The 112,024-nt window shown below is 72.0% G+C and carries 107 protein-coding genes, 2 tRNA genes and 1 riboswitch (1 of these 110 running past the window's edge); of the genes, 46 read left to right on the top strand and 63 right to left on the bottom strand.

Going from position 1 to position 112,024, the window contains the following annotated elements; genetic code table 11:
• Positions 1-29: 29 nt before the first annotated feature.
• The 3 genes from MTF65_RS12145 (at position 30) to MTF65_RS12135 (ending at position 1,918) form a co-directional block, all read left to right on the top strand.
• The gene (locus MTF65_RS12145) at positions 30-290 is read left to right on the top strand and encodes a UBP-type zinc finger domain-containing protein (RefSeq protein ID WP_243628558.1); all 261 of its coding nucleotides are present in this window, start codon (positions 30-32) and stop codon (positions 288-290) included.
• Between the two features lie 213 nt (positions 291-503).
• The gene (locus MTF65_RS12140) at positions 504-917 is read left to right on the top strand and encodes an anti-sigma regulatory factor (RefSeq protein ID WP_008741530.1); all 414 of its coding nucleotides are present in this window, start codon (positions 504-506) and stop codon (positions 915-917) included.
• 17 nt (positions 918-934) lie between these two features.
• The gene (locus MTF65_RS12135) at positions 935-1,918 is read left to right on the top strand and encodes an RNA polymerase sigma factor SigF (RefSeq protein ID WP_243628692.1); all 984 of its coding nucleotides are present in this window, start codon (positions 935-937) and stop codon (positions 1,916-1,918) included.
• Positions 1,919-1,981: 63 nt separating this feature from the next.
• Here MTF65_RS12135 and MTF65_RS12130 read toward each other — a convergent pair whose 3' ends face one another.
• Positions 1,982-2,497 carry a hypothetical protein gene (locus MTF65_RS12130; protein WP_374207211.1) on the bottom strand — a complete coding sequence of 172 codons (516 nt, stop codon included), beginning with the start codon at positions 2,495-2,497 and terminating at the stop codon, positions 1,982-1,984.
• An 85-nt stretch (positions 2,498-2,582) separates the two neighbouring features.
• Here MTF65_RS12130 and MTF65_RS12125 point away from each other — a divergent pair, with 85 nt between their 5' ends.
• Complete coding sequence (locus MTF65_RS12125) at positions 2,583-3,548, top strand: diacylglycerol kinase family protein (RefSeq protein WP_243628557.1); 966 nt, start codon at positions 2,583-2,585, stop codon at positions 3,546-3,548.
• A gap of 319 nt (positions 3,549-3,867) precedes the next feature.
• Positions 3,868-4,125: a WhiB family transcriptional regulator gene (locus MTF65_RS12120; protein WP_004937597.1), complete on the top strand. Its 258-nt coding sequence runs from the start codon at positions 3,868-3,870 to the stop codon at positions 4,123-4,125.
• A gap of 159 nt (positions 4,126-4,284) precedes the next feature.
• Here the strand turns inward: MTF65_RS12120 and MTF65_RS12115 are convergent, their stop codons facing one another.
• Together MTF65_RS12115 and MTF65_RS12110 are read right to left on the bottom strand one after the other, a co-directional pair.
• Positions 4,285-5,754 carry a sensor histidine kinase gene (locus MTF65_RS12115; protein ID WP_243628690.1) on the bottom strand — a complete coding sequence of 490 codons (1,470 nt, stop codon included), beginning with the start codon at positions 5,752-5,754 and terminating at the stop codon, positions 4,285-4,287.
• 406 nt (positions 5,755-6,160) lie between these two features.
• A complete protein-coding gene (locus tag MTF65_RS12110) occupies positions 6,161-6,754 on the bottom strand; it encodes a TetR/AcrR family transcriptional regulator (protein ID WP_243628556.1) in 594 nt (197 codons plus the stop codon).
• A gap of 88 nt (positions 6,755-6,842) precedes the next feature.
• On the opposite strand from MTF65_RS12110, the gene MTF65_RS12105 reads away from it, so the two are divergent.
• Positions 6,843-7,604 (top strand): SDR family oxidoreductase, encoded by a 762-nt coding sequence (locus MTF65_RS12105; protein ID WP_243628555.1) that lies wholly within the window; start codon positions 6,843-6,845, stop codon positions 7,602-7,604.
• Positions 7,605-7,854: 250 nt separating this feature from the next.
• Complete coding sequence (nagB, locus tag MTF65_RS12100) at positions 7,855-8,640, top strand: glucosamine-6-phosphate deaminase (RefSeq protein WP_243628554.1); 786 nt, start codon at positions 7,855-7,857, stop codon at positions 8,638-8,640.
• A 409-nt stretch (positions 8,641-9,049) separates the two neighbouring features.
• On the opposite strand, the gene MTF65_RS12095 is transcribed toward nagB, so the two are convergent.
• The 4 genes from MTF65_RS12095 to MTF65_RS12080 all read right to left on the bottom strand — a co-directional run bounded on the left by MTF65_RS12095 (position 9,050) and on the right by MTF65_RS12080 (position 13,802).
• Positions 9,050-10,543 (bottom strand): glycoside hydrolase family 3 protein, encoded by a 1,494-nt coding sequence (locus MTF65_RS12095; RefSeq protein ID WP_243628553.1) that lies wholly within the window; start codon positions 10,541-10,543, stop codon positions 9,050-9,052.
• 7 nt (positions 10,544-10,550) lie between these two features.
• Positions 10,551-11,438 (bottom strand): carbohydrate ABC transporter permease, encoded by an 888-nt coding sequence (locus MTF65_RS12090; protein WP_243628552.1) that lies wholly within the window; start codon positions 11,436-11,438, stop codon positions 10,551-10,553.
• Positions 11,435-12,442 carry a carbohydrate ABC transporter permease gene (locus MTF65_RS12085; RefSeq protein ID WP_243628551.1) on the bottom strand — a complete coding sequence of 336 codons (1,008 nt, stop codon included), beginning with the start codon at positions 12,440-12,442 and terminating at the stop codon, positions 11,435-11,437. The genes MTF65_RS12090 and MTF65_RS12085 overlap by 4 nt, the downstream gene beginning before the upstream one ends.
• A gap of 76 nt (positions 12,443-12,518) precedes the next feature.
• Entirely contained in the window at positions 12,519-13,802 is a 1,284-nt protein-coding gene (locus MTF65_RS12080) for an extracellular solute-binding protein (RefSeq protein WP_243628550.1), read from the bottom strand.
• A 291-nt stretch (positions 13,803-14,093) separates the two neighbouring features.
• Here MTF65_RS12080 and MTF65_RS12075 point away from each other — a divergent pair, with 291 nt between their 5' ends.
• From MTF65_RS12075 to MTF65_RS12065, 3 genes are all read left to right on the top strand, one after another.
• Positions 14,094-14,858, top strand: coding sequence for a GntR family transcriptional regulator (locus MTF65_RS12075; RefSeq protein WP_243628549.1), 765 nt, complete (start codon positions 14,094-14,096; stop codon positions 14,856-14,858).
• Positions 14,859-14,967: 109 nt separating this feature from the next.
• A complete protein-coding gene (locus MTF65_RS12070; protein ID WP_243628548.1) occupies positions 14,968-17,226 on the top strand; it encodes a carbon starvation CstA family protein in 2,259 nt (752 codons plus the stop codon).
• Positions 17,223-17,420 carry a YbdD/YjiX family protein gene (locus MTF65_RS12065; protein ID WP_243628547.1) on the top strand — a complete coding sequence of 66 codons (198 nt, stop codon included), beginning with the start codon at positions 17,223-17,225 and terminating at the stop codon, positions 17,418-17,420. Before MTF65_RS12070 ends, MTF65_RS12065 begins: the two co-directional genes overlap by 4 nt.
• A gap of 51 nt (positions 17,421-17,471) precedes the next feature.
• Here the strand turns inward: MTF65_RS12065 and MTF65_RS12060 are convergent, their stop codons facing one another.
• Entirely contained in the window at positions 17,472-18,056 is a 585-nt protein-coding gene (locus MTF65_RS12060) for a Uma2 family endonuclease (RefSeq protein ID WP_243628546.1), read from the bottom strand.
• A gap of 77 nt (positions 18,057-18,133) precedes the next feature.
• Here MTF65_RS12060 and MTF65_RS12055 point away from each other — a divergent pair, with 77 nt between their 5' ends.
• From MTF65_RS12055 to MTF65_RS12045, 3 genes are all read left to right on the top strand, one after another.
• Positions 18,134-18,634 (top strand): GNAT family N-acetyltransferase, encoded by a 501-nt coding sequence (locus MTF65_RS12055; protein WP_243628545.1) that lies wholly within the window; start codon positions 18,134-18,136, stop codon positions 18,632-18,634.
• Between the two features lie 86 nt (positions 18,635-18,720).
• Positions 18,721-18,799, top strand: a riboswitch (cobalamin riboswitch).
• Between the two features lie 164 nt (positions 18,800-18,963).
• Positions 18,964-21,342 (top strand): ribonucleoside-diphosphate reductase subunit alpha, encoded by a 2,379-nt coding sequence (locus MTF65_RS12050; protein ID WP_243628544.1) that lies wholly within the window; start codon positions 18,964-18,966, stop codon positions 21,340-21,342.
• Positions 21,342-22,367, top strand: coding sequence for a ribonucleotide-diphosphate reductase subunit beta (locus tag MTF65_RS12045; protein WP_243628543.1), 1,026 nt, complete (start codon positions 21,342-21,344; stop codon positions 22,365-22,367). Before MTF65_RS12050 ends, MTF65_RS12045 begins: the two co-directional genes overlap by 1 nt.
• A gap of 110 nt (positions 22,368-22,477) precedes the next feature.
• Here MTF65_RS12045 and MTF65_RS12040 read toward each other — a convergent pair whose 3' ends face one another.
• Positions 22,478-22,705, bottom strand: a complete 228-nt coding sequence (locus MTF65_RS12040; RefSeq protein WP_243628542.1) for a hypothetical protein — start codon at positions 22,703-22,705, stop codon at positions 22,478-22,480.
• A gap of 82 nt (positions 22,706-22,787) precedes the next feature.
• Between MTF65_RS12040 and MTF65_RS12035 the strand changes: the two genes are divergently transcribed.
• Entirely contained in the window at positions 22,788-23,753 is a 966-nt protein-coding gene (locus MTF65_RS12035; protein ID WP_243628541.1) for a helix-turn-helix domain-containing protein, read from the top strand.
• Between the two features lie 39 nt (positions 23,754-23,792).
• Here the strand turns inward: MTF65_RS12035 and def are convergent, their stop codons facing one another.
• The 6 genes from def to MTF65_RS12005 form a co-directional block, all read right to left on the bottom strand.
• A complete protein-coding gene (def, locus tag MTF65_RS12030) occupies positions 23,793-24,428 on the bottom strand; it encodes a peptide deformylase (protein WP_243628540.1) in 636 nt (211 codons plus the stop codon).
• An 82-nt stretch (positions 24,429-24,510) separates the two neighbouring features.
• Entirely contained in the window at positions 24,511-25,497 is a 987-nt protein-coding gene (locus MTF65_RS12025) for a hypothetical protein (RefSeq protein ID WP_243628539.1), read from the bottom strand.
• 465 nt (positions 25,498-25,962) lie between these two features.
• Positions 25,963-26,283, bottom strand: coding sequence for a mycothiol system anti-sigma-R factor (gene rsrA, locus MTF65_RS12020; RefSeq protein WP_243628538.1), 321 nt, complete (start codon positions 26,281-26,283; stop codon positions 25,963-25,965).
• Positions 26,280-26,924, bottom strand: a complete 645-nt coding sequence (locus tag MTF65_RS12015) for a sigma-70 family RNA polymerase sigma factor (protein ID WP_243628689.1) — start codon at positions 26,922-26,924, stop codon at positions 26,280-26,282. The genes rsrA and MTF65_RS12015 overlap by 4 nt, the downstream gene beginning before the upstream one ends.
• Positions 26,925-27,248: 324 nt before the next feature.
• Positions 27,249-27,914 (bottom strand): alpha/beta family hydrolase, encoded by a 666-nt coding sequence (locus MTF65_RS12010; RefSeq protein WP_243628537.1) that lies wholly within the window; start codon positions 27,912-27,914, stop codon positions 27,249-27,251.
• A gap of 50 nt (positions 27,915-27,964) precedes the next feature.
• A complete protein-coding gene (locus MTF65_RS12005; protein WP_243628536.1) occupies positions 27,965-28,780 on the bottom strand; it encodes an SOS response-associated peptidase in 816 nt (271 codons plus the stop codon).
• Positions 28,781-28,833: 53 nt separating this feature from the next.
• Here MTF65_RS12005 and MTF65_RS12000 point away from each other — a divergent pair, with 53 nt between their 5' ends.
• From MTF65_RS12000 to MTF65_RS11985, 4 genes are all read left to right on the top strand, one after another.
• Positions 28,834-29,547 (top strand): M50 family metallopeptidase, encoded by a 714-nt coding sequence (locus tag MTF65_RS12000; RefSeq protein ID WP_243628535.1) that lies wholly within the window; start codon positions 28,834-28,836, stop codon positions 29,545-29,547.
• A gap of 53 nt (positions 29,548-29,600) precedes the next feature.
• Complete coding sequence (gene aroA / locus MTF65_RS11995) at positions 29,601-30,947, top strand: 3-phosphoshikimate 1-carboxyvinyltransferase (RefSeq protein ID WP_243628534.1); 1,347 nt, start codon at positions 29,601-29,603, stop codon at positions 30,945-30,947.
• Positions 30,948-30,955: 8 nt separating this feature from the next.
• Positions 30,956-31,966, top strand: coding sequence for a ribosome small subunit-dependent GTPase A (gene rsgA / locus MTF65_RS11990; RefSeq protein WP_243628533.1), 1,011 nt, complete (start codon positions 30,956-30,958; stop codon positions 31,964-31,966).
• A gap of 137 nt (positions 31,967-32,103) precedes the next feature.
• Positions 32,104-32,427, top strand: coding sequence for a multidrug efflux SMR transporter (locus tag MTF65_RS11985; RefSeq protein ID WP_243628532.1), 324 nt, complete (start codon positions 32,104-32,106; stop codon positions 32,425-32,427).
• On the opposite strand, the gene MTF65_RS11980 is transcribed toward MTF65_RS11985, so the two are convergent.
• Complete coding sequence (locus MTF65_RS11980; RefSeq protein WP_243628531.1) at positions 32,393-32,956, bottom strand: TetR/AcrR family transcriptional regulator; 564 nt, start codon at positions 32,954-32,956, stop codon at positions 32,393-32,395. The genes MTF65_RS11985 and MTF65_RS11980 overlap by 35 nt on opposite strands.
• 194 nt (positions 32,957-33,150) lie before the next feature.
• Between MTF65_RS11980 and hisN the strand changes: the two genes are divergently transcribed.
• Both hisN and MTF65_RS11970 read left to right on the top strand, forming a co-directional pair.
• A complete protein-coding gene (hisN, locus tag MTF65_RS11975; protein WP_243628530.1) occupies positions 33,151-33,966 on the top strand; it encodes a histidinol-phosphatase in 816 nt (271 codons plus the stop codon).
• A gap of 188 nt (positions 33,967-34,154) precedes the next feature.
• On the top strand, positions 34,155-34,550 hold the full coding sequence (locus tag MTF65_RS11970; RefSeq protein ID WP_243628529.1) for a cyclic nucleotide-binding/CBS domain-containing protein: 396 nt from the start codon (positions 34,155-34,157) through the stop codon (positions 34,548-34,550).
• A 125-nt stretch (positions 34,551-34,675) separates the two neighbouring features.
• On the opposite strand, the gene MTF65_RS11965 is transcribed toward MTF65_RS11970, so the two are convergent.
• Positions 34,676-36,145, bottom strand: coding sequence for a catalase (locus MTF65_RS11965; RefSeq protein WP_279398812.1), 1,470 nt, complete (start codon positions 36,143-36,145; stop codon positions 34,676-34,678).
• A 126-nt stretch (positions 36,146-36,271) separates the two neighbouring features.
• Here MTF65_RS11965 and MTF65_RS11960 point away from each other — a divergent pair, with 126 nt between their 5' ends.
• Complete coding sequence (locus tag MTF65_RS11960; protein ID WP_243628527.1) at positions 36,272-36,691, top strand: Fur family transcriptional regulator; 420 nt, start codon at positions 36,272-36,274, stop codon at positions 36,689-36,691.
• A 121-nt stretch (positions 36,692-36,812) separates the two neighbouring features.
• On the opposite strand, the gene MTF65_RS11955 is transcribed toward MTF65_RS11960, so the two are convergent.
• The 4 genes from MTF65_RS11955 to MTF65_RS11940 all read right to left on the bottom strand — a co-directional run bounded on the left by MTF65_RS11955 (position 36,813) and on the right by MTF65_RS11940 (position 42,009).
• Positions 36,813-36,886, bottom strand: a tRNA-Met gene (locus MTF65_RS11955).
• A 58-nt stretch (positions 36,887-36,944) separates the two neighbouring features.
• Positions 36,945-38,792 carry a tetratricopeptide repeat protein gene (locus MTF65_RS11950; RefSeq protein ID WP_374207210.1) on the bottom strand — a complete coding sequence of 616 codons (1,848 nt, stop codon included), beginning with the start codon at positions 38,790-38,792 and terminating at the stop codon, positions 36,945-36,947.
• 201 nt (positions 38,793-38,993) lie between these two features.
• Positions 38,994-39,067 (bottom strand) — tRNA-Met (locus tag MTF65_RS11945).
• Positions 39,068-39,129: 62 nt separating this feature from the next.
• Positions 39,130-42,009 (bottom strand): UPF0182 family protein, encoded by a 2,880-nt coding sequence (locus MTF65_RS11940; RefSeq protein WP_243628688.1) that lies wholly within the window; start codon positions 42,007-42,009, stop codon positions 39,130-39,132.
• 131 nt (positions 42,010-42,140) lie between these two features.
• On the opposite strand from MTF65_RS11940, the gene MTF65_RS11935 reads away from it, so the two are divergent.
• Positions 42,141-42,713, top strand: coding sequence for a PPA1309 family protein (locus MTF65_RS11935; RefSeq protein WP_243628525.1), 573 nt, complete (start codon positions 42,141-42,143; stop codon positions 42,711-42,713).
• Between the two features lie 29 nt (positions 42,714-42,742).
• Here the strand turns inward: MTF65_RS11935 and MTF65_RS11930 are convergent, their stop codons facing one another.
• From MTF65_RS11930 to MTF65_RS11915, 4 genes are all read right to left on the bottom strand, one after another.
• Positions 42,743-43,831 carry a PDZ domain-containing protein gene (locus MTF65_RS11930; RefSeq protein ID WP_243628524.1) on the bottom strand — a complete coding sequence of 363 codons (1,089 nt, stop codon included), beginning with the start codon at positions 43,829-43,831 and terminating at the stop codon, positions 42,743-42,745.
• 107 nt (positions 43,832-43,938) lie between these two features.
• Complete coding sequence (locus MTF65_RS11925; RefSeq protein ID WP_243628523.1) at positions 43,939-44,136, bottom strand: hypothetical protein; 198 nt, start codon at positions 44,134-44,136, stop codon at positions 43,939-43,941.
• 179 nt (positions 44,137-44,315) lie between these two features.
• The gene (locus MTF65_RS11920) at positions 44,316-44,777 is read right to left on the bottom strand and encodes a molybdenum cofactor biosynthesis protein MoaE (protein ID WP_243628522.1); all 462 of its coding nucleotides are present in this window, start codon (positions 44,775-44,777) and stop codon (positions 44,316-44,318) included.
• A 203-nt stretch (positions 44,778-44,980) separates the two neighbouring features.
• On the bottom strand, positions 44,981-46,159 hold the full coding sequence (locus tag MTF65_RS11915) for an SDR family oxidoreductase (RefSeq protein WP_243628521.1): 1,179 nt from the start codon (positions 46,157-46,159) through the stop codon (positions 44,981-44,983).
• A gap of 192 nt (positions 46,160-46,351) precedes the next feature.
• On the opposite strand from MTF65_RS11915, the gene MTF65_RS11910 reads away from it, so the two are divergent.
• Both MTF65_RS11910 and MTF65_RS11905 read left to right on the top strand, forming a co-directional pair.
• Positions 46,352-47,776, top strand: a complete 1,425-nt coding sequence (locus tag MTF65_RS11910; RefSeq protein WP_243628520.1) for a zinc-dependent metalloprotease — start codon at positions 46,352-46,354, stop codon at positions 47,774-47,776.
• Positions 47,773-48,297: an NUDIX hydrolase gene (locus tag MTF65_RS11905; protein ID WP_243628519.1), complete on the top strand. Its 525-nt coding sequence runs from the start codon at positions 47,773-47,775 to the stop codon at positions 48,295-48,297. Before MTF65_RS11910 ends, MTF65_RS11905 begins: the two co-directional genes overlap by 4 nt.
• A gap of 60 nt (positions 48,298-48,357) precedes the next feature.
• On the opposite strand, the gene MTF65_RS11900 is transcribed toward MTF65_RS11905, so the two are convergent.
• The 4 genes from MTF65_RS11900 to MTF65_RS11885 all read right to left on the bottom strand — a co-directional run bounded on the left by MTF65_RS11900 (position 48,358) and on the right by MTF65_RS11885 (position 52,215).
• Positions 48,358-49,113: an AIM24 family protein gene (locus tag MTF65_RS11900; protein ID WP_243628518.1), complete on the bottom strand. Its 756-nt coding sequence runs from the start codon at positions 49,111-49,113 to the stop codon at positions 48,358-48,360.
• Positions 49,114-49,130: 17 nt separating this feature from the next.
• A complete protein-coding gene (locus MTF65_RS11895; protein WP_243628687.1) occupies positions 49,131-49,811 on the bottom strand; it encodes an AIM24 family protein in 681 nt (226 codons plus the stop codon).
• Positions 49,812-49,831: 20 nt separating this feature from the next.
• Positions 49,832-51,502, bottom strand: coding sequence for a TerD family protein (locus MTF65_RS11890; RefSeq protein WP_243628517.1), 1,671 nt, complete (start codon positions 51,500-51,502; stop codon positions 49,832-49,834).
• Positions 51,503-51,618: 116 nt separating this feature from the next.
• Positions 51,619-52,215 (bottom strand): M48 family metallopeptidase, encoded by a 597-nt coding sequence (locus tag MTF65_RS11885; protein WP_243628516.1) that lies wholly within the window; start codon positions 52,213-52,215, stop codon positions 51,619-51,621.
• Between the two features lie 215 nt (positions 52,216-52,430).
• Here MTF65_RS11885 and MTF65_RS11880 point away from each other — a divergent pair, with 215 nt between their 5' ends.
• Together MTF65_RS11880 and MTF65_RS11875 are read left to right on the top strand one after the other, a co-directional pair.
• Entirely contained in the window at positions 52,431-53,663 is a 1,233-nt protein-coding gene (locus MTF65_RS11880) for a ThiF family adenylyltransferase (protein ID WP_243628515.1), read from the top strand.
• An 82-nt stretch (positions 53,664-53,745) separates the two neighbouring features.
• Positions 53,746-55,074, top strand: a complete 1,329-nt coding sequence (locus tag MTF65_RS11875; RefSeq protein WP_243628514.1) for an AarF/ABC1/UbiB kinase family protein — start codon at positions 53,746-53,748, stop codon at positions 55,072-55,074.
• A gap of 16 nt (positions 55,075-55,090) precedes the next feature.
• Here MTF65_RS11875 and MTF65_RS11870 read toward each other — a convergent pair whose 3' ends face one another.
• The 5 genes from MTF65_RS11870 to MTF65_RS11850 form a co-directional block, all read right to left on the bottom strand.
• On the bottom strand, positions 55,091-55,297 hold the full coding sequence (locus MTF65_RS11870) for a hypothetical protein (protein WP_243628513.1): 207 nt from the start codon (positions 55,295-55,297) through the stop codon (positions 55,091-55,093).
• A gap of 100 nt (positions 55,298-55,397) precedes the next feature.
• Positions 55,398-55,730, bottom strand: a complete 333-nt coding sequence (locus MTF65_RS11865; RefSeq protein ID WP_243628512.1) for a hypothetical protein — start codon at positions 55,728-55,730, stop codon at positions 55,398-55,400.
• Positions 55,727-56,095, bottom strand: a complete 369-nt coding sequence (locus tag MTF65_RS11860) for a WhiB family transcriptional regulator (RefSeq protein ID WP_073773160.1) — start codon at positions 56,093-56,095, stop codon at positions 55,727-55,729. The genes MTF65_RS11865 and MTF65_RS11860 overlap by 4 nt, the downstream gene beginning before the upstream one ends.
• A 167-nt stretch (positions 56,096-56,262) precedes the next feature.
• On the bottom strand, positions 56,263-56,616 hold the full coding sequence (locus tag MTF65_RS11855; protein ID WP_374207209.1) for a hypothetical protein: 354 nt from the start codon (positions 56,614-56,616) through the stop codon (positions 56,263-56,265).
• A gap of 171 nt (positions 56,617-56,787) precedes the next feature.
• Positions 56,788-58,953 carry an ATP-dependent DNA helicase UvrD2 gene (locus MTF65_RS11850; RefSeq protein WP_243628511.1) on the bottom strand — a complete coding sequence of 722 codons (2,166 nt, stop codon included), beginning with the start codon at positions 58,951-58,953 and terminating at the stop codon, positions 56,788-56,790.
• Between the two features lie 160 nt (positions 58,954-59,113).
• Here MTF65_RS11850 and MTF65_RS11845 point away from each other — a divergent pair, with 160 nt between their 5' ends.
• A complete protein-coding gene (locus tag MTF65_RS11845; RefSeq protein ID WP_243628510.1) occupies positions 59,114-59,374 on the top strand; it encodes a mycoredoxin in 261 nt (86 codons plus the stop codon).
• 94 nt (positions 59,375-59,468) lie between these two features.
• On the opposite strand, the gene nudC is transcribed toward MTF65_RS11845, so the two are convergent.
• The 5 genes from nudC to MTF65_RS11820 form a co-directional block, all read right to left on the bottom strand.
• The gene (gene nudC, locus MTF65_RS11840) at positions 59,469-60,413 is read right to left on the bottom strand and encodes an NAD(+) diphosphatase (RefSeq protein ID WP_243628509.1); all 945 of its coding nucleotides are present in this window, start codon (positions 60,411-60,413) and stop codon (positions 59,469-59,471) included.
• An 85-nt stretch (positions 60,414-60,498) separates the two neighbouring features.
• Positions 60,499-61,902, bottom strand: coding sequence for a dipeptidase (locus tag MTF65_RS11835; protein ID WP_243628508.1), 1,404 nt, complete (start codon positions 61,900-61,902; stop codon positions 60,499-60,501).
• Positions 61,903-61,912: 10 nt separating this feature from the next.
• A complete protein-coding gene (locus MTF65_RS11830) occupies positions 61,913-65,695 on the bottom strand; it encodes an ATP-dependent DNA helicase (protein ID WP_243628507.1) in 3,783 nt (1,260 codons plus the stop codon).
• Positions 65,696-65,738: 43 nt separating this feature from the next.
• Positions 65,739-69,200 carry an ATP-dependent DNA helicase gene (locus tag MTF65_RS11825; protein WP_243628506.1) on the bottom strand — a complete coding sequence of 1,154 codons (3,462 nt, stop codon included), beginning with the start codon at positions 69,198-69,200 and terminating at the stop codon, positions 65,739-65,741.
• 243 nt (positions 69,201-69,443) lie between these two features.
• Entirely contained in the window at positions 69,444-69,800 is a 357-nt protein-coding gene (locus MTF65_RS11820) for an MGMT family protein (RefSeq protein WP_279398810.1), read from the bottom strand.
• A gap of 149 nt (positions 69,801-69,949) precedes the next feature.
• On the opposite strand from MTF65_RS11820, the gene MTF65_RS11815 reads away from it, so the two are divergent.
• A complete protein-coding gene (locus MTF65_RS11815; protein WP_243628504.1) occupies positions 69,950-72,802 on the top strand; it encodes a lysylphosphatidylglycerol synthase transmembrane domain-containing protein in 2,853 nt (950 codons plus the stop codon).
• Between the two features lie 67 nt (positions 72,803-72,869).
• On the top strand, positions 72,870-74,474 hold the full coding sequence (locus tag MTF65_RS11810) for an alpha/beta hydrolase (protein WP_243628503.1): 1,605 nt from the start codon (positions 72,870-72,872) through the stop codon (positions 74,472-74,474).
• A 127-nt stretch (positions 74,475-74,601) separates the two neighbouring features.
• Here MTF65_RS11810 and moeZ read toward each other — a convergent pair whose 3' ends face one another.
• From moeZ to MTF65_RS11775, 7 genes are all read right to left on the bottom strand, one after another.
• The gene (gene moeZ, locus MTF65_RS11805; RefSeq protein ID WP_243628502.1) at positions 74,602-75,780 is read right to left on the bottom strand and encodes an adenylyltransferase/sulfurtransferase MoeZ; all 1,179 of its coding nucleotides are present in this window, start codon (positions 75,778-75,780) and stop codon (positions 74,602-74,604) included.
• Between the two features lie 78 nt (positions 75,781-75,858).
• Positions 75,859-76,611: a spherulation-specific family 4 protein gene (locus MTF65_RS11800; RefSeq protein WP_243628501.1), complete on the bottom strand. Its 753-nt coding sequence runs from the start codon at positions 76,609-76,611 to the stop codon at positions 75,859-75,861.
• Positions 76,599-77,606: an NAD-dependent epimerase/dehydratase gene (locus MTF65_RS11795; RefSeq protein ID WP_243628500.1), complete on the bottom strand. Its 1,008-nt coding sequence runs from the start codon at positions 77,604-77,606 to the stop codon at positions 76,599-76,601. Before MTF65_RS11795 ends, MTF65_RS11800 begins: the two co-directional genes overlap by 13 nt.
• Before the next feature lie 166 nt (positions 77,607-77,772).
• Positions 77,773-78,684, bottom strand: coding sequence for a hypothetical protein (locus tag MTF65_RS11790; RefSeq protein ID WP_243628499.1), 912 nt, complete (start codon positions 78,682-78,684; stop codon positions 77,773-77,775).
• Positions 78,681-80,468: a GT4 family glycosyltransferase PelF gene (gene pelF / locus MTF65_RS11785; RefSeq protein ID WP_243628498.1), complete on the bottom strand. Its 1,788-nt coding sequence runs from the start codon at positions 80,466-80,468 to the stop codon at positions 78,681-78,683. Before pelF ends, MTF65_RS11790 begins: the two co-directional genes overlap by 4 nt.
• Positions 80,469-80,716: 248 nt before the next feature.
• Positions 80,717-82,204 carry a DUF3152 domain-containing protein gene (locus MTF65_RS11780; RefSeq protein ID WP_243628497.1) on the bottom strand — a complete coding sequence of 496 codons (1,488 nt, stop codon included), beginning with the start codon at positions 82,202-82,204 and terminating at the stop codon, positions 80,717-80,719.
• Between the two features lie 5 nt (positions 82,205-82,209).
• Positions 82,210-83,211, bottom strand: coding sequence for an alpha/beta fold hydrolase (locus MTF65_RS11775; RefSeq protein ID WP_243628496.1), 1,002 nt, complete (start codon positions 83,209-83,211; stop codon positions 82,210-82,212).
• 142 nt (positions 83,212-83,353) lie between these two features.
• Here MTF65_RS11775 and MTF65_RS11770 point away from each other — a divergent pair, with 142 nt between their 5' ends.
• The 4 genes from MTF65_RS11770 (at position 83,354) to MTF65_RS11755 (ending at position 85,124) form a co-directional block, all read left to right on the top strand.
• Positions 83,354-83,569 (top strand): hypothetical protein, encoded by a 216-nt coding sequence (locus MTF65_RS11770; RefSeq protein ID WP_243628495.1) that lies wholly within the window; start codon positions 83,354-83,356, stop codon positions 83,567-83,569.
• 126 nt (positions 83,570-83,695) lie between these two features.
• The gene (locus tag MTF65_RS11765; RefSeq protein WP_243628494.1) at positions 83,696-84,343 is read left to right on the top strand and encodes a TetR/AcrR family transcriptional regulator; all 648 of its coding nucleotides are present in this window, start codon (positions 83,696-83,698) and stop codon (positions 84,341-84,343) included.
• 137 nt (positions 84,344-84,480) lie between these two features.
• The gene (locus tag MTF65_RS11760; RefSeq protein WP_243628493.1) at positions 84,481-84,708 is read left to right on the top strand and encodes a DUF3107 domain-containing protein; all 228 of its coding nucleotides are present in this window, start codon (positions 84,481-84,483) and stop codon (positions 84,706-84,708) included.
• A gap of 122 nt (positions 84,709-84,830) precedes the next feature.
• Positions 84,831-85,124 (top strand): hypothetical protein, encoded by a 294-nt coding sequence (locus tag MTF65_RS11755; protein WP_243628492.1) that lies wholly within the window; start codon positions 84,831-84,833, stop codon positions 85,122-85,124.
• Positions 85,125-85,190: 66 nt separating this feature from the next.
• On the opposite strand, the gene MTF65_RS11750 is transcribed toward MTF65_RS11755, so the two are convergent.
• Positions 85,191-85,949: a ferritin-like fold-containing protein gene (locus MTF65_RS11750; RefSeq protein ID WP_243628491.1), complete on the bottom strand. Its 759-nt coding sequence runs from the start codon at positions 85,947-85,949 to the stop codon at positions 85,191-85,193.
• Between the two features lie 451 nt (positions 85,950-86,400).
• Between MTF65_RS11750 and MTF65_RS11745 the strand changes: the two genes are divergently transcribed.
• The 3 genes from MTF65_RS11745 (at position 86,401) to MTF65_RS11735 (ending at position 89,603) form a co-directional block, all read left to right on the top strand.
• Positions 86,401-88,389 (top strand): DEAD/DEAH box helicase, encoded by a 1,989-nt coding sequence (locus tag MTF65_RS11745; protein ID WP_243628490.1) that lies wholly within the window; start codon positions 86,401-86,403, stop codon positions 88,387-88,389.
• Between the two features lie 96 nt (positions 88,390-88,485).
• A complete protein-coding gene (locus MTF65_RS11740) occupies positions 88,486-89,358 on the top strand; it encodes an alpha/beta hydrolase (RefSeq protein WP_243628489.1) in 873 nt (290 codons plus the stop codon).
• Between the two features lie 92 nt (positions 89,359-89,450).
• Complete coding sequence (locus MTF65_RS11735) at positions 89,451-89,603, top strand: hypothetical protein (protein ID WP_174250346.1); 153 nt, start codon at positions 89,451-89,453, stop codon at positions 89,601-89,603.
• A 96-nt stretch (positions 89,604-89,699) separates the two neighbouring features.
• Here the strand turns inward: MTF65_RS11735 and MTF65_RS11730 are convergent, their stop codons facing one another.
• From MTF65_RS11730 to MTF65_RS11715, 4 genes are all read right to left on the bottom strand, one after another.
• Positions 89,700-90,305 (bottom strand): MarC family protein, encoded by a 606-nt coding sequence (locus tag MTF65_RS11730; RefSeq protein ID WP_243628488.1) that lies wholly within the window; start codon positions 90,303-90,305, stop codon positions 89,700-89,702.
• A 63-nt stretch (positions 90,306-90,368) separates the two neighbouring features.
• On the bottom strand, positions 90,369-91,235 hold the full coding sequence (locus MTF65_RS11725) for a PHP domain-containing protein (RefSeq protein WP_243628487.1): 867 nt from the start codon (positions 91,233-91,235) through the stop codon (positions 90,369-90,371).
• A gap of 365 nt (positions 91,236-91,600) precedes the next feature.
• A complete protein-coding gene (locus MTF65_RS11720; protein WP_243628486.1) occupies positions 91,601-92,239 on the bottom strand; it encodes a DUF6758 family protein in 639 nt (212 codons plus the stop codon).
• Positions 92,240-92,299: 60 nt separating this feature from the next.
• Entirely contained in the window at positions 92,300-92,884 is a 585-nt protein-coding gene (locus MTF65_RS11715) for a suppressor of fused domain protein (protein ID WP_243628485.1), read from the bottom strand.
• A gap of 376 nt (positions 92,885-93,260) precedes the next feature.
• On the opposite strand from MTF65_RS11715, the gene MTF65_RS11710 reads away from it, so the two are divergent.
• On the top strand, positions 93,261-94,376 hold the full coding sequence (locus tag MTF65_RS11710) for a magnesium and cobalt transport protein CorA (protein WP_243628484.1): 1,116 nt from the start codon (positions 93,261-93,263) through the stop codon (positions 94,374-94,376).
• A gap of 29 nt (positions 94,377-94,405) precedes the next feature.
• The gene (locus MTF65_RS11705) at positions 94,406-94,927 is read left to right on the top strand and encodes a hypothetical protein (RefSeq protein ID WP_243628483.1); all 522 of its coding nucleotides are present in this window, start codon (positions 94,406-94,408) and stop codon (positions 94,925-94,927) included.
• Positions 94,928-94,948: 21 nt separating this feature from the next.
• On the opposite strand, the gene MTF65_RS11700 is transcribed toward MTF65_RS11705, so the two are convergent.
• A complete protein-coding gene (locus MTF65_RS11700; protein WP_243628482.1) occupies positions 94,949-95,779 on the bottom strand; it encodes a hypothetical protein in 831 nt (276 codons plus the stop codon).
• Between the two features lie 289 nt (positions 95,780-96,068).
• Between MTF65_RS11700 and MTF65_RS11695 the strand changes: the two genes are divergently transcribed.
• The 3 genes from MTF65_RS11695 to MTF65_RS11685 all read left to right on the top strand — a co-directional run bounded on the left by MTF65_RS11695 (position 96,069) and on the right by MTF65_RS11685 (position 99,207).
• The gene (locus MTF65_RS11695; RefSeq protein ID WP_243628481.1) at positions 96,069-97,340 is read left to right on the top strand and encodes a magnesium transporter MgtE N-terminal domain-containing protein; all 1,272 of its coding nucleotides are present in this window, start codon (positions 96,069-96,071) and stop codon (positions 97,338-97,340) included.
• 91 nt (positions 97,341-97,431) lie between these two features.
• Positions 97,432-98,004, top strand: a complete 573-nt coding sequence (locus MTF65_RS11690; protein ID WP_374207216.1) for a DUF1003 domain-containing protein — start codon at positions 97,432-97,434, stop codon at positions 98,002-98,004.
• A gap of 42 nt (positions 98,005-98,046) precedes the next feature.
• On the top strand, positions 98,047-99,207 hold the full coding sequence (locus MTF65_RS11685; RefSeq protein ID WP_279398809.1) for an Mrp/NBP35 family ATP-binding protein: 1,161 nt from the start codon (positions 98,047-98,049) through the stop codon (positions 99,205-99,207).
• Positions 99,208-99,336: 129 nt separating this feature from the next.
• Here the strand turns inward: MTF65_RS11685 and MTF65_RS11680 are convergent, their stop codons facing one another.
• The 5 genes from MTF65_RS11680 to sigE form a co-directional block, all read right to left on the bottom strand.
• Positions 99,337-100,053: a hypothetical protein gene (locus tag MTF65_RS11680; RefSeq protein ID WP_243628480.1), complete on the bottom strand. Its 717-nt coding sequence runs from the start codon at positions 100,051-100,053 to the stop codon at positions 99,337-99,339.
• A gap of 149 nt (positions 100,054-100,202) precedes the next feature.
• Entirely contained in the window at positions 100,203-100,673 is a 471-nt protein-coding gene (locus MTF65_RS11675) for a sec-independent translocase (protein WP_243628479.1), read from the bottom strand.
• A gap of 134 nt (positions 100,674-100,807) precedes the next feature.
• Entirely contained in the window at positions 100,808-102,130 is a 1,323-nt protein-coding gene (locus MTF65_RS11670; protein ID WP_374207208.1) for a S1C family serine protease, read from the bottom strand.
• An 88-nt stretch (positions 102,131-102,218) separates the two neighbouring features.
• Positions 102,219-102,914 (bottom strand): anti-sigma factor, encoded by a 696-nt coding sequence (locus MTF65_RS11665; RefSeq protein ID WP_374207207.1) that lies wholly within the window; start codon positions 102,912-102,914, stop codon positions 102,219-102,221.
• A complete protein-coding gene (sigE, locus tag MTF65_RS11660) occupies positions 102,911-103,687 on the bottom strand; it encodes an RNA polymerase sigma factor SigE (protein ID WP_243628478.1) in 777 nt (258 codons plus the stop codon). Before sigE ends, MTF65_RS11665 begins: the two co-directional genes overlap by 4 nt.
• A gap of 190 nt (positions 103,688-103,877) precedes the next feature.
• Between sigE and MTF65_RS11655 the strand changes: the two genes are divergently transcribed.
• The gene (locus tag MTF65_RS11655; protein WP_243628477.1) at positions 103,878-104,540 is read left to right on the top strand and encodes an O-methyltransferase; all 663 of its coding nucleotides are present in this window, start codon (positions 103,878-103,880) and stop codon (positions 104,538-104,540) included.
• Between the two features lie 158 nt (positions 104,541-104,698).
• On the opposite strand, the gene MTF65_RS11650 is transcribed toward MTF65_RS11655, so the two are convergent.
• Complete coding sequence (locus MTF65_RS11650; RefSeq protein WP_003966491.1) at positions 104,699-104,866, bottom strand: DUF3117 domain-containing protein; 168 nt, start codon at positions 104,864-104,866, stop codon at positions 104,699-104,701.
• Positions 104,867-105,199: 333 nt separating this feature from the next.
• Between MTF65_RS11650 and MTF65_RS11645 the strand changes: the two genes are divergently transcribed.
• Positions 105,200-106,003: an enoyl-CoA hydratase/isomerase family protein gene (locus MTF65_RS11645; RefSeq protein ID WP_243628476.1), complete on the top strand. Its 804-nt coding sequence runs from the start codon at positions 105,200-105,202 to the stop codon at positions 106,001-106,003.
• A 6-nt stretch (positions 106,004-106,009) separates the two neighbouring features.
• Here the strand turns inward: MTF65_RS11645 and MTF65_RS11640 are convergent, their stop codons facing one another.
• Together MTF65_RS11640 and MTF65_RS11635 are read right to left on the bottom strand one after the other, a co-directional pair.
• On the bottom strand, positions 106,010-106,597 hold the full coding sequence (locus MTF65_RS11640; RefSeq protein WP_308407149.1) for a DNA-3-methyladenine glycosylase I: 588 nt from the start codon (positions 106,595-106,597) through the stop codon (positions 106,010-106,012).
• The gene (locus tag MTF65_RS11635; RefSeq protein ID WP_243628475.1) at positions 106,594-106,941 is read right to left on the bottom strand and encodes a DivIVA domain-containing protein; all 348 of its coding nucleotides are present in this window, start codon (positions 106,939-106,941) and stop codon (positions 106,594-106,596) included. Before MTF65_RS11635 ends, MTF65_RS11640 begins: the two co-directional genes overlap by 4 nt.
• Positions 106,942-107,026: 85 nt before the next feature.
• Between MTF65_RS11635 and folP the strand changes: the two genes are divergently transcribed.
• Entirely contained in the window at positions 107,027-107,887 is an 861-nt protein-coding gene (folP, locus tag MTF65_RS11630; RefSeq protein WP_243628474.1) for a dihydropteroate synthase, read from the top strand.
• Positions 107,888-108,031: 144 nt separating this feature from the next.
• On the opposite strand, the gene MTF65_RS11625 is transcribed toward folP, so the two are convergent.
• Together MTF65_RS11625 and dapE are read right to left on the bottom strand one after the other, a co-directional pair.
• Positions 108,032-108,790: a TIGR00730 family Rossman fold protein gene (locus MTF65_RS11625; RefSeq protein ID WP_243628473.1), complete on the bottom strand. Its 759-nt coding sequence runs from the start codon at positions 108,788-108,790 to the stop codon at positions 108,032-108,034.
• Between the two features lie 64 nt (positions 108,791-108,854).
• The gene (gene dapE, locus MTF65_RS11620) at positions 108,855-109,934 is read right to left on the bottom strand and encodes a succinyl-diaminopimelate desuccinylase (RefSeq protein WP_243628472.1); all 1,080 of its coding nucleotides are present in this window, start codon (positions 109,932-109,934) and stop codon (positions 108,855-108,857) included.
• Positions 109,935-110,021: 87 nt separating this feature from the next.
• Between dapE and MTF65_RS11615 the strand changes: the two genes are divergently transcribed.
• The gene (locus MTF65_RS11615; RefSeq protein WP_243628471.1) at positions 110,022-110,999 is read left to right on the top strand and encodes a hypothetical protein; all 978 of its coding nucleotides are present in this window, start codon (positions 110,022-110,024) and stop codon (positions 110,997-110,999) included.
• 263 nt (positions 111,000-111,262) lie between these two features.
• Positions 111,263-111,628 carry an ATP-binding protein gene (locus MTF65_RS30700; protein WP_243628470.1) on the top strand — a complete coding sequence of 122 codons (366 nt, stop codon included), beginning with the start codon at positions 111,263-111,265 and terminating at the stop codon, positions 111,626-111,628.
• A 118-nt stretch (positions 111,629-111,746) separates the two neighbouring features.
• On the opposite strand, the gene dapC is transcribed toward MTF65_RS30700, so the two are convergent.
• Positions 111,747-112,024 carry the 3' portion of a succinyldiaminopimelate transaminase gene (gene dapC, locus MTF65_RS11605; RefSeq protein ID WP_243628469.1) on the bottom strand. It continues 817 nt past the right edge of the window, so the window shows 278 of its 1,095 coding nt (coding positions 818-1,095); its start codon lies beyond the right edge, outside the window — the gene reads right to left on this strand; the stop codon is at positions 111,747-111,749.

The raw sequence follows: 112,024 nt of genomic DNA, 5'->3' as shown, positions 1-112,024 counted from the left end.
CGCGCCCGCGTCTCAGTACGCTGGCCACTATGAGCGAGTGCACCCATGTTCCCGAACTGCCGCGCCCCGAGCCCGTCCCCCTTGCACCGACCTGTCCCGAATGTCTGGTGCTCGGAAGCCATCCGGTACAGCTGCGGCTCTGCCTGTGGTGCGGGTACGTGGCATGCTGCGATTCGTCGCCCCATCGGCACGCCACGGCGCACTATCAGAAGACGGGCCATCCGGTGATGCGGAGCTTCGAACCGGGCGAGACGTGGCGATGGTGTTTTGTCGACGGTTCGATCGTCTGAGCCGGGGTAGGTCAACCCTCCGCCGGTTCCCCTGATTTGGGCCCCGCAGACCCCTAGCCACTGTGCGTGCCCGTGGGCTTACCATCAGTCACGCACAGAGGCATGGCCGGGCTGTGCGCCCTTTGCGGGTGCCATGAGGGGTGCCGCGACACGATCGACCGGATCGCGATAGCGTCACCGGCGAACAGAGCTCGTACCACCTTGGAGGTGAGGGTGTCCCAGATCGCAGGCGAGCCCGGGACCCAGGACTTCGTGGAAGTCCGGCTGCCGGCTGCGGGTGCCTACCTGTCGGTGCTGCGAACGGCCACGGCCGGCCTCGCGGCACGTTTGGACTTCACTCTCGACGAGATCGAGGACCTCCGCATCGCGGTGGACGAAGCCTGCGCGATCCTGCTTCAGCAGGCCGTGCCCGGCTCCGTCCTCAGCTGCGTCTTCCGGCTGGTGGACGATTCGCTGGAGGTGACCGTCTCCGCGCCGACCACCGACGGCCGCGCGCCGGAGCGGGACACGTTCGCGTGGACGGTCCTCTCGGCACTGGCCGGGAAGGTCGAGGCCACCGTCGAGGAGAACCGGACAGTGAGCATCAGCCTCTACAAACAGCGCGGCGCGGGACCAGGCCCGGCGTGAGCGGCGGGGAGGTCCCGGTGCGGGGCGGGGATCGGCCCCGGGTGCGGCACGAGGTCGACGGCGGCATCCCGGAGCAGCAACAGGCCCGGCCGCACCCGGCTGACGCGGATGCGGAAGACGGCTTTTTGGACTCGGCGGAGCGACGGGCGGGCCCTATGAGCGAGAACCAGCACGACCAGCCACAGTCACCGGACGCCGCTGCCACGGCCCCGATGACACCGGTTCCGGCGGTGGCGCTGCCGGATCCGCGCGACCGCAGTGGCGCGCGGGCCCTCTTCTTCGAGCTGCGGGAACTGCCCGAGGGCTCGCCGGAGCGGGCGGAGCTGCGCAATAGGCTCGTCCGGATGCACCTGCCGCTGGTCGAGCACCTGGCGCGGCGCTTCCGCAACCGCGGGGAGCCACTGGACGATCTGACGCAGGTCGCGACGATCGGCCTGATCAAGTCGGTGGACCGGTTCGACCCGGACCGCGGCGTCGAGTTCTCGACGTACGCCACCCCCACGGTGGTCGGCGAGATCAAGCGGCACTTCCGCGACAAGGGCTGGGCGGTACGCGTGCCCCGGCGGCTGCAGGAGCTGCGGCTCTCGCTGACGACGGCCACGGCGGAACTGTCCCAGCAGCACGGCCGCTCCCCCACGGTGCACGAGCTGGCCGAGCGGCTGGGGATCTCCGAGGAGGAGGTGCTGGAGGGGCTGGAATCGGCCAATGCCTACAGCACGCTGTCCCTGGACGTCCCGGACACGGACGACGAGTCGCCGGCGGTCGCGGACACCCTGGGCTCGGAGGACGAGGCGCTGGAGGGCGTCGAGTACCGCGAGTCGCTCAAGCCGCTGCTGGAGGGGTTGCCGCCCCGGGAGAAGCGGATCCTGCTGCTCCGGTTCTTCGGCAACATGACCCAGTCACAGATCGCGCAAGAGGTCGGCATCTCCCAGATGCACGTCTCCCGCCTGCTGGCCCGCACCCTGGCCCAGCTCCGGGAGAAGCTCCTCGTCGAGGAGTGAGAGGAAACCCAGAGGAACCGAGAGGAACCCGAGAGGAAGCCGAGAGGAAAGAGCCGTACGGGACTATCGGGTCTGATCCCCAGGCCCGATTCCCAGCGCCTCGGTCGCCGTCGGGTTCACCAGCAGGGCCACGACCGCCACGGCGGCCAGCGCCAGCGCCACGGCGGCGACGGTCATCGCCCCGCCCGTGGTCCACAGGGTCCACGCCACCGGCAGCGCCATCAGCTGGGTGATCAGCGCCGGGCCGCGGCTCCAGCGGCGGCCCAGGCGCAGCCCGCGGGCCGCGATCAGCGGCAGCGCGGCGAGCGCGAGCAGCGTCACGCCCCCGGTCTCGGCCTGCTGCGGCGAGTCGGGGTCGCCGGCGATGCCCACGAACAGCATGTAGACGCCGAGGCCGGCCAGCGCCAGGCCCTCCAGCGCGGTGAGCGCGGCGGCGCCGGTCAGCCGTCCGGGCAGTGCCGCGGGCACGGCGCCGTCAGCGGTCGGCCGGGCGGTGGCGCCGACTGTTCCGACTGATTCGACAGCGGGTTCGGCGGCGCTGGCCGTCGCGGGGACTTTCGAGGCAGGCTTCTTACTCACCCCAGCAGGGTAGCCGCGCCCCCCTCGGCCCCGGAGGGGACGGGCAGTATGGGTCGCCTCTGGAGGGATGGGTAGGCTGGCGCTCATGCGCGCACTCCTCGTGGCCAACCCAGCAGCGACGACCACCAGCGCGCGCACGCGCGATGTGCTCACCCACGCCCTGGCCAGCGAGATGAAGCTGGAAGCGATCACCACCGAGTACCGCGGACACGCCCGGGACCTGGGGCGCAAGGCGGCCGCGGAGGGCATCGACCTCGTGGTGGCGCTCGGCGGCGACGGCACGGTCAACGAGGTGGTCAACGGGCTCCTGCACGACGGGCCCGACCCGGAGCGGCTGCCGCGGCTGGCCGTGGTCCCCGGCGGCTCCACCAATGTGTTCGCCCGGGCGCTCGGGCTGCCGAACGACGCGGTCGAGGCGACCGGCGCCCTGCTGGACGCCCTGCGGGAGCGGCGCGAGCGGACCGTCGGCCTCGGCCTGGCGGCCGGCACCCCGGGCACGGAGGACGAGTCGGTTCCGGCGCGCTGGTTCACCTTCTGCGCGGGCTTCGGTTTCGACGCGGGTGTGGTGGGCCGGGTCGAGCAGCAGCGGGAACGCGGCAAGCGTTCGACGCACGCCCTGTACGTACGACAGCTGGTGCGCCAGTTCCTGGAGGAGCAGAACCGGCGGCACGGCACGGTCACCCTGGAGCGGCCGGGCGCGGATCCGGTACCGGATCTGGTGCTGTCGATAGTCTGCAACACCTCCCCCTGGACGTATCTGGGGAATCGTCCGCTTTACGCCTCCCCGGAGGCGTCGTTCGATACCGCACTTGACGTATTGGCGCTCACCCGTTTGTCAACTCCGGCGGTCGCTCGCTACGCCACACAGCTCCTGACCTCGACTCCTGAGCGCGGCCCGCACGGCAAGCACGCGGTGTCTCTGCACGATCTGACCGACTTCACCTTGCATTCGAAGGTTCCCCTTCCGTTCCAGATGGACGGAGACCACCTCGGCCTGCGCACCAGCGTTCGGTTCACAGGCGTTCGCCGTGCACTGCGTGTGATTGTGTGAGTGGAAGGGTCCAAAGGCCTTTCACTCGAACGTTTACACGCTGGTCCACCCCTAGGAAGTAGGGCTGTGACCTACTAGACACCGACGAATCAAAAAAAACTTTCCGGAAGGGGTTGTATCCCCGTCCGAGGTTTGCGAATCTCTACATGGCGATCGGGACAGCCCGCAGAACCGGCACCCACCAAGACCGCCAGAACCCCACCACGAATCACGGACCGCACCAGCGAACCTGGGCGTCGGCCCTTCCCTCACGGGGGGATTCGTGAAAGCGTTCACATTCACAAGCAACTTGCCCGCAATACAAGGAGATGGAGCAGCCATGGACTGGCGTCACAACGCCGTTTGTCGTGAGGAAGACCCGGAACTCTTCTTCCCCATCGGCAACACCGGTCCTGCGCTGCTGCAGATCGAGGAAGCCAAGGCCGTCTGCCGCCGTTGCCCCGTCATGGAGCAGTGCCTGCAGTGGGCGCTCGAGTCCGGCCAGGATTCCGGCGTCTGGGGCGGCCTCAGCGAGGACGAGCGCCGCGCCATGAAGCGCCGCGCCGCTCGCAATCGGGCGCGTAACGCCACCGCCTGACATCGACTTTCGAGCCTCGAGCCGCAGCGCGTAGTACCCATATAAGCGCTCAGCAACGTGCTCTTGAGCCCCGGACCGGAAACTTCGGTCCGGGGCTCAGTGCTGTCCGGGCCGCCGCCCTGTGGACCCCCCGATCACCCTGGGTGATCGGCGCGCCGGCTACTTCTGCGGGCTGGCCGGGATGTCGAGGACGACCTTGGTGCCGCGCGGCTCCATCCGGACCATGTCGAACGTTCCGCCGAGCTCTCCCTCGACGAGGGTCCGTACGATCTGCAACCCGAGGTTGCCGGCCCGCTGCGGGTCGAATCCCTCGGGCAGACCCGAGCCGTCGTCGAGGATCGTGATCAGCAGCCGCGCGTCCGCGCGACCGGCGCCGGAGCGGCTCGCGGAGACCTGCACGGTGCCGCCCTCGCCCTGGGTGAAGGCGTGTTCCAGCGCGTTCTGCAGGATCTCGGTCAGCACCATCGACAGCGGAGTGGCGACCTCCGCGTCCAGGATCCCGAAGCGGCCGAGGCGCCGGCAGTCCACCTTGCCCGGCGAGATCTCCGCGACCATCGCGATCACGCGGTCGGCGATCTCGTCGAACTCGACCCGCTCGTCCAGGTTCTGAGAGAGCGTCTCATGCACGATCGCGATCGAACCGACGCGGCGCACCGCCTCGTTGAGCGCCTCGCGGCCCTGAGGAGAATCCATTCGCCGGGCCTGTAGGCGCAACAGCGCCGCCACGGTCTGGAGGTTGTTCTTCACCCGGTGGTGGATCTCCCGGATGGTCGCGTCCTTCGTGATCAATTCACGTTCGCGACGCCGCAGTTCCGTGACGTCGCGGCAGAGTACGAGGGAGCCGATCCGGGTGCCCTTGGGCTTGAGGGGGATGGCGCGCAGCTGGATGACCCCGCCGTTGCCCTCGACCTCGGTCTCCCGGGGAGCCCAGCCGCTGGCGAGCTTGACGAGCGCCTCGTCGACGGGGCCCCGGGAGGGGGCGAGTTCGGCGGTGGTGGTGCCCAGGTGCTGGCCGACCAGGTCGGCGGCGAGGCCGAGGCGGTGGTAGGCCGAGAGCGCGTTCGGGGACGCGTACGTCACCACGCCGTCGGCGTCGAGGCGGATGAGGCCGTCGCCGACGCGCGGGGAGGCGTCCATGTCCACCTGCTGGCCGGGGTAGGGGAACGATCCCGCGGCGATCATCTGGGCCAGGTCGGAGGCGGACTGGAGGTAGGTCAGCTCCAGTCGGCTCGGTGTACGCACAGTGAGCAGGTTGGTGTTGCGCGCGATCACGCCGAGGACCCGCCCCTCGCGGCGGACGGGGATCGACTCGACGCGGACCGGCACCTCCTCGCGCCACTCCGGGTCTCCCTCGCGCACGATCCGGCCCTCGTCTAGGGCGGCGTCGAGCAGCGGACGGCGGCCGCGCGGGACCAGGTGGCCGACCATGTCGTCCTGGTACGAGGTCGGACCGGTGTTCGGGCGCATCTGCGCGACCGAGACGTACCGGGTGCCGTCGAGGGTGGGCACCCACAGCACGAGGTCGGCGAAGGAGAGGTCGGAGAGCAGCTGCCACTCCGAGACCAGCAGGTGGAGCCACTCCAGGTCGGTTTCACTGAGAGCGGTGTGCTGGCGTACGAGGTCGTTCATGGAGGGCACGTGGCGAGCGTACCCCGGGTACGGGCCATGACTTTCCCCACGGCGACTACTCAGGAGTATCCAGGATGACCGGATCCCGCGTACTGTTGGAGGAAGTGACGGCAACGAAGGCCTTGTCATTGGATGGACAGAACAGATTGGTCTAGTCCAGAATCGCTTATGCTTCCGCCCTCCCCGCACAGGAGGACGGATCGAGGTAAGCCTCGCGCTCTGCCCTGACCGCGCAGGCACACCTCCCAACCGGCCGCCGGGAACCGCACACCCGCCGGCCGTAAGTACTCCGGGCTACGGTGCCGGACGGGCTGAGGGTCCCGTCCTGGCACCGTGGCCCAGAGGAATTTCTGGGGCGGAATTTTCGGGGCGGAATTTTCGGGGCGGAACCAGCTCACTAGTGCACTCACGCGGGCCAGGAGAGCAGGGCCAGCTCCGCGACGGCTTCCAGCTCCTCCCGTGTCGCGCCGTCGCGCGACTGCTGGGACATCCCCTGAAGCACGGCCCCCGCGTAGCGGGCCAGGGCGCGCGCGTCGGTGTCGGCGGGCAGCACGCCGGCCGCGATGTCGGCCCGGATACGGCTCTCGAACATGGCGAGGTTGGCGTTGCGCCGCTCGCGCAGGGCCTCCGCCACCTCCTCCGACGTGGTGTTGATGCCCGCGCTGATCACGAGGCAGCCCGGCGGGTGGGCCGGGTCGGTGTAGACCTCGGCGGCCTCGCGCAGGATGCGCTCCACGGCGGCGCGGGCGGTGGGCTCCTCCGCGAGCGCGAGGGCCGCGAAGTCCCCGTACCGGCTGCCGTACACCACCACGACCTCGTCGAAGAGCTTCCGCTTGTCCCCGAACGCCGCGTAGAGGCTGGGTGCGCCGATCCCGAGCTCCCTGGTGAGGTCGGAGATCGAGGTCGCTTCGTAGCCGCGCTCCCAGAAGGCGCGCATGGCCTTGTCGAGGGCGGCGTCGCGGTCGAAGGAGCGGGGCCTGCCGCGCTGTCCGGTCACCATGCGCTCATTCTATAGCGGACGCTATGGAATCTGATACGGTCCTTTCTGTAGCGACCACTAGCGATTAATTACTGAAGGGGGGCGCGTCATGGGCGTGCTCAAGGGGAAGACGGCGCTGGTCACGGGCGGCAGCCGGGGTATCGGGCGGGCGGTCGCGCAGCGGCTGGCGCGGGACGGGGCGCTGGTGGCCGTGCACTACGGGCGGAACGAGGCGGCGGCGAAGGAGACCGTGGCGGGGATCGAGGCGGCCGGGGGCCGGGCGTTCGCGGTCGGGGCGGAGCTGGGGGTTCCGGGGGACGCGGAGGCGCTGTGGGCGGCGTACGAGGCCGCGCCGCTCGCCACGGAGGGGGTGGACATCCTGGTGAACAACGCGGGCGCGGCGGCGTTCGCGGGCATCGCGGAGACGGACGAGGAGACGTACGACCGGGTCCACGCGCTGAACGCCAAGGCCCCGTTCTTCGTGATCAAGCACGGGCTGGCGCGGCTGCGGGACGGGGGCCGGATCGTGAACGTCACCGGTACCCCGGACATCGCGCTGCCGGCGATCCTCGCCACGATCACGGCGAAGGGCGCGGTGAACGCGCTGACGGTGTCACTGGCCGCCGAGCTCGCGCCGCGGGGGATCACGGTGAACTCGGTGGGCCCCGGCATCACGGAGACCGACCTGAACGCGGCCTGGCTGGCCGATCCCGGGGCCCGGGCGCACGCGTCGTCCCGCTCGGTCTTCGGCCGGGTCGGCGCGGTGGAGGAGGTCGCGGACGTGGTGGCCTTCCTGGCCTCACCGGACTCCCGCTGGGTGACGGGCCAACACCTCTCCGCCACGGGCGGCCTCCAACTGGCACTCCTCTAGCCCCCGGCCCAGCCGCCCCGACCCTGCCCGGCCGGGGCCGGAGGCCGGGGGCCGGACCCGGGACGGGGGCTCGGGCCCGCAGGCTGGGGGGCTACCGCCGGGGCGGAGGCGCGGGCGCGGGGCTTCGTCGGGAGGTCCGGGGGGAGGGTCGCGGGGTCACCATGGAGAGGGGCGGAGTTCGGCCGGAGGCGGGTCGGCTCTGCTAGATTGGTCTATACCATACGCCACTCTCCAGATCGGCAGGCCCCGCGTGGAAGTTGTCATCGTCCCGGACGCCAAGGCAGGCGGCGAGCTCATCGCGGAGGCCATGGCCGCCCTGGTCCGCCGCAAGCCCGACGCCCTGCTCGGCGTGGCGACCGGCTCTACCCCGCTGCCCGTCTACGAGGCGCTCGCCGCCAAGGTCCAGGCCGGCGAGGTCGACGCCTCCCGGGCCCGCGTCTGCCAGCTCGACGAGTACGTCGGCCTGCCGCCCGGGCATCCCGAGTCCTACCGCTCCGTCGTCCTGCGCGAGGTCGTCGAGCCGCTCGGGCTGCCCGAGGCCTCCTTCATGGGGCCCGACGGCTCCGCCGAGGACGTCCAGGCGGCCTGCGAGGCGTACGACCGGGCTCTCGCCGCCGCCGGCGGCGTGGACCTCCAGCTCCTCGGCATCGGCACCGACGGCCACATCGGCTTCAACGAGCCCTGTTCCTCCCTCGCCTCCCGCACCCGCATCAAGACGCTGACGCGGCAGACCCGCGTCGACAACGCCCGTTTCTTCGACGACGACATCGACCAGGTCCCGCACCACGTCATCACCCAGGGCATCGGCACCATCCTCGACGCCCGCCACCTGGTCCTCCTCGCCACCGGCGAGGGCAAGGCCGAGGCCGTCGCGCAGACAGTCGAGGGCCCGTTGTCCGCGCTGGTCCCGGCCTCCGCGCTCCAGCTCCACCGCCACGCCACCGTCCTCGTGGACGAGGCCGCCGCCTCGAAGCTGAAGCTCGCGGACTACTTCCGCGACACCTACGCCAACAAGCCCTCCTGGCAGGGCCTGTAGCCGTACCCGTACGACCGCGAAGGGCCGGGCTCCTGTCGGGGCCCGGCCCTTCGCGGTGCGGGCACGGGTGCCGCTGCGCGTGGCTTCCCGGGCGCTGCCCGGACCCGCGCCTCAATCGCCGGCGGGGCTTGATTCGGCTGACGCCGTCCGCCCGGCGCGGCTGGACTGCCGCAGGGCAATTTCAGCCTCGCCGGCGAACGGCGGGGCCGGATTCGGCTGATGCCGTCCGCCAAGTGCGGCTGGACTGCCCGCAGGGCAATTCCGGCCTCGCCGGCGAACGGCGGGGCTTGATTCGGCTGATGCCGTACGCCTGGCGCGGCTGGATTGCCCGGGGGGCAATTTCAGCCTCGCCGGCGTTTGAGGCGCGGGGTCTGGGGCGGAGCCCCAGTGGCCGGGCCGCGGGGGCCCGCTACGCCCCCGCGATGACCTCAGCGGCAGCGAGCCCGCACACGCGCGCCGCACCGTGCGTCGCGATGTGCAGCGCCCCCCGCGGCTCGGCCCGCGGCAGGCCCATCTCGACCACGACCGTGTCGGGCCGCGCGGCGACCAGCGCGTCCAGGGCCTCGGTCATCCACGGGTGCCGGTGCGCGTCCCGGACCACCGCGACGACGGTACGACCGCCCGCCGCCGCGAGGATGTCCCCGGCCGAAGTGCCCTCCGGGTACACCCCTGCCCCGGTCCCCGGTACCAGCGCGGCGAGCGCCCCGGCGACACCCCACGGGGTCTCGTCGCCCACCGCGATGTTCGCGACGGGCGCGAGGGTGGCGACGTAGGGGGCGGAGATCCGGTTCGCCCGCCCGGTGATGACCAGGGCCCGGCGGGCCGCCGTCAGGCCGATGCCGGGCCCGCTCCCCTCCGGTGCGGCGCCCGGCGCGGCGACGGCCGCCCGGGACCGCCGGGTCCATTCGGCCAGGGCGCGTACCCGCGCGGCGGCGTCGGCGAGCCGCTCCTGCGGGAGCGTGCCCTCACGTACGGCCGCGACCAGGGCGTCCCGCAGCCGGAGCACGGTGTCCTCGTCGGCGAGCCCGCCGCCGACGCAGATGGCGTCGGCGCCGGCCGCCAGGGCCAGTACCGAGCCGCGCTCGATGCCGTACGTCCCGGCGATGGCGTTCATCTCCATGCCGTCGGTGACGATCAGGCCCTCGTAGCCGAGCTCCTTGCGCAGCAGTCCGGTCAGGATCTGCGGGCTGAGCGTGGCCGGCCGGGTCGGGTCGAGGGAGGGCACCAGGATGTGCGCGCTCATGACGGCCTTCGTACCGGCCTCGATCGCGGCCCTGAACGGTACGAGTTCACGCGCCACCAGCGTGTCCAGGTCCACGTCGATGCGCGGCAGCGCGTGGTGCGAGTCGACGTTGGTGTCGCCGTGGCCCGGGAAGTGCTTGGTGCAGGCGGCGACGCCGGCGGCCTGGAGGCCCTCGACGTACGCGGCGGTGTGCCGGGCGGCGAGGTGGGTGTCGGCGCCGAAGGACCGCACGCCGATGACCGGGTTGTCGGGGTTGGAGTTGACGTCGGCGGACGGGGCCCAGTTGAAGTTGACCCCGCACGCGGCGAGGCGCCGGCCCAGCTCGTGGGCGACGTCCCGCGTCAGGCCGGTGTCGTCGACGGCGCCGAGGGCCAGGTTTCCGGGAAAGGACGAGCCGTCCCGCACCTCCAGGCGCGTGACGTCGCCGCCCTCCTCGTCGATGGCCACGAGGACGTCGTCCCGCTCGGCGCGCAGCCGCGCGGTGAGCGCGGCGAGCTGCCCGGGCGAGGTGATGTTCCGGCCGAACAGGCCGACGGAGGTGAGGCCCTCGCCGATCAGGCGGAGCAGCCAGGCCGGGGCGGTGGTGCCCTCGAAGCCGGGCTGGAGGACCGCGAGGGCGTCGCGGGTGACGGTGTCGGTGCGGTGCGCGAGGACGGTCATGGCGGCGTCATCCCTTCACGGCGCCGGCGGTGAGGCCCGCGGCCATCTTGCGCTGGACGATGAGGAAGAGGATGACGATCGGGATCGCCATCATCGTGGAGCCGGCCATCATCGGCGCGAACTCGGTGCCGTTCTTGGTGGTGAAGTTGCCGAGCCAGACGGTGGCCGTCTGGTTCTGCTGGCTCATCAGCATCAGGGCGTAGAGGTACTCGTTCCACGCCTGGATGAAGCCGTAGACGGAGGTGGCGACCATGCCGGGGGCGAGCAGCGGGAAGACCACGCGCAGGAAGGCGCCGGTCGGGGTGCAGCCGTCGACCTGGGCGGCCTCCTCCAGCTCCTTCGGGATGTTGACGATGAAGCCGCGCAGCGTCCACACCGTGAAGGGGAGGATGAAGGTCAGGTACGTGATGATCAGGCCGGTGAGCTTGTCGTACTGGCCGAGGTCGTTGAGCAGCAGGAAGACCGGGATGATCATCGCGACGAGCGGGACCATCTGGACGGCCAGGATGCCGACGATCACGATCTTGCGGCCGCGGAAGGCGAAGCGGGAGATGGCCAGGGCGGCCAGCATGCCGACGGCGATGCCGATGGTGACCACGACGAGCGAGACGATCATGCTTCGCCCGACCGGGCCCCAGAAGTCGGAGATCTCCAGCGCGCGGCGGAAATTGTCCAGCGTGAAGGTGCGCGGGAAGAACTGCGGGTTCGGGTCGATCGCGTCCTTGGCCGGCTTGAACGCCGTGTTGAGCATCCAGTAGACCGGGAAGCCCACGGTGGCGAAGACCAGCAGACCGAGGAGGTTCCAGCCGAGCTTGGACTTGGACTTCTGCTTCCGCCCGTTGCGCCGCTTCGCGGTGGACGTAGTGGATGTGGTGGACGTGGTGGTGACGGTCATTCCACCTCTCCGATCTTGAGCATCTGGCGCATGTAGACGGCGACCACTCCGAGCAGCAGCAGGACGGTCACGAGGGCGATCGCGGAGCCGCCCGAGTAGTCGTTGACCACGAAGGCCTGCTGGTACGAGTAGGTGGTCAGCAGCTCGAACTCGGCCTCGGGGTTGCCGTTGCGCATGACGAACACCTGCGGGAAGACACCCATGTCCCAGATGACCGAGAGGGTCGTCAGCATGACGATGATCGGCTTCAGGATGGGGAGGGTGACGTGCCGGAACACGCCGAGGGCGCCGGCTCCGTCGAGGCGCGCGGCCTCCTCCAGTTCCTTGGGCACCTGGGTGAGGCCCGCGCTGAGGGTGATGACGACGAAGGGGACCGCGCCCCAAACCACCAGCAGCATGATCACCACGAGGCCCTGGGGGCCGCTGGCGAACCAGTTGTGGCCGACCATGTCCACGCCCGGGAGCTTGCTCATCAGGTAGTTCAGCACGCCGTAGTCGGCGTCGAAGAGCCACTTGAAGACGGCGGTCGCGACGATGATCGGCATGCCCCAGCTGGCCACGAGGGCGATGCTGATGAGCGCCTTGACCAGGCCCGAGACCTTCTGCAGCAGCAGCGCGACGAGCATGCCGATGACCATGGTCAGGATGACCGCGCCGGCCGTGAAGACGACCGTGCGCAGGACGACGGACCAGAACACGCCGTCGCCGAGGATCTTGGCGAAGTTGTCGAAGCCGACGAACTCCGCGTCCTTGAAGCCCCAGAGCTCGGACTTGCCGAAGCTCTGGAAGGAGAGGGAGACCAGTCTGAAGAGCGGGTACCCCATGACGAGGACGATGACCAGCAGGCACGGGGCGAGCAGCAGCCAGGGGGTGGCGCCGGACCCGTTGCGGGCCCGCTTCCCCGGGGTGCCCGTGCTCCCCGTCCCGGCTCCGGTCCCGGTCCCGGTGGACGTCTGCTGCTTCGCCGGCGGCAGGTCGGCGGTGGTTGTCTGTGCGGCACTCATCGCGCGCTCCTCGGGGGTCCCTCTCTTGACGGGCAGCAGGGCCCCGCCGGTTCGGCGGGGCCCTGCTGACTACAGGTCACTTGGTGTTGATGACCTTGTCGATCTCGGCGTCGGCGGCCTTGGCCGCTTCCTCGACGGACTTCTTGCCGGTGCCGATCTCCTGGAGCATGGTCTGGAGGACCTTGCCCTTCTCGATCTGGCCCCAGCCCGGGGCGGTCGGGACGAACCAGGAGGACTCGGCCGCGGTGGCGCCGACCTGGGTCTTCGGGTCGGACTTCAGCGGGCCGAGGTCCGTCTTGTTGTTGGGCAGGTTGCCCTTGGCGATGAGGCCCTTCTGGCCCTGGGCGCCGGTGAAGGCGTTGATCCACTCGGCCGCGACGTCCTTGGCCTTGGACTTGGACGGGACCGCGAGGTCCGAACCGCCGAGGAAGACCGGCAGGTTCTTGCCGTTCGGGCCGGGCTGGACGAAGTTCTCCAGCTTGTCCTTCAGCCCGCCGACCTTGTCGTTCTTCGGGTCGGCGGCGGTGGCGCCCTCCCACGCGGCGGCGAAGATGGCGGCCGAGTTGCCCTGGCCGAAGACGACCGGACGGTCGGACTCGTCCTTCGTCTTGTCCGCGTGCATGTACTTGTCGATGAGCTCCTTGTACTGCGCCAGGCCCTTGAGCGACTCGGCGGAGGACAGGCTGCCCTTCCACTTGTCGCCGTCCTTCTTGGCGATGGCGCCGCCGGCGTCGTAGACGTAGGACATCGCGGCGTACCAGTCCGGGGAGGGCTGGTAGAGGGCGCTGAACTTGTCGCCCTTCGCGGCCTGGATCTTGTCGAGGGCGGCGGTGTACTCGGCCCACGTCTTCGGGGCGGCGGTGATGCCGGCCTCGGTGGCGATGTCCTTGCGCCAGGTGCCCACGCGGCCACCGGCGTAGTAGGGGACGCCGTAGGTCTTGCCGTCGTAGGTGACGGACTCCTTGAGGGCGTCCAGCCACGCGGCCGAGTTCTCGAACTTCGCGGGATCGACCTCGGCGAAGGCGCCGGTCGACATGTAGCCGATCATCTCGGAGTTGCCCATCTCGACAACGTCCGGGGCCTTGTCGGTGGCGAGGACGGCGTCGAGCTTGGCGTTCTTGTCCGGCCAGCCGTAGTACTCGTGCTTGATCGTGAGACCCGGGTGCTTCGCGACAATCGCGTCGTCGGCCGCCTTCACCAGCTCCGGCCAGTTGTTCTGGGCGTCGACCGTCAGCCAGACGGTCAGTTCCTTGGCACCGGAGGCCTTGCCGTCGCCCCCCTTGCTGTCGGAATCACCGCATGCCGCGAGGCCGATAACCATGCCCGCGACTCCAACCGCCGCGATGAGCTTGCGCTTCACGCCACCCTCCTCAGGGATGCCTGCCTGCACTTCCCTTGCCCGCCGCGGCGACATACGCGAAGTACTGCACGTGGGGCCGGGATCTGATCCATATTGGTTTAGACCAGTAACCGGAGCTTGGCCTAGACCTTTAGGGGTGTCAAGGGTCTAATGAGCGGGTGATCGGTCCGTTATCGGACCGACACCTGGGGGAGGGAGGAGGCCTGCCCTCCCACCCGTGTCACGATGTGACCGCACATATCGGAGGAGCCGGTGACGGCAGCGAAACTGGAGTCGGGAAGGCGGGCGGCGATGGCCACCGAAGGGGCGACCACGGAGCCGGAAGGCGGGGCGGCCACTCGCACGGCGCGGGTTCCCAAGTACTACCGACTCAAGCGGCACTTGCTCGACATGACCGACACACTGCCCCCCGGCACGCCGGTGCCCCCCGAGCGTACGCTCGCCGCCGAGTTCGACACCTCCCGGACCACCGTCCGGCAGGCACTGCAAGAGCTCGTGGTCGAGGGCCGCCTGGAGCGCATTCAGGGCAAAGGCACCTTCGTCGCCAAACCCAAGGTCTCGCAGCCGCTCCAACTCTCCTCCTATACCGAGGACATGCGGGCCCAGGGGCTGGAACCGACTTCCCAGCTCCTGGACATCGGCTACGTCACGGCCGACGACACCCTCGCCGGGCTGCTGAAGATCGCCACCGGCGGGCGGGTCCTGCGCATCGAGCGGCTGCGCCTGGCCAGCGGTGAGCCGATGGCCATCGAGACCACCCACCTCTCGGCCAAGCGCTTCCCCGCGCTGCGCCGGTCGCTGGCCAAGTACACCTCTCTCTACACGGCCCTGGCCGAGGTGTACGACGTGCGCCTCGCCGAGGCCGAGGAGACGATCGAGACCTCCCTGGCGACCCCGCGCGAGGCCGGCCTGCTCGGGACCGACGTCGGACTGCCGATGCTGATGCTCTCCCGGCACTCGCTGGACGCCGACGGCGAGCCCGTCGAATGGGTGCGTTCGGTGTACCGGGGAGATCGTTACAAGTTCGTGGCTCGCCTTCAGCGTCCCGCCGTCTGATACGTAGTTGACACTCGTACCGCTATACGGACGGGGACTTACGTTCAGCGGGCGGGTCCCCGTAGATTCCCTGCGCTTACGCAGATGATCAACGAGGGGACGAGGGATCATGCCGGAACCGGAAGCAACAGGCACAGAACGGAACGCGGCGAGTCCGGGCACCACACCGGGCTCGCCTTCCTCCACTTCCTCCACGGGCGGCCTCTCGGGCGGCCTCTCGCCGAAGTCGGCCGCCGTCTGGTTGCTGGTGGCCCTCATCGGGGCCATCGGCTGGGCGGTGTTGGCCCTCTCCCGGGGCGAGGAGATCTCGGCCGCCTGGCTGCTCGCCGCCGCCCTGGGCTCGTACGCCATCGGATACCGCTTCTACGCGCGGTTCATCGCGCACCGCGTGCTGAAGGTGGACAAGACCCGCGCCACCCCCGCCGAACGCCTTGACAACGGTGTCGACTTCCACCCGACCGACCGCCGGGTGCTCTTCGGCCACCACTTCGCGGCCGTCGCCGGCGCCGGCCCGCTCGTCGGCCCCGTGCTCGCCGCGCAGATGGGCTACCTGCCGGGCACCATCTGGATCGTCGCGGGCGTCATCTTCGCCGGCGCCGTCCAGGACATGGTCACCCTCTTCTTCTCCACCCGGCGCGACGGCCGTTCGCTCGGGCAGATGGCCCGCGACGAGATCGGCCCCGTCGGCGGAGCCGCCGCCCTGGTCGCCGTGTTCGCCATCATGATCATCCTGCTGGCGGTGCTGGCGCTGGTCATCGTCAACGCGCTGGCGCACTCCCCCTGGGGCGTCTTCTCCATCGGAATGACCATCCCGATCGCCCTCTTCATGGGCGTCTACCTGCGCGTGCTGCGGCCGGGCCGGGTCACCGAGGTCTCGGTCATCGGCGTCGCGCTGCTGCTGCTCGCCATCGTCGCGGGCGGCTGGGTCGCGGAGTCCTCACTGGCGCAGACCTTCACGCTGGAGAAGGAGACGCTGATCATCTGGATGGTCGCGTACGGCTTCATCGCGTCGGTGCTGCCGGTGTGGCTGCTGCTCGCGCCGCGCGACTACCTCTCCACCTTCATGAAGGTCGGCACCATCGCGCTGATGGCGGTGGGCGTGGTGATAGCGATGCCGACGCTGAAGATGCCCGCGGTCACCGACTTCGCGACGCGCGGCGACGGCCCGGTCTTCGCCGGCTCGATGTTCCCGTTCGTGTTCATCACCATCGCGTGCGGCGCGCTGTCCGGCTTCCACTCCCTGGTCGCCTCGGGTACCACCCCGAAGATGATCCAGAAGGAGACCCAGGTACGGGTCATCGGCTACGGCGCGATGCTGACCGAGTCCTTCGTCGCCGTCATGGCGATCATCGCCGCCTGCATCATCGAGCCCGGCCTGTTCTTCGCGGTCAACTCCCCCGCCGGGGTCGTCGGCGCCACCGTGGAGACCGCCTCGCAGGCGGTGACCAACTTCGGCTTCGCCATCACCCCCGACGCCCTCGCCCAGGCGGCCAAGGACGTGGAGGAGGCCAGCCTGCTGTCCCGTACGGGTGGCGCGCCGACCTTCGCACTCGGAATGTCGGAGATCTTCTCGTCCGTCGTCGGCGGCGCCGGGATGAAGGCCTTCTGGTACCACTTCGCCATCATGTTCGAGGCCCTGTTCATCCTGACGACGCTGGACGCGGGTACCCGCGTGGGCCGGTTCATGCTCCAGGACACCCTCGGCAACGTGCACAAGTCCTTCAAGGACGTCAGCTGGAAGCCGGGCGTGTGGCTGGCGAGCGCCCTCGTCGTCGGCGGCTGGGGCTACTTCCTGTGGGTCGGCGTCAAGGACCCGCTGGGCGGCATCAACCAGCTCTTCCCGCTGTTCGGCATCGCGAACCAGCTGCTCGCGGCGGTGGCCCTGGCCGTGTGCACCACGCTGCTCGTCAAGTCCGGGCGGCTCAAGTGGGCCTGGGTAACGGGTGTTCCGCTGGCGTGGGACGTGGCGGTCACGCTCACCGCGAGCTACCAGAAGATCTTCTCGGACGATGTGAAGGTCGGCTTCTTCGCGCAGCGCGACAAGTACCAGACCGGCATCGACGCCGGGAAGGTGCTGCCGCCGGCGAAGAACATGGACGAGATGCACACCGTGGTCACCAACGCCACGGTGGACGGCGCGCTGTCGGCGCTGTTCGCGATCCTGATCATCATCGTGCTCCTGGACGCGGCCCGGACCTGCTTCAAGGCCATCAGCAGCCCGGAGGCCGTGAAGCTGTCCGAGGTCCCCTGGACCGAGTCGAGGATCGTCGCCCCGGCCGGACTGATCGCGACGCCCGAGGAGCGGGCGGAGCTCGCGGCGGCGGGCCTGGACTCCGGCGGCGGCCGGGTGAAGGAGCCGGTCGCGTGACCGGCGTGCGCGCGGCCCTGGCGAAGGCGCGGTTCTACGTACGGGAGTTCTCGGGCGAGGCGGCGTACGACCGCTACGTGGCCCACGCCCGCGCGCACGACCCCGCGGCCGAGGTCCTGACCCGGCGCGCCTTCGAACGCGCCCGCACGGACGCCCGCGAGGCGGACCCCCGCGAGGGCTTCCGCTGCTGCTGACCCCGTACGCCGAAGGGCCCCGCCGGATCCGGCGGGGCCCTTCGGCGTCCCTCAGCGCACCCAGTCCTTGAGGGGCTCGGTGTGGAGGGTGATTCCGACGGGGTCGGGGAGGTGGATGTCCTTGCCGTACGGCACGGTGCGGACGGTCTCGTACCGCTGGCCGTCGGGGTCGCTGTAGACCAAGACCTCGCACGTGTGCCGGTCGATGAGCAGATAGACCGGAATACCGGTCTCCGCGTACACGCGCGGCGACTCCCGCCGGTTCCGGTGGTCAGTGTCCGAGTCCCACGATGCCACCTCGACAACCATCAGCACCGGTTCCGGTTCGGACCATTCGCCCTCTCCGGCGAACGCCTCCGAGGGCGCCAGCGAGGCATCCGGAATGGCCCTGCCCGCCCGGTGCTCCTGGACCTTGATTCCCCGGCCCGGATACGACCACAGTTCAGGCCTGTACCGCATACAGATCCGGGTGAGCCACTCAATGATCGTCCCGTGATCGCCGTCTTGCGGGGCCTTGCTCCTCAGCCTCCCGTCGATGAACTCCAGCCGCACTCCCTCCAGCTGGTTGCGAGCCATCAGGGCCAATTCCTCGAACTCCTCGGTCAGCAGGTGCGGCCGGCCGGTCCTCGCGGTCATGCTCGCTCGCCTTCCTCGACGGTGCTGGTACCGACGATAGCGCCGACCACCGACACCCGTCCTGCACACTCGACCGCATGGATATCAAGATCAGGGCGGCCGTACCCGCCGAGTACGAAGAGTTGGGTGAGATCACCGCGCGGGTGTATCTCGGGGACGGGCTGCTCGCCTACGGCGAGGACGACCCCTACCTCTCGCGGCTGCGGGACGTGGCCGGGCGGGCCGCCGTCTGCGAGATCCTCGTCGCCGTCGCGCACGACGGCCGCCTGATCGGGGGTGTGGCCTTCGCCCCGCCCGGGAGTGCCTTCTGTGACATCGCGCGGGCCGACGAGGCCGAGTTCCGGATGCTGGCCGTCGCCCGGGAGGGCCGCGGGCAGGGCGCCGGGGAGGCGCTCGTACGGGCGTGCGTCGAGCGCGCCCGGGCCATCGAGGGGGTGCGGCGCCTCGTCCTGTCCACGTCGGACGACATGGCCGGCGCCCACCGGATCTACGACCGCCTCGGCTTCGAACGGACCCCCGCGCGGGACTGGCAGCCGTTCCCCGGCCTCACTCTGCTCACGTACGGTCTCGAACTGTAGCTCCACGCAGCCACGCAGACACAACATCTAGGGGGTCGCACACGGGGCGGCCCCCACATGTATGCTCATCCTCGCTGTCAACGCAGGGGAATCCGGTGTGAATCCGGAACTGTCCCGCAACGGTGTGAAGTGCACCCATTGGTGCACCCCGCAAGTCCGAGGACCTGCCGACAGCACGCCCGGGTCGACCGAACCGGGTGGAGACACGTCCGGGCCTCGCGGTTGGGCCGGTGGACGCCATGCGGCACGTCGCGTTCCCGCGCGCCCGCATGCGCCCGCTCGCGCCCCGCTCCGCCGATGACCGGGCCGAGCGAGGGAGAGCTCCCGCCGTGACCATCGCGCCTTCCGCACCGCGCGCCGAGTCCACTTCTGGCGACACCACCGAAGGCCCGGGGGCCGCGCTGCTGCGTACTCTCACCGAGCTGACCGCCGACCTCCCCGACACCGACCCCGGCCGGGTCGCCGCCGCCGCCCTGCGCGGCCGCAGCGCCGTCGCAGACGAGGCCGAGCTGCGCGGGCTGGCCACCGAGGCCGCCGCCGGTCTGATCTCCGAGGACCCGGCGTACTCCCGGCTCGCCGCCCGCCTGCTGACGCTGGCCGTCGCGGACGAGGCCGTCGGCCAGGGGGCCACCTCCTTCGCCGCCTCCGTCGAGGTCGGCCACCGCGAGGGCCTGATCGCCGACCGCACGGCCGAGTTCGTCCGCGCCCACGCCGCCCGCCTCGACGCGCTGGTCGAGCACGCGCTCGCCGAGGGCGCCGACGACCGCTTCGGCTTCTTCGGCCTGCGCACCCTGCACAGCCGCTACCTGCTGCGCCACCCGATCACCCGCCAGGTCATCGAGACCCCGCAGTACTTCATGCTGCGCGTGGCCTGCGGCCTCGCCGCCGACGACACCCTCCCGGCCGTCGAGGAAGTGGCCTCGCTCTACCGGCTGATGAGCCGCCTCGACTACCTGCCGTCCTCCCCCACGCTCTTCAACTCCGGCACCCGGCACCCGCAGATGTCCTCCTGCTACCTGCTGGACTCCCCGCTGGACGAGCTCGACTCGATCTACGACCGCTACCACCAGGTCGCCCGCCTCTCCAAGCACGCCGGCGGCATCGGCCTCTCGTACTCCCGCATCCGCGCCCGCGGTTCGCTGATCCGCGGTACGAACGGCCACTCCAACGGCATCGTCCCGTTCCTGAAGACTCTCGACGCCTCCGTCGCCGCCGTGAACCAGGGCGGCCGCCGCAAGGGCGCCGCCGCCGTCTACCTGGAGACCTGGCACGCGGACATCGAGGAGTTCCTGGAGCTCCGCGACAACACCGGTGAGGACCAGCGCCGTACGCACAACCTGAACCTCGCCCACTGGGTGCCGGACGAGTTCATGCGCCGCGTGAACGCCGACGCCGAGTGGTCGCTGTTCTCCCCGGCCGACGTCCCCGAACTGGTGGACCTGTGGGGCGACGACTTCGACGCCGCCTACCGCAAGGCCGAGGCGGACGGCCTGGCCCGCAAGACCATGCCCGCCCGCGACCTGTACGGCCGGATGATGCGCACCCTCGCGCAGACCGGCCAGGGCTGGATGACCTTCAAGGACGCCTCCAACCGCACGGCGAACCAGACCGCCGAACCGGGCACGGTCGTGCACTCCTCGAACCTGTGCACCGAGATCATCGAGGTCACCAACGACGGCGAGACGGCCGTCTGCAACCTCGGCTCGGTCAACCTGGGCGCGTTCGTGATCGACGGCGAGATCGACTGGGAGCGGATCGACGAGACCGTCCGCACCGCCGTCACCTTCCTCGACCGCGTGGTGGACATCAACTTCTACCCGACCGAGCAGGCGGGTCGCTCCAACGCCCGCTGGCGCCCGGTCGGCCTGGGCGCCATGGGCCTCCAGGACGTCTTCTTCAAACTGCGGATGCCCTTCGACTCCCCCGAGGCGAAGGCCCTGTCCACCAAGCTCTCCGAGCGCATCATGCTGGCCGCGTACGAGGCCTCGTGCGACCTCGCCGAGCGCAGCGGCCCGCTGCCGGCCTGGGAGCAGACCCGCACCGCGCGCGGCGTCCTGCACCCGGACCACTACGACGTGGAGCTGAACTGGCCGGAGCGCTGGGACGCGCTGCGCGCCCGGGTCGCCAAGAGCGGCATGCGCAACTCCCTGCTCCTCGCCATCGCCCCGACGGCCACGATCGCCTCGATCGCCGGCGTGTACGAGTGCATCGAGCCGCAGGTCTCCAACCTCTTCAAGCGCGAGACGCTGAGCGGGGAGTTCCTCCAGGTCAACGGCTACCTGGTGGAGGAGCTGAAGCAGCTCGGCGTGTGGGACGCGCAGACCCGCGAGGCGCTGCGCGAGTCCAGCGGCTCGGTCCAGGGCTTCGGCTGGATCCCGGCCGAGGTGCGCGAGCTGTACCGCACGGCGTGGGAGATCCCGCAGCGCGGCCTGATCGACATGGCGGCGGCCCGTACGCCGTTCCTCGACCAGTCGCAGTCGCTGAACCTGTTCCTGGAGACGCCGACCATCGGGAAGCTCTCCTCGATGTACGCGTACGCCTGGAAGCAGGGCCTGAAGACCACGTACTACCTGCGCTCGCGCCCGGCGACGAAGATCGCCCGCGCCGCCCAGGCGGCCGCCCCCGTCGCGCTGCCCCAGGCCATCGCCGACGCCGAGGCGCTCGCCTGCTCCCTTGAGAACCCCGAGTCCTGCGAGGCCTGCCAGTAATGAGCACCACCCCGTCCGACAAGACCAAGAACCTCCTGGACCCGGGCTTCGAGCTGACCCTCCGCCCCATGCGCTACCCGGACTTCTACGAGCGCTACCGGGACGCGATCAAGAACACCTGGACGGTGGAGGAGGTCGATCTCCACTCGGACGTCGCCGACCTCGCCAAACTGACGCCCGCCGAGCAGCACATGATCGGCCGTCTGGTCGCGTTCTTCGCGACGGGCGACTCGATCGTCTCGAACAACCTGGTGCTGACGCTCTACAAGCACATCAACTCCCCGGAGGCGCGGCTCTACCTCTCGCGCCAGCTGTTCGAGGAGGCCGTGCACGTCCAGTTCTACTTGACGCTCCTGGACACCTACCTGCCCGACCCGGACGACCGCGCGGCCGCCTTCGACGCCGTCGAGGAGATCCCGTCGATCCGCGAGAAGGCGCAGTTCTGCTTCAAGTGGATCAACGAGGTCGAGAAGCTGGACCGCCTGGAGACGCAGGCCGACCGCCGTCGCTTCCTGCTGAACCTGATCTGCTTCGCGGCGTGCATCGAGGGCCTGTTCTTCTACGGCGCCTTCGCGTACGTGTACTGGTTCCGCTCGCGCGGTCTGCTGCACGGCCTGGCGACGGGCACCAACTGGGTGTTCCGCGACGAGACCATGCACATGAACTTCGCCTTCGAGGTCGTGGACACCGTCCGCAAGGAGGAGCCGGAGCTCTTCGACGACGCCCTCCAGCAGCAGGTCACCGACATGCTGAAGGAGGCCGTCGAGGCGGAGCTGCAGTTCGGCCGCGACCTGTGCGGTGAGGGCCTGCCGGGCATGAACACCGAGTCGATGCGCGAGTACCTGGAGTGCGTCGCGGACCAGCGCCTGGTCCGCCTCGGCTTCCCGCCGGTGTACGGCTCGCAGAACCCGTTCTCGTTCATGGAGCTCCAGGGCGTCCAGGAGCTGACGAACTTCTTCGAGCGGCGCCCGTCGGCCTACCAGGTCGCGGTCGAGGGCACGGTCGACCTGGACGAGGACTTCTAAGTCCCGCGCCGCTAAGTCCCGCTCCACGCAAGGGAGCCGGGAGCCGGAACGCGAGGAGCCGGGACGCGAGGATCGCCGCGTCCCGGCTCCTCGCGTTCCGGGGGCGGGGCTCAGAGCGCCATGCGTCCCCGGCGCCAGGTGCCGAACCGGATGCCGCGGCGCCGCCGCCGGGTGGGCGCGAGACCCCCCGCCCGCTGGCGCGGCAGCCACACCCGCCGGGTCGCGGCGGCCCGCAGCTGCCGGTCGATCCGTCGGTCGCGCAGGGCCCCGTACAGGCTGGGCCCGATCAGGACGGCGGTGAGGGCGAGGACGGCGAGGTAGTTCACGAAGGTGCTCATACCTCCACTGTCCGCCTGATCGGCCATGATCGAACAGTGGCAGGACTGTCATCGAAGACCGAATTACTGCCACACTGGGGTCATGCTGAACAACGTGGCAGTGGCCCTCGTCAATGGCGTCGCCCCCTTCGAGCTGGGGATCTTCTGCGAGGTCTTCGGAATCGACCGCAGCGAGATGGGCGTCCCGGTGTGCGACTTCGCCGTGTGCGCGGCGGAGGAGGGGCCGCTGGCCGCCGGTGGCGGCGCCTTCGGGATCACCCCCGCGTACGGGCTGGATCGGCTGGAGGAGGCCGACCTGATCTGTCTGCCCGCCGACCGGGAGGCTCCCGTACGCACCTACCCCGAGCCCCTCCTCGCGGCCCTGCGCCGGGCCGTGGACCGGGGCGCTCGGGTGCTGAGCGTGTGCAGCGGGGCCTTCGTCCTCGGCGAGGCCGGGCTGCTGGACGGCCGCCGCTGCACCACCCACTGGCTGCACGCCCCGGCCCTCACGCGCCGCTATCCGAAGGCGCTGGTCGATCCCGACGTGCTGTACGTGGACGAGGGCCCCGTGATCACCGCCGCCGGGACCGCCTCGGGCATCGACGCGTGCCTGCACCTCGTCCGCCAGGCACACGGGGCCGAGGTGGCCAACACCATCGCCCGGCGGATGGTCGTACCGCCCCACCGGGACGGCGGGCAGGCCCAGTACATCCGGCGGCCGCTGCCGCGCACCGCCTGCGACACGGTCGGCGAGGTGATCGGCTGGATGGCCCGCCACCTGGAGGACGAGATCACCGTCGAGCAGCTCGCGGAGCGCGCGCACATGTCCCCGCGCACCTTCGCCCGCCGCTTCCTCCAGGAGACCGGGACCACCCCGTACCAGTGGGTGCTGCGCCAGCGGGTGCTGCTGGCGCAAGAACTCCTCGAAGCCACCGACGACACGGTGGACGCGATCGCGGGCCGCAGCGGCTTCGGGAACGCGGCCGCCCTGCGCCACCACTTCCTGCGGACCCTGGGCACCACGCCGAACGCGTTCCGGCGTGCCTTCCGGGGCCCGCAGGCCGCCTAGGAACTCCGTCGGGACCTAGCGTCCCAGTTGTGTCGGGACCTAGTTGTTGGGGACCGTCTCGTAGCGCGGGGTGCCCTCTTCCATCTGGCGCAGGGCGTCCTTGCGGTCGCGCTTCGAGAGGCGGTCGATGTACAGGTACCCGTACAGGTGGTCCGTCTCGTGCTGGAGGCAGCGCGCGAAGAAGCCCGTACCGCGCACCTTGATCGGGTTGCCTTGCGCGTCCTGGCCCTCCACCTCGGCGTAGTCGGGGCGCGCCAGCTCGGCGTACGCGGTCGGGACCGACAGGCAGCCCTCGTTGGAGTCGTCCAGCACCCGCGCGCCGGCCGGCAGCTCCACGAGCTTCGGGTTGATCACGACGCCGGTGTGCCGCACGCCGTCGTCGTCCGGGCAGTCGTAGACGAAGACCTTGGCGTCCACGCCGATCTGGTTCGCGGCCAGGCCCACGCCCTCGGCGGCCTTCTGGCTGGCGAACATGTCGTCGATGAGCCGCGCCAGCTCGTCGCCGAACTCGGTGACGTCCTTGCACTCCCGGTGCAGGACCGGGTTGCCGACGACGGTGATGGGGCGGGCGGTGCCGCGCTCGCGGTGGGCGAGCTCGCGCTCCGCACAGTCCTCGGTGTCCACGACGTACCCGTCGTTCACGATCTCGACAACCTCGTTCTCCTGCTGCGCCATGTCCGCCGTACGCCTTCCGTAAGTCCGTTCACCGATGGTCACCAATGGCCACCGATGTGCCCGTACAGCCTACGGCCCCGGCTCAGCAGACTTCCTCGAGATCCCGCCACTCCCGGCTGTCCGGGCTGTCCGCGACCCAGCCGTCGAGCAGCCCTCGCACCAGCCCGGCCGGCGCCGCGATCCCGCACTCCCGCTCGGGCATCCACAGCGACCCCGACCCCGCCGTACGGTGGCCCAGCGGCCCGGGATGGCCCGGTTCGCTGTGGTCGTGCGGGTCCAGGTGCTCCCCGTCGCCCTCACCGCTCGGCATCGCGCTCTCCGAGCAGGTCCGGCACAGCAGCCGCACCGACGAGGACCAGTCCTCGGCGGCGAACCCGGCGTCCGAGGCCAGCTGCTCCAGGGCGTCGCGGTCCGCCTCGGTGGCCGCCTCCAGCAGCACCACCCAGGTCGGCACGGGCGAGGGCGCCCACAGCTCGATCTCGTCGAAGACGGGGTACGAGGGCCCGGCCGCGGTGACCCGCTCGCCGTGCGGAACCCCGTCGTGCAGGACGACCTCGCCCCAGCGCCGCCCGGACGAGGGCAGCGGGATCGACAGGACTTCCATCCGGGCCGGGTCCAGCCTGCGGCCCCACACCACCTCGGCCTCGCCCTCGGGCGACAGCCGTACGGCGGCGCTGCCCAGCTCCATGCCGACCGGCTCACCGTTCCCGGCGGCCTCCCCGGGCACCTTCAGCCCGTACGCCTGCCAGGCGCGCCGGGCCAGTGGCCAGTCCTGGAGCGCGGTCGCGGCGATCCCCACGTTCCACCAGTCCGGGGCGCCGGCCTCGCGGTCCAGCAGGGCCACGGCGCGCAGCCCGGCGGCCCGCGCCTGTTCCCAGTCGTGCCGGAACTTGTGCAGCAGGGCCAGGTTGAACCAGGACTCCGACAGCCAGGGCTCCAGGTCCGCCGCCCTGGTCAGGAGCGCACCCGCGTCCTCGTACCGACCGTCGCCGATCAGCGTGAACGCGCGGTCGGTGGCCTGCCGCCACGAGGCGGAGGGCCGATGCCGTACCTTCCCGAAGATCCTCACGATTCCCGCCTGCCGGTCCAACGGTGCAGCAGCCTTGCGGACGCTCTCACGGACACACTGACTCTCTCAATGGCATCCAACCATGCCCGCTCGGACGGCCGCTCATTACCCATGGGTTACCCCGGTGGGACGGGAACAACTCTGGCACGTCCGCCCCTGGCCAGAACCCTCGCCAACGACTCCACGACCTCGGGGCGGTAGTCCCGCCCGGTACCCAGCCTGAGCTGTTCCCAGGGCCGCCAGTGAGCCGATCGGGTGGTCCGTAGGGCCGGCCGGTCCGGCCCCCGGCGAGGACGGCCGCGACGACGACGGCCACGATCTGGAGCACCCCGTGATGACTGGCCTGCCCGGCGCTCTGCCCGAGCGCGGCGGGCCACATTTTCATATTGGGCCATGCGGACGCCCCCGGATTAGCACCTTCGGGTGAAGGAAGTGCCCTTCCGGGGGCGGTCGTTCAGCAGACGATCAGCCGGCCGCGGGACTGGCCGGTCCCGCCGTCACATCGGTGATGTCGTGATCGGGCACGGCCTGTCCCGACCGGATCAGCTCGATCCGGCCCATCACCTTGGACCGCAGGTCGGTCGGCACGTCGTCCGATCCGCAGCAGCGTTTCACCAGCTTCTTCACGGCCTGTTCGAGGCCGTACTTCTCAAGACAGGGATTGCACTCCCCGAAGTGCGTCTCGAACTTCGTACAGTCACTGTCCGGCATCTCGTGGTCAAGGAACTCGTAAAGGTGGTCCAGGACCTCAGAGCAGTCCGTCTCGTGCGGCTCTCCGCAGCTCATGAGCCCGAGCCTTTCAGGTCGTTCGACTCTCCCGCGCCCGCCGGGACCAGCCCGCGCTCGCGGGCGTAGTCCTCCAGCATTCCGCGGAGTTGACGGCGGCCACGGTGCAGTCGCGACATGACTGTCCCGATGGGTGTACCCATGATGTCCGCGATCTCCTTGTACGCAAAGCCCTCTACGTCGGCAAGGTAGACCGCGATGCGGAACTCCTCCGGAATGGCTTGGAGCGCTTCCTTCACATCCGAATCGGGCAGGTGGTCCAGCGCCTGCGATTCGGCGGAACGCAAACCGGTCGACATGTGCGACTCGGCGCGTGCCAGCTGCCAGTCCTCGATCTCCTCCGCGGCGCTGCGCTGCGGCTCGCGCTGCTTCTTGCGGTAGGAGTTGATGAAGGTGTTGGTCAGAATGCGGTACAGCCACGCCTTCAGATTCGTGCCTTCGCGGAACTGGTGGAAGGACGCGTATGCCTTCGCATACGTCTCCTGGACCAGGTCCTCGGCGTCGGCCGGATTGCGCGTCATGCGCAGCGCGGCCGAGTACATCTGGTCGAGGTAGCCGAGGGCGTCCCGCTCGAAGCGCGCGTTCCGCTCCAGGGTCGTCTCCTCCGCGTGGCCTTCGTCGGTCCCAGCGACAGGACCCACCTCCTCCGACTGCGTGGCGGCTCCGAAAGCGGACCCGCTCGAATCGGAGAATAGTCGACCATCCCGGGCCTCCGCCGCCCGAGGCCGACCGCGCTTGGGCGCAGGAAGCACCGTCCAGTCCAGGTCAGCGGCCTGCGGACGGTTCTGGCTGATGACCTGGGCCATGCGCTTCCTCTCCTCCGACGAATTTCCCGTGTGTACCGACGTTGGAGTCAACAGACGGGTCCGGCGGCGCATTCCCGGGCGCGGCAAGGGTTTCAGGCCCCCTGCCCGGCCTTTCGGCGGGTCCGTCGGCCAAGGTGAGGCGGATCACTCCGGAATATGTCAGGTCGCGCTCAGAACGTCGGAGAGTTCCTCCAGCCATCCGCCGACCGCTTCGGTGATCACCGCGAGGGCCTCCTCCTGCGTCAGCTCCGCCTTCTTCGGCACCGCGAAGCCGTGGTCGCCGTACGGGACCTCCACGAGCCGGTACGGGTCCCCGGCGCCCGGCGGCGGGAACTCCTCGGGGCGGCCGAACGGGTCGCGGCCGCCCTGCACCACCAGCGCGGGCCGCCCGGCGCCCAGCAGCTCCTGCGCCCGGGACTTCTCGGGCCGGCCCGGCGGGTGCAGCGGGAAGGCCAGCGCCAGTACCCCGGCCGCGTCCAGCTCGGCGGCGGTCCGGCAGGCCACCCGGGCCCCGGCGCTGCGCCCGCCGGCCACCACCGGCAGCCCGGCCCCGGCCAGCGCGGGCCACAGCGCGCGCCAGCCCTCGTCCAGCACCTTGGGCGCGGCGGCGACCTTCTTGCCGGCCACCCGCCAGGGCTGCTCGACCAGCGCCACGGTGATGCCGCGGGCGGGCAGCGCCGCGGCCAGTGCCTGGAGGTCCCGGGCCTCGATGCCGCCGCCGGCCCCGTGGCTGACGGCGAGCACGAGCCGGGCCTCGCGGGCGGTGTGCCAGGTGACGCGGGCCTCGCCCGCCGGGGTGTCGACGCTCTGCGTGCGGGTGCTCATGCCTTCCATCCTGCCCGGGTCAGAAGATGCCCGGTCAGAAGATGCCCGGGTCAGAAGAGCGTGCCCTCCTCCGGCGCGGCCAGCTCCTCCAGCAGCTCGGGCCCGTTGTTGCGTACGTTGCTCACGGCGGTGGACACCGGGTAGGCGCGCATCAGCCCGCCCGGCGGCGGTGCCAGCAGGTCCTGGAGCTCCTCGACGTCGGTCCGGGCCGGGTCGAGCCAGGGGTCCCACTTGTCGGGGGTCAGCATCAGCGGCATCCGGGGGTGGATGTCGGAGAGGGAGCGCGGCCCTTCGGCGGGGGCCACGCCCAGCGGCCCGGTCTCGGCCTCGGTGGTGATCACCGAGCAGGTCACCCACCAGGCGAGCGGGTGCTCGTCGGGCAGGGTCCGGTCGCGCCAGAACTCGTAGATCCCGGCCATGGCGAAGACGGAGCCGTCGGCGGGGAGCACGAAGTAGGGCTGCTTGCGGGCCCGCTTCTTCTTGCCCTCGACCTCCAGCTCCCGCTCGTCGTGGGCGGTGACCCACTCGTAGTAGCCGTCGGCGGGGATGATGCAGCGGCGCTGCGCGAAGGGGCGGCGGAAGGACGGCTTCTCGGCGAGGGTCTCGGCCCGGGCGTTGATCATCCGCGCGGCGCCCTCGGGGTTCTTCGCCCAGGAGGGGACGAGCCCCCACTTCAGCACGCGCAGCTGCCGAACCGGACGGGGGTCCGGAGCGTCTTTCACAGGACGGTCGAGGACGACGTGGACCTCTTTCGTCGGGGCCACGTTCCAGTCGGGGGCCAGCGCCTCCTCGGGCTCCCACTTCTCGACACCGAAGAGTCCCACCAGGTCCTCGGGCCTACGACTCGCCGCATAACGTCCGCACATGGCTGCCACACTGCCACGACACCTCACCACCACCGCAAGGAGTCCGCCACTCTATGGACAGCACCACGACAGCCGGTCTGTGGGACCGGCTCACGGGCATACAGACCCCGCCCGAGCTGTGGCTGGTGATCGTGACGGGCGTGGTCGCGCTGGCCACCGTGGGACCGCGCCCGCTGTGGCGGCTGTCCCGCAACGCGATCACCATCGCCCACGAGGGCGGGCACGGGCTGCTCGCGCTGCTGACCGGGCGGAGCCTCGACGGGATACGGCTGCACTCCGACACCAGCGGCGTCACCGTCAGCCGCGGCAAGCCGACGGGCCTCGGCATGGTCCTGACCGCCGCCGCCGGGTACACGGCGCCCTCGCTGCTCGGGCTCGGCGGGGCCGCGCTGCTGTCGGCGCACCGGATCACGCTGCTGCTGTGGGCGGCGACCGCGCTGCTGGTGGCGATGCTGGTGATGATCCGCAACGCGTACGGGGCGCTGACGGTACTGCTCACCGGCGGAACGTTCGTCCTGGTGTCCTGGCTGACCGCGGCCGAGGTGCAGGCGGTGTTCGCCTACGTGGTGGTGTGGTTCCTGCTGCTGGGCGGCGTCCGGCCGGTCTTCGAACTCCAGGCCAAACGGCGGCACGGTGGAGCGCCGGATTCCGACGCGGACCAGCTGGGCCGCCTCACCCATGTGCACCCGCTGGTCTGGCTGTTCCTCTTCCACTCCGTCGCGCTGTGCTCCCTGATCGGCGGCGGGCGCTGGCTTCTCGGGCTCTGAGACGGGCTCATGATCAAGATCCGGGGCCACGCGGAGCCACTAAAGTGGGGGCCATGACCGCATCCCCCGCGCTCCACGCCCTCTGGCCCGCCCCGCTCGCGGACGGGGCCGTACACGCCACCGTCACCGTGCCGGGGTCCAAATCGGTCACCAACCGCGCGCTGGTGCTGGCCGCCCTGGCCGCCGAGCCGGGCTGGGTGCGCCGTCCGCTGCGCTCCCGCGACTCCCAGCTGATGTCGGACGCGCTGCGCGCGATGGGCGTGGGCATCGAGGAGACCGTCTCCTCCAGTTCGGCGGCCGACGGGACCGGCGGCGAGGCCTGGCGGATCATCCCGGCCGCCCTGCACGGCCCGGCCACCATCGACGTCGGCAACGCGGGCACCGTCATGCGCTTCCTGCCGCCCGTCGCCACCCTCGCCTCCGGCGACATCCGCTTCGACGGCGACCCGCGCTCCTACGAGCGCCCCCTCGGCCAGGTCATCAGCGCCCTGCGCGCCCTCGGTGCCCGGATCGACGACGACGGCCGGGGCGCCCTGCCCCTGACCGTCCAGGGCGGCGGAGCCCTGGAGGGCGGCACGGTCGAGATCGACGCCACCAACTCCTCGCAGTTCGTCTCCGCGCTGCTGCTCTCCGCCCCGCGCTTCAACCAGGGCATCGAGGTCCGGCACGTGGGCACGACCCTGCCCTCGATGCCGCACATCCGGATGACCGTGGAGATGCTGCGCGCGGCCGGCGCCCAGGTGGACACCCCGGAGGCCGGCGGCGAGAAGAACGTCTGGCGGGTCGCGCCCGGCGCGCTGCTGGGCCGCGACATGGTCGTCGAGCCGGACCTCTCCAACGCCCAGCCCTTCCTGGCCGCGGCCCTGATCACCGGCGGCACGGTCACCGTCCCGGACTGGCCGCGCCGCACCACGCAGCCCGGTGACGCGCTGCGCCGGATCTTCACGGAGATGGGCGGCTCCTGCGAGCTGACCGACGCGGGCCTGGTCTTCACCGGCACCGGCACGGTCCACGGCATCGACGTGGACCTGGGCGAGGTCGGCGAGCTGACCCCCGGTATCGCGGCCGTGGCGGCCCTGGCCGACTCCCCGTCCACCCTGCGCGGGGTGGCCCACCTGCGGCTGCACGAGACGGACCGGCTGGCGGCGCTCACCAAGGAGATCAACGGGCTCGGCGGCGATGTCACCGAGACCGCCGACGGCCTGCACATCCGCCCGCGCCCGCTGCGCGGCGGGGTGTTCCACACGTACGACGACCACCGGATGGCCACGGCCGGCGCGGTGATCGGCCTGGCGGTGAAGGGCGTGGAGATCGAGAACGTGGCCACGACCGCGAAGACCCTGCCGGACTTCCCGAAGATGTGGACAGACATGCTCGCTGGACCGGGAGCGGGAGCGTAGGGCTCGTCATGCGCAGGTACGGCAAGCACACCGACGAGGACGACATCCGCCAGCGCCCCAACCCCAAGGGCAACCGGCCCCGGACCAGCATCCGGCCCAAGCACGAGGACGCGGCCGAGGGCTTCGTCCTGACCGTCGACCGCGGCCGGCTGACCTGCCTGGTCGAGGGCCGCCCCGTGCACGCGATGAAGGCCCGCGAGCTGGGCCGCAAGGCGGCGGTGGTCGGCGACCGGGTCTGGATCGTCGGTGACCTGTCCGGCAAGAAGGACACCCTCGCCCGGATCGTGCGGATCGAGGAGCGCAAGTCCGTCCTGCGGCGCACCGCGGACGACGACGACCCGTACGAGCGGGTGGTCGTCGCCAATGCCGACCAGCTGGCCATCGTCACGGCCCTGGCCGACCCGGAGCCCCGGCCCCGGATGATCGACCGCTGTCTGGTGGCCGCGTACGACGCCGGACTGGAGCCGCTGCTGGTGCTCACCAAGTCCGACCTGACCTCGGCGGACAAGATCCTGGAGATCTACTCCACGCTCGGCGTGAACTACGTCGTGACCAACCGCGAGGAACTGGCGACGGGCGACGCGGCCGCCAAGGTGCGCGAGCGGCTGGAGGGCCGGATCACCGCGTTCGTGGGGCACTCGGGCGTCGGCAAGACCACCCTCGTCAACTCCCTGGTGGCACCGGACCGCAAGCGGGCGACCGGGGTGGTCAACGCGGTCACCGGGCGCGGCCGGCACACCACCACCTCGGCGCTGGCGCTGCCGCTGCCCGGGATGGAGGGCTGGGTCATCGACACCCCGGGCGTGCGCTCCTTCGGCCTGCACCACGTGGACCCGTCCCGGGTGATCCTGGCCTTCCCCGACCTCGTGCCGGGTACGGAGGACTGCCCGCGCGCGTGCAGCCACGACGAGCCGGACTGCGCGCTCGACAAGTGGGTGGAGGACGGCCACGCGGACCCGGCGCGGCTGTATTCGCTGCGGCGGCTGCTGGAGACGCGGGAGCGCCGCGAAGGCGACTGATCGCCGATCGCCGTACGGGCGGTTCACCAGGTTCACCAGGTTTGCCGGGTTTGCTGGGTTTGCTGGGGGATCGCGTCTGGTAAGTGCATAATCGCATCAAGTGACGCGTGGTCACGTGACGCGGGGAGGCATTCGCCATGGCGTGGCTGCTGGTCGTTGTCGCCGGAATCCTGGAGACGGGCTTCGCGGTCTGCCTCAAGCTGTCCCACGGTTTCACCCGGCTGTGGCCGACCGTGGCCTTCGCGTGCTTCGCGATCGGCAGTTTCGGTCTGCTGACACTCGCGCTCAAGAAGCTGGACGTCGGTCCCGCGTACGCGGTGTGGACGGGCATCGGGGCGGCCGGGACCGCCGTCTACGGGATGGTCTTCCTCGGCGATCTGGTGTCCACCCTCAAACTCGTCTCGATCTCGCTGGTGATCGTGGGCGTCATCGGCCTTCAGCTGTCCGGTTCGGCGCACTGAGCAGCCGGACCAGCTCGCCGAGCCCGGGCTCCTCCCCCGGGACGATCACGTAGGAGAGCGCGAGGCGCAGCGCGAGCTCCCCCTGCCGCGCGCCGTCCCCCGGGGCGAGCGCGACCGCCACGCGTTCGCGGACCGCTCGCGTGAGGTCCCCGGGCCCCAGCGCGGGGAGCCCGGGGTGATACGGCTCCCCCGGCGGCACGGGCAGGTTCCCGTCCCAGAACCCGGTCAGCAGGGCCCGTACGAGGGGATGCGCGCGGGCCGCCTGTACGGTCCACTCCGCTACGGCGGCGAGGCGCTCGCCCCGCTCCGCCGGGGAGCCGAGGGCGCGGTCCACCCCGGACAGGTACCGGTCGGCCGCCCGCCGGACCAGGGCGCGGCCCAGGCCCGCCTTGCCGCCGAACTCGTTGTAGAGGGTCTGCCGGGACACCCCGGCGGCCGCCGCGACGTCGACCATCCGCACGGCCGGCCAGGGGCGCGCCGAGAGCGCCGCTCCCGCCGCCTCCAGCAAGGACTCCCGGGCTGCCGGCATCCGCGCCTCCCCTTCGCGTCCCCTTCGCGCCGCCCCGTTCGGCCAATCGACCTCCGCGGGGTTCCGCTTGGCTTCCCCGCCAGAGTTGACGGGCCGCCAGATCCTGTCAAGGGCGCGTCTTCTGTCCACGGGCACGTCCGGCCGCACCGTGGACCTCGTTCGCCGGGGTACTGGAGTCCCGATACTGTTCGGCCATGCCCGAGTATGACGATGATCTGCGCCTTGCCCTTGAGCTCGCCGACGCGGCGGACAGCGCCACGATGCAGCGGTTCCGAGCCCTCGACCTGAAGGTCGAGACCAAGCCGGACATGACACCGGTGAGCGAGGCCGACCAGGCCGCCGAGGAGATCATCCGGGCCGGGATCCTGGCCGCGCGCCCCGACGACGCGATCCTCGGCGAGGAGTACGGCCTCAAGGGCACCGGCCCGCGCCGCTGGGTGGTGGACCCGATCGACGGTACGAAGAACTACGTGCGGGGGGTGCCCGTCTGGGCGACCCTGATCTCCCTGATGGCGCAGGGCGCGGACGGCGTCTTCCACCCGGTGGTCGGCGTGGTCTCCGCGCCGGCGCTGGGCCGCCGCTGGTGGGCGGCGCAGGGTGGCGGCGCGTACGCGGGCGGCGCGCTGGGCGAGACGGCGGGCGAGCCCACCGCGCTCGGCGTGTCGAAGGTCGCGACCCTGGGCGACGCGTCCTTCTCCTACTCCTCGCTGAGCGGCTGGGAGGAGCAGGGCCGGCTTCCCGGGTTCCTGAACCTGACCCGCGCCTGCTGGCGTACGCGGGCGTACGGCGACTTCTGGCCGTACATGATGGTCGCGGAGGGCTCGCTGGACCTGTGCGCCGAACCGGAGCTGAACCTCTGGGACATGGCGGCCATCGCGGTCGTGGTCCAGGAGGCGGGCGGCCGTTTCACCAGCCTGGACGGGGCGGAAGGCGTGCACGGCGGGAACGCGGCGGCCTCGAACGGGCTGCTGCACGAGGAGATGCTCGGATACCTGCGTCCGCGCGCCTGACGCGTGCCCGCCGGGCAATCCCTCCCGTACGCCTCCTTGCTGACCCTCCGTGTCCGTGGGAATCTGAGAGTCCCCCCGCTTGTGCGCTTGTGCATCCCTTCTCTAAGTCCGGCCTTCTCTCAGTCCGGGACTTCGTCTGTCGGCGCACCCACCCAAGCGGGGGACTCACCCAGGAGGTGGCTCTCTTCATGCTCGTCCGCGACGCCATGAGCACCGTGATCCTCACCCTCGGACCCGCGCACACCCTCCGTCAGGCGGCCTGCCTGATGTCCGGCCGGCGCGTCGGCGCGGCCGTCGTCCTCGACCCCGAACACAGCGGCATCGGAATCCTGACCGAGCGCGACATCCTCAACTCGATCGGCGCGGGCCACGATCCCGACCGGGAGGCCGTGGGCGCGCACACCACCAACAACGTGGTGTTCTGCACCCCGGACGCCACCCTCCAGGAAGCTGCCGAGGCCATGGCTCACGGCGGCTTCCGGCACCTGATCGTGCTGGAGGGCGGCGGACCGGTGGGCATCGTGTCCGTACGCGACATCATCCGCTGCTGGGTGCCGGCCCGGCGCAGCACGGTAGCGGCGTAGCACGTAGCGGCGCAGCACCGGAGCGGCGCAGCACCGGAGCAGGCGGCTTCGCCACGGCAGCACAACGCCGGGCCGGCTCCCCCAGGGGGTGCCGGCCCGGCGTCTTACCGCGGCAAGCGGTCCGCTCAGCCGCGGAGGGCCTGGACCGCGGCTTCCAGACGCTTGCCGAAGTCACCGTCGGCCTGACGGAAGTTGTTGATCGCGCGCTCGGCGAGGTCGTCACGGGAGACCTTGGCGATGAAGCCGGACAAGTTCTCGATCAGACGGGACTTCTCGTCCTCCGACATCAGGCGGTAGAGATGGCCCGCCTGGACGAAGTCGTCGTCCTCGCGGTGGATCGGCGCGGCATGGTTGCCCGTGCCGCCGGTCACCGCGGTGGACTGCCACAGCGGGCGGTCCGTCTGGAACGGACCGCCGAAGCTGTTCGGCTCGTAGTTCTTCGCGCCCTTGTGGCGGCCGTCGTAGAGGGAGCCGTCGCGGGAGTTGGTGCGCGCCTCGGTGGCGTGCGGACGGTTCACCGGGAGGTGGTCGGCGTTGATGCCGACGCGGTAGCGGTGGGCGTCGCCGTACGCGAAGAGACGGCCCTGGAGCATCTTGTCCGGGGACGGACCGATGCCGGGGACGAAGTGGGCGGGGCTGAAGATGCTCTGCTCGACCTCGGCGAAGACGTTCTCCGGGTTGCGGTTGAGCTCCAGCTTGCCGATCTCGATCGGCGGGTAGTCCTCGTGCGGCCACACCTTGGTGAGGTCGAACGGGTTGAAGCGGTACTCGGCCGCCTCGGCCGCCGGCATGATCTGGACCTGCACGGTCCAGGTCGGGAACTCGCCGCGCTCGATGGCCTCGCGCAGGTCGCGCTGGTGCGAGTCCGGGTCCTCACCGGCGAGCTTGTTGGCCTCGGCCTGGGTGAGGTTCTTGATGCCCTGGTCGGTCTTGAAGTGGTACTTGACCCAGAAGACCTCGCCGGCCTCGTTGTTCCACTGGAACGTGTGCGAGCCGTAGCCGTTCATGTGGCGGTACGACGCCGGGATGCCCCGGTCGCCGAACAGCCAGGTCACCTGGTGGGTGGACTCGGGGCTCAGACCCCAGAAGTCCCACACGTTGTCGGCTTCCTGCGAGCCCGTGTACGGGTCGCGCTTCTGCGTGTGGATGAAGTCCGGGAACTTGATGGCGTCCTTGATGAAGAACACCGGGGTGTTGTTGCCGACGAGGTCGTAGTTACCCTCTTCGGTGTAGAACTTCAGCGCCCAGCCGCGGGGGTCGCGCACGGCGTCGGCCGCACCGAGGTTGCCGGCGACGGTGGAGAAGCGCAGGAACGTTTCGGTCTGCTTGCCGACCTCGGAGAGGAACTTGGCGCGGGTCCACCGAGAGACGTCGCGCGTCAGCGTGAAGGTGCCGTACGCACCGGCGCCACGGGCGTGCACCACGCGCTCCGGGATGCGCTCGCGGTTGAAGTGGGCGAGCTTCTCAAGGAGGAGCTGGTCCTGGAGGAGAACGGGCCCGCCGACGCCGGCGGTCTCGCTGTTCTGGTTGTCGGCGACCGGAGCCCCGGCCTCCGTGGTGAGCGGTCCCTGCGTCACGTGCGCCTCCTGCGTCATTCCAGCACCTGTCCTCGGCGTTTGCCGTAACGGATCCTACAATGGACTTTGTCTAAGTCAAGCAAGCATCCAATTCGACAACGGTTCGGGACCTGCACCGGGTCGCCTCGCTGTTAGGCTGGCGGCATGAGTGACCTGCTGGAACGACTTCGCGGACGCGGATGGCGCATGACCGCACAACGGCGCGTCGTGGCCGAGGTGCTCGACGACGGTGACCACGTCCACCTGACGGCCGACGAGGTGCACGCGCGCGCCGTGGCCAAACTGCCGGAGATCTCGCGCGCGACGGTCTACAACACGCTGGGCGAGCTCGTGACGCTCGGCGAGGTCCTGGAGGTCTCCACGGACCGCAGGGCCAAGCGGTACGACCCGAACGCCCACCACCCGCACCAGCACCTGGTGTGTGCCCAGTGCGGCGCGATCCGCGACGTCCACCCGGCGGGCAACCCGCTGGCCGACCTCCCCGACTCCGAGCGCTTCGGCTTCACGGTCTCGGGCGTCGAGGTGACGTACCGCGGGCTCTGCCCGAACTGCGCCGGCGCCTAGACAGCCCGCCTAGACAGGAGAGGGGCCCCGGAGCAGACGCTCCGGGGCCCCTTCGCCTCTTCGATCGCACCCGGAAACGACTGAGGCCCGGATCCATGGGATCCGGGCCTCAGTCATTCAGTAGCGGGGACAGGATTTGAACCTGCGACCTCTGGGTTATGAGCCCAGCGAGCTACCGAGCTGCTCCACCCCGCGTCGGTAAACACGACTTTACGTGAGGCCCCCCATCAGAAGCAAATCGCTGGTGCCGGGGTCAGGCGGAGAGCTCCTCGGCCAGGGCGTCGCGCAACCGCGCCGCCCGCTCCGAGACCTCCGCCGGGCCCAGCTCCATGGCCCGTACGCACCACTTCTGCCCCTCCGCGAGGTCCCCGTGCCGCGCGGCCAGCAAGCCCAGCCGCAGCGCCGCACGGCCATGGCCGGCCACCGCCGCCCGGGTCCACCACAGCGCCGCCTCCGGTTCGTTCCCCTCGCGGGCCAGCAGCAGCCCCAGGTTGAACGCCCCGTTCCGGGAGCCGGCCTCGGCCGCCTCCCGGTACCAGCGCGCGGCGACCCCCAGGTCACCCCGCGCGGCGGCCAGCATGCCGACCCGCACCTGCGCGCGCCGGTGCCCCTGCTCGGCGGCCCGCTCGTACCACTCCTCGCTCTCGGTCCTCGCGACACCGCCCACCGGCTCGCCCAGCGCCACCGGCTCCGGCGGCGGGGCCAGCGACTCCAGCAGCGAGGCGAGGCGGAACGCCGCCTCCGCGCTGCCGCCGCCCGCCGCGCACCGCAGGTGCCGTTCCGCGGCCCGCTCCTCGCCGTCGCGGACCAGGGCGATGCCGACCTGGAGCGCCGCGTCGGTGTGCCCCGCCGACGCGGCCCGCTCGTACCACTTCAGCGCCGTCCGGTCCTCGTCGCGGCTGGCGAAGAGGATCCCGAGGTTGAACGCGGCGTCCACGCTGCCGGCCTCCGCCGCCTTCGAGAACCAGGGCTCGGCTCCCGCCGCGTCCCCGACCTGGAGCAGCATGATGGCCAGCGCGTTGGCGGCCTCGCGGTGCCCCGCGTACGCCGCCCGCCGGTACCACTGCTCGGCCTGCGCGGTCCGCTCCTGGGCGGCGCAGAGCAGGGCGAGGTTGTACGCCCCGTTCTGGTCGCCCGCGTCCATGGCGGCCCGGTACCAGCGCTCCGCGGTCTGGGTCTCCCCGCGCGCCGCGTGCAGCGCGCCCAGGGCGTTCGCCGCGTTGCCGTCGCCGTCCTGCGCCGCCCGGTGCCACCACGCGGCCGCGCTGTCCTCGTCCCCGGCGTCGCGCAGCAGGAAGCCGAGCGCGCACGCCGCACGCGCCTCCCCCTGCTTCGCCGAGGTCAGGTACCAGCGCCCGGCCTCCTTGAGCTCGCCGCGCGCCTCCAGCAGCGCGCCCAGGTGCAGCGCGGCCCGCCGGTGTCCGCGCGCGGCGGCCTGCCGGTACCACTGCTCGGCCTCGGCCGGGTCGCCCTTGCGCAGGTGCCGCGCCAGCCGGTACGCCGCCTCGCGGTGCCCCTGTTCGGCGGCGGCCCGGAACCAGCGCTCCACGCCCTTGTCGCCGCGGTGCTCCAGCAGGTCGGCCAGCCCGTACGCGCCCAGCGCGTGGCCGGATTCCGCCGCCTGGCGCATCCAGTACTCGGCCGCCGGCTCGTCTCCCCGCTCGCGGTAGTGGCGGCCCAGGGCGTGCGCGGCCGGGGCCGAACCGGCCACGGCGGCGACCCGCCACCAGCCGGCCGCCTCCTCGGGGTAGCCGCGCTGGTGCAGCAGTACGCCCAGATTGTTCGCGGCGGCCCGGTCTCCTTCCGCGGTGGCGCCGCGCAGGTAGGGCTCCGCCCCGGCGAGATCGCCGCGGCGCAGCAGCAGCGCCCCGAGCACGCTCATGGCGCCCGGGTCGCCCTTGTCGGCGGCCACCCGGTGCCGGGCTTCGAGCTCGGCGACACTCGCCACGTCCGCCTCGACGAACGCTTCGTCCGCGAAATCCGCATCGGTCAATGCGGTCTGCGCGTTAACGGTCCGAGCCACCTCTACGGCTCCCGTGCCCGGCTCGGCCTCCGCCCTCACAAACCGCCCTGTCTCCAGCAGAGTTGACCTGTCCCCCATAAATCCCATCGTCGCATCACCTGCTACCCGCGTACACCTGGTATGTCGCAGTCAGTGAGGTCACTACAGCGTTTTGTCGACATGCCCACAGGGAGACAAGTCAAACACGCTCCCGCCTCAACTCACCCGTTCCAGCTACCCCGAGCCCTCCCCGGACATGACGAAGGCCCGGATCCCATGGATCCGGGCCTTCATCTTCAGTAGCGGGGACAGGATTTGAACCTGCGACCTCTGGGTTATGAGCCCAGCGAGCTACCGAGCTGCTCCACCCCGCGTCGGTGAAACCACAGTATCACGACGCGGGACAGAGCCATTACCCAACGGGCCGGCCGCCCGTCTAGCCTCCCGGCTTGGGAGTCGTCAGCTTCGCCTCCGCGTCGATCGCCCGCTGCAGCGCCGCCTTGATCTCGTCCTGGGCCTTGCCGAAGGCCGCCCAGTCGCCGGCCTGGCGGGCCTTCTCGGCCGCCTCGATCGCCTTCGCCGCATCGTCCAGGGCGGCCTTGACCGTCGGGTTCTGGGCGGTCGGCGGGGTGACGGTGCCCTCGCCCGGCGGCTGTTCCGGCGGCACCGGCGTGGTCGGCGCCTCGGCCCCGAAGACCACGTTCAACGCCTTCTCCAGCGTGTCCTCGAAGGCCGTCTGGCCGCCGTAGGTGACCAGCACCTTGCGCAGCAGCGGGTACTTCAGCCCGGAACTGCGTACGTACACCGGCTCCACGTAGAGCATCCCGCCCTCGAGCGGCACCGCGAGCAGGTTTCCGTACTCGACCTCGGAGTCGCCACCGCGCAGCAGGCGGATCGACTCGGCGATCTTCGGTTCGGACTGGAACTTGCTCTGTACCTGCTTGGGGCCGTCGACGGGCTTGCTCGTCGGCAGCTTCAGGATTCTGATCTTCCCGTAGTCCTGCGTGCCCGGATCCGCGTTGACCGCCATGTAGGCGCTCAGGTTGGGCCGCTCGTTCGGCGTGAAGGTCGTCGTGAGCGAGAAGACCTGGTCCTTCTCCTTCTGGCCCGGCATCTTCATCGACAGGTAGTACGGCGGGAGCGCCGTACCGGCCTTGGCCGTCGGGTCGTCCGGGACGGCCCAGGCCTCGCTGCCGCTGAGGAAGGTCTGCGGGTTCGTGACGTGGTACCGGGTCAGCAGCTCGCGCTGGACCTTGAAGAGGTCCTGCGGGTAGCGCAGGTGGTCCATGAGCGGCTTGGCGATCTCGCTCTTGGGCTTCACCGTGCCCGGGAACGCCTTCATCCAGGTCTTCAGGACCGGGTCCTTGGTGTCCCACTGGTACAGGTTGACCGTGCCGTCGTACGCGTCGACGGTGGCCTTCACCGAGTTCCGGATGTAGTTGACCTGGTTCTCCTGCGCCACCACCGCGCGCTGGCTGTTGGTCAGCGAGTCCGCGGTCGTGACGCCCAGCGTGGTGCGCGAGGCGTACGGGTAGCCGTTGGTGGTCGTGTACGCGTCGACGATCCAGACGACCTTCTTGTCGATCACGGCCGGGTACGGCGCGCCGTCGATGGTCAGCCACGGCGCGACGGCCTCGACGCGCTCCTTGGGCGTGCGGTTGTACAGGATCCGCGAACCCTCGCCGATGGCGCCCGAGTACAGGATCTGCGGCTCGCTGAAGGCGAGCGCGTACGCGGCCCGGTTGACCGGGTTGTCCAGGTTGACGCCGGAGTTGCCCTGGTAGCTCGTCTCCTTCTCGCCGTTGTCGTCGGAGTAGTCGAGCTCCTTCTGCGGACCGCCGACGATCGAGTACTGCTTCGTCTGCTCGCCGTAGTAGATGCGCTGCTGGAAGTCCGTGCTGAACATGCCCTTGGACGGCAGGTCGGACTGGGTGAAGTCCGGGGCGCCCTGGTCACCGACCGTGGTGCCCTTGGCCGCGACCACGCCGTAGCCGTGGGTGTACTTGAAGTGGTCGTTGATCCAGTTGTTCTTCGGGATGCCGCCGATGTTCAGCTCGCGCAGCCCGATGACCGTGTCCTGGCCGGTGTAGCGGTCCACGGCGAGCGTGGACGGGAACCCGTAGTAGCCCTTGACCTGCTGGAGCTGCTGGAAGGCCGGGGAGACGATGTTCGGGTCGAGGAGCCGGACGCTGGCCGTGGTGTCGGCCGCCCGCCGCAGCTTGGCCTTGTCGTCCGTCTGCGGAACGCCCTCGTAGTCCGTGACCTCGGTCCCGGCGATCCCGTACGCGTCGCGCGTCGCCTTGATGTTCTTCTCGACGTACGGCGATTCCTTGGCCTGCTCATTGGGCTGGACCTGGAACTTCTGGACGATCGCCGGGTACAGACCGCCGATCAGGATCGCCGAGAGCACCATCAGGCCGAAGCCGATGACGGGCAGCTGCCAGGTGCGGCGCCACAGCGTCGCGAAGAACAGCACGGCGCAGATCGCGGCGATCGCCACGAGGATCGTCTTGGCCGGCAGGTAGGCGTTGGCATCCACGTACCGCAGGCCGGTCCAGTTGTCGGCGGCCTTGAAGTCGCTGGACTTCACCGCGAGGCCGTACCGGTCGAGCCAGTACGCGATGGCCTTGAAGGTGACGAAGAGGCCGAGCAGCACCGACAGGTGCCCGGTGGCCGCGGCCGTGGCCCGGGCGCCCGGGCTCGTCACGCGCAGTCCCCCGTACAGGTAGTGCACGACGGCGGCGGCGATCACGGACAGGACGACCGCGGCGAAGCCGAAGCCGAGCAGGAAGCGGTACCAGGGCAGGTCGAACGTGTAGAACGACACGTCCATGTGGAACTGGGGGTCCTTCGTGCCGAAGGGCACCCCGTTCACATACATGAGCCAGGTCTTCCACTGGCCCGCCGCCGAGGCTCCGGCGATCATGCCGACGAGCGCGGCGATGCCCAGGAGCAGCCACTTCTTGTACGGCGCGATGCTCATCCGGTAGCGGTCGAGGCTCTGCTGCTCCATCGACATCGCGCTGAGCGGCGGCCGCAGCCGGTACGCCAGCCAGATGTTGAACCCCACGGCACCCGCCATCAGCAGGCCGAAGACGGCGAAGAGGCCGATCTTGGTCCACAGGGTGGTGGTGAAGACGCCGGAGTACTTGACGGAGCGGAACCAGAGCCAGTCCGTCCAGAAACCCGCGAACATGATGAACGCCATGGCCAGGACGGCCAGGACGCCCAAGGTCATCAGAAGAGTGCGGGCACGCCGGGACGGGCGGCCGACTCTCATCCGTGGCCCCGAAGGGCCTCCGCCGCGGTCCGGCATCTGGAAAGCCAAGGTGCGCACCTCTGAAAGTCGCTGGGTCTGGTATTCAACGGGCCCCCGATCGTAGACCCCACTGATGCAACTTACGGAGCCCCTGGTCAGTTCCCGCAATCCGGCGGAAAGGAGGCAGGATGTTGTCCATGTCCAACGTTCCCCCCTCCTCCCCCGGCACTCCGATGGCGGCCAGCCCGCTGACCCGAGCCTGCCTCGAGATCGACGAGTACGCGGCCGGCCTCGGCTGGGACCAGCCCGCCCGGCTGTTCGCCCTCGTCGACACCGCGAAGCTCCGCAAGCAGGAGCCGCGCCTCGCCGGCCAGCTCGGCCTCGACCAGGACGACGCCGGCAAGGCCTCCCTCACCCCGATCGAGCAGGACGAGCTGCCCGCCGGCACCGCCCTCGACAAGTTCCTGGGCACCGTCGCCTGGCCCGACGCCGTCGTCGGCTGCGCGCTGACGGTGGAGCGGCTGATGCTGCCGCCGTCGGCGGAGGCCTCCGTACCGGAGGGGCTCAGCGACAAGCAGCTCGCGAAGTGGGTCGCCGGGCACCCGGAGCGGCAGGAGGTACGGCTGACCGTGGCCGTCCTGCGCGACGGGTCGCGCGAGTCGGCCGTCCGGCTGCGCGAGAAGGACTCCTCGACCGAGGTCCTCACCGGCGGCGGCCTGGTGCCCGGGCTGGCGGAGGCGCTGGCCGCGACCTTCTCTTAGCGCTTGCTGGGGGACCCTCGGGGGGCCGGTCAGGACGTGCCGCAGCGCGGCAGCCCGGCCGTGTCCCCCTTGCCGATCTTCTCCAGCGCCTTGGTGGCGTCGTCGATGGTGGAGACCTTCACCAGGGTGAGGCCGTCCGGCACGTGCGAGGCGGCGGAGGCGCAGTTGTCGGCCGGGGTCAGGAAGTACTCGGCTCCGGCCTGGCGGGCGCCAATGGTCTTCATCTGGATGCCGCCGATGGGGCCGACCTTGCCCGAGTCGTCGATGGTGCCGGTGCCCGCGATGAACTTCCCGCCGGTCAGGTCCTCCGGGGTGAGCTTGTCGACGATGCCGAGGGCGAACATCAGGCCGGCGCTGGGGCCGCCGACGTCCGCGAGCTTGATGTCGATCGTGAACGGGAAGGTGTGGTCGGTGCCGGCCCGGATGCCGACGATGGCGTGACCGTCGCCCTCCGCCTTGCCCGCGTTGATCGTGACCTTGGACGTCTCGGTCGGCTCGACGCCCGTCTTCTCGGCCGCGGCCGCCGCGGGCTCGGGCACGATCGTGAACTCGACCGGCTCGCCCGGCTTGTGCCGGGTGACCAGCTTGGCGACGTCGCCGGGCTCCTTCACCGGGGTGCCGTCCACGGCGCGGATCAGGTCACCGGCGTGCAGCCGCCCCTCGGCGGGGCTGGCCTTGACGACGGAGGAGACGACGACGCGGGCGGTGACCGGGATGCCGAGCTGCTTGAGGGCCGCCACCTTGGCGCTCTCCTGCGACTGGCTGAACTCCTCGGCGTTCTCCTGCGTGGATTCCTTCTCGGTCTTGCCGTTCGGGTACAGGTTCTCGTGCGGCACGACGATGTTGTCGTCGGCCAGCCAGCCGTACACCGCTTCCACCAGGTTCATGGGGTAGTCCGCGCCCGTGACGCGGACCGTCGTCATGTTGAGGTGCCCGCTGGTGGGGTAGGACTTGCGCCCCGAGATGCTGAGGACGGGCTCGCCGCGCGAGTCCCCGAGTGTGTTCACGGTCGGACCCGGGCTCATCTCGGAGTACGGGACCTTGATGAATACCCCTGCGCAGAGCAGCGCGAACAGCATGAGGGTGGAAGCGAGCATCGTCGCAGTGCGGCGTGGCATGGATCGACAGTACGGGACTGCCCTGACGGGCGGCCCCCGGGGCCGGTCCGTACGGGCGCCGCCGCCCGGACTCTCAGAGGATTCTCACCGGCGTGCTCCCGGGACGCTCAGACGGCGTCAGAACCGGAGTGCGCCTTGGCCCTCGCCTCGGACCGATCTGCCTTGTCCATGACCTCACGGAATCGTGCGTAACCCGCGAGTTCGGATATGTCACCTTGTGTGCGGTCGCGTGCCGCCCAGCTGCCCCATATCGCCGCTCCTATCGCCGCGACGAGCGGAATCAGCAACCACGCCAGAGACGCCATCGGCGTGCCTCCCTACCCCGAAAAGTACGTGTCGTTGGTGGCTTCAACGCTCATGCCCGGAGGGGGGTTACGCAAATCGGGGGCGTGTTGCGCGGCCGGACGGGTGCGACGGTACCCCCATTGCGGGGGCAACGGCGCACGCGGGGGTTCGCGGGGCCAGGCCCTGTCCTGGCCGCGGCTCAGCAGGCCCCGACCCACTCCTCGGTGCCGTCGGAGAACATCTGGTGCTTCCAGATCGGCACCTCGTGCTTGAGGTCGTCGATCAGCATCCGGCAGGCCTCGAAGGCCTCGCCGCGGTGCGGGCAGGAGACCGCGACGACGACGGCCAGATCACCGACGGCCAGATCACCGACGCGGTGCACGGCGGCCAGGGCGCGGACCGGGTACTTCGCCACGACGCGCTCGGCGACGCGGCGCATCTCCGCCTCGGCGCTGGGGTGGCAGGAGTAGCCGAGCGAATCGACGTCCGCCCCGCTGTCGTGGTTGCGCACCGTGCCGACGAAGAGCGTCGTACCGCCCGTCGCGTCGTCGCCGACGGCCTGGAAGACCTCGTCGAGCGAGAGCGGTGTCTCACGGATGTCGAGCAGCCGGATGGGGTCCTGAGCGGCCTGCTCGCCGGGGTGGTCGAAGTGCGGTGCCATACGGTCCATCGTGCCCTAGCCGCAGACCCGGCGGAATAGCAGTTTCGCCCGTGCCGCGCCTGCCTGCTTGGGAGCCTCCTACAGTCGGCCAGATCCAGCCCCGCCGGCGATTGAGGCGCGGGGGCCCGGGGGCAGCGCCCCCGGCGACGGCGCCGCATGGGGGCGGCGGGCCGACCCCGCCGGGGTCAGATCCCCCGGCTGGCTCAGATCCCCCGGCGCCTGCGGGCCGCCCGGACCACCGCGGCGGCGCCCAGCAGCGCGACCGTCGCGCCCGCCGCGCCCGCGGCGGTGGCGTCCTTGCGGCCCAGGCGGCGGCCGGCGACCGTGTGGCGGCCCGCGACCTCCCGGAGGAGTTCCGCCAGGACCTCCTCGTTCGTCCAGCGGGGCCGCCAGCCGGCCGCGTGCAGCCCGCTCACGCTGACCACCCACGGGTGCATCGTGTACGCGAGGTCCCCGGCCGGGGACGGGGTCAGGCCGATCCGGTGCAGCCGGGCCGCGGCGCCCAGGGCGACCGCCGACGGGAGCTCCATGCGGCGGATGCCGCTCAGCTCCTCGACCTCCTCCTGCTCCAGCCAGCCCTCGCAGCCCACCGCCAGCTCGCCCTCGACCTTCTCCAGGGCCGCGTACTCCAGCGCGCTGACCAGGTCCTCCACGTGGCAGAACTGCCAGGTGGGCCGGGACCCGGCCACCACGAGCAGGCGCGGGGACTCGAAGTACCGGGTCAGCGCCGTGTCCGTACCGCCGACCAGGACCGCCGGGCGGATCACCGTGACGTTCAGGCCCGGGTGCGCCCGCGGCGCCCGGCGCCCCAGCCGCTCGATCTCCAGGAGGTCGGCCAGCCCGGTCGCCTCGGCGGTCGCGCGGAGCTCGGAGTCCTCCGACAGCGGGATGTCGTTGTCCGGCAGCGCCCCGTAGACCATCGCCGAGGTGCACAGCACGACCCGGTGCACCCCCGCCGCCGCGGCGGCGGTCAGCACCGTCTGGGTCCCGCGCACGTTGTACGCCGTACGGGCCGCCGGGTCCGTCTCCAGGTCGAGGTCCAGCGCGAGGTGCACCACCACGTCCGCGCCGCGCAGCTTCTCGGCGATCGCGGGGTCCCGTACGTCCAGGACGTGCCACTGCGCCTCGGCGCAGTCGCCGCGCCGCTCGTCGATCGCGACGACCGCCTTGACCTCGTCGGAGGCGGCCAGTCGGCTCACCAGGGCGGCACCGACCCCGGCCGCGGCGCCGGTGACGGCGATCACGGGGCCGCGTCGGAGGGGGCCCGCCGAGTTTCGCGGCTGGCGAACACCCTGGGTGCTGTCACCCTGCTCAGGACGGGTTTCGGCGTCGTGCGGCGCGTGGCCGCGCTCATCCGAAAGGTGCGGATCTGGGGAACTCACCGGGCGTCTCCAGCGGTTGTCTTCAGTAGGGACGCGCCATGACGCGTACCTACCAGGTGATGTCCATCCTGCCGCAGCCGATGACCCGGCGGAGCACCGAGCCCCGAAGCGGGTGTGGTGTCTACGCTGGGTGGTGTTGTCGGACCATTGCCCGTCGGCACCCGCCGGCGGCCCTACGAGCCGAGGAAACCCGTGAGCGACACCCCATTCGGATTCGGCCTTCCGCCGGAGGAGCCGGAGAACGGCGACGAAGGCAAGAAGAAGGGCAACCAGGGCGGCCAGAGCGGCCCGAATCCGTTCGGGTTCCCGGGTATGGGCCTGCCCGGAGGCGCCGGCGGACCCGGGGGCCCCGGGGGCGCGGAGAATCCGTTCGCCGCGATGTTCGGCTCGATGAACCCGAGCGACCTCGGAGCGGCCTTCCAGCAGCTCGGCCAGATGCTCAGCTACGAGGGCGGTCCCGTGAACTGGGACATGGCCAAGGACATCGCCCGCAAGACCGTCGCCCAGGGCACGCCGGACGGCGTGAAGGACGCGAGCGTCGTCGGCGCCGAGAAGTCCGCGATCGAGGAGGCCGTGCGCCTCGCCGACCACTGGCTGGACGACGTGACCTCGCTGCCCTCCGGCGCCACGACCGCCGTGGCCTGGAGCCGCGCCGAGTGGGTCGAGGCGACCCTGCCGGTGTGGAAGGAGCTCGTCGACCCGGTCGCCGAGCGCGTCGGCGCGGCCATGGGCGGCGTCCTGCCGGAGGAGATGCAGGCCATGGCGGGCCCGCTGCTCGGCATGATGCGCTCCATGGGCGGGGCCATGTTCGGCCAGCAGATCGGCCAGGCCGTGGGCGTGCTCGCGGGCGAGGTCGTCGGTTCGACGGACATCGGGCTGCCGCTGGGCCCTGCCGGCAAGGCGGCGCTGCTGCCGCTGAACATCGAGAGATTCGGCAAGGACCTCGGCGTTCCCGCCGAGGAGGTGCGGCTGTACCTGGCGCTGCGCGAGGCGGCGCACGCCCGGCTCTTCGCGCACGTGCCGTGGCTGCGCTCGCACCTGTTCGGCACGGTCGAGGGCTACGCCCGCGGCATCAAGGTGGACACCTCGAAGCTGGAGGACGTGGTCGGCCAGCTCGACCCGTCGAACCCGGAGCAGCTTCAGGAAGCGCTGGCGGGCGGCATGTTCCAGCCGCAGGACACCCCGGAGCAGAAGGCCGCCCTGGCCCGCCTGGAGACGGCGCTCGCGCTGGTCGAGGGCTGGGTGGACGCGGTCGTGCACGAGGCGGCCAAGCCCCGGCTGACCTCGGCGGACGCCATGCGCGAGACCATGCGCCGGCGGCGCGCCTCGGGCGGCCCGGCCGAGCAGACCTTCGCCACGCTGATCGGGTTGGAGCTGCGGCCGCGCCGGCTGCGCGACGCCTCGCGGCTGTGGGCCTCCCTCACCGACGCGCGCGGTATGGACGGCCGGGACGGGCTGTGGGAGCACCCGGACATGCTGCCGACGGCCTCCGACCTGGACGACCCGGACGGTTTCGTGCACCGCGAGCAGCTGGACTTCTCGGAGATCGACAAGATGCTCGGCGAGGCGGCCGAGAAGCGCGACGAGGACGACGAGGACGGCGACGACAAGAAGTGAGCCTGCACGAAGACGCGGTCCTCGTCCTGAGGCGTTACGAGGGCCAGCCCGAGCTGCGTGACGTCTATCTGGACCACCTGGCCGCACATCCGGGCGGGGTCTACAAGCCCTGCGGGGCCGGGCACGTCACGGCCAGTGCGCTGGTGATCGACCCCGCGCGGGGGCGCGTACTGCTGACCCTGCACAAGAAGCTGGGCATGTGGCTTCAGATGGGCGGCCACTGCGAGCCCGGCGACGACACGCTCGTCGAAGCCGCGCTGCGCGAGGCCCGCGAGGAGTCGGGCATCGCGTCCGGGCTGAGCCTGCTGCCCGGCGGCCCGCTGCGCCTGGACCGCCATCCGATCCCGGCGCCGTGCAACTGGCACCTGGACGTGCAGTACGCGGCGCTGGCTCCGGCCGACGCGGTGGCGGAGATCAGCGAGGAGTCCCTGGACCTGCGCTGGTTCCCGTACGAGGAGGTGGCGGCGGTGGCCGACACCTCGGTCGTACGGCTGATGGAGGCCGCCCGGGCGCGGCTGTGAGCCCCGTACGGCGAAGGGGCGGTCCCTCGCGGGGCCGCCCCTTCGCCGTACCTCGAACGGTCAGTTCCAGGCGTTGTTCTGGTTCTGCGCGTGGGATCCGTGCTGGCCCATGCCGAACTGCGCGGCGACGCCCTGCCCGAGCTGGGCGTTCTGCGGCGGCAGCACCTCGCTGGGCTGCACCAGCGCGAATCCGGTGCCGAGGAAGCTGAGCTCCCAGCCCTCGCCGGTGTTGCCGCGCCGCCGCCAGACGCCCGTGGAGTGCGTCTGGGCCTGCATCTGCACCCGCAGCGAGGTGGACCAGGCGACGATCGCGTCCGCGTCGGCGTTGACGTACTTGTCGGGCGTGACCTGCATCATCAGGGGCTGCCCGGAGGTCATCAGCGCGACCTTGCCGCGGCCCGAGATGTTGAGCTGGTACTTGCCGGACCCGGAGATTCCGTACTGGCTGTCCACCGCGATGACCTCGGTGTGCAGGGTGGAGTCCAGGGCCAGGACGTAGCTGCTGTCGACCGTGAGGCCGTCGTGGTCCACGTCCACGACGTGCACGTACTGGGCGAGGTTGGCCAGGTAGACCGTGCCCTGCCCGGAGCAGCGCATCAGGTCGAGGCCCTCTCCGGTGCGGCGGCGGGCGCCGCGCTGGCTGGCGGTCTGGTACTCGCCGTCGAAGTCGATGAGGCCCTGGTAGGCGACCATCGCGCCCTTGCGGGCGAGGACGTCGTCGGAGCCGGTCAGCGAGACCCGCAGGAGCTGCGGGTTCTGGACCGTGTACCGGTCCTGGGACTGCGCCTCGGCGTGGGCGAAAAGTGCGCTCTGCATGATGTGTCCGCTCCCCCTCAGCCCCGGGCCCGGAGCCGGTCGGTGCTGTCCTCGCTGGGCTGTACGACGACGATGCCCTGGCCTGAGAAGGCCATCTGGTAGGCCTCCCCGCTGCCCCGGCCGATCATCGACGAGGCCTTGAAGCTGCGCTTCCCCTTGACCTTCAGGTTCGGCGACCAGGCGACGAGCGCGTCCGGGTCCACGTACGTCTCGTCCTCGCCGCGGCCGCAGTCGACCACGATCGGGGTGCCGCGGGAGGTGATCGCGACCCAGCCGGTGCCGGCGACCTGCACGTTGAACAGGCCCTGGCCGGCGAACTTGGCCATGCCCTTGACCCGCTCGACGCCCCACTGGAGGTGGGCGTCGAAAGCGAGCAGGTTGGTGCCGTTGACGGAGAGGGAGTCGTTGTTGAGGTTGATGACGACCACGTCCGCGCCGTAGTCGGCGAGGTAGAGCAGGCCGTCTCCGGTGCACTTCATCAGCGGGGCGCCTTCGCCGGTCAGCCACTGCGAGGCCATCTGGCGCACGGCCGGCGGGTTGGGCTCGTACTGCACGAAGCCCTCGTAGGCGACCATCGAGCCGGTGCGGGCGAAGAGGTCCTGGCCGCTCTGCATGGCGACCTTGAGCATGGCCCGGCCGTGGTTCTCCATGCGGGCCGTGACGGGGGTCGGGGCGTAGCCCGCGAGCTGCTGGTTCATTGCGTTCATGACGGGCTCCCTCAGACCTCGTACGGCTGGACGACGATGAAGTTGCCGGGTGCGCCGCGGAACTGGAGGTTCACGGTCTCCCCGCTGTGGCCGGGGTAAGCGTTGCGCCGCAGCCGGACCTGGCTGGAGACGATGACCTGTGAGGCCGAGGACCAGGCGACGATGGCGTTGCTGTCCGCGAAGGTGGTCGGGGTGACGGGCAGGACGACGGGGACGCCGTGCGTCTTGACGATCACCGTGCCGGAGCCCTGGAACTGCATGGTGAACAGGGCGCCGCCGGGGATGCCGTGGCCCTCGATCCGGCGGACCTCGTGCTGGAGCGACTCGTCGAAGGCGAGCACGTTCTCGGCGGAGACGCAGATTCCGTCGCCCTGGAGCTCGATGGCGTGCAGGTGGGCGCCGTTCTCCGCGAGGAAGACCTGGCCGCGGCCGGTGCAGCGCATCAGCTGCATCTCCTGGCCGGTGGCGTTGCCGACGATGCGGCCGGCGAAGCCCGCGCCCTTGTAGCTGAAGTCGACCTTGCCCTGGTAGAGGACCATGCTGCCCTGGCGGGCGAGGACGGCCTGGCCGCCCATCGCCAGGTCCACCCGCATCAGCTGCTGGTTCTGCGGGGTCCAGCGGGTGCCGGTGGGGGCTTCCTTGTACGGCTGGAGCGCGGCGGCGAGGCCGGCTCCGGCGGCGGCCTGGGCGGGCATCTGCCCGTACGCGGGCTGCTGGCCGTAGCCGGGGGGCTGGCCCGGTACCTGGCCGTAGGCCGGCTGCTGCCCGTAGCCGGGCGGCTGGCCGGGGACCTGGCCGGGGGCCTGCCCGGGGACCTGGCCGTACGAGGGCTGCTGCGGCGGCTGGCCGTACGAGGGCGGGCCGGGCTGCTGCGGCGCCTGGGGCGGCTGGCCGTACGGCGCGGGGGCCGGCGGGGCCAGCGGTGCGGCCATGGTGGGGGCCGCGTGGACCGGCTGCTGCGGGGCCGGGGGCTGGGCCGGCGCGCCGAAGGCCGGCGCGGGTGCCGGGGGCTGCGGGGCCAGCGGGGCCTGCGGGGCGGGAGCCTGGGCCGGTGCGCCGAAGGCGGGCGCGGGCGCGGGGGCGGCGGCCTGTGGCGGCGGGGCGAACCCGGGCGCCGCGGCGGCGGCCTGGGCCGGAGCCTGCTGTTCCGCCTCCTCGGCGACCTCGCCGCCGAAGTTCTTCAGGAGCGCGGCGAGCCCGCCGTCGAAGCCCTGGCCGACGGCGGCGAAGCGCCACACGTCCTTGAGGTAGAAGTCGCCGATCATCAGCGCGCGCTCGGTGCTGAACTCCGAGCCCGTGAAGGCGTAGCGGACGACTTCCTCGCCGCCGGCCACGATCCGGATGTAGCCCGGGCCGATCTGCGACATTTGTCCGGCGCCGTCGATGCTGGCGGTGAAGGACAGTTTGTGGATGCCCGCCGGAATCCGGTCGAGCGTCACCCGGAAGGATTCGCTGTCACCGGACTGGGCGCCGAGCTGCTGAATGGACTCTTCCGGAGACTTCGGCTGGTTGAAGAAGACGAAGTAACGGTCGTCCGAGAGCTGCTCATTCGCATCGAGCCCGAAGCAGCTGATATCGAAGGCGAGTCCGGGCCCTGCGATCGACACGCCCACGTACAGATCGGTGCCTGCCGTCAGATCGCTGATCTTGGCCTTGTGACCTCGTTGGAATTCCCTGGCCATACGTAACGACCGTCCCCCATCCCGACAGTGAATGCGTGCCGCCCAGGCTAACGGCTACTGCCGACATCCGGCCAAGTCGGTACCGACCCGGTACACATCACGTTGCGTTACACGGGTCATTCGTCCCGGGCGGCGGGCACCTTCGGAAGGCGCTCGGCGGCGACCACTCCCTCCAGGTAGCCGCGGGCCCGCTCGGTGCGCGGGTAGGTCTCCAGCAGCTCCCAGAAGCGGGGTCCGTGGCCGGGCACCAGGAGGTGGGCCAACTCGTGCAGCAGCACGTAGTCGACGACGTACTCCGGCATGCCCTGGAGGCGGTGCGAGAGCCGGATACTGCCCTCCGCGGGGGTGCAGGAGCCCCAGCGGGTGTTCTGGTTGGTGACCCAGCGCACCGAGCGGGGGCGGGCGCGGCCGCTGAAGTACTGCTCCGACAAACGCTCGGCCCGCTCGGTGAGTTCCGCGTCGCCGAGGGTGCGCTTGCTTTCCTGGGCCGCCAGTTTGTCGAGCATGACCCCCACCCAGCGCCGCTCCTCCGCCTCGGACATCCGGGCAGGGATCAGGACGACCGTCCGGTCACCCTCACGGTAGGCGGATACGGTCCTGCGGCGGCGCGCGCTCCGGCGGACTTCGACGGCGCGCTGCGATGGATCGGCGGACACGCCACGAAGGTACCCGGTCGCCGCCGTGGAAGTCCCGCCCGTCCGGGCTTCGAGCATGATCGATTCACCGGGCGTGCGAGAGGCGCGCGAGAGACACACCTTTTCTCCATCTCATATGCCTAATACCCCTTGCCTGTGGACAATTTCCCGCACGGAATCCGGCCGGCGGGCACTCTGCGAGGAGAGACAAGAGGAGAGCCAAGAAGGACAGCAAGGGGAGCGGCCGTCAGCGGCGCTCTTACGCACGCGTACAAGTACGAGGGGGAAGAGCGATGTATCCGAAAGTGAAGCCGGCGCTCGCCCGGGCCTGGCGGGATCTGCAGACGGTGCAATTCGGGGTGACTCCCGCCCACGCGGTGGTACTCGGTCCGGTGGACACGGCGACGGGCTCGCTGATCGACCGGATCGACGGCACGCGGGGCATGGAGCTGCTGCGGGCCGAGGCCGCGGGGATGGGCCTGCCGGAGGGTCAGGTGGACGAACTGGTCCGGCGGCTGGCGGGAGCCGGGCTGCTCGACGACGCCACGGCGGGCGGCCCGCATGCCCAGGCCCTGCGGCGCCGGCCGGAGACGCTGGAGCGGCTGGGGCCCGACCTGGCCTCACTGTCCCTGGTACACCGGGAGCCCGGCGGGGACTTACGGGGGATCGCGGCCCGCCGGGCCATACGGGTGCAGGTGCGCGGAAGCGGCCGCGTGGGCGGGGTGATCGCCGCCGTCCTGGCGGGGGCCGGGATCGGCCGGGTCGAAGTGCTGGACGGCGGCCGGGTGGAGACGGCGGATGTGGCGCCGGGCGGGCCGGGAGCCGGCAGCGTCGGCCGCCTGCGGGCCGAGGCGGCGCGGACGCTGGTGCGGGAGTCCGCCCCGGGGCGGGCGCCGCGGACCCGGGGGCACCTTCGCGGGGATCCCCCCGCAAGGAGCCCGGGAGAGGCGGCCGGGGAAGATCGCGGGGGCCCGGAGCCGGGGCTGGCCCTGGTGGTGGTCGCACCCCGGGACGGGCTCCAGGCCTGGGCCCCGGACCCGGGCATCGCGGCCGACTGGATCGCCACGGGGACCCCGCACCTGTACGCGGGGGTGCTGGAGGGAACCGGGCTGGTGGGCCCCCTGGTCCTCCCGGGCGCCACGGCCTGCGCGGGGTGCATGGAGCGCGACCGGGTCGACCGGGACCCCGCGTGGCCGCGGATGCTGGTCCAGTGGCGCTCGGCCCACCGCCGCCGCACCGCCGCGGCCTGCGATCTCGGGCTGTCCACCGCGGTGGCCGGCCTGGCCGCGGCCCACGCCCTGTCCTTCCTCGACGGGGAACTCCCCGCCTCGACCGCCACCCGCTGGGAGGCCGCCCTCCCGGGACTCCACTGGCACCCCTCGCCGGTCCACCCCCACCCGGCCTGCCCCTGCGCCGCGGCCCCGTCGCCGGAGCCGACCTCGGAGCCGCCGTCGGAGCCGGCGCCAACGCCGCCGCCGGAGCCGGCGCAGACGGGATCGGCCTCGGGCGCCGGGAGGGCGCCATGACAGGATGCGTTGTGACTGAAGGCCTGGGGTCACCCGTGAACTGCCGCTCGCGGCAAAGCTGTCTGGGAACTGGAGGGGCGTTGTGTCTGATCTTCCCCGGAAAGCGGTCACCCGCACGGTCAAGCTGGCCGCGCTTCCGCTCGGTATCGCAGGGCGGGCCACCTGGGGCCTCGGCAAGCGCATCGGGGGCAAGTCGGCGGAGATCGTGGCGCGCGAGCTCCAGCAGCGCACGGCCGAGCAGTTGTTCCGCACCCTCGGGGAACTCAAGGGCGGTGCCATGAAGTTCGGGCAGGCCCTGTCGGTCTTCGAATCGGCGCTGCCCGAGGAGGTCGCCGGGCCCTACCGGGCGGCGTTGACGAAGCTTCAGGAAGCGGCTCCGCCGCTTCCGGCGGCGACGGTGCGCCAGATACTGGCCGAGCGGCTCGGCGAGGACTGGCGGGACCTGTTCGAGGAGTTCGAGGACAAGCCGGCCGCGGCCGCCTCGATCGGGCAGGTGCACCGGGCGGTGTGGCACGACGGCCGGCAGGTGGCAGTCAAGATCCAGTACCCGGGCGCCGGGGAGGCGCTGCTGTCCGACCTCAAGCAGCTGGGCCGGTTCGCGGGGCTGCTGGGGCCGCTGGTCCCAGGCATGGACATCAAGCCCCTGATCACGGAGCTGCGCGACCGGGTCTCGGAGGAGCTGGACTACGAGCTGGAGGCCGAGGCGCAGCGGAGCCACGCGGACGCCTTCGTGGGCGACGAAGACGTGGTCGTGCCCGATGTCGTGTACCAGGGCGAGCAGGTGCTGGTGAGCGAGTGGATGGAGGGGACTCCGCTGTCGGAGGTGATAGCCGACGGCACGCAGGAGGAGCGCGACCGCGCCGGGCAGCTGCTGGCCCGCTTCCTCTTCTCCGGACCCGCGCGCACCGGGCTGCTGCACGCCGATCCCCACCCGGGCAACTTCCGGCTGATAGCCGGCGCCGACGGCCGGATGCGGCTGGGCGTGCTGGACTTCGGCACGGTCGACCGGCTGCCGGGCGGCTGGCCCAAGCCCATCGGCAGATCGCTGCGGTTGACGCTGGACGGGGACGCCGAGGGGGTCTACGGGCACCTGTGCGCGGAGGGGTTCGTGAAGGAGAGCATCGAACTGGACCCCGATGCGGTGCTGGACTACCTGAGGCCGATCATCGAACCCGCCGAGGCGGCGGATTTCACCTTCACCAGGCCGTGGCTGCGCGGCCAGGCGGCGCGGATCGGCGATCCCCGCTCCCCCGCACACCAGTTGGGCCGGCAGATCAACCTTCCGCCCTCGTACCTGCTGATCCACCGGGTGACGCTGAGCACCATCGGCGTGCTGTGCCAGCTCGGCGCGACCGTGCGGCTGCGGGACGAGCTGGAGACGTGGCTGCCGGGGTTCCTGCCGGAGGAGTGAGCGGGCGGCGGGCCGGTCACCACCAGGCGGAGTCGAGCCGGCCCTCGATCGCCCGGAGGTTGGCGCGCGCGCAGTCGACGCAGAAGTACTGTCTGGCCCCGTTCTCCACCGAGCAGGTCCAGGTGGGCGGGGCGCCGTCGGGGGACTGTGTGCCGCAGCGCGCGCAGACGACGGGCTGGGCCTGATTTTCCGACGGGGTGGGGCGGGGAGTCGGCTGGTCCACCTACAGACGATATCCCCGCGAGGGCCGGCACGCCCTCCGCAACGCACCGGGGGGACCGGTCCGTTCGGACCGGTCCCCCCGGGTGAGCCACTACGGGCTCTCAGTACATGACGGCCATGGCCAGCGCACGCCGGGCGCGCAGGGAGACGCGCTCGGCTCGCCGCTGCATGCGGCGGGCGGCGACCAGGCGCAGGGCGTGACGCTCCGCGTCGGCCTCACGCATGCGGTCGTCCATATGGGCACGAGCCATGGCTTCTGGGATGAGTTGCATTTCGCGGGTCCTGTTCTGACGCGAGGTGATCGCGCCGGCTGTGATGAAGTCTGCGGTGGCGGAGCCGTGCGGCTGCTCGCTCGTGGTGGCGTGGGGGGTCATGAGGGCCTGCTTCAACGGGTCGTGCGTGAGGGGGCGGTCGATGGTTCCGATGGCGTTCATGCCGCGACCGGGTTCTTGCGCGGACGGCCACGCGGACGCTTGCGGGCGACGACGACACCCTGGACGAAGAGCTCGCCACCCCAGACGCCCCAGGGCTCGCGGCGCTCGATCGCCCCTGCGAGGCAGGCCTCGACCAGCGGGCAGGTGCGGCAGAGCGACTTGGCGTACTCGACGTCGGCCGGGGACTCGGCGAAGAAGACCTCGGGGTCGAAGGTGCGGCAGGGAACGGGGACGCCGAGGTTCTCGATGGCGTCGTCGAGCGCGGTCAGCGCGGTGAGCGGAGTCAAGGTGGAGTCCTCCGGGACTGCGGGCGGGGAGAGAGTCTGGGTCTGCGGTACGGACGGGGCGTGCGCTTCGAGTTGCACGGTGTTTTCTTCCTCGTCTTTGTCGTCTAGTCGTTCCGGCCGGGGTCGGCCGGGGTCGGCTGTCCCGAGGCCCCTTCGTGCGTCCGTCCCCGTTCGGGGACAAACAGAAGGGCCGCGGATCCCGGGTGGGGTTCCGCGGCCCTGAAGGCGCCGGCCTGATCTTGAGATCAGACTGGATCACTCCAGGGTTCGAGCCCACGGAAGGCCCACATCAGGTGGTGGTGCTGCTGCTTCGTCGTCTGCTTCGTCTTAGATCCGGCACTGGCGGCACCGGCTGCGGCCGCGAAGCCGTAGGCGCCATGCGCCTGGGCTTCCGCTACTGCCACCGGTGCCTGGGTCGGTCGCTCATTGCGCTCGCTCGCCAGCAGCGCGGAGGGCGCGGCCAGGAAGGCAGGGCTGTCGGCGGAAATCGCGGACAGACCGGTACCGAGGAGCGAGGGCAGGAGAGCGGAGGAGCCAAGCGGGCAGGAGGCGGCAACCGAGCGATCGGTCATTTTGGTGAAGGTCATGTAGCTGGTCACTGGTCTCGCCTCCTCTCGGCGTCTCGGGGACTCGGCCCCGGGGGGGCCTGTCCCATACGTATTCGGATAAGTACAGCACGGAGCAGGGGCTTCGGAGAAGCCCACCGTTTCCGTTGCTAAGAACCTATGGGGATTCGCTGGGCATGCGCAAACTATTTTTCCGACGAGTTTCTACGCGTCGTCAGCTTCCGCGCCCCCAGGCTCCTCACCTGCGCAGATGGTCAGGACGTCGGCTCCATACCGCTCAAGCTTGCGACCGCCCACCCCCGAGATCATAGACAGCTCGCCCGCCTCGGACGGCGCGGCCTCCGCGATCGCCATCAGGGTCTTGTCCGTGAAGACGCAGTACGCGGGCAGCCCTTGCTCCTTCGACTGGACCGCGCGCCACTCCCGCAGCCGCTCGTAGAGCCCCTCGTCCATGTCGGACGGGCAGTCCTCACAGCGCATCAGCTTCAGCTCGCCGGCCTCGGTCAGGGTCTTGCCGCAGACCCGGCAGAGCACCGGGCCGCGGCGGGCGCGCTTGCGGGCCCCGCGCTCGGCCGCCGCGCCGTCCCGGCCGCCCGGGGCCGCGGAGCCCGGCCGCAGGCCGTTCAGGAAGCGGCTGGGGCGTCGGGAGGCCCGGCCGCCCGGAGCGCGGGAGAGCCCCCAGGAGAGCGTCAGGTGCAGCCGCGCCCGGGTGACACCGACGTAGAGCAGTCGGCGCTCCTCCTCGACCTGCTCGTCGGTCTTGGCGTAGGTGATCGGCACCATGCCGTCAGTGAGGCCGACCAGGAACACGGCGTCCCACTCCAGGCCCTTCGCCGCGTGCAGCGAGGCGAGGGTGACGCCCTGGACGGTCGGCGCGTGCTGGGCGGCCTTGCGCTCCTCCAGCTCGACGGTGAGGTCCGCCAGGGTGGCGCCGGGCCGGGCCCGGGCGAAGTCCTCGGCCAGCCGGACCAGCGCGGCCACGGACTCCCACTGGTCGCGCACGGCGCCGGAACCGGCCGGCGGTTCGGCGGTCCAGCCGGTGGAGCTGAGCACGGCCCGGACCTGGGAGCCGAGCTCCACGACATCGTCGAGCAGCGCGTCGTTCCCGCCGGAGCGGGCGGCTCCGCGCAGGGTGAGGATCGCCTTCTGGATCTCGGCGCGCTCGAAGAACCGCTCGGCTCCGCGCAGCTGGTAGGGAACTCCGGCGTCGGCGAGGGCCTGCTCGTAGACCTCGGACTGGGCGTTGATGCGGTAGAGGACGGCGATCTCGCCGGCCGGGACGCCGGCGGCGATCAGGTCCCGGATCCGGGCGGCGACCCCCTCGGCCTCGGCGGGCTCGTCCGGGTACTCGGCGTAGACCGGGTCGGGGCCGGGCTCGCGCTGGGAGATCAGCTCCAGGCGGTGCTCGGCGGCTCGGCCCTTGGCTTGGTTCAGCAGCCCGTTGGCGAGGTGGACCACCTGCGGGGTGGAGCGGTAGTCGCGGACCAGCTTGACCACGGTGGCCTGGGGGTAGCGGCTGCGGAACGACAGCAGGTGGTCGGGGGTGGCGCCGGTGAAGGAGTAGATCGTCTGGCTGGCGTCGCCGACGACGCAGAGGCTGTCGCGGTCGCCGAGCCACAGCTCCAGCAGGCGCTGCTGGAGCGGGCTGACGTCCTGGTACTCGTCCACCACGAAGTGCTGGTACTGGGCGCGGATCTGCTCGGCGATGTCGTGCCGGTCCTGGAGGATGCCGACGGTGAGGAGCAGCACGTCCTCGAAGTCGATCATGCCGCGGTCGCGCTTGATCTGCTCGTACGTCCCGTAGATCTGGGCGATCTCGGCCATGTCCCGGGGTGCCTCGCGGCCGGCCTTGAGGGCGGCCACCGGATAGTCGGCGGGCACGGTCTGGGTGACCTTGGCCCACTCGATCTCGCCGGTGACGTCCCGCAGCTCACCCCGGTCGAGGCGGATGCGGCAGCGCGAACCGGCCTCCGCGACGAGCTGGATCTTGCGCTCGACGAGCCGGGGCACGTCTCCCCCGACGGCCTTGGGCCAGAAGTACTGGAGCTGGCGCAGGGCGGCGGAGTGGAAGGTCCGGGCCTGGACCCCGCCCGCGCCGAGGGAGCGCAGCCGGCCGCGCATCTCGCCGGCGGCGCGGTTGGTGAAGGTGACGGCCAGCACGCTGGCCGGCATCAGCTGGCCGGACCGGACGCCGTAGGCGATGCGGTGGGTGATCGCTCGGGTCTTGCCGGTACCGGCGCCGGCCAGCACGCACACGGGCCCGCGCAGGGTCGTCGCGACCTCGCGCTGCTCCGGGTCCAGGCCCAGGAGCACCGCGTCGGCCGAGTCGGCGGCGGCGGGGAAAGCTGAGGAGTGCGTTGCTGCTGTCACCCTGCCATGCTGCCAGGTCTGGAGGGACGGCCGAGAAACTTGTCCACAGGCCGCAGGTATCCGTCGTACTTATTCGAAGGCGGGGCCGGGAATGGCGGGGCGGTCCCGTACGTTCGAGTACTCGGACCACCACCGAGGCCCCCACGAAGGAGAGCGCAGCATGCAGGACACGGGCACCGTCACGATGTACAGCACGACCTGGTGCGGCTACTGCAACCGGCTGAAGAAGCAGCTGGACCGGGAAGGCATCGCGTACAACGAGATCAACATCGAGCTCGACCCGGCGTCCGCGGCGTTCGTGGAGAAGGCGAACGGCGGCAACCAGACGGTTCCGACCGTGCTCGTGAAGTCCGTCGGCGGCAGCGAGTCCGTCATGACGAACCCGAGCCTGGCGCAGGTCAAGCAGGCCCTCGCCGTCTGACCGGCCGGTCCGACCCGCACGTCACACGCACAGTGGAAAGGCCCCCGCCGAGGCGGGGGCCTTTCTGCTGACCTGCTGACCCGTGTGACGAGTGTTACTGCTGCGCGGTCGGGCGCGGCAGCGGCTTGCCGTACCACTGCTCGACCAGGCGAGCGGCGATGGAGATTCCGCCCGCCGGGGGCAGCACCTCGCCGGCCTCGATCGCCGCGCGCAGGTCCTCGCGGGAGAACCAGCGCGCCTCCTCGATCTCCTCGCCGTCGACGGTGATCTCCGAGGTGACCGCGCGGGCGGTGAAGCCCAGCATCAGGCTGTACGGGAACGGCCAGGGCTGGCTGGCGACGTACTCGACCTCGCCGACCCGGACACCCGCTTCCTCCCACACCTCGCGGACCACCGACTGCTCGATGGACTCGCCCGGCTCCACGAACCCGGCCAGCGTCGAGAAGCGGCCCTCGGGCCAGTGCACCTGGCGGCCCAGCAGGGCGCGGTCGTGCTCGTCCGTGACCAGCATGATCACTGCCGGGTCGGTCCGCGGGTAGTGCTCGGCGCCACAGCCCGGGCAGCGCCGGATGTGCCCGGCGGCCGCGACAACCGTGCGCTCGCCGCACCGGGAGCAGAACCGGTGCATCCGCTGCCAGTTCTCCAGGGCCACCGCGTGCACCAGCAGCCCGGCGTCGCGCGGCGGGAGCAGCAGCCCGGCCTCCCGCAGGCCGGCCGGGCGGGCCGACTGGTCCATCCGGCCCGGCAGCGAGTCCTTCTGCAGCGCGAAGTACCGTACGCCGTCCTCGTCGGTGCCCAGGAAGTAGCGGTGGGTCTCGGTGACCGGGGCCTCGAAGGCCGGGGTCATCACGATCCCGGTGCCGCCGTCGGGGGTGTCGTCGATCAGGACCTGGCCGCCGGAGACCACGAACACACGGGTCGTCGGGTGGCTCCAGGCGGCGGCGAGCCAGGCCTCGTCGAGGCGGTGGTGCGCGGCACGGTCGATTCCGCTGGGCGCGGTCAGCGAGATCGGGCGCTGGGGCTCGGTATGGGTGCTCACAGGTACTTGCAACTCCCCCGGTGGTGGGACAAGGCAGGCGTACGGACGTGGGTGCGCGGGCGGTGGGGCGGGCGGCGCGCGCCGTTCAGGGGCGCGGCCAGTGGGCGGCCAGGTCGCCCCAGAGGTAGGCGGCCGTCTCGACGCCCTTGAGGAGCAGGTCCAGCTCGACCTTCTCGTTCGGCGCGTGCCAGCCGTCGGAGGGTACGGAGATCCCGAGGAAGAGCACGGGTGCGTCCAGGACGTCCTGGAGGTCCGCCGCGGGTCCCGAGCCGCCCTCGCGGGTGAACCGGACCTTCTGGCCGAAGGCGCGGCCCATGGCCCGGACGACGGACTGCAGCGCCGGATGGTCCAGCGGGGTCAGGCAGGGCCGGGTGGGGGCGCCGAAGATGATGGAGTGCCGGATTCCGGCTGGGATCCGGGCCGCGACCCAGTCCCGGACGGCGGCCTCGACCTCGTAGGGGTCCTGCCCGGAGACCAGGCGGAACGAGAGCTTCAGGTGTGCGGAGGCGGGCACGATGGTCTTGCCGCCGGGGCCCTGGTAGCCGCCGCCGATGCCGTTGACCTCGGCGGTCGGCCGGGCCCAGACACGCTCCAGGGTGGAGTAGCCCCGCTCGCCGGACGCGGCGTGGGACTTGGCCGTACGGAGCCACTCGGACTCGTCGAAGGGCAGCTCGGCGATCAGCTCGCGCTCGGCGTCCGTGAGTTCGGCGACGTTGTCGTAGAAGCCGGGGATCGTGACCCGCTCGTCGGCGTCGTGCAGCGCCGCGACGAGGCGGGCGGCGACGGTGGCCGGGTTGGGCACGGCCCCGCCGAAGGCGCCGGAGTGGATGTCCTGGTCCGGGCCGTGGAGGTCGATCTCGCAGTCGGCGACGCCGCGCATGCCGGTGCAGACGGTGGGGGTGGTCTCGGACCACATGCCGGTGTCGGAGACGATCACGACGTCGGCGGCCAGGCGCCGCGCCTCGCGTTCGACCAGGGCGCGGAAGTGCGGGGAGCCGGACTCCTCCTCGCCCTCGATGAGCATCTTGAGGTGCACGGCGGGGGCCTCGGCGCCGGCCGCGGCGAGGTGGGCCCGGACGCCGAGTGTGTGGAAGAACACCTGGCCCTTGTCGTCGGCGGCGCCCCGGCCGTACATCCGGCCCTCCTTGACGACCGGCTCGAACGGGTCGGTGTGCCAGCCGTCGGTGAGCGCGGCGGGCTGCACGTCGTGGTGCCCGTAGACGAGGACGGTGGGGGCGGCCGGGTCGGCGGCGGGCCACTCGGCGAAGACGGCGGGGGCGCCGTCCGTCTCCCAGACCTCGGCGACCGGGAAGCCGGTCTCCTTGAGCTTCCCCGCGAGCCATTCGGCGCTGCGGCGTACGTCGCCCGCGTGCTCGGGCTGCGCCGAGACGGACGGGATGCGCAGCCAGTCGACGAGGTCGTCGAGGAAGTCCGCGCGGTGGGTGTCGATGTACGTGCGGACGACGCTGTCCGCCGGGAGTTCGCTCATGGCCACGAGCCTAACCGTCCGCCTCATGGTCACCGTCCGTGCCCGAATTGCCTTGGAGGATCCGCTCAAGACGGGCTCTGTCGGGGAGGCCGCGGGGGCGGATCACGCGGCCGCTGCGGACGTGGAGGAAGGCCGCGGTGATCCGGTCGAGGGGGGTACCGGTGGTCTCCGACCAGGCCAGGCGGTAGACGGCGAGCTGGAGGGGATCGGCGTCGGTGGAGCGGCCGGTCTTCCAGTCGACGATCTCGAAGGTCTGGTCGGTGTTCTTGTAGACGGCGTCGATCCGGCCGCGGATCACGCGGCCGGCGAGGGTGAGCTGGACCGGGACCTCCATGCGGTGGGGGGTCCGCTCGGCGTATTCGCTCCGCTCGAAGGCCGCCTTGAGGGAGTCGAGGTCGGCCTCGTCGGCGATCTCCTGGTCGGAGCCGGTGCCGGTGCCGGTGCCCGTGCCTGTGTCGGGGTCGGTTTCGGTGTCGGCGCCGGGCAGGTCGGTGAGGGGGTCGAGGACGTCGAGGAAGGGGAGGGGGAGCTCGTCGAAGCGGGACTCCACCCAGGCGTGGAAGCGCGTGCCCTGGCGCGCCGCGGGTTGGGGCGGCTGGGGCATGGGGCGGGCGAGGTCGCGGGCGAAGGCCTGTTCGTCGGCGGCGAGGCGCATGAGCTGGCTGGCGGAGAGGGCGGACGGGAGCGGGACGTCCCGGACGGCCGCCCGGGCACGGCGGAGCTCGCCCTCCAGGGCGTCGAGGTCGCGGTCCCAGGAAGCGATGGCCCGCGCCTCTTCAGGCGTGAGCCCGCCGCCGGCCCTGCGGGGGGCGGGCAGGGTCAACCCCTCGTCGCCGCCCGGCGCGGACCTGCCCCCGGCCAGGACTCCGCCCCCGCGCGGGCCGGGGGCCCTGCCGGGGGCCCTGCCGGGGCCGTCGGCCGGGGCCGCTGTCGCGAGTACGGACGTGCCGTCGGACGGGGCCCCAGCGGGGGCCGGGCCCGCGGCCCACAGGTCCTCACCCGACCACAGGTCGTCCACGGCCATGGCCGCGCCCTCGCCGTTGCCGGCGCCCTCGCCCTCGCCCTCGCCCTCGCCCTCGGCGGAGCCGGTCCGCGGGGGCTGCTCCGACCACGGGTCGGCGTCGTCGGACCACACCGCGTCGTCGGACCAGTCGGCGTCGTCGTGCGGCGGTTCCGACTCGTACGACGGGTCCTCGCAGTCCGGAGGCCACAGGTAGGGGTCCTCCGGGGGCGGCGGGGTCGCGAGGTGGGATTCGACCAGGGCCGCCGCGTGGCGGCGCAGGGTCAGGGAGTCCGGGTCCAGGGGCAGGGGCCAGGACTGGTCCGGGGTGGCGTCGGTGGCGAGGGCCGGGTTCACGGCGTCCGCGTCGGGCTCCTCCGCCCAGGCCTCGATCTCACCGCGCCCCGCCTCGCAGTGGGCGCGGAGGGCGTCCAGGAACGGCGAAGGACCTCGACGCTTCTTCTGGGTCGGCCCCCACCAGTGGCCCGACGCCAGCAGCAGCGAGCGCGGGCGGGTGAACGTCACGTAGCCCAGGCGGAGTTCCTCGACCTCCTTGTGGTGCTTCAGATCCGCCTTGAAGGACTTCAGCCCGGCCGAGGTCCACGCCGGGTCCCCCGGCAGGGTGCCCGCGTCCCCGCGCAGCGCGTACGGCAGGACCTTCGCGTACGAGGTCCAGGCCTCCGGGGCCTTCTCCTTCGGGAACGAGCCCGCGCACAGGTCCGGGACCACGACGACGTCCCACTCCAGGCCCTTGGACTTGTGCGCGGTGAGCACCTTCACCGTGTTCTCCCCGCCCGGCAGGGCGTGGTCCAGGCCCTTCTCGTACTGGACGGCCGTACGCAGGAACGCCAGGAAGGCCAGCAGGGTGGCCTCGCCGTCCAGGGAGGCGAAGCCGGCCGCAACGTCCAGGAAGCCGGACAGCGTTTCGCGGCGGCGGGCCGCCAGCGCGTGCGGGGACGCCGACAGCTCCACCTCCAGGCCGGTCGTCGCCAGCACCCGGTGCAGTACGTCCATCAGCGGGTCCGCGAGGGAGCGGCGCAGGTCGCGCAGCTCCTGGGCGAGGTGCGCGAACCGGACCCGGGCCTCGGCGGAGAACGGCAGGTCCTCCACGGCGGCCGACCGGCCCCCGCCCCCCGAGCCGTCCAGGAACGTCTCCAGCGCGTCCGCCAGCGAGACGACCTCCGCCGGGTCCACGCCCTCGACCGCCGCCGCGAGGCGCTCGTCCGGGTCGTCGCCGGACACCGGCGCCCGGCCGACCAGCTGGCGGGCCCGGCGGCCCAGCAGGGCCAGATCGCGGGCGCCGATCCGCCAGCGCGGGCCGATCAGCAGCCGGACGAGCGAGGCGTTGGCTCCCGGGTCCTGGAGGACCTCGCAGACCGCGACGAGGTCGGCGACCTCCGGCAGGTGGAGCAGTCCGGACAGGCCGACCACCTCGACGGGGACGTCCCGGGCCACCAGGACGGCCTGGATCCGCGCGAAGTCCCCGCCGGACCGGCACAGCACCGCGATCTCGCGCGGCTCCGTCCCGGTGCGGACCAGGTGGGCCACCGAGTCGGCGAGCCACTCCAGCTCCTCGGCGTGCGTGGGCAGCAGCGCGCAGCGCACGGAGCCCGCCCGTTCCTCCCCCGGCGCCGGGCGCAGGGCCTCGACGCCCTCGTGCATCGACCGCAGCGGCGCGGCCAGGCCGTTGGCGAGATCCAGCAGGCGGCCGCCGCTGCGCCGGTTCTCGCTGAGCGAGAAGCGGGTGGCCGGGCTGCCGTCCGCGTGCGGGAAGTGCTCGGGGAAGTCGTCCAGGTTGGCCACGGAGGCGCCGCGCCAGCCGTAGATCGCCTGGCAGGGGTCGCCGACGGCGGTCACCGCGTGCCCGGTGCCGCCGCCGAAGAGGCCGGACAGCAGCAGGCGCTGCGCGACGGAGGTGTCCTGGTACTCGTCGAGCAGGACCACCCGGAACTCCTCGCGCAGCAGCGCTCCCACCTCGGGCCGGGTGGTGGCGAGCTGCGCGGAGAGGGCTATCTGGTCGCTGAAGTCGAGCAGGTCGCGGGAGCGTTTGGCGGCGCGGTAGCGCGCGACGAGCTCCACCAGTTCGAGGCGGCCGCGCGCCGCCTCCGGGACCTTGCGCAGATCCTCGTTGGTGAGCTTGGTGCCGGCCAGCACCTCCAGCAGCCCGGTGTCGTACGCGCGCAGGTCCTCCGGTGTGACCAGGTGCTCGGAGAGTTCCCCGTCGAGCGCGAGCAGGTCGCTGACCAGGTCGGGGATCGACTTGGTGAGCGACGGGTACGGACCGGGGGCCTCGCGCAGCACGCGGGCGGCCAGCTGGAAGCGCGTGGCGTCGGCGAGCAGCCGGGCGCTGGGCTCCAGCCCGATGCGCATGCCGTGGTCCTTGAGGAGCTGCCCGGCGAAGGCGTGGTACGTGGAGATCCGCGGCTCGCCGCCGCCCGCCTCGGACTCCGCTCCGGCCCCTGCCCCGGCCCCTCCCGGGAACGGGAACGGGAAGGGGTCCGGGTCCGTGATGCCGGCCCGCGCGAGGGCCTTGCGGACGCGCTCGGCCAGCTCACCGGCGGCCTTGTTGGTGAAGGTCAGGCCGAGGACCTGCTCGGGCGCGACGGCGCCCGTGCCGACCAGCCAGACCACGCGGGCGGCCATGACGGTGGTCTTGCCGGAGCCGGCGCCCGCGACGATCACCTGCGGGGCCGCCGGAGCCGTGACGCAGGCCATCTGTTCGGGTGTGAAAGGGATACCGAGGAGCTCCTTGAGCTGCTCGGGGTCGGTGAGGACGGACGGACGCGCGGACACGTGAAGAGGCTAGCCGCACCCACCGACACTCCCGGCCGGCGTCTCACTCCACGGTCTGGCGGCCCTCCGGGCGGGCACTGCACGAGCTGCGGAAGGAGCAGTGGTCGCAGTGCTTTCCGGCGGCGGGGGCGAACCGCTCGTCCAGGACCCGCCCGGCGGCGGTGGCGAGCAGGTCGCCGACCCATTCGCCGTCCAGCGACTGCTGCGCCTGGATCCTGGGGACCGTGTCGCCGCCGTCGCGCTGGGGCGCGCCCTGGCGCAGCTGGACGAGTTCGGCGCCGCCCGGCTCGGGGCGCAGCCCGTCGAAGACCTCGTCGACGGCGCCTTCGCGGACCGCGAGCTGGTAGACGGCCAGCTGGGGGTGGCGGGCGACCTCGTCCTTCGTCGGCGCGCCCTTGCCCGTCTTGAAGTCGACGACGTACGCGCGCCCCTGCGGGTCCGCCTCGACGCGGTCCATGGAGCCCCGGATGCGGACGGCGTACTCGCCCGCGTCGAGCGTGACGTCGAAGTCGTGCTCGGTGGCCACGGCCTCCCGGCCGCCCCGGTCGGTGGTGTGCCAGCGCAGGAAGCGCTCCAGGGCGGCGCGGGCGTTCTCCTTCTCCTGGCGGGATTTCCAGGGGGCGTCGAAGGCGAGGGCGTCCCAGACGGAGTCGAGGCGTTCCATGAGGACGGCGAGGTCGGCGGGGGTGCGCCCGGAGGCGACCTCGTCGGCGAGGACGTGGACGACGTTGCCGAAGCCCTGGGCGGCGGTGGAGGGGGCGTCGGCCTTGACCTCCCGGCCGAGGAACCACTGGAGGGAACAGGTGTTGGCCAGCTGGTCCAGGGCGCTGCCGGACAGGGCGACGGGCCGGTCCCGGTCGCGCAGCGGGACGCTGCTGCGGGTGGGCTCGTACAGGCCCCACCAGCGCTGCGGGTGCGCGGCGGGGACGAGCGGGCGGTCCTCCTCGTCGGTGAGCGCGGCGAGGCGGGCGAGACGGCGGGCGGCCGCGTCGCGCAGGGCCGGGGACGCGTCGGGATCGACGGTGGTGGCGCGGAGTTCCGCGACGAGCGCGGGTACGGCGAGGGGGCGGCGGGGCCGTCCGGTGACGTCCTTCGGGGTGACGCCGAGCTCGGTGAGGAAGCGGGAGGGCTGGTCTCCGTCGTCGGCGGAGGCCTTGACGGCGGTGACGACGAGGCGGTCGCGGGCGCGGGTGGCGGCGACGTAGAAGAGGCGCCGTTCCTCGGCGAGCAGGGCGCCGGGGGTGAGGGGTTCGGCGAGGCCGTCGCGCCCGATGCGGTCGGCTTCGAGCAGGGAGCCGCGCCGCCGCAGGTCGGGCCAGAGCCCTTCCTGAACGCCGGCCACGACGACCAGCGACCACTCCAGGCCCTTGGACCGGTGGGCGGTCATGAGCCGTACGGCGTCGGAGCGGGCGGTCCTGCCCGTCAGGGTGTCGGCGGCGATGTCCTCGGCTTCGAGCTGTTCGAGGAAGTTGAGCGCGCCCCGGCCGCCGGTGCGCTCCTCCGCGCGGGCGGCGGTGTCGAAGAGGGCGCAGACCGCGTCGAGGTCGCGGTCGGCGTTGCGCCCGGCCGCGCCGCCGCGCCGGGCGTTGCGTTCCAGCCGCTGCGGCCAGGGGGTGCCGTCCCAGAGGACCCAGAGGGCCTCCTCGGCGGTGCCGCCGCCCTGGAGCAGCTCGCGGGCCTTGCGCAGCAGGAGGCCCAGCCGCTGCGCTCCGCGGGCGTACGAGGGGTCGTGCGCGACGAGTCGCTCCGGCTCGGCGAGCGCCCGCGCGAGCAGGACGTCGGAGGGCGCGGGCACCTTGACCCCGGCGGCCCGCTCCTCATCGCGCAGCGCCCGGCCGAGCCGGCGCAGATCGGCGGCGTCCATCCCCCCGAGCGGCGACCCGAGCAGCGTCAGCGCGGCCTCCACCCCGACCCACCCCTCGTCCACCCCGCCCTCGACCCGACCGACAGCACCCCCGCCCGGGGCACCCGCCGGGTCGGCGGCGCCATCCGGGTCGGCGGTGCCCGCCGTGGCGGCGCTGCCCCCCGGGTCGGCGGTGCCGTCCGGCTCGGCGGTGCCGTCCGGCTCGGCGGTGCCCGCCGTGGCAGGGGTGCCCGCCAGGGCGGGGGTGCCCGCCTGGTCGGGCGTGTTCGATCCCCCGGCGGCGGGGGGCGGGGCCGGTTGGGCGACCGTGCGGAGGGCCGTCAGGAGGGGGGACGCGGCGGGTTCGTGGCGCAGGGGGGTGTCCGAGCCGTCCGTCTCGGCCGGGACTCCGGCCGAGATCAGGGCGCGGCGCATCGCCGGGAGGGTGCGGCCGCCGGAGCGGACCAGGACAGCCATGTCCTGCCACGGCACCCCGTCCTCCAGGTGCGCCCGGCGCAGGATGTCGGCGATGTTGTCGAGCTCGGCGCCGGCCGTCGGGTACGTGAGTACCTCGACCCGGCCGCCGTCCCGCGTCGGCCGCAGGCCCCGGTGGGCCCGTACCGCCGCCGTGGGCAGCCGCGGCACCGGCATCCGGGTGGTGAGGAGGCGGGTGGCCGTCAGCAGGGCCGCGCCGGAACGGCGGCCGACGGTCAGGGCCTTGACCGCCGCGCCCGGGAAGGAGCTCTCGAAGTCCAGGATGTTGTTGATGTCGGCGCCGCGGAAGGCGTAGATCGACTGGTCCGGGTCGCCGAAGGCGACCAGCGTGCCGCCCGGTCCGGTCAGCGCGCGCAGCAGCCGCAGCTGCGAGGCGTCGGTGTCCTGGAACTCGTCCACGTAGATCGCGTCGTACGCGGAGGCGAGGGACGGGGTGCGTTCCGCGAGCAGGACCGCCCGGTGCAGGAGCTCCGCGTAGTCCAGCGTGCCCTGCATGTCCAGGACGTCCAGGTATTCGGAGAGGAACGCCGCCGCCGCCTTCCAGTCCGGGCGGCCGATGCGGTCGGCGAAGTCGGACAGGGCCGCGGGCCCCAGGCCCAGCTCGCGGGCCCGGGCGAGGACGGCGCGGACCTCGTCCGCGAAGCCGCGCGTGGTCAGCGCGGCCCGCAGGTCGTCGGGCCAGCGGATGGAGCGGATCCGGCGCTGGCCCTCCAGGAGGGTGCGCACCATCACGTCCTGCTCCGGACCGGACAGCAGCCGCAGCGGGTCCGCGAACAGGTCGGTGTCCTGGTGGGCGCGGACCAGCCCGTAGCAGAAGGAGTGGAAGGTGGTGGCCTGCGGAGCCCGCGCGCCGCCCAGCCGCAGGGCGGCCCGGTCGCGGAGTTCCACGGCCGCCTTGCGGCTGAAGGTGAGGATCAGGATCCGGGCGGGGTCCGTCCCGGCCTCGACCCGGGCGGCGGCCGCCTCGACGAGCGTGGTCGTCTTTCCCGTACCCGGGCCGGCCAGGACGAGCAGCGGTCCGGCGGTGTGGTCAACCACCGCGCGCTGCGCCGCGTCCAGGACAGGGGGATCCACCCGTTCCGGCCCGGTGCGCACCAGGCGATACGCGTCGGGGGTCCGCGTACGCCGCTCGGAGCGGTCGGAGCGGTCGGAGGGAGAGGTGATCACGTGAGCTGCCGGTCCTGGTGGGTCTGCTGGGTCTGCTGGGGTTGCTGGGGCTACTCGGCCTGCCGGGTCGGCGGTCGCCGCGATGGCCACGATGGCCGCGAGGGCCGAAGAGGCAACGCTACGGCAACCGGCGCCTCCCGCGCAGGGACCCCGCGCCGCTCGCACGGTCCGGCGCGCACTCCCCCGTACGCACCTCCGACCGCACCTTCGACCTCCCGCGCGGGCATCCCATGGCGGAAGCTGTCAGATGTGAGCCTCGTCCCTTCCGTCCGTCCCGGGTCCCCCGTCCCGGCCGTCCCAGCGCGCCTTCCGCATGTCGAGCCGCTGCTCGCCGGACGCGGTCCCGCGCAGCGGAGTGGACTCGGTCCGGTAGTGCTCCAGGGCGCGCCGCTCGCTGCCGGGCAGGGGCCGCCCGTCCGCCCGGACCACTCGCCACCAGGGCACGGCTCCCCCGTACAGGGCCATGACGCGGCCGACTTGGCGCGGCCCGCCCTCGCCGAGCCACTCGGCGACGTCCCCGTACGTCATCACCCGGCCGGGCGGAATCCGCTCGACCGCGTCCAGTACCCGCTCCGCGTACGCGGGCAGCTCTTCGCTCATTCGGCACATGGTGCCGCACTCCGCCGACAAGGCCTTCGAGGCCTTGGAACGTTTCCTTCCGCGATGGCGCGCACCCTGATGCCTCCCCCGCCCGCCCGTCCGTGCCACCATCTTCCGGGCGGTGACGCGTGATACGTGATCAAGAAGAGATGGATGTGAAGGCGAAGGAGCAGGGTGTGAGCCCTCCGGACGGCGCGGCGACGGACGACGGCGCGCGCCCAGACGACGGCCCCGCCGCGCACCCCGACGGCCCGCCGCCGCAGCCCGGGGACCCGACGCCCCCGCCCGGAGACCAGCCGCCGCAGCCCGGAGACCCGATGCCCGGGCCCGGGGACCAGCCGCCGCACCCCGGCGGCCCAGCCGAACAGCCCGACCACGGTGCCACCGACCACCCCGGCGAGGCCGACGGCCCGGAGCGGCCGCACGGCCACACCCCGACCGCCGCCGACCAGGTCGAGGTGGACGAGCCGCTGCTCGCCGCCCGCGTGCACCGGCCGTCCGACCTCGTACGCCTGCTCGTCGGCGTGCTCGGCATCGCCGTCGTACTCGCCATCGCCGCCTTCGCCCACGGCACCACCGTCGGCCTGGAGGAGGACATCACCAAGGGCACCGGCCAGGCGCCGGATCTGCTGATCAAGGTCGCCGGCCTGGTCTCCAGCATCGCCGTGCTCCTGGTCCCCGTCGCCTTCGCCATCGAGCGGCTGATCAAACGCGACGGACTGCGCATCGCCGACGGCGTACTCGCCGCCGTCCTCGCGCACGGCGTGACCCTCGCGACCGACCTGTGGGTCTCCGAGGCCGCCCCCGCGAGCATCCAGGACGCCCTCACCCGCTCCGCCGGCGCCGGCGGGGCGCTCACCGACCCGGTGCACGGATACCTCGCCCCGGTGATCGCGTACATGACCGCCGTCGGGATGACCCGCCGACCGCGCTGGCGCGTGGCGCTGTGGGTGGTGCTCCTGCTCGACGCCTTCGCGATGCTGGTCAGCGGGTACACCACGCCGTTCTCGATCATCCTGACCGTGCTGATCGGCTGGAGCGTCGCGTACGGGACCCTGTACGCCGTCGGCTCGCCGAACGTCCGGCCCACCGGGCAGAACCTCCTCGCGGGCCTGCGCCGCGTCGGCTTCCAGCCGGTCAGCGCGATGCGCGCCGAATCACCCGACGGAACCGATTCCGAGCAGAACGACCGGGGCCGCCGCTACCACGTCACCCTGGAAGACGGCCCGCCGCTCGATGTCACCGTCGTGGACCGCGAGCAGCAGGCCCACGGCTTCTTCTACCGGGTCTGGCGCCGGCTCACGCTGCGCGGCATCACCACCCGGCGCAGCCTGCAGTCGTCGCTGCGCCAGGCGCTGGAACAGGAGGCGCTCCTCGCGTACGCCGCCATCGCGGCCGGGGCCAACGCGCCGAAGCTGATCGCCACCTCCGAGCTCGGCCCGGACGCCGTGATGCTGGTGTACGAGCACCTGGGCGGGCGGACCCTGGACTCCCTCTGCGACGCGGAGATCACCGACGATCTGGCCCGCAGCGCGTGGGAGCAGGTACGGGCCCTGCAGTCGCGGCGGATCGCGCACCGGCGGCTCACCGGGGACGCCCTGGTGGTGGATCGTTCCGGCAAGGTGACCCTCACCGACCTGCGCGGCGGCGAGATCGCGGCCGGCGATCTGGTGCTCCGGATGGACATCGCGCAGCTGCTCACCACGCTGGGCCTGCGGGTCGGCGCGGAGCGGGCGGTGTCCTCGGCGGTGTCGGTGCTCGGCCCGGACGCCGTGGCGGACTGCCTGCCGCTGCTCCAGCCGATCGCGCTGAGCCGTTCCACCCGGGCGACGCTGCGCAAGCTGGCCCGGGAGCGGGCCGACCGGCAGCGGGAGGCCGTACTGGAGTCCTCGCGGGCGGCGAAGGCCGCGCGGGAGGCGGACGCCACGACGAGCGCCGCCGCCGACCGGAAGGCCGAGAAGAAGGCGCTGGACGACGCGCTCGACGGGGCCCGCGAGGAGGACCTGCTGAGCCAGATCCGCCAGCAGGTCCTGCTGCTGCGCCCGCAGGCGCCGGTGGAGCCGGCCCGGCTGGAACGGATCCGGCCGCGCACGCTGGTGTCCTTCATCGCGGGCGCGTTCGGCGCCTACTTCCTGCTCACGCAGCTGGCCCACGTGGACTTCGCGAAGATCATCGCCGAGGCGCAGTGGGGCTGGGTCGGTGCGGCCCTGGCCTTCTCCGTGCTGACCTACTTCGCGGCGGCGATGAGCCTGCTGGGCTTCGTGCCGGAGCGGGTGCCGTTCCTGCGGACCGTACTGGCGCAGGTGGCGGGTTCCTTCGTGAAGCTGGTGGCGCCGGCGGCCGTCGGCGGTGTCGCGCTGAACACCCGGTTCCTCCAGCGGGCGGGGGTCCGGCCGGGGCTGGCGGTGGCCAGCGTCGGCGCCTCGCAGCTGTTCGGGCTGGCCAGCCACATCCTGCTACTGCTGGCCTTCGGCTATCTGACGGGAACCGAGAAGACGCCGGAGATGACCCCGTCCAGGACGGTCATCGCGGGGCTGCTGACGGTGGCCGTGCTGGTCCTCGTCGTGACGGCGGTCCCGATCCTGCGAAAGTTCGTCGCGACGCGGGTACGGGCGCTGTTCGCGGGCGTGGTGCCGCGCATGCTGGACGTGCTCCAGCGACCGCAGAAGCTGATGACGGGCATCGGCGGGATGCTGCTGCTGACCGGCTGCTTCGTCATGTGCCTGGACGCGTCGGTCCGGGCGTTCGGGGGCGGCGAGGCCATCAGCTACGCGAGCATCGCGGTGGTGTTCCTGGCGGGCAACGCGCTGGGCTCGGCGGCACCCACACCGGGCGGCATCGGCGCGGTGGAGACCACGCTGACCCTGGGCCTGATCGCGGCCGGCCTGGAACGCGAGGTCGCCATCTCGGCGGTACTGCTGTTCCGCCTGATGACGTTCTGGCTGCCGGTACTGCCGGGATGGATCTCCTTCAACTTCCTCACCCGCAAGGAAGCGATCTAACCCGGGCACCGGCCCCGGATGGCCCAGTGCGGCGGCGGGGAGCAGGAGCGGCGCGCAGGATGGGGGCATGTCGAGAAACCTGCCGCGGGGTGCCGCTGTCGGAACGGTCGCCGTACTCGCCGCCGTGCTGGCCGGCGGCTGTTCCGACAGCGGCAAGGAAGGGAAGCCGAAGGCCGGCGGGACCAAGGGGGCCGCGCCGCTCAAGTGGGGGGAGTGCGAGGCCCCCACCCCCGCGCAGGGCGGCGGGCAGGCGCCTCCCAAGGACTGGCAGTGCGCCACCTTGCACGTGCCCCTCGACTACGCGAAACCCGAGGGAGAAACGATTCCCCTCGCCCTCATCCGCGCCAAGGCCCGCGACAAGGAGAAGCGGCTCGGCTCCCTCGTCTTCAACTTCGGCGGCCCCGGCGGCTCCGGCGTCAGCACCCTCCCCGACGCCGCCAAGGAGTACGAGGCCCTGCGCGAGCGCTACGACCTGGTGAGCTTCGACCCCCGGGGCGTGGGCCGCAGCGCACCGGTCCACTGCGAGGGCAACAAGGAGCTGGACGCGTACTACGCGCAGGACAACACCCCCACGACCCCGCAGCAGGAGAAGGCCTTCCTCGACGGCATCGAGAAGTACCAGCAGGCCTGCAAGAAGAACTCCGGGAAGGTCCTGCCCCACGTCGGCACCGAGAACGCCGCCCGCGACCTGGACCGGATCCGCCAGGCCCTCGGCGACGAGAAGCTGAACTACTTCGGCATCTCCTACGGCACCGAACTCGGCGGGGTCTACGCCCACCTCTTCCCGAAGAACGTCGGCCGGGCCGTCTTCGACGCCGTCGTGGACCCGACCAAGACCTCCGAGGAGGGGGCCCTCGGCCAGGCCAAGGGATTCCAGCTGGCCCTCGGCAACTTCGCGCAGGACTGCGTGAACCGGGGCGACGCGTGCCAGATCCAGGGCAGCACCGCCAAAGAGATCGAGGCGAACATCATCAAGCTCCAGAAGGAGCTGGCCGCCAAGCCCATCGAGGGCATCGGCGACCGGCCGCTGACCGAGTCCGCCGCGACCAACGGCATCGCCCAGGCCCTGTATTCGAGGGAGCTCTGGCCGCTGCTGGAGCAGGGGCTGGACGAGGCCGAGGGCGGCCAGGGGCAGCTGCTGCTGGCGCTGTCCGACGCGCTCAACGGCCGGGATCAGAACGGAAATTACAGCAACATCGGCGCGGCCAACACGGCGATCAACTGCGCCGACTCCAAGGGCCGCTACACGCTGGCCCAGACGAAGGCCAAGCTGGCCGAGTTCCGCGCCGCCTCGCCCGTATTCGGGGACTTCCTCGGCTGGGCGATGATGAGCTGCACCGGCTGGCCGGTCCCGGGCGCGTGGGAGACCCCGGACGTGTCCGCCCCGGGCGCCGCGCCGATCCTGGTGATCGGCAACACCGGGGACCCGGCGACCCCGTACGAGGGCGCCCGCAAGATGGTGGAGCGGCTCGGCCCCGGCGTCGGCGTGGAGCTCACGTACAAGGGCGAGGGGCACGGCGCGTACAACAGCGGCGACCTGTGCGTGCAGCAGGCGGTGAACTCGTACCTGCTGGACGGGAAGGTGCCCGCCGCCAGCACCGTCTGCACGGCGACGCAGCCCCCCACCCCCGCGGAATCGCCAGCCGCACCGCCCGAACCCCTCGGCGTCTGACCCCTGTTCGGTTCGGCGTCCGTGAACGCGCCAAAGGGCCGCACCCCGCTCACCGCGAGCGAGGTACGGCCCCTGAGGTACGCCCTTCAGCCGAAGTCGACTGGCTAGGAGACCGGTAGACCGGCTACTAGTAGACCGGCTTCTCGGGCTCGATCTGGTGGACCCAGCCGATGACGCCGCCGCCGACGTGCACCGCGTCCGCGAAGCCCGCGGACTTCAGGACCGCGAGGACTTCCGCACTGCGGACACCCGTCTTGCAGTGCAAGACGATGCGCTTGTCCTGCGGCATATCCTGGAGGGCGGTGCCCATCAGGAACTCGCCCTTGGGGATCAGCCTCGCGCCGGGGATCGAGACGATCTCGTACTCGTTCTTCTCGCGGACGTCGATGATCTCGATCGGCTCGTCGGCGTCGATCCACTCCTTGAGCTGCTTCGGAGTGATCGTCGAACCGGCCGCGGCCTCCTGGGCCTCCTCCGACACGACACCGCAGAAGGCCTCGTAGTCGATGAGCTCGGTGACGGTCGCGTTCGGACCGCACACCGCGCAGTCGGGGTCCTTGCGGACCTTGACCTGGCGGTACTGCATCTCCAGGGCGTCGTAGATCATCAGGCGGCCGACCAGCGGCTCGCCGACGCCCGTGAGGACCTTGATGGCCTCGGTGACCTGGATGGACCCGATGGACGCGCAGAGCACGCCCAGCACGCCGCCCTCGGCGCAGCTCGGGACCATGCCCGGCGGCGGGGGCTCCGGGTACAGGCAGCGGTAGCACGGCCCGTGCTCGGACCAGAAGACCGAGGCCTGGCCGTCGAAGCGGTAGATCGAACCCCACACGTACGGCTTGTTCAGCAGCACGCAGGCGTCGTTGACCAGGTAGCGCGTGGCGAAGTTGTCCGTGCCGTCGACGATGAGGTCGTACTGGCTGAAGATCTCCATCACGTTCTCGGCTTCGAGCCGCTCTTCGTGAAGGACCACGTTCACGTACGGGTTGATGCCCAGCACGCTGTCACGGGCGGACTCGGCCTTGGAGCGGCCGATGTCCGCCTGGCTGTGGATGATCTGGCGCTGCAGGTTCGACTCGTCCACCTCGTCGAACTCCACGATGCCCAGCGTGCCGACGCCGGCCGCGGCCAGGTACATGAGGGCGGGCGAGCCGAGGCCGCCGGCGCCCACGGCCAGCACCTTGGCGTTCTTCAGGCGCTTCTGGCCGTCCATCCCGACATCGGGGATGATCAGGTGACGCGAGTACCGGCGGACCTCGTCAACGGTGAGCTCAGCAGCTGGCTCGACCAGGGGTGGCAGCGACACGGGGACTCCAGGGTCATCCCCGCGGACGCGGGGAGCATGTGTGGGTTGTTCTATCCCGTAACACTGCCACGCCCCCTTTCATTCCGAGACACCTGTTCCGATACGTGAGACGATTTCGTCCCAGTACGCGGGCATTGACGCCCACGGGTCCCGGTCTCCGGCCCCGCGCCGGTCCGTGAACCAGATGGTGCCGGCGCCCTGCCAGCGGGCGATCCGGACGGCCTCCTCCAGATGGGTCCGCGGCACCCCGTGGACGAAGTGGCAGAACCGCTCCGGTGGGTACTCGGTGGTCCACTCCGCCACCTGCGACCAGCGGTAGTCGGCCCAGGCCCCGGAGAAGGTCACCAGTTGGTCGGCGGCCTCCGCGTAGCCCGCGTACGGGTGGGTGCCGTGCCCGAGGACGATCCGGAACCCGTCGCCGAGGCCGCGCAGGGTGTCCACGACCCGGCGCACACCGTCCAGTTCCGCGCGGTCCGCCGGGGCGTCGGCGAGGTAGAACCCGCCCACCCGGTACCAGTCCAGGAAGCGGTGGGCGTCGGAGATCAGCTCCCCGAAGGACCGCTTCCCGTCTCGCATCGCGAGATGGCCGAGGACGGTTCCGCCCGCTTCCCGGAGCTTGGCCGCCGCCTCCGTGCAGTGCGGGTCGGGCCGGCCGCCCGGGCCGTCCGTGACGTTGAGCACGGCCCAGTGCAGCGGAGTCCCGGGCCGGGTCAGTTCGGCCCACTCCACCGGAGCGAGCAGCGGGTGCGCGTAGCCGGGGATCCCGAATCCCATGCCGCCGGCCTCGATGGCGGGCAGCCGGGCCCCCGGCGGAGTGGTCAGATACGGCACGCCGCCTCCATCCAGATGTCCGCGAGCGATTCCTCCAGGTTGATCCGCGGCCGCCACCCGAGCCGGTCGCGGGCCGTCCGTACGTCGGCCTGCTGCCAGCCGCCGCAGCCGTCCGGGTAGGGGTACGGGGGCGGCATCGCGGCCGCGAGCTGCTCGGGCGTCGCCTCCGAACGCGGGGAGCCGATGGCGGCCAGGCCGGCCGACCGCCCCGGATGGGCGTGCTGCTGGGACCCGCCCTGCGGTACGTCGAGCTCGTGCAGCGCGCCTCCGTATCCGGCGACCCGGGCGAGCACGGCCGCCGCGTCGCGGAGCCGGACCGCGCGGCCGGTGCCGATGTTGACGACTCCCTGGGCGGCGGAGAGCGAGGCGGCGTGCACGGCCCGCGCCACGTCCCGTACGTCCACGAAGTCGCGCTGCACGCCGAGCCCGCTCAGCTTGAGCTCGCCGTCCCCGGCCTGCATCGCGCGCCGCATGGCCTCGGCGAGCCGGCCGAGCGGGGACCCGGCCGGGGTGCCTGGTCCGACGGGCGAGAACACCCGGAGGACGACGGCGTCCAGCCCCGACCCGAGCACCAGCTCGGTGGCGGCGAGTTTGCTGACGCCGTACGGTCCGCCGGGTCTGGGCACGGCGTCCTCGGCCGTGGACGACCCGGGCTGGCTGGGCCCGTACTCGGCGGCGCAGCCGAGCTGGACGAGCCGCGCCCCGCAGCCGCTGCGGCGCAGCGATTCGCAGATGGTGGCGACGGCGACCGTGTTGTGCCGGGTCAGCTCCCGGGCCCCGCCGCGGGTGGCGCCGGCGCAGTTGACGACGACGCCCGGGTGGACGGCGTCGAGGAACCGGGTGAGCGCGCCGGGGCTCCCGGTGGCGAGGTCGAAGCGGACGTCCGCGTCGTCACCGCGGCCGAGCGCGGTGAGCTGGACGGCGGGGTCGGCGAGCAGCCGGTCCGCGACGTAGCGGCCGAGGTATCCGTTGGCTCCGATCAGCAGCACCCTCATCGCGTGGCCCCTTGGTTGGTTGGCTGGCCGGTCATCCTGTTTCTCCTTGGTCGGTGGGTAGGGGGTACGGGGCTTCGGCGTCGGCTCCGAAGGGCGGGTGGCGGGCGGGCGGGCGGTCGGGTGGCGGGCGGGCAGGGGACGGCGGACTGGGGACTGGGGACGGGGGTCAGGGCCGGTCGTCCCGGACGGGTGCGTGCGCCGACGCGCGGGACAGCGCGAGTACGGCGAGTACGAGGAGCCCCGCCGCGGCCGCGGGCACCGCCACCGGGACCAGGGCGAGGGCCAGGGCGGCGGCGACGGGCCGGCGGTGCGCGCCGCGGGCTCCGTGGGTGAGCAGCAGCCGGGTCAGGAACAGCAGCACCGCGAGCGGTACGGCCTCGGCGAGCGGCGCCCCGGCGAGGGCGGCGGCCGCCGCTGCGGCCGCGGTGAACACGGCGACGGCCCCGAAGAGCAGCGGCCGTGCCCCGGCGGCGAACTCCTCCAGGGCCCGGCTCCCGGCGAGCCTGCGCCGGGCCCGGGCCGCGTATCCGGCGGCGACCAGGTACCCCGGCGCCACCGCCAGGGCGAGGCCGACGGCGAGGGCGGTGCCGTGCCGGTACGCGGCCCAGCCGACGGTGGCCGCCGCGAGCAGGTGGGCGAGCCCGGGGAACCACCGGCCGCCCCGCGCCCCGGCGGTCCGGCCGGGCCACACCAGCCCCGCGACCACTGCGAGCACGGCCGCCGGCCCGGCCCACGGCACCCCGGCGGCGGAGGCGCCGAGGGCGAGGGCCCCGGGCAGCAGGGCGTACCCGAAGCGGCGCAGCGCCCGGGGGGACGACGCGCTCCCGGCGGCGGGGGCGGGCGGGGCCTCCCCGCGCGGGGTCCGCGCGTACAGCTCCTCGGCGAGGGAGAAGACGTCCCGGTGGCGGAAGCGCGCGGCGGTACGGTCGGTGAGGCCGTGCGCCTCCAGCCCGGCGGCGATCTCCAGCGGGTCCACGGCCCGTTCGCACAGCGCCCGGTGCCGGTGGAGCAGGGTTTTGACGGGGTCCCCGGCGGGTCGCCGCCGGGGGGCCGCGGGGGCGGCTTCGTCGACGCTCATACGCCAGCCTCCGAGGCCGGATTCACGACACCGACCCGAGCCGCCACCGCAGGAACCACCCCGGTCGGCACCGCACCCCCGGCCGCAGCCCCGGCCAACGCCGAAGCACCGGCCCGCTCCCCATCCGAAGCACCGGCCGGGACCGCGGCACCGGCCGGTGCCGGAGCGGCGGCCTCCGGGGCCGCGGCTGCGGGCGGGGCGGAGTCGTTCGGTAGCGGGGCCCAGGTCGGGGTCGTCCAGTGGCCCGGGACCCGTGCCTCCGGCGGCTGTGCGAAGGGGATCTCCCCGTCCCTCCGGGCAGGACCCCGCGCCAGCAGCTGCAAGTAGATCTCCCGGAAGGCGGCCACGTTCTGCTCGACGGTGAACAGCTCCAGGGCCCGCGCCCGCGCCGCCGCGCCGAGGCGCTGGGCCCGCGCGGGGTCGCGCAGCAGCGACAGGCAGGCGTCGGCGAGGGCCCGCGGGTTCCTCGGCGGCACCACCAGCCCGGTCCCGCCGATCACCTCGCACACCGCTCCCACATCCGTGGACACGGTGGCCCGGCCGCAGAACATGGCCTCGGCCAGGGTGATCGGGAAGCCCTCGATCACCGAGGACAGCACGACCACCCGCCCGGCCCCGTACGCGTCGGCCGGCGAGGGCGCCTCGGGGCCGCCGATCTCCTCGAAGGTGACCGGGTTCTCCCCCACCGTGACCGCGTCGGCGGCCTCGTCCGGGAAGAGCTGCGCGGCCAGCGACCGGCAGTCGGCGAGATAGCCGGGCGCCACGGCGGTCGCGAAGATCCGCAGCCGGGTGTGCGGCGCGGCCCGCCGTACCTCGGCGAAAGCGTGCAGGAGGCCGATCAGGTCCTTGGCCGGCTCTATCCGGCCGACCCACACCAGCGTCTCCGGGTCCCCGCAGTCGGGGGCCTCCCCGACGGTGGCGAATCGGTCCGCCTCCATCCCCGGGTACACGGTCCGCAGCCGCTCCCGGGTGGCCCCGCACCGCTCCTGCCAGCGCCGGGCGTGGGCGTTTCCGGGGGTCAGGAAGTCGGCCTCGGCGTAGATCTCGCCGGCGAGCCGGACGTGGAAGCCGGTGAGCAGGGCCCGTACGGCGGGCCCGGGGGGAGATTCCGCGGAGAGGGCGGAGTGGTCAAGGTAGTGGGCGCGCAGCCGGATCCCGTACTCGGTGACCAGCAGCGGCACCCCGAAGAAGCGTTTGGCCAGCAGTCCGGGCAGCGCCGCGACCCCGCCGGCGGCCGCGTGGCAGACGTCGACCGCGCCGAGTTCCTCGTACCAGTCGAGGGACAGCGGCCGCAGCGCGCGCTCCAGTTCGTCCACGAACTCCAGCAGGTCGGGCACCTGCGCGGTCTGTACGGTGCGATGCGCGCCCGGGGCCCGGCAGGCGGACTCCACCGCCCGCACCGCGGTCTCGGAGCGCAGCGCCGCCTGCAGCCCGCCCTGTTCCCGGGCGAGTTCGGCCAGTCCGTACAGTCCGGCGGCGAAGGCCTCGGCCTCGCCCGCGCAGATCCCCCGGACCAGGTCCTTGAAGCGCTCGGCGAAGCGCCGGCGCTCGCGCCACGAGTACGTGCGGCCGTCGTCGGCCGGGGCCCACAGCGGGGCGGTCCAGACCCGCGTGACGTGCTCGGGGAGCACGACCCGGCCGCGCTCCTCCTGCTCGGCGCTGCGGCTCAGCGCGTAGAGCTCGAACTCGTGCTGCGGGAGCCCGCGCACCAGCCGGTCACACCAGAGCCTCGCCTCTCCCGTCGCATACGGATAACCACCTTCCGTGAGCAGTCCGATCCGCACGAGTGGCACCCCCGATCTCCCGTTCAGGCGGTCGCCGTCGGTCCGGCGACCCGCCGCGGAAGAACTCAAGCGGATATGCCGAAGGCGCGACGGACGGTTGTCCGTCGCACCACCGGAAGGGGTGAAGAGTCGTAACTTTCCCGTACGGGTCGCGTTCGAGGGCGCTAAAAAGGGCCTACGGCCCTCGGTCCCCGACGCCCGGCGCCAGTTCCCGCAGGCTCCGCCGGCCCGCGGACCATCTTTATCGGTCAACTCGCGGGAAATACCCACGGGTTGGGCTTGCAGTGAATTCCGCCGATGTCCAGCGACTTCGTCTGCTGCTGCATGATCGGAGCGAGCGCGCCCGGTGTCTGGCAGCTCACGTGCCCGTGGCCGAGCCGGTGCCCGACCTCGTGGTTGATGAGCATCTGCCGGTAGGCGAGCATCTCGCCCGCGCCGTACGTCGGCGAGCCCTGCGCCCAGCGGAACGCGTTGATCATCACCCGCTCGGTGGACGCGGAGTCGCAGGAGACGTTGTCGATGGTGGTGTCCAGGCCGGACTTGGCGCACCAGACGCCGGTGGTCCCCGGACTCGCCAGCGTGATCACGAAGTCGGCCTCGCCGGCCGGCACCCGCTCGAAGGTCATCGCGCCGTTGTGGGCCCAGCTGCGCGGGTCGTTCAGGGTCCGCTGGACGGCATCCGCGAACAGCTGCGGGTCCAGGCCCAGGCTCTGCTCGACATCGACGCGGTAGCGCACCAGCTTGCCCTTGCCGGGCGCCTTGGCCACGCCGGGCACGGTGTCGAACGCCCCCGGGCCCTTCAGCTTCTCGTCGATCGGGAGCTGCTGGGCCATCTTCTGTTCGTACGTCAGCTCCGGCGGCGCCGCGGACGGTGCCGCCGCGTCGGGCGTGGCGCGGCCGTCACCGCGGGAGGCGGCGGACTGGCCGGGCTTCGCGCGGTTCCTGCTGTCGTCCTCGGCGGTGAGGATGGTGGTCCTGGTCTTGCCGTCGCCGGTGAACTGCCCTATGACGACCACGGCGAGCACGGTGGTGACGGCCGCGGCGGCCACTCCGGTGCACACGCGGACCTTCAGATTCCGGGAGGAACCGGACGGCCGCGCTTCCTCGCCCGGGGCGACGGCCGTGCGGGGGCCGGGCACCCGGCGGTGCGAGCCGGTGGAGGTGACGGGGTCGGGCTCGGGCTCGTACTCGTGCTCGGGCAGGAGCTGGTGCTGGAGCGCGGACTGGTGCTCGGGCTCGTACTCGTGCTCGTACTCGGGCTGGTGCTGGAGCGCGGACTGGTGCTCGGGCTCGGGCTCGAAGGTGACCTGCGGGAACCCGGCCGCAGGAGTGCCGAAGTTCTGCGTACCGTGCGGGACCCCGCGCCAGTCCCCGTAGACCGCGCCGGAAGCGGCGTCCCCCCAGGCTCCGCCGGGCTCGCGCTGCTGCGGGTGCCCGCCGGCCCGCGCGTCGGACACGTACCCCTGATGCGTGACGGTGGGATCGGCAACCCGGCCGTAGACATCGAAGGGCTCGTGCGCGCCGTAGGGGTCGTACGCGTCGTGGGGCGGCGCGGGGGGCAGGTACGTCTCGTAGACCTGACCGCCCTCGTACGGCTGACCGCCCTCGTAGGGCTGGTACGCCTGGTACGCGTCGTACGTCTCGTACGCCTGGTACGGGTCGGGCTCCACCGGCGCCGGAGCGGCGGGGACGGGCCCGGGGGCAGGGGCGGGCTCCTTGCGACTATGTCGTCCCACGGTCCTCAGCCTCTGCCGTCTTCGTCGTCGTCACCGGCATTCCGGCCGGTGGCGCCGGTGTCGTACAGCAACTCCCGGAACGCGGACGCCACCACCTCGGGGTACTCCATCATCGCCACGTGCCCGGCCTCGGGCAGGGACAGAAGCCGCGAGCCTCGGAAGGCCGCCGCCGCCTTGCGCGCCATACGGTACGAGACCAACTGATCCCGGCCACCGTAGACCAGCAGCGTCGGTGCGAGGACCCGCTGCGCCTGGCGCCACAGCCCGTGCTGCCCGCCCAGGGTGTACGCGTCGACGATCCCGCGCGAGGAGCGGGTCATCGCGTCCCAGAAGTACGGAAGGGCCATCCGCCGCTCCATCTCCTCGACGGCGTCCCGGAAGCCCTCCGGCGTCACCCGCGAGGGGTCTCCGTAACAGAGGCCCAGCACCCCGCGCGTGCGCTGTTCGGCGGTCAGATCGCGGGCCAGCCGCCCGAACAGCCCGGCCACCCCGGGCAGCGCCAGCAGCGCGGTCGGTACGGCCGATTTCTGTACGCGCAGCTCCGGCAGCGCGGGCGAGACCAGCGTCAGCGTGCGCACCAGGTCCGGCCGCACGGCCGCGACCCGGGTGGAGACCGCTCCGCCGAGGGAGTTCCCGAACAGGTGCACCGGCCCGCGCCCGGCGGCGTCGAGGTGCCGGATGACGACGCGGGCGAGCGCGGTCACGGAGTAGTCCCGGTCGGCGGGCGGTGGGGACCAGCCGAAGCCGGGCAGGTCCAGGGCCTCGCCGTCGACGCTGCCTGCGAGCCGCGCCATGAGGTCCGACCAGTTCTGCGAGGAACCGCCGAGCCCGTGCACGAACAGCGCGGGCGGCAAACCCCGCCGGAGCGGCGGGCGCACCCGGACGTTCAATTCCAGCCCGGGCAGCGCGACAGTGCGCAGCTGCTCCCCGTCGGCCACCCTGACAGCTCCCACCTGGGAAGACAGCTCGGTGGTGGACCGTACACCCGGCAGCTCGGTCGAAGACATGGGGCAATGTTACGAGATGATCACGCCATAACCCTTGTGTTCGCGGTCACAGGCCTGCCCTGGCGTCGCCACCTCGATACTCCTAGGCTCATAGGGAGTAGGGCGTGCTCGATATGGCGGCGCAGAAGGTGAGGGGAGCGGCATGACTGTCGACCCTGCGGAACCGGAAACCTTCCAGGAGCAGCTTCCGGAGGCCCTCGACGCGGAGACGCCCGAGGCGGATGCGGCCGAGCAGCGCACCGAGCTGCGGCCCAGCGAGGACGACCCGCTCACCCCTCTGGAGGGGAGCGAGGCGACCGATGGTGACGCCTTCGAGCAGGCCAGGGTGGTGCCTCAGGACGAGGACGACTACCGCTGACCAGCGCCTCCGACCGGTCCGTACCGCGAGAAAACTCGGCTTGAACCCTCCAGATCGGGTTACCGAAAAGTACGATGGCGGCGCGGCGCAGAGCGCACTGTGTTCTTAGAGAAAGTGGGAGGCGGCGTGACAGCCATCGAGCAGACGGAGGCAGCGCGGCCCCGGGGCACGCGACTGCCGCGCCGAGCCCGGCGCAACCAGCTGCTGGGCGCGGCCCAGGAGGTTTTCGTCGCCCAGGGTTACCACGCGGCGGCCATGGACGACATCGCCGAGCGTGCCGGAGTCAGCAAGCCGGTGCTGTACCAGCACTTCCCGGGCAAGCTCGATCTCTACCTGGCGCTGCTCGACCAGCACTGCGAGGCGCTCCTGCTGGCGGTGCGCACGGCGCTCGCCTCGACGACCGACAACAAGCTGCGCGTGGCCGCGACGATGGACGCCTACTTCGCGTACGTCGAGGACGAGGGCGGCGCGTTCCGGCTGGTCTTCGAGTCCGACCTGACGAACGAGCCGGCCGTGCGCGAGCGCGTGGACCGCGTCTCGCTCCAGTGCGCGGAGGCCATCTCGGACGTCATCGCCGAGGACACGGGCCTGTCGAAGGACGAGTCGATGCTCCTGGCCGTGGGTCTCGGCGGCGTGTCCCAGGTCGTGGCCCGGTACTGGCTGTCGAGCGAGAGCCCGGTCGCCCGCGATACGGCGGTGGGCCTGCTGACCTCGCTGGCCTGGCGCGGCATCGCCGGCTTCCCGCTGCACGGCACGGAGGCCGGGCAGCTCTGACGGGACGGGCGGCTGTCGCTGCCGCTGTTCGCTGCGAGCGTGTCCGGAGCTGGGCGTACGTGTCCCCTCACCGGGCTAATGTGGACCGGGTACGGCGCGGCTGATCGCGCGAACCGGACCGTCGGAGGGACAAAGCCGTGGAGGTCAAGATCGGCGTGCAGCACGCACCCCGGGAGATCGTGCTGGAGAGCGACCTGAGCGCCGAGGAGCTGGAGCGCATCGTCATCGCGGCGCTGTCCGGCTCTGCGCCGCTGCTGAGCCTGACCGACAACAAGGGCCGCAAGGTCCTGGTGCCGTCCGACCGCCTCTCGTACGTGGATCTGGGCGAGCCCAGCGTGCGCAAGGTCGGCTTCGGGGCTCTCTGAGGGACTCTCTGAGAACTGCGGGAAACGGCTTGGTGGTTGATTCCACCAGGCCGTTTCTCTGTCTTCCGCTTCGGGTAGGACCGCAGTGAGACCGGCTGCCCTGACCCCCGGGAGGGACTTCCATGCTGCTGATCGAAGCGCTCGGCTCCGCTCTACTGGGCCTCGCCCTGTCCGGGGCGGCGGTGCGCGTGCTCGCGAAGCGGCTGCCGTCTCCCGGAGTCGTGTTGGTCAGCGGGGTACTCGGGGCGCTCTTCGGGGCGTATCTCACCCACACGGCGCTCGGCCCCGGCCACAACAACCTGCCCGCGGTCTTCGTCGGCGCGGTCCTGGTGTCGGCGGTCGTCCTGTCCCTGCTGCTGCGTCCCTCGGCCGGTCCCGCCAGGCGGGCTCCGTTTTCACTCCCGTCCCAGGGCTGACCGCCATCGGGGCCGTCCCTGGGGACGGCCCCGGCGACGGGGACGGGGATCGGGACGGGGCGGGGATTAGGCCGCCAGACCCAGCGCTGCCATCCGCTTGGTGTGTGCCTTGGTGATCCGGGTGAACATCTCGCCGACGGCCGCCAGGTCGAACCCGGCCGCCATGCCGTCCACGCCGCCGACCAGCATGGTGGACAGCGCGTCGCGCTCCGCGACCACGCGCTGCGCCTGCGACAGCGCCTCACCCATCAGCCGGCGGGCCCACAGCGCGAGCCGGCCACCGCACCGCGGGTCGGCCTCGATCGCGGCGCGCACCTTCTCGACGGCGAAGTTGCCGTGGCCGGTGTCGTCGAGCACCCGGAGGACGAGCGCGCGGGTGTCGGTGTCGAGGTGGCTGGCCACCTCGCGGTAGAAGTCGCTGGCGATCGAGTCGCCGACATATGCCTTGACCAGGCCTTCCAGCCAGTCCGAGGGTGCCGTCTGGCGATGGAAGTCGTCCACTCCCTTGGCGAAGGGCTCCATCGCGGCGGTGGGCTCGGCGTCGATCGCCGACAGGCGGTCGCGCAGCTGCTCGAAGTGGTGGAACTCGGCGGAGGCCATCTTGGCGAGCTCGGCCTTGTCGTCAAGGGTGGGCGCCAGCTTCGCGTCCTCGGCGAGGCGCTCGAAGGCCGCGAGCTCTCCGTACGCCAGCGCGCCGAGCAGGTCCACGACGGCGGCCCGGTACTGCGGCGAGGCGGAGGCTGCCGCCCAGTCCTGAGCGGCGATTCCGACCGCCTCGGCGGGGGTGCCGTCGTCGGCGGGAGATGCGTTTTCTACGGTCGACATGCTCCGCACAATAGCTCGCCGAAAGGGCTCACAAGTCACCACACCTACACACTGTCAGTCCATGTAAACGCGACTACCAGGTGAATTCACCCGACACAGCTGCGCGAATCCGGGGTACAGTGGTAATGAGCCTGCCGAATACTCGACGGGCCATCCGAATGAGGATGCCCGGTCGGTGGCCCGATCGGCTCCACCCGACCGCCCTCGGCGTGATGCGTACGTTCATACGTACCGCCTCCCACGAGGGGCCCCCTCAGCGGCAGATGCGCTTGAGCGAAGGCTAGTGGTCCCGCGCAGCTTTGTGTGTACGTCGAAGTACTGCAAGCCCGGCACGGTACGACCCCCCTCGCCGCCTCGCGCCGCGTCTCACAGAAGAGGCAGCACCCTGACTACGTTCCGAGACCTCGGGATCTTTCCCGAGACGGCCGAAGCCCTTGAGGCCGTCGGCATTGTGTCCCCCTTCCCCATCCAGGAGATGACCCTCCCCGTCGCCCTTACCGGCACGGACGTCATCGGCCAGGCCAAGACCGGAACCGGCAAGACGCTCGGTTTCGGCCTTCCGCTGCTGGAGCGGGTCGTCGTTCCCGCGGACGTCGAGGTCGGCCGGGCCAAGCCCGAGCAGCTGACCGACGCCCCGCAGGCCCTCGTGGTGGTTCCGACCCGCGAGCTGTGCACCCAGGTCACCAACGACCTGCTGACCGCAGGCAAGGTCCGCAACGTCCGCGTCCTCGCCATATACGGCGGCCGCGCGTACGAGCCGCAGGTCGAGGCGCTCAAGAAGGGCGTCGACATCATCGTCGGCACCCCGGGCCGCCTGCTCGACCTGGCCGGGCAGAAGAAGCTCGACCTGTCCCACGTCAAGGCCCTCGTCCTGGACGAGGCCGACGAGATGCTCGACCTGGGCTTCCTGCCCGACGTCGAGAAGATCATGAACTACCTGCCCGCGAAGCGTCAGACCATGCTGTTCTCGGCGACCATGCCGGGCGCGGTCATCGGCCTGGCCCGCCGCTACATGACGCAGCCGACGCACATCCGCGCCACCTCGCCCGAGGGCGAGGGTGTGACCGTCGCCAACATCAAGCAGCACGTCTTCCGTGCGCACAACATGGACAAGCCGGAGCTCGTCTCCCGCATCCTCCAGGCCGACGGCCGTGGTCTCGCCATGATCTTCTGCCGCACCAAGCGCACCGCTGCCGACATCGCCGAGCAGCTGGAGAAGCGCGGCTTCGCCTCCGGCGCCGTCCACGGCGACCTGGGCCAGGGCGCGCGCGAGCAGGCGCTGCGCGCGTTCCGCAACGGCAAGGTCGACGTGCTGGTCTGCACCGACGTCGCCGCGCGCGGTATCGATGTCGAGGGTGTCACCCACGTCATCAACTACCAGGCGCCCGAGGACGAGAAGACCTTCCTGCACCGCGTGGGCCGTACCGGCCGCGCGGGCAACAAGGGCATCGCCGTCACCCTCGTCGACTGGGACGACATCCCGCGCTGGCAGCTGATCAACAAGGCGCTGGAGCTGGACTTCCACGACCCGGTCGAGACGTACTCCACGTCCCCGCACCTGTTCGAGGAGCTGAACATCCCGGCCGGGACCAAGGGCATCCTGCCGCGTGCCGAGCGCACGCGGGAGGGCCTCAAGGCCGAGCAGCTGGAGGACCTGGGCGAGACCGGCGGCCGCGGTGGCCGTGGCGGTCGCGGCCCCGCCGCTGCCGCCCCGGTGGCGGCGGAGCGTCCCGCGCGCACCCGTACGCCGCGTCAGCGCCGCCGTACCCGCGGTGGTTCGGAGCTGGGCGCCGAGGCCCCGGCCGCGGTGACCCCGGTCGCGGAGGCTCCCGAGGCTCCGGAGTCTCCGGCCGCCGACGAGCCGCGCAAGCCGCGCCGTCGCCGGACGCGCGCCGCGGCTCCGGTCGCCGTTGCCACGGCCCCGGTCGCCGAGACCTCGCCCGTCACCCCGGTCGCCGAGGCGCCTGCCCCGGTCGCCGAGCTGCCCGCCGCCCAGGAGCCGGAGTTCCAGCAGGCCCCGGCCGCGGAGCCGGTCAAGGCGCCGGTCAAGGCCCGCCGCGTCCCGACGCGCAAGCCCGTCCAGGCCGCTCCGGTCGTCGCGGCCGTCGCCCCGGTCGAGGAGGCCCCGGTGCAGCCGCGCCGGACCCGTACCCGCAAGGTCGCCGAGGCGGCCCCGGAGCCGGACTTCCAGATGGCCCCGCCCGTCGAGCCGGTCAAGGCCCGCCGCGTCACCCGGACCCGCAAGGTCGCCGAGGCCGCCCCGGAGGCTCCGGCCGCCGTCGCGGCCGAGGAGGCTCCCGCCAAGCCGAAGCGCACCCGGGCCCGCAAGGTCGCCGCGGCCGCCCCGGTCGAGGCGGCTGCCGCCGGCGCCGAGGAGGCTCCGGCCAAGCCGAAGCGCACGCGGACCCGCAAGGTCGCGGAGGCGGCCCCGGAGGCATAAGCCTCCGCCCGCCCGATGGCCCCGATCCCCTTTCGGAGAATTCCAGGGAGGGCGGGGCCATCTCCGTATCACCTACGGACCGGTAACCTCGGGGGCATGAGCAAGCCGCCGCGCCTCACGCTGCCGTCCGTCGCCCGCGCGCACCTCCTCAGCACCGCGCGAGGGGACTTCGCCGTGCACGAGGCCGGTGAGCCGCTGCGCGGTACCGCCCTCCTGGTCCCCGGGTACACGGGCAGCAAGGAGGACTTCATCGGCCTGCTGGAGCCGCTGGCCGCCGTCGGCTACCGGGTGGTCGCGGTCGACGGGCGCGGCCAGCACGAGAGCCCCGGCCCGCGCGAGGAGTCGGCGTACGCGCTGGAGGAGCTGGCCCGGGACGTCCTCGCCCAGGCGGCCGCGCTGGGCGATGGTCCGGTGCACCTGCTCGGGCATTCGCTCGGCGGACTGATCGCCCGGGCGGCCGTGGTGGGCGACCCGGCCCCCTTCGCGAGCCTCACGCTGCTGAGCACCGGCCCGTGCGCCGTCTGCGAGGAGCAGCAGGCCCGTACGGAGCTGCTGGTCGCCGCGCTGGAAGCGATGCGGGACGACATGCCTGGCATCTGGGCGGCCATGCGCGCCCAGGACCCGCGGGACGCCGTCCCGGAGTCCCCCGAGCTCAGCGCGTTCCTCCGCGGCCGGTGGCTCGGCACCGTGCCCGAGCAGCTGATCGCCACGGGCCGGGCGCTGATCTCGGAGCCCGACCGGATCGACGACCTCCTCCGCGTGGCGCCGGGGCTGCCCAAGCTGGTGCTGTCCGGGGCCACCGACCCGATCTGGCCGGTCTCCCTCATGGACGAGATGGCCCGGCGCCTCGGCGCGGGGCGGGTGGTGATCCCGGGCACGGAGCACTCCCCGAACGCCGAGGAGCCCGCCGCCACGGCGGCCGCGCTGGCCGCGTTCTGGGGCGCCACCGCCACCGAGGCCGATAGTTAGCCAGTCAAAAAATTTCCTTAGCGTAGGGAATGTTTGCCTCATACACTTCGTTGAACCCTGTGCAAGGAGAACACTGACGAAGGGAGAAGCCCGTGCGCTTCGAGATTCTGCGCCTGGACGACGTCGACGGATCCGCCGTGGACAGCACCGTCGTGGACGCGGCCTCCGTCAACCGGATCGTGCAGCAGGCGGCCTCGATCGGCCAGCGCATTCTGATCCGACCGGCCGAGAGTGCGTCCTCCTGACACCTCGCGACACCGCGTAGACGTCGAACGCCCCCGTGACCCGAAGATCGCGGGGGCGTTCGCATGCGCGGGAGACCCGGGAGCCGCGCGGGCCGGTCAGGCGCCCTGGACGACCTGGACCACACCGTTGATGATCTGCTGGACGGCGATCGCGGAGAGCATCATGCCGGCGAGCCGCGTCACGAGGACGACGCCGCCGTCCTTGATGATCCGGATGATCACCAGCGAGTAGCGCATGGTCAGCCAGAGCACGACGTGCATGGCGACGATGGCGGCCCAGACCGAGACCTGGCCGCCGAATCCGTCGGCCTTCTGCACGGCCAGGATGACGGACACGATCGCGCCGGGACCGGCCAGCAGCGGCATGCCGAGCGGGACGAGGGCGACGTTCACGTCCTTGGTCTGCTGCGGCTCGTCGGTCTTCCCGGTGAGCAGGTCGAGCGCGATGAGCAGGAGCAGCAGACCACCGGCGATCATCAGCGCCGGGACGGAGACGTGCAGGTAGTCCAGGATCTGCTGGCCGCAGATGCCGAAGACGGCGATGACGCCGAAGGCGACGCAGACGGCCTGCCAGGCCATGCGGCGCTGGACTTTGGCGGGCCGGCCGGAGGTCAGCGCCAGAAAGATCGGCGTGATGCCCGGCGGGTCCATAATCACAAAAAGCGTGAGAAAAAGGGATCCGAAGACGGCGAACTCAAACACAGTGATGCCTTGCAGGAGAGAGGGGTGCAGCAAAAGAACGAGAAGTGGGGGCCAGGGCTGGTGCTACTGCCCCGCGCGTCCGCCCGCGCCGGGAACGGGGAAGGCCCCGGTGGCGCGGCGGGTGATCTCGCCGTAGATCTCGGGGTCGGTCGTGTACTCCCCGAGGTGACAGGTCTTGCGGCTGCCGTGGTAGTCGCTCGACCCGGTGGTCAGCAGGCCGAGGTCGGCGGCGAGGCCGCGGAGCCGGGCGCGCGCGCCGGTGTCGTGGTCCATGTGGTCCACCTCGATGCCGTCCAGGCCGGCGGCCGCGAGTGCGGCTATCGCGGCCTCGGGGACGCACTGGCCGCGCTTGACTGCGGCGGGGTGCGCGAAGACGGTGACCCCGCCGGCCGCCTTGACCAGGCGGATGGCGTCGAAGGGGTCGAGTTCGTGCTTCTCGGCGTAGGCGCGGCCGCCGTCGGCGAGCCAGTCGGGCGTGAACGCGTCGGAGACGGTGGGGACGACGCCGAGCTCGACGAGGGCGGTGGCGATGTGCGGGCGCCCCACGGAACCCGCGCCGGCGATCCGGGCCACCCGCTCCCAGGTGATGTCCACGCCGAGGTTCTGGAGCTTGCCGACCATGGCCTGCGCGCGGGGGGTGCGGTCGTCCCGGACGAGCTCCCGCTCCCGGGCGAGCTCGGGCTCGTCGGGGTCGAAGAGGTAACCCAGCATGTGCACTCCGACACCGTCGAGCCGGCAGGACAGCTCCGCGCCGGTGACGAGGGTCAGCCCGTGCGGCAGGGCCGCGATGGCCTCCGCGTGTCCGGCGACGGTGTCGTGATCGGTCAGCGCGATCACGTCCAGCCCGGCGGCGGCCGCGTTGCGGACCAGCTCCGCGGGGGTGTCGGTGCCGTCGGAGGCCGTGGAGTGGGTGTGCAGATCGATGCGCACAGCCGAGCTCCAGGGTTCACGTGTACGGGGGACGCTCCAGGATACCGTCCCCGGCCGTCCTGGGGCTCCGCCCCAGACCCCGCGCCTCAAACGCCGGCGAGGCTGAAAGATGACAGCCCCGCCGGCGTTTGAGTGGGCGTCCCCCCGGACGGAGTCTGGGGGAGGGTCCGGGCAGCGCCCGGGGAACGGTGGAAGGGCGGGTAGGGGACCCAGCCCCGCGCAGCGGACACCATCCGCAGACGACGGCCGGACCCCAGCCACCCCATCCCGTGCCGGAACCCCGCCCAGGCATCGGCGGACGGAGTTCGCCACAGCGGCGCGAAGCCGGTGAGGCGCGCCGGCGCCGCACCGCGCGAGCGCCGCGATCAGGACAAGATGCGGGGGCTGAGGGCGCCGCAGGGGAGGAGTTCTACTTCCGCGCCCGCGTCGCGCAGGTCGGTCAGGACGAGTTCGTCGTACATCAGCAGGCCCGACTGCTCCGGCCAGACGACCGCCCACAGCCACAGGCCCCGCGCCTCGCCCGCGAAGACGGCGCGGTCGTCAGGGGTGTTGGCGACGTGCCACAGCGGCGTGGGCCGGCCCGCCGCGACCACCTTGGCGTGCGGCGGGGCCGAGACGTTCATGAAGGGGCCCGGGTCCGGGCCGTCGATCCCCGCGTACCGCGCCCCCAGGCCGACGCCGAGTTCCTCCGCGATCAGCAGCAGTTCCCCGATGCCGCCCAGCGGCCCGGGGCCCGAGCAGGCCACGGCCGTGGCCCGGCCGCCGGTGCGGTCGTCACCGGCCGACGTGACCCCGGTGAACAGCCAGCCCACCGGAAGGGGCCACGGCATCCACACCGGCACCTGGGCGCGGTTCACGACAACGGTCAGGCCTTCGACACTCGGCGGGATCACGGGCTGCAAGGGGTGGACCGGACCGTGCACCGTGCACTGCCAGGAGTCGGCGAAGAGACCGGGCGCCCTGACCCGGCGACCGCACTTCGGGCAGCTTGGTTCGCCCCTCATAGGAAGCCACGCTCCTCCCCACCGCGCGCGCCGTCAAGACGCGATCACCCGTCCGAGCGGTCAGTCCAGCGCGACGGCCGTACGGAGAGGGTCCCGCAGATCCGTGCCGCGCGCGAGCCAGCGTTCCTGAAGGGCCGCCGCGCCGTGCACCCGCTTCCAGGCCGCCTCGTTCGGCGTCATCGGGAGGAGGGGGAAGAACAGCACCGGGTCCATGGGGTCGTCCAGCTCCAGGTCCTCCACCAGCCCGCCCGGCTCGGCGACGAGCACCGAGCTGAACGGGGCGCCCTCCCAGAGGGGTTCGCCCACGTCCAGCGAGGCTCCGGGGGCCACGACGAGCCCCTCCACCTGCGGGGAGGCGGCCAGCACCGCGAGCGGGCGCAGCAGTCCGTCGGTGGGCGCCAGGCCTCCCCGTACGGTCAGCACCAGTTCGGCGCGCGGGCCGCGCAGCGGGTCGGCGACCACGGCGGTCGGGTCGGTCATGGGGTGCGCGGACATCCCGAGGGTCGCGTACCGCACGAGGTCGCCCTCGGCGAAGCGGAGTACCTCGATGCGGTCGGTGCCGAGGAAGGTGACGGCGGCGCGGGCGACGGGTTCGCCGAACGCGCTGCGCAGCCGGGCTTCCACAAGGGCCAGAATTTCTGCCATGGAGCGAGCATAGAACTCGTATCCGGCGGGTAAAGGGCGGGTCTTGACCATCCGTCGGCTGATAGTGTTGACAGCTGGTTCAGGCCGCACGCAGAAGCGTTGTTTCAAGGCTCTGGACGACAGGACGTCCCCCACGGGGGACCGGCCGGAGGAGGTGGGGCTGCGATGGATCGAAGTCGATCGTGCAGTACCAATCGCTCTTCCACTTCCATGCCGGGCGCCTCCCGCCCCCTGTGATCTTCCGATCAGTAGAAGAGCGACGGCGGAACTCTGTCCTCCCGTCCTGTTCCTTCCGTCTGCCCGGGTCTGTCCGCCCGAGGTGATGGGGGGTCTCCCACCCGTACGGTCCGCAGCCGTGCGCGCGAAGGAGCCTGTCATGTCGATGCTGCCCTACCTCCGTGCGGCCGTACGTCCCGCGCTGCGCAGGTCAACCCCCGTACAGCCCGGATACGAGAGCACGCGCGACCCCTCCGCGAGCAGTGCGGTGGTCGACTGCGCCGTGTACCGCGACGGACGCCGCGTCATGGGCCCGGGCCGCCTGACGCCCCGTGAGGCGATGCGCCGGGTCCGCGAGGACGGCGGCTTCGCGTGGATCGGCCTGCACGAGCCGACCGAGGCCGAGTTCGCCGGGATCGCGGCCACCTTCGGTCTGCACCCGCTGGCCGTGGAGGACGCGGTGCACGCGCACCAGCGGCCGAAGCTGGAGCGCTACGACGACACCCTCTTCACCGTCTTCAAGACCATCCACTACGTGGAGCACGCCGAACTCACCGCCACCAGCGAGGTGGTGGAGACCGGCGAGGTGATGTGCTTCACCGGCCCCGACTTCGTCATCACCGTCCGGCACGGCGGCCAGGGCTCCCTCAAAGGGCTGCGCCACCGCCTTCAGGACGACCCGGACCTCCTCTCCAAGGGCCCTTCCTCCGTCCTCCACTCCATCGCCGACCACGTCGTCGACGGGTACATCGCGGTGGCGGCGGCCGTACAGGACGACATCGACGAGGTGGAGAGCGCGGTGTTCGCCGCTCCCGCCAAAGGCGGCACGCGCGGCGGCGACGCCGGCCGGATCTACCAGCTCAAGCGCGAGGTGCTGGAGTTCAAGCGGGCGGTCTCCCCGCTGCTGCGGCCGATGGAGCTGCTGAGCGAGCGCCCGATGCGGCTGGTGGACCCGGACATCCAGAAGTACTTCCGCGATGTCGCCGACCACCTGGCGCGGGTGCACGAGCAGGTCGTCGGCTTCGACGAGCTGCTGAACTCGATCCTCCAGGCGAACCTCGCGCAGGCGACGGTCGCCCAGAACGAGGACATGCGCAAGATCACTTCCTGGGCGGCGATCATCGCCGTGCCCACCATGATCTGCGGGGTCTACGGCATGAACTTCGAGCACATGCCCGAGCTCCAGTGGAAGTACGGCTACCCGATGGTGATGGCCTCGATCGTCGGCATCTGCTTCACCATCCACCGCGCGCTGCGCCGCCACGGCTGGCTGTAGCGCCGCGGGGAACCGCCTACCCTGTCCGCATGACTCTCAGCGCGCTCGACCTGGCCCTCGTCGAGGAGGCCACCAAGAAGTCCGGCCTCATCTGGGTCCGCGGCACCGGGGCCGACCGGGCCCTGTGGCACGCCTGGGTGGACGGCGCCGCGCACGTGCTGGGCGACGGGCCCGGGGAGCAGCCGTTCCCGGGTCTCGCGGACGGCGCGACCGCCGAGGTGACCGTGCGCAGCAAGGACAAGGGCGGCCGGCTGGTCGCCTGGACGGCGACGGTACGCGAGCTCGCGCCCCGCGGTGAGGCCTGGGAGGCCGCGGTCGCCGAGCTCAAGGGCAAGCGGCTGAACGCGCCCGACTCGGAGGAGATGACCGACCGCTGGGCGCGCGAGTGCCGGCTGCTGCGCCTGGAGCCGGTCTCGGTGAGTACGGACCTGCCGGGCGGGTCGCTGGCCGCCGCCCCACTGGGGTCCCCCGCTATCACCCGCAGGCCGATCCCGGCGGGCCTGCCGAAGCTGCTGCTCAAGCGGAAGAAGAAGAAGAAGACGGCCCGCTGATCCCCGCGCGCCCCGGGTCCGTCAGGGCTTGCCCGGATCCGCGCCCTGGCCGGAGCCGGAGCCCGATCCGGAGCCGGAGCTCTTGGGGGCGGGCGAGGCCGCACCGCCACCGCCCTGCCCCTTGGTCGTCGGCAGCTGGGACCCGTAGTCGACGGTCTGGTCCTTCGCCGGCGGGTCCAGCGGGAAGGCCTCGCCCCACTCCGCGAGTTCCACCCGCCCGGCTCCGCCGGCCCGCTCCATCAGCAGCGGGTACGGGGTCCCCTCCAGCGAGACGGACAGCTTTCCGCCCTTGCCCTGGTCCCCGGTGAGCTGGACCGCGCGGGTGTGGCCGACCGTGGTGTACGCCTTGCTCTTGGCGAGCTTGCCGTCCAGTCCGAGCAGCACGTCCAGCAGCACGTCCATGTCGGTGAACCCGCGGAACTGCTTGTACGAGGGGTCGCCCTCGGGAACCTTCACGTACTTGTCGCCGAGCTTCCCGGCCGAGTCGGACTGCCCCCAGAAGGCGGCGTCGGCCTTCAGGTAGAGCTGCTCCCCCACCCGCAGCAGCTGGAAGGTGTTCTCCTTCGTCTTCACCTCGCCGGAGCCGCCGTCGGACTTGAGCCGCATGTCGAGGGTGAAGGTCCTGCCGCCGCTGACGAGCGTGCCGGACAGGTGCACCGAATCGGCGGCGGTGGCCGCCTCCTTCGCCTTGCCCTCGATCGTGTCGGCGGAGAGCTTGCCCACCCCGTTGGTTCCCTTGTCGGGGTCCTCCGCGCCGCTGCCGCAGCCCGTACCGGTGACAGCGAGGCCCGCGCACAGGGCGCCGACGAACGCGGCCCGGCGCAGCCGAGCGGCAGGGAAGTAGGCGGTCACGTGCTGGTGCCTCTCGTCGGTCGTTCTGCTGGGGGCACTCCCCCAGCCTCTGGCCGGGGCGCCCCCACCCAGCGGCAGCTGGGGGAGCAGCAGGCAGCGTACCCGCCCGTGCGCCGCCTCCCGAGCCCGCCCACGGCGGGCTCGGCGCGACACCCCGGGCGCGGCCGGGGAACGGCCGGGGAACCGCCGGGGGCCACCTGAGCGGCTCCCCCACCAGGACGGTTGCGCGGGGCACGGGCTAGCCTGAGGCACGGCAGGACTGTTGATTGACGCTGTAGGAGGCGCTCGGATGGTTGCAGGCGCCCCGCGGATCTTCGTCTCGCATCTGTCGGGTGTGCCCGTGTTCGACCCCAACGGCGACCAGGTCGGCCGTGTCCGCGACCTCGTCGCGATGCTGCGCGTCGGCGGCCGCCCGCCCCGGCTGCTGGGCCTGGTGGTCGAGGTCGTCAGCCGGCGCCGGATCTTCGTCCCCATGACCCGGGTGACGGGCGTGGAGTCCGGCCAGGTCATCACCACCGGCGTGGTGAACATGCGGCGCTTCGAGCAGCGCCCCACCGAACGGCTCGTCCTCGGCGAACTGCTGGACCGCCGGGTGACGCTGGTGGCCACCGGCGAGGAGGTCACCGTCCTCGACGTGGCCATCCAGCAGCTGCCGGCCCGCCGCGACTGGGAGATCGACCGGATCTTCGTACGGAAGGGCAAGGGCGGCGCCCTGCGCCGCCGCGGCGAGACCCTGACCGTGGAGTGGTCGGCGGTGACGGGCTTCTCGCTGGAGGAGGAGGGCCAGGGCGCCGAGAACCTGGTCGCCACCTTCGAGCAGATGCGCCCGGCCGACGTGGCGAACGTCCTGCACCACCTGACGCCGAAGCGGCGCGCCGAGGTGGCCAACGCCCTCGACGACGACCGGCTCGCGGACGTCCTGGAGGAGTTGCCCGAGGACGAGCAGGTGGAGATCCTCGGCAAGCTGAAGGAGGAGCGCGCCGCCGACGTGCTGGAGGCGATGGACCCGGACGACGCGGCCGACCTGCTCTCCGAGCTCCCGGAGGACGACAAGGAGCGGCTGCTGACGCTGATGCGGCCGGACGACGCGGCCGATGTGCGCCGCCTGCTGTCGTACGAGGAGAACACCGCGGGCGGTCTGATGACCACCGAGCCGATCGTGCTGCGGCCGGACGCGACGGTCGCGGACGCGCTGGCGCGCGTACGGCAGTCGGACCTGTCGCCGGCCCTCGCGGCGCAGGTGTACGTGTGCCGGCCGCCGGACGAGACGCCGACGGGCAAGTACCTGGGCACCGTGCACTTCCAGCGGCTGCTGCGCGACCCGCCGTTCACGCTCGTCAGCTCGATCGTGGACACGGACCTGCCGCCGCTGCGGCCGGACGCCTCGCTTCCGGTGGTGACCAGCTACCTCGCCGCGTACAACATGGTGGCGGTGCCGGTGGTCGACGAGAGCGGCTCGCTGCTGGGCGCGGTCACCGTGGACGACGTACTGGACCACCTGCTGCCGGACGACTGGCGCGAGACGGATTTCCCTTCCGAGGAGGCCCTGCGTGGCGAGTGAGCGCGGGCGCGGCGATCAGGCGCGCGAGCGGCGGCGCGAGCAGATCCGGGAGCGGCGCGAGCAGGCGCGGCTGCTGGCACGCGAGCACGGGCTGTCCGTGGAGGCCGGGGAACGGGCGGAGCGGGCGAAGGCCGACCGGGCGACCGGGGCGAGCGCGCTGACGCGCTCGCGGGGCCGCCTCGACCAGCCGCGCACGCCGCGCCGGTCGCTGCTGCCCGAGTACGACCCGGAGGCCTTCGGCCGGCTGTCGGAGCGGGTGGCGCGGTTCCTCGGCACGGGCCGGTTCATCGTCTGGATGACCCTGGTCATCATCGTGTGGGTGCTGTGGAACATCTTCGCGCCGGGACACCTGCGCTGGGACGAGTACCCGTTCATCTTCCTCACGCTGATGCTGTCGCTGCAGGCCTCGTACGCCGCCCCGCTGATCCTGCTCGCGCAGAACCGGCAGGCCGACCGGGACCGGGTCAACCTGGAGCAGGACCGCAAGCAGAACGAGCGCTCCATCGCCGACACCGAGTACCTGACCCGGGAGATCGCGTCCCTGCGCATGGGCCTGGGCGAGGTCGCGACCCGCGACTGGATCAGGTCCGAGTTCGAGGACCTGATCAAGGAGATGGACGAGCGGCGCCTATTCCCGCGGGAACGTGACGAAGGCGACCGCTGACAGGCTTTCCTGAGCCCTGCCACCGAGCCGTACCATCGGGACATGGCTACCGACACAAGCTCCGCCGCCGTGCCTGAGCAGGACGCGATCCTGGACGCGCTGGCGACGGTGAACGACCCCGAGATCCACCGGCCGATCACCGAACTCGGCATGGTCAAATCGGTGGAGATCGGCGAGGGCGGCGCGGTCGCCGTCACGGTCTTCCTCACGGTGTCGGGCTGTCCCATGCGCGAGACCATCACCAAGAACGTCAGCGAGGCCGTCGAGAAGGTGGCCGGTGTCACCTCCGTCGTGGTCACCCTTGAGGTGATGAGCGACGAGCAGCGCAAGGAGCTGGCGGCCTCGCTGCGCGGCGGCACCGCCGAGCGCGAGGTGCCCTTCGCCAAGCCGGGCTCGCTGACCCGTGTGTACGCGGTCGCGTCCGGCAAGGGCGGCGTCGGCAAGTCCTCGGTCACCGTCAACCTGGCCGCGGCGATGGCGGCGGACGGGCTGAAGGTCGGCGTGGTCGACGCGGACATCTACGGCCACAGCGTGCCGCGCATGCTCGGCGTGGACGGCCGTCCCACCCAGGTCGAGAACATGATCATGCCGCCGTCGGCGCACGGCGTGAAGGTCATCTCCATCGGCATGTTCACCCCGGGCAACGCGCCGGTGGTGTGGCGCGGACCGATGCTGCACCGAGCACTCCAGCAGTTCCTGGCCGATGTGTTCTGGGGCGACCTGGACGTGCTGCTGCTGGACCTGCCCCCGGGTACGGGCGACATCGCGATCTCCGTGGCCCAGCTGGTGCCGAACGCGGAGATCCTGGTCGTGACCACCCCGCAGCAGGCCGCGGCCGAGGTCGCGGAGCGGGCCGGCTCGATCGCCGTGCAGACCCACCAGAAGATCGTCGGCGTGGTCGAGAACATGTCCGGCCTGCCGTGCCCGCACTGCGACGAGATGGTGGACGTCTTCGGCTCGGGCGGCGGCCAGCAGGTCGCCGACGGGCTGACGAGGACGACCGGCGCGACGGTGCCGGTACTGGGCTCGATCCCGATCGACGTGCGGCTGCGCGAGGGCGGCGACGAGGGCAAGCCCGTCGTCCTGTCCGACCCGGACTCCCCGGCCGGCGCCGCGCTGCGCGCGATCGCCGGCAAACTGGGCGGCCGCGCCCGCGGCCTGTCGGGCATGTCCCTGGGCATCACCCCGCGCAACAAGTTCTGAGACAGCTGAGGTGTGGGCAATCGTGCCGCAGGGCGGCACGGGTGGGCACACCGGCACCACAGGCCGCCCGCACGGGCCGCGCAGCGTAAAGGGCACCGCCGACCGGCGGTGCCCTTTCCCGTACCCGGGTTACTCGTACGCCGCCAGGTCCCCGATGACCGAGAACCCGAGCCCGTACGCGCTCATGCCCCGCCCGTACGCACCGAGGTGCACCCCGCTGCCGGTGGACCCGGCGAGCACCCACCCGAACTCCGACTCGCGGTAGTGGAACGGCGTCGGCGCCCCGTCCACCGGCAGCGACAGCGTCGACCAGTCGTCGCCGCCGAGATCGTCCGCGAGCTCCCACGCGGCCTCGGTCTGCTGGTCGAGCCAGTCGTTGCGCAGGGTGTGGTCCATCTGGCCGGGCCAGCTGTAGGCCAGCAGGCCGGAGCCGGCCAGCCAGGCCGCCGAGGCGACCGAGGTGGCCTCCAGGACGCCCGTGCCGTCGCTGCTGCGGCGCAGCGGGTTGCTCGCGACGGTGACGACCACCGCGAAGCGCTCCTTCTCGCCCGTGGCGAGCTCGCCGCGCGCGGAGGGTTCGTCCCCGTGGCCGGTGGAGCCGTGCTCGACGGTGCCGTCGGCGGCGGTGCCCACCTGCATGAGCCAGCGGGGGCCGGTGAAGGCCCCGTCCAGCCCGTACCAGGGGAAGTCCGCCGCCAGGAACCCCTCTGCTGTCCGGCGGGCCGCCGGGACGGGCACGGCGGCCTCCTGGGGCGGCGCCTGGGCGGCGGCGTGCGGGGGTGCGGCGGCGGGGGCAGGTGCTTCGGCGGGCTGGGCGCCTACCCGGCTACTGCTCGTCGTCTCCATCTGAGCGGCCTCTCGTTCCATGGGATCCGGAACGGCCGTCCCCCTCGCTTCGCCGGGGGGACCCCCGGCCCTTGCGCGGCGCCGCCGTCCTGCGTCCGGACAGATGGAGGATAGCCATCCCACCCCGGTTCGCCGGGCAAGCTGTCAACTCACGTGGCGTCGGCGTCGTACGGGGTGCGCTGCTCGGGGGCCGGGGCGGCGGGCTTCTTCAGCAGATCCGGGCCCGTGGAGGCGGGCGCGGCGGAGGTTCCGGCGACGGGCGTGGCGGCCGGGCCCGGAGCGGTCGCGGCGGTCGCGGGCTCCTTGCCGTTGACCGCGTCGGTGACCTCGCCCAGCTCCTTGCGCAGATCGAAGCTGCTGCGGAGCTCCTTGAGGTCCTCGTTCTCACCGAGCTGCTTGCGGATGAACGTTTTGGGATTCAGGTCCTCGAACTCGAAGTCCTTGAATTCCGGCCCGAGTTCCGAGCGGATGTCCTCCTTGGCGCTGTCGGAGAACGCGCGGATCTTCCGGATGAACCCGGTCGCGTCCTGAATGACCTTGGGGAGCTTGTCCGGGCCGAAGACGAGGATGGCCAGCACCACGATCGTGACCAGCTCGAGGCCGCCTATGTCGTTGAACACCTTGCCGCTCCTCGAATCTCTCCACTTCGGGCCCGGACCACGGTACCCGCCGTTCCCGCCCGGCCCCTACACGTGTACGGACACGGAAGCGGTTTCCCGCCGAGAGTTCGGCCGGAAGACGCCCTCCCGCCTTCTCATGATCCATTCGCGGAGCCGAGCACCACGTCCAGCGTCCGCTCCCGGCCCTCGCGGAGCACCGTCAGCGTCAGCGCGTCGCCCGGGCGGTGGGCCCGGATCTTGATGATCAGTTCGTCGCCGCCGTGGACGCGCTCCCCGTCCACCTTGGTGATCACGTCGCCCGGTTTGATCCCGGCGCGGCCACCGGGGCCGTCGCCGGGGACCGGGGGCTTTCCGTCCTCGCCCTTGGCGGCGACCCGGGCACCGTCGCCGGTGTACTGCATGTCGAGGGTGACCCCGATGACGGGGTGGGTGGCGCGGCCGGTGCGGATCAGTTCCTCGGCGACGCGCTTGCCCTGGTTCACCGGGATGGCGAAGCCGAGGCCGATGCTGCCGCTCTGCCGGTCCCCGTCCTCGCCGTCCCCGCCCTTGTCGGCGCCCCGGATCGCGCTGTTGATGCCGATCACGTGCGCCTTGGCGTCGAGGAGCGGGCCGCCGGAGTTGCCGGGGTTGATGGGGGCGTCGGTCTGGAGGGCGTCGACGTAGCTGATGTCGCTGGCGTCGCCCTTGTCGCCGCCCGCGGTGATGGGCCGTCCGGTGGCGCTGATGATGCCTGCGGTGACGGTGTTGGACAGGTCGAAGGGCGCTCCGATGGCCACCACCGGGTCGCCGACCTTCACGTTCTGGGAGTTGCCGAGCGTCAGCGGCCGCAGCCCCCGTACGCCGGTCACCTTGACCACGGCCAGGTCGTAGCCGCTGTCGCGGCCGACGAGCTTGGCGGTCACGCTCTCGCCGGTGCTGAAGGTGACCGCTATCTCCTTGGCGCCGGCGACCACGTGGTTGTTGGTCAGGATGTGGCCCTGCTGGTCGAGGACGAATCCGGTTCCGGTGCCGCTGCCCTCGCCGCCGCTGACGTGCAGGGTGACCACCCCGGGCAGGGCGGTGGCGGCGATGCCGGCCACGCTCTCGGGGGCGCGGTCCGTGCTCCCCGGGGCCGCCTGCGGGAGCTCCAGGCTGGTGCTGCTCCGGCGTTCGGCGAGGACGCCGAGGTAGCCGCCGATTCCGCCGGCGAGCAGGGCGGTGCCCACGCTCAGGGCCACCACCTGCCACATGCGGACCCCGCGGGCCGCGCGGCCGGTGTCCACCACGTGCAGGGGGCGGGCACCCCAGGGGTCGTAGCGCGGCTCGGACGGGGGCGGGTCCTGCGCCCCGGCCTTCGCTCCGGGCTCGGCGTCGGCCTGCGGGCGCGGGGCCGGGACCCCGTCGCGGCGCGCGTCCGCCAGCCCGTCGGGCCGGCTCCACCACAGCGGAGCCGGATCGGTGTGCTGACTGTCGGACATGGGCGCTCCCCCGCGTACCTGGCGCACCGCCGGGCGGCGCATCTGCCGCAGATTCAACCAGGTCGCGACGACGCTCGGCGGACAGCGCTCAGCGGGACAACGAGACCGGCCGGGCCGTCGGGGTCTCCGAGGGCCGCACCGGAGGCTGCGGGCCCCCGGAACGCAGGGCGGGCGGCATGGTGCCCGGGCTGGGCAGCCGGTCCAGGATGACGGCCTCGGTCACCGACACGGCGGGACCGGGCTGCGAAGACGGGACATCACCGCGCGCGTTCGGCTCCACGGTCTCCATCGGCAGCGTTCCACCGAGCGCGAGCGCGGCCAGCGACACGGCCCCGGCCGCGACGAACGCGAAGCGACGCCGGGGTCGGCCCACCTCATGGATCCGGAAACCCTCGCGCGGCAGGGCCGGCACCGCGTATCCGAAGGAGGCGAAAGGGTCGGCCCCGGGGGAAGCGGCCGAACCGGGAGAGCCGGCGGAACCGGCGGAACCGGGAGAAGCGCCTGCCGGCCCGCCCGGGCCCGGCAGCCCGGACGACCCGTCCAGGCCTCCGCCCGGCAGGCCCTGCAACCGGGCCAGCAGCCCGGCGGACAGCGGCGGCGGCGCGCTCTCCACGAACAAGGTCTTCAGGCGGCGCTGCGCATCGGCCTCGGCCTTGCACTTGGCGCAGGTGGCCAGATGCGCCAGGACCCGCTCGCGCACGTCATGGCTCAGCTCCCCGTCCACCAGGGCGGCGAGCCGGTCACCCAGATGCTGTTCGGCGGGGGACGGACTGACTCCGCTCACTCGGCTCCGCCCTCTCCCCCGGCGACCGGAGCGCCCACGGCCGCCCCCGCCAGCGCGCGCTGCTCCGCACGGGCCTCGGGAGACCGGTGCTTGAGCGCCTTGCGCAGGTGCGAACGGCCTCGGTGGATACGGCTGCGTACCGTGCCGAGCTTCACTCCGAGGGTGGCGGCGATCTCCTCGTACGACAGGCCCTCGATGTCACACAGCACCACCGCCGCGCGGAACTCGGGCGCGAGGGTGTCCAGCGCCTGCTGCACATCCGCGTCGAAGTGGGTGTCGTGCAGCACCTGCTGCGGGGAGGGCTCACGGCTCGGCAGCCGCTCGGCGGCGTCGTCGCCGAGCGCGTCGAAGCGGATCCGCTGCTTGCGGCGGACCATGTCCAGGAACAGGTTGGTGGTGATCCGGTGCAGCCAGCCCTCGAACGTGCCGGGCGTGTACGTGGACAGCGAGCGGAAGACGCGGACGAAGACTTCCTGCGTCAGGTCCTCGGCATCGTACTGGTTACCCGTCAGACGGTAGGCGAGGCGGTAGACCCGCGCGCTGTGCGTGCTGACGATCTCCTCCCACGTGGGAGGGGTCCACGCCTGGGTGCCCGCATCGGCGGCAAAGGTCGCGGTGGTTGCGGTGGCGGTGTGGAAGCGGTCAGCAATGTAGGTCACGGATTTCGGCTCACCCGCCGACCAGAAGAGGCGTCTCAACACGCCCCCACGATCCACAGGCGCAGCCGCACCTCCCCTGTCGGCTCTGGTGGTGTCCAGTGGATTCCCTACCATAGCCACCCCCTCCGTCAGCTCTGGATAAGCATTTTTGCAGTAACTTTGCATGGGTCCTGAGTCCCCGGGCGGCCCCGGACCGGCGATCTGCCCGGCACCGTCCCTGTCTATCCCTCATCCATCCGGCCTCTGTCTCTCACAACGCCCGGTCCCATCTGCGGGTTCCCGACGTCAACGGATACAGTCACCGTTGCGCCAACTATGGGGACAGGAGAGGGTCATTACCGGCAACCGGCAGACGAGCTGGGCGTTCGCCGACGCGTTTGTCGCCGAGGACGACGCTCTGCGATGGGCCCGCGACCGGTCCAGGGAAGCGGGCCTGCGCTCCGTCTCCCCCGGCACCGGTGCCGCGCTGCGCCTGCTCGCCGCCACCGCGGACGCCAAGGCGGTCGCGGAAATCGGCACCGGAACCGGCGTCTCCGGCATCCACCTCCTCCACGGCATGCGCCACGACGGGGTGCTCACCACCGTCGATCCCGAACCCGACCGGCAGGCCTTCGCCCGCCAGGCCTTCCGCGCCGCCGGCTTCGCGGGCAACCGCGCCCGCTTCATCCCCGGCCGCGCCCTCGACGTACTCCCCCGGCTCGCGGACGGCGGATACGACCTCGTGTTCTGCGACGGGGACCCCGCGGAGTCCCTCGACTACCTCGCCGAATCGTTGCGCCTGCTGCGGCCGGGCGGGCTGGTGTGCTTCGAGGGAGTCTTCTCCGACGGCCGTACGGTCGACTCCGCCGCCCAGCCGGTGGAGGTGCTCCGCGTCCGCGAGCTGCTGCGCGGCGTCCGCGAGAGCCCCGCGCTGGAGGCGGCCCTGCTCCCGGTGGGAGACGGCCTGCTGTGCGCGGTACGGCGCTGACGGGCGGGCCGGGCGCCGGCGGGCCGGGAGTCTGCCGGGCGGGCGTCTGCCGAGCGGACTGCCGAGCGGGCGCCGCCCAAAGGAAACAACGCTGCCCCGACCGCTGGTAGCGGCCGGGGCAGCGCAGAGTTCAAAAAAATAAAAGTGCGGTCAGCGGGCTAGCCGACGACCTTCTTCAGGGCGTCACCCAGGGCGTCCGCCTCGTCCGGAGTCAGCTCGACGACGAGCCGACCGCCGCCCTCGAGCGGTACGCGCATGACGATGCCCCGCCCCTCCTTGGTGACCTCGAGCGGGCCGTCGCCCGTCCGCGGCTTCATGGCCGCCATGCTCGTTCCCCTTCCTGAAACCAGCTCATCGTCAGCCGACGGCCCCATTCAGGCGCCTAATGCCCGGCATCGAACACATTGCTTCTTGGCCATTATCCCGCATGTCAGGACCCGATGACCAACATCGGCCGGGAACGCTTGTGCAACGCGCTCGACCAAAACCACTCATTTCGGGGACCCGCCTGCGATACTTCGCCGCCACTCCCCGTCGGCGGCCTCCGCTTTCTTTGACGCACATCACATGCCCGGCAGCGGTCCGGTCCGCCATGCTGGCCCTTGCACCGGCCGGTACCGGCCGGTAGCGAAGCCCGCGACGAAGGGGGACCCCCTGCCATGGCCGACAGCGTGCTCTACGAAGTGACGGACGGACTCGCGATCATCACGATCAACCGTCCCGACGCGATGAACGCGATGAACACGGAGGCCAAGGTCGCCCTGCGCGACGCGGTCCGGGCGGCGGCCGAGGACACCGCCGTACGGGCCGTCCTGCTGACCGCCGCCGGCAACCGCGCCTTCTGCGTCGGCCAGGACCTCAAGGAGCACATCGGGAACCTGGCGGCGGACCGCGAGACCGGCTCCTCGCTGACGATGAGCACCGTCTCCGAGCACTACAACCCGATCGTGCGGGCGCTCACCGAAATGCCGAAGCCGGTGGTCGCGGGCGTGAACGGCGTCGCGGCCGGAGCCGGGTTCGGTTTCGCCCTGGCGGCGGACTTCCGCGTCGTCGCCGACACCGCGTCCTTCAACACCTCCTTCGCGGGGGTGGCGCTGACCGCCGACTCGGGCGTCTCCTGGACCCTCCCGCGCCTGATCGGGGCCTCGCGCGCCAGCGACCTGCTGCTCTTCCCGCGCTCCGTGAAGGCGCAGGAGGCCTACGACCTGGGCATCGCCAACCGCCTGGTTCCGGCGGACGCGCTGGCCGCGGAGGCCGAGTCGGTCGCCCGTACCCTGGCCGCCGGCCCGACGGTCGCCTACGCCGCCCTGAAGGAGTCCCTCGCGTACGGGGCCTCGCACTCCCTCGCGGACGCCCTGGCCCACGAGGACGTCCTCCAGACCCGGGCCGGGGCCTCGGAGGACCACTCCATCGCCGTCCAGGCGTTCCTGGCGAAGCAGCCGCCGGAGTACCTGGGCCGCTGATCCGGGTCAGGCCTTCGGCAGGACGACCGCCTCGCGCGAGACACACGCGGCGAGGTGGTCGTTGACCAGGCCGCAGGCCTGCATCAGGGCGTAGGCCGTGGTGGGGCCGACGAAGCGGATGCCGGCCTTCTTGAGCGCCTTGGAGAGGGCCTTGGACTCCGCGGTGACCGCCGGGACGTCGGCGATCGTCGCCGGGGCCGGGCCCGGCTCCGGGGCGTGGGACCAGATCAGGGAGTCCAGCTCCCCCGGCTCCCACCCGGCCAGGACCTTGGCGTTGGCGAGGGTCGCCTCGATCTTCGCCCGGTTCCGGATGATCCCCTCGTCCGCCAGCAGGCGCTGCGCGTCGCTGTCGTCGAACTCCGCGACCGCCGCGATCTCGAACGAGGAGAAGGCCTTACGGAAGCCCTCCCGCCGGCGCAGGATCGTCAGCCAGGACAGCCCCGACTGGAAGGCCTCCAGGCACAGCCGCTCGTACAGGGCGTCGTCCCCGTGTACCGGACGGCCCCACTCCGTGTCGTGGTACGCGGTGTACTCCACCGTGGACAGCGCCCACGGGCAGCGCAGCCCGCCGTCCGGCCCGGCGACGGCCGTCACTGCCCGGCCCGCTTCGTCAGGTCGGGACCCGCTGCGGACCCGGACCGGGCGGCCCGCACCGCCTCCTCCAGCTGCGCGATCCGCGCGTCCCGCTCGGCCAGCTCCGCCGCCAGCCGGTCCAGTACGTCGTCCACCTCGGCCATCCGGTAGCCGCGCGGGGCGACCGGCAGCCGAAGGGCGTCGATGTCGGCCCGCGCCACCGGGCGGGTCTCCGGCAGGCCGTCGGCCACCCGGTCCGGCTCGGCCTCGGGCAGGACGGCCTCGGAACCGCCGCCGACCACCGCGAGGGTGACCGCGGCGACGACCACGACCAGCGCGATCAGCAAGAACCAGAACACGATCAACTCCCTGACGGACTGCGGTGGACTCCAGACATCAGGTTAAGGTCGCAAGCGAGGCGCGAGGGCCGCCGGAGGAGGAAAGAACGGGATGCTGCGACTGGGCAGGCGCGAGTTCGACACCCACGAGCCGGTGATCATGGCGATCGTGAACCGGACTCCGGACTCCTTCTATGACCAGGGAGCGACGTTCCGCGACGAGCCCGCGCTGGACCGGGTCGAGCGGGCGGTGGCCGAGGGCGCCGCGATCATCGACATCGGCGGGGTCAAGGCGGGCCCGGGCGAGCACGTGGACGCGGCGGAGGAGGCCCGGCGCACGGTCGGTTTCGTGGCCGAGGTCCGGCGCCGCCACCCGGACGTGGTGATCAGCGTGGACACCTGGCGGCACGAGGTCGGCGAGGCGGTCTGCGAGGCCGGGGCCGATCTGCTGAACGACGCGTGGGGCGGGGTGGACCCGAAGCTCGCGGAGGTCGCCGCGCGGTTCGGGGCGGGACTGGTCTGCACGCACGCGGGCGAGGTCGAGCCGCGGACGCGGCCGCACCGGATGGAGTACGAGGACGTGATGGCCGACATCCTGCGGGTCACGGTCGGCCTGGCCGAGCGGGCGGTCGCCCTCGGGGTCCGCCGGGACGCGATCATGATCGACCCGGGGCACGACTTCGGGAAGAACACCCGCCACTCGCTGGAGGCCACCCGCCGTCTGACGGAGATGACCGACACCGGCTGGCCGGTGCTGGTCTCGCTGTCCAACAAGGACTTCGTCGGCGAGACCCTCGACATGCCGGTCAAGGAGCGCCTGCTGGGCACCCTGGCCACGACCGCCGTCTCGGCCTGGCTGGGCGCCCAGGTCTACCGCGTCCACGAGGTCGCGGAGACCCGCCAGATCCTGGACATGGTCCGCTCCATCCAGGGCCACCGGCCCCCGGCGGTCGCCCGGCGCGGCCTGGCCTGACGCCGCGCCGAACCGGCGGGTGGGGCGGGGTGCGGGGTGCCGCTGCGCGGAGCTGCTCCCCGCCCCGCCCTTCCTCCGTTCCCCGGGGCTCCGCCCCGGACCCCGCGCCTCAAACGCCGGCGAGGCTGGGGGGCGGGGCCGGGGCTACTTCGCGACTTCCTTCGTCACCAGCGAGATCGCCTCTTCCACGTCGTCCGTGACGTGGAAGAGGTAGAGGTCCTTCTCCGAGGCCTTGCCCTGGGCGATCACCGTGTGCCGCAGCCAGTCGATCAGGCCGCTCCAGTACTCCGAGCCGAACAGCACGATCGGGAAGCGGGTGATCTTCTGGGTCTGGACCAGGGTCAGCGCCTCGAACAGCTCGTCCAGCGTGCCGAGGCCGCCCGGCAGCACCACGAAGCCCTGGCTGTACTTCACGAACATCGTCTTGCGGACGAAGAAGTACCGGAAGTTCAGCCCGAGGTCGACGTGCTCGTTGAGCCCCTGCTCGAAGGGCAGCTCGATGCCGAGACCCACCGAGATGCCGTTGGCCTCGCTGGCTCCCTTGTTGGCCGCCTCCATCGCGCCCGGGCCACCGCCGGTGATCACCGCGAAGCCCGCCTCCACCAGCGCGCTGCCGATCCGTACGCCCGACTCGTACTCCGGCGAGCCCACCAGGGTGCGGGCCGAGCCGAACACGCTGATCGCGGGCGGCAGCTCGGCGAGCGTGCCGAATCCCTCGATGAACTCCGACTGGATGCGCAGGACCCGCCAGGGATCGGTGTGCACCCACTCGGTGGGCCCGGCGGTGTCCAGCAGCCGCTGGTCCGTCGTACTGCCCGCCTTGATCTGGCTCCGCCTCCTCAGCACCGGCCCGAGCTGCTGCTCCTCGGGCCGACGACGAGCGGACCCTTCACGGTTGCCCATGATGTGCTCCCTCCTGCTGATCGTTGGATCAGGGTAGGCGCACGAAGGTGACGACAAGCGGAATTCAGGCGGTCAGCCAGGCGCGGAGTCGTTCCTCGCAGTGCAGGATGGCCTTCGTCTCGACGCGCTCGTCGACCTTGTGGGCCAGGAGGGCGTCGCCCGGGCCGTAGTTGACCGCCGGGACGCCGAGGGCGCTGAAGCGGGAGACGTCCGTCCAGCCGAACTTCGGCATGGCCCGGCCTCCCACCGCCTCCGTGAAGGCCGCGGCCGCCGGGTGGGAGAGGCCGGGGAGGGCGGCGCCGGAGTGGTCGTCGATCACGAACTCGGCCACGCCGCAGTCCGCGAAGACCTCCCGGACGTGGGCCAGCGCCTCGTCCGCGCTGCGGTCCGGGGCGTAGCGGAAGTTCACCGTCACCGTGCAGGCGTCGGGGATCACGTTGTTGGCGACGCCGCCCTCGATGCGGACCGCGTTGAGGCCCTCGTGGTACTCCAGGCCGTCGATGACCGGCTTGCGCGGCTCGTAGGCGGCGAGTGCGGCGAGGATCGGGCTCGCCGAGTGGATCGCGTTGGAGCCCATCCAGCTGCGGGCGGAGTGGGCGCGCTCGCCGGTCGTGCGGAGCAGGACGCGCAGGGTGCCCTGGCAGCCGCCCTCGACCTCACCGTTGGACGGCTCCAGCAGCACCGCGAAGTCGCCGGTCAGCCAGTCGGGGTGGGCGGCGGCGACCACGCCGAGGCCGTTGAGGTCGGCGGCGACCTCCTCCTGGTCGTAGAAGACGAAGGTGAGGTCCCGGTTCGGCGCGGGCACGGTCGCGGCGATGCGCAGCTGTACGGCGACGCCGGACTTCATGTCGGTCGTGCCGCAGCCCCACAGGACGCCGTTCTCGTCGAGGCGGGACGGGAGGTTGCCGGCGATCGGCACGGTGTCGAGGTGGCCGGCGAGTACGACGCGCTCGGCGCGGCCGAGGTGCGTACGGGCCACCACGTTGTTGCCGTAGCGGTCCACGCTGAGGTGCGGCAGGCCGCGCAGCGCGCTCTCCACGAGGTCGGCGAGCGCCTTCTCGTCGCCGCTCACGGAGGGGATGTCGACGAGCCGGGCGGTCAGCTCGGCGGCGTCCAGGGTGAGGTCCAGCTCGGATTCGGACATGACTCCGACCCTAACGCCCCGGGGTGTGACGAAGCCCGGTCCGTCCGGCCGGTGGACGCGTCATACGGCTCAAGTACGGTGGGCCGCGTGTCTCAGAGCGATCACTCCCGTCAGCGGCGCCGCCGGCGGCCCCGCAAGGCCGCCGGCCTGCTCGTACTGCTCGCGCTCATCGGCTATTTCGCCGTGCGGTACGACTCGAACGACGGCGGCGGCCCGCCGCACTGCACGGCCGGCGTGGTCGCCGGAGCCGATGAGTCCGGGCAGGGCGGCACCCGCCAGTCGTACGACATGTCGCCGGAGCAGGCGGCGAACGCGGCGACGATAGCGGCGGTCGGCGTCTCCAAGGGCCTGCCGGACCGGGCGGTGACGATCGCGCTGGCGACCGCGATGCAGGAGTCGGCGCTGCGCAACCTCAACCACGGCGACCGGGACTCGCTCGGCCTGTTCCAGCAGCGGCCCTCGCAGGGCTGGGGCGCCCCGGACCAGATCAGGGACCCGGTGTACTCGTCCGGGATCTTCTACGACCACCTGGTCAAGGTTCCGGGCTACTCGCGGCTCCCGCTGACGGTGGCGGCGCAGAAGGTGCAGCGCAGCGGCTACCCGCAGGCGTACGCGAAGCACGAGCCGGACGCCATGGTGCTGACGGCGGCCTTCGGCGGCCGGGGTTCGCTGACCTGCGGCGGCCCCGCGCCCACCACGCCGGGCGACCCGGAGAAGGTGCGGGCGGAGCTGGTGCGGATCTTCGGCAAGAAGGTGCTGGCGGGCCACGGCGGCGCGCCCTCCGCGACCGGGGACGGCGGTCGGGGGATCAAGGAGGCGGAGATCAGCGTTCCGCTGAAGCCGGACGGTGACGAGGCCGAGGAGCGCCGCGGGAGGGCGCTGGCGCACTGGGCGGTGGCCAACTCGCGCACCCTGGGCATCACCCGGGTCTCGTACGGCATGCGCGGCTGGACCGCCGGCGAGGCCAAGGGCACCTGGCAGGCCAGGGGCGGCACCGGGAAGTCCGGCGGCGGGGACCCGTACCACGCGGACGCCAACGAGATACGGATCTTCGTGGCCCAGTAGCCGCCCGGCAGCCGACCCGTAGCCACCGCTCGGCCGAACCCTCGCCCGCGCGTACGGGACGTCCCCCACACGGGGGTGACCGTCGGACCGGCGCCGGAGGGTCCGGAAGCGGAGAAAGGCCTGGTCGGCGCGCATCCAATGCGGTTGTCGCGGAAGCCGATTAAACGATGCGTTACTGATCCTTTACCCACCGGCTCCGCAACCTCGCCCGCCCCACCGGCGGTTGTACACGGCGTACTCAGCCGCTACCGCTTAGGAGCATCATGACCCTCCCCCTGACCCGCCGGATCGCCCGTACCGCGCTGCTGCTCGCCGCCGGCGCAGCTCCCGTGGTCGGTGCGGCCGGTGCGGCCAGCGCCGCGGGCCTCGAAACCGCACCGCAGCTGCCGCAGCTGGGCGCGCTCACGGCGCCCGACACCGCCGACGCGACGGGCGCCGCGGGCGCGGTCACCGACACCGCCGCGCAGGCCGTCCCGGGCGCCCCCACCGAGCTGACCGGCGCCGCCGGATCGCTGCTGGGTGGCCTGCCGGCCGCCGGAAACGCGACCTCCGCGCTGCCGGCCGAGGTACCCGCCGCGCCGGAGCTGCCGCTGGGCGGCACGCTGCCCCTGGGCGGCCTGGGCGCCTGATCGGCGTCGCGTACACGCCCGAGGGGGCCGGGAGCACGAACTCCCGGCCCCCTCGGGCCTTTCCGCGTACATGGCGCACCGGCGCGTACCGGCGTACCGGCGTACAGCGCCAGGCCGGTCAGCCGAGCCGCTTGACCGCCGCCGCGACCCGCTCGTCCGTGGCCGTGAAGGCGAACCGGACGAAGCGCGCGCCCGCCTCCCCGTAGAAGTCGCCCGGCGCGGCGAGGATGCCCAGCCCGGCGAGGTAGGCCACCGTCTCCCAGCAGGGCTCGTCCCGGGTCGCCCACAGGTAGAGGCTGGCCTCGCTGTGCTCGATGCGGAAGCCGTGCGCCTCCAGGGCCCCGCGCAGCGCCGAGCGGCGGGCGGCGTAGCGGCCGCGCTGCTCCTCGACGTGGG

Origin of the sequence: Streptomyces sp. APSN-46.1, from assembly GCF_022815725.1 — a bacterium.
Classification (GTDB): domain Bacteria; phylum Actinomycetota; class Actinomycetes; order Streptomycetales; family Streptomycetaceae; genus Streptomyces.
The sequence above is the reverse complement of the archived record's forward strand: the minus strand, read 5'-3'. Positions and strand labels throughout refer to the sequence as shown.

What these genes read in the sequence shown, in the direction of transcription:
- MTF65_RS12145 (WP_243628558.1), top strand. Translation starts at nt 30, where the DNA reads ATGAGCGAGTGCACCCATGTTCCCGAACTGCCGCGCCCCGAGCCCGTC.
- MTF65_RS12125 (WP_243628557.1), top strand. Translation starts at nt 2,583, where the DNA reads ATGCGCGCACTCCTCGTGGCCAACCCAGCAGCGACGACCACCAGCGCG.
- MTF65_RS12120 (WP_004937597.1), top strand. Translation starts at nt 3,868, where the DNA reads ATGGACTGGCGTCACAACGCCGTTTGTCGTGAGGAAGACCCGGAACTC.
- MTF65_RS12115 (WP_243628690.1), bottom strand. Translation starts at nt 5,754, where the DNA reads ATGAACGACCTCGTACGCCAGCACACCGCTCTCAGTGAAACCGACCTG.
- MTF65_RS12110 (WP_243628556.1), bottom strand. Translation starts at nt 6,754, where the DNA reads ATGGTGACCGGACAGCGCGGCAGGCCCCGCTCCTTCGACCGCGACGCC.
- MTF65_RS12105 (WP_243628555.1), top strand. Translation starts at nt 6,843, where the DNA reads ATGGGCGTGCTCAAGGGGAAGACGGCGCTGGTCACGGGCGGCAGCCGG.
- MTF65_RS12095 (WP_243628553.1), bottom strand. Translation starts at nt 10,543, where the DNA reads ATGACCGTCCTCGCGCACCGCACCGACACCGTCACCCGCGACGCCCTC.
- MTF65_RS12090 (WP_243628552.1), bottom strand. Translation starts at nt 11,438, where the DNA reads ATGACCGTCACCACCACGTCCACCACATCCACTACGTCCACCGCGAAG.
- MTF65_RS12085 (WP_243628551.1), bottom strand. Translation starts at nt 12,442, where the DNA reads ATGAGTGCCGCACAGACAACCACCGCCGACCTGCCGCCGGCGAAGCAG.
- MTF65_RS12075 (WP_243628549.1), top strand. Translation starts at nt 14,094, where the DNA reads ATGGCCACCGAAGGGGCGACCACGGAGCCGGAAGGCGGGGCGGCCACT.
- MTF65_RS12070 (WP_243628548.1), top strand. Translation starts at nt 14,968, where the DNA reads ATGCCGGAACCGGAAGCAACAGGCACAGAACGGAACGCGGCGAGTCCG.
- MTF65_RS12060 (WP_243628546.1), bottom strand. Translation starts at nt 18,056, where the DNA reads ATGACCGCGAGGACCGGCCGGCCGCACCTGCTGACCGAGGAGTTCGAG.
- MTF65_RS12055 (WP_243628545.1), top strand. Translation starts at nt 18,134, where the DNA reads ATGGATATCAAGATCAGGGCGGCCGTACCCGCCGAGTACGAAGAGTTG.
- MTF65_RS12045 (WP_243628543.1), top strand. Translation starts at nt 21,342, where the DNA reads ATGAGCACCACCCCGTCCGACAAGACCAAGAACCTCCTGGACCCGGGC.
- MTF65_RS12040 (WP_243628542.1), bottom strand. Translation starts at nt 22,705, where the DNA reads ATGAGCACCTTCGTGAACTACCTCGCCGTCCTCGCCCTCACCGCCGTC.
- MTF65_RS12035 (WP_243628541.1), top strand. Translation starts at nt 22,788, where the DNA reads ATGCTGAACAACGTGGCAGTGGCCCTCGTCAATGGCGTCGCCCCCTTC.
- def (WP_243628540.1), bottom strand. Translation starts at nt 24,428, where the DNA reads ATGGCGCAGCAGGAGAACGAGGTTGTCGAGATCGTGAACGACGGGTAC.
- rsrA (WP_243628538.1), bottom strand. Translation starts at nt 26,283, where the DNA reads ATGAGCTGCGGAGAGCCGCACGAGACGGACTGCTCTGAGGTCCTGGAC.
- MTF65_RS12010 (WP_243628537.1), bottom strand. Translation starts at nt 27,914, where the DNA reads ATGAGCACCCGCACGCAGAGCGTCGACACCCCGGCGGGCGAGGCCCGC.
- MTF65_RS12005 (WP_243628536.1), bottom strand. Translation starts at nt 28,780, where the DNA reads ATGTGCGGACGTTATGCGGCGAGTCGTAGGCCCGAGGACCTGGTGGGA.
- MTF65_RS12000 (WP_243628535.1), top strand. Translation starts at nt 28,834, where the DNA reads ATGGACAGCACCACGACAGCCGGTCTGTGGGACCGGCTCACGGGCATA.
- aroA (WP_243628534.1), top strand. Translation starts at nt 29,601, where the DNA reads ATGACCGCATCCCCCGCGCTCCACGCCCTCTGGCCCGCCCCGCTCGCG.
- rsgA (WP_243628533.1), top strand. Translation starts at nt 30,956, where the DNA reads ATGCGCAGGTACGGCAAGCACACCGACGAGGACGACATCCGCCAGCGC.
- MTF65_RS11985 (WP_243628532.1), top strand. Translation starts at nt 32,104, where the DNA reads ATGGCGTGGCTGCTGGTCGTTGTCGCCGGAATCCTGGAGACGGGCTTC.
- MTF65_RS11980 (WP_243628531.1), bottom strand. Translation starts at nt 32,956, where the DNA reads ATGCCGGCAGCCCGGGAGTCCTTGCTGGAGGCGGCGGGAGCGGCGCTC.
- hisN (WP_243628530.1), top strand. Translation starts at nt 33,151, where the DNA reads ATGCCCGAGTATGACGATGATCTGCGCCTTGCCCTTGAGCTCGCCGAC.
- MTF65_RS11970 (WP_243628529.1), top strand. Translation starts at nt 34,155, where the DNA reads ATGCTCGTCCGCGACGCCATGAGCACCGTGATCCTCACCCTCGGACCC.
- MTF65_RS11965 (WP_279398812.1), bottom strand. Translation starts at nt 36,145, where the DNA reads ATGACGCAGGAGGCGCACGTGACGCAGGGACCGCTCACCACGGAGGCC.
- MTF65_RS11960 (WP_243628527.1), top strand. Translation starts at nt 36,272, where the DNA reads ATGAGTGACCTGCTGGAACGACTTCGCGGACGCGGATGGCGCATGACC.
- MTF65_RS11950 (WP_374207210.1), bottom strand. Translation starts at nt 38,792, where the DNA reads ATGGGGGACAGGTCAACTCTGCTGGAGACAGGGCGGTTTGTGAGGGCG.
- MTF65_RS11940 (WP_243628688.1), bottom strand. Translation starts at nt 42,009, where the DNA reads ATGCCGGACCGCGGCGGAGGCCCTTCGGGGCCACGGATGAGAGTCGGC.
- MTF65_RS11935 (WP_243628525.1), top strand. Translation starts at nt 42,141, where the DNA reads ATGTTGTCCATGTCCAACGTTCCCCCCTCCTCCCCCGGCACTCCGATG.
- MTF65_RS11930 (WP_243628524.1), bottom strand. Translation starts at nt 43,831, where the DNA reads ATGCCACGCCGCACTGCGACGATGCTCGCTTCCACCCTCATGCTGTTC.
- MTF65_RS11925 (WP_243628523.1), bottom strand. Translation starts at nt 44,136, where the DNA reads ATGGCGTCTCTGGCGTGGTTGCTGATTCCGCTCGTCGCGGCGATAGGA.
- MTF65_RS11920 (WP_243628522.1), bottom strand. Translation starts at nt 44,777, where the DNA reads ATGGCACCGCACTTCGACCACCCCGGCGAGCAGGCCGCTCAGGACCCC.
- MTF65_RS11900 (WP_243628518.1), bottom strand. Translation starts at nt 49,113, where the DNA reads ATGCAGAGCGCACTTTTCGCCCACGCCGAGGCGCAGTCCCAGGACCGG.
- MTF65_RS11895 (WP_243628687.1), bottom strand. Translation starts at nt 49,811, where the DNA reads ATGAACCAGCAGCTCGCGGGCTACGCCCCGACCCCCGTCACGGCCCGC.
- MTF65_RS11890 (WP_243628517.1), bottom strand. Translation starts at nt 51,502, where the DNA reads ATGGCCAGGGAATTCCAACGAGGTCACAAGGCCAAGATCAGCGATCTG.
- MTF65_RS11885 (WP_243628516.1), bottom strand. Translation starts at nt 52,215, where the DNA reads ATGCTCGAAGCCCGGACGGGCGGGACTTCCACGGCGGCGACCGGGTAC.
- MTF65_RS11880 (WP_243628515.1), top strand. Translation starts at nt 52,431, where the DNA reads ATGTATCCGAAAGTGAAGCCGGCGCTCGCCCGGGCCTGGCGGGATCTG.
- MTF65_RS11865 (WP_243628512.1), bottom strand. Translation starts at nt 55,730, where the DNA reads ATGAACGCCATCGGAACCATCGACCGCCCCCTCACGCACGACCCGTTG.
- MTF65_RS11845 (WP_243628510.1), top strand. Translation starts at nt 59,114, where the DNA reads ATGCAGGACACGGGCACCGTCACGATGTACAGCACGACCTGGTGCGGC.
- MTF65_RS11835 (WP_243628508.1), bottom strand. Translation starts at nt 61,902, where the DNA reads ATGAGCGAACTCCCGGCGGACAGCGTCGTCCGCACGTACATCGACACC.
- MTF65_RS11820 (WP_279398810.1), bottom strand. Translation starts at nt 69,800, where the DNA reads ATGAGCGAAGAGCTGCCCGCGTACGCGGAGCGGGTACTGGACGCGGTC.
- MTF65_RS11815 (WP_243628504.1), top strand. Translation starts at nt 69,950, where the DNA reads ATGGATGTGAAGGCGAAGGAGCAGGGTGTGAGCCCTCCGGACGGCGCG.
- MTF65_RS11810 (WP_243628503.1), top strand. Translation starts at nt 72,870, where the DNA reads ATGTCGAGAAACCTGCCGCGGGGTGCCGCTGTCGGAACGGTCGCCGTA.
- MTF65_RS11795 (WP_243628500.1), bottom strand. Translation starts at nt 77,606, where the DNA reads ATGAGGGTGCTGCTGATCGGAGCCAACGGATACCTCGGCCGCTACGTC.
- MTF65_RS11790 (WP_243628499.1), bottom strand. Translation starts at nt 78,684, where the DNA reads ATGAGCGTCGACGAAGCCGCCCCCGCGGCCCCCCGGCGGCGACCCGCC.
- MTF65_RS11775 (WP_243628496.1), bottom strand. Translation starts at nt 83,211, where the DNA reads ATGTCTTCGACCGAGCTGCCGGGTGTACGGTCCACCACCGAGCTGTCT.
- MTF65_RS11770 (WP_243628495.1), top strand. Translation starts at nt 83,354, where the DNA reads ATGACTGTCGACCCTGCGGAACCGGAAACCTTCCAGGAGCAGCTTCCG.
- MTF65_RS11755 (WP_243628492.1), top strand. Translation starts at nt 84,831, where the DNA reads ATGCTGCTGATCGAAGCGCTCGGCTCCGCTCTACTGGGCCTCGCCCTG.
- MTF65_RS11750 (WP_243628491.1), bottom strand. Translation starts at nt 85,949, where the DNA reads ATGTCGACCGTAGAAAACGCATCTCCCGCCGACGACGGCACCCCCGCC.
- MTF65_RS11740 (WP_243628489.1), top strand. Translation starts at nt 88,486, where the DNA reads ATGAGCAAGCCGCCGCGCCTCACGCTGCCGTCCGTCGCCCGCGCGCAC.
- MTF65_RS11720 (WP_243628486.1), bottom strand. Translation starts at nt 92,239, where the DNA reads ATGAGGGGCGAACCAAGCTGCCCGAAGTGCGGTCGCCGGGTCAGGGCG.
- MTF65_RS11715 (WP_243628485.1), bottom strand. Translation starts at nt 92,884, where the DNA reads ATGGCAGAAATTCTGGCCCTTGTGGAAGCCCGGCTGCGCAGCGCGTTC.
- MTF65_RS11710 (WP_243628484.1), top strand. Translation starts at nt 93,261, where the DNA reads ATGTCGATGCTGCCCTACCTCCGTGCGGCCGTACGTCCCGCGCTGCGC.
- MTF65_RS11705 (WP_243628483.1), top strand. Translation starts at nt 94,406, where the DNA reads ATGACTCTCAGCGCGCTCGACCTGGCCCTCGTCGAGGAGGCCACCAAG.
- MTF65_RS11695 (WP_243628481.1), top strand. Translation starts at nt 96,069, where the DNA reads ATGGTTGCAGGCGCCCCGCGGATCTTCGTCTCGCATCTGTCGGGTGTG.
- MTF65_RS11685 (WP_279398809.1), top strand. Translation starts at nt 98,047, where the DNA reads ATGGCTACCGACACAAGCTCCGCCGCCGTGCCTGAGCAGGACGCGATC.
- MTF65_RS11680 (WP_243628480.1), bottom strand. Translation starts at nt 100,053, where the DNA reads ATGGAGACGACGAGCAGTAGCCGGGTAGGCGCCCAGCCCGCCGAAGCA.
- MTF65_RS11670 (WP_374207208.1), bottom strand. Translation starts at nt 102,130, where the DNA reads ATGTCCGACAGTCAGCACACCGATCCGGCTCCGCTGTGGTGGAGCCGG.
- sigE (WP_243628478.1), bottom strand. Translation starts at nt 103,687, where the DNA reads ATGGTAGGGAATCCACTGGACACCACCAGAGCCGACAGGGGAGGTGCG.
- MTF65_RS11650 (WP_003966491.1), bottom strand. Translation starts at nt 104,866, where the DNA reads ATGGCGGCCATGAAGCCGCGGACGGGCGACGGCCCGCTCGAGGTCACC.
- MTF65_RS11645 (WP_243628476.1), top strand. Translation starts at nt 105,200, where the DNA reads ATGGCCGACAGCGTGCTCTACGAAGTGACGGACGGACTCGCGATCATC.
- folP (WP_243628474.1), top strand. Translation starts at nt 107,027, where the DNA reads ATGCTGCGACTGGGCAGGCGCGAGTTCGACACCCACGAGCCGGTGATC.
- MTF65_RS11625 (WP_243628473.1), bottom strand. Translation starts at nt 108,790, where the DNA reads ATGGGCAACCGTGAAGGGTCCGCTCGTCGTCGGCCCGAGGAGCAGCAG.
- dapE (WP_243628472.1), bottom strand. Translation starts at nt 109,934, where the DNA reads ATGTCCGAATCCGAGCTGGACCTCACCCTGGACGCCGCCGAGCTGACC.
- MTF65_RS30700 (WP_243628470.1), top strand. Translation starts at nt 111,263, where the DNA reads ATGACCCTCCCCCTGACCCGCCGGATCGCCCGTACCGCGCTGCTGCTC.